109 protein-coding genes, 1 tRNA gene and 1 riboswitch (1 of these 111 running past the window's edge) are annotated in these 112892 nt (G+C 73.3%); of the genes, 62 read left to right on the top strand and 48 right to left on the bottom strand.

What is annotated here, in order from left to right:
* The 3 genes from CG736_RS15655 to CG736_RS36265 form a co-directional block, all read left to right on the top strand.
* A protein-coding gene (locus CG736_RS15655; protein ID WP_100586832.1) for an error-prone DNA polymerase crosses the window boundary here: on the top strand, positions 1-1715 show its 3' portion. It extends 1489 nt beyond the left edge of the window; only the last 1715 of its 3204 coding nucleotides appear in the window; its start codon lies beyond the left edge, outside the window; it ends in the stop codon at positions 1713-1715.
* 67 nt (positions 1716-1782) lie between these two features.
* Positions 1783-2292, top strand: coding sequence for a hypothetical protein (locus CG736_RS15650; protein WP_100586831.1), 510 nt, complete (start codon positions 1783-1785; stop codon positions 2290-2292).
* A gap of 91 nt (positions 2293-2383) precedes the next feature.
* A complete protein-coding gene (locus CG736_RS36265) occupies positions 2384-2848 on the top strand; it encodes a hypothetical protein (protein ID WP_157815603.1) in 465 nt (154 codons plus the stop codon).
* A gap of 12 nt (positions 2849-2860) precedes the next feature.
* Here CG736_RS36265 and CG736_RS15635 read toward each other — a convergent pair whose 3' ends face one another.
* Positions 2861-3643, bottom strand: coding sequence for a TIGR03084 family metal-binding protein (locus CG736_RS15635; RefSeq protein WP_232734018.1), 783 nt, complete (start codon positions 3641-3643; stop codon positions 2861-2863).
* Positions 3644-3860: 217 nt separating this feature from the next.
* Between CG736_RS15635 and CG736_RS15630 the strand changes: the two genes are divergently transcribed.
* Positions 3861-4541, top strand: coding sequence for an NAD(P)-dependent oxidoreductase (locus CG736_RS15630; protein ID WP_232734017.1), 681 nt, complete (start codon positions 3861-3863; stop codon positions 4539-4541).
* Positions 4542-4659: 118 nt separating this feature from the next.
* Here CG736_RS15630 and CG736_RS15625 read toward each other — a convergent pair whose 3' ends face one another.
* Positions 4660-5442, bottom strand: a complete 783-nt coding sequence (locus CG736_RS15625) for a dioxygenase (RefSeq protein ID WP_100586828.1) — start codon at positions 5440-5442, stop codon at positions 4660-4662.
* Between the two features lie 124 nt (positions 5443-5566).
* Between CG736_RS15625 and CG736_RS15620 the strand changes: the two genes are divergently transcribed.
* Positions 5567-6031 (top strand): MarR family winged helix-turn-helix transcriptional regulator, encoded by a 465-nt coding sequence (locus CG736_RS15620; RefSeq protein ID WP_100586827.1) that lies wholly within the window; start codon positions 5567-5569, stop codon positions 6029-6031.
* Between the two features lie 27 nt (positions 6032-6058).
* Here the strand turns inward: CG736_RS15620 and CG736_RS15615 are convergent, their stop codons facing one another.
* Complete coding sequence (locus CG736_RS15615; protein WP_100586826.1) at positions 6059-7153, bottom strand: glycosyl hydrolase; 1095 nt, start codon at positions 7151-7153, stop codon at positions 6059-6061.
* 164 nt (positions 7154-7317) lie between these two features.
* On the opposite strand from CG736_RS15615, the gene CG736_RS15610 reads away from it, so the two are divergent.
* Complete coding sequence (locus tag CG736_RS15610; RefSeq protein ID WP_100586825.1) at positions 7318-8073, top strand: pirin family protein; 756 nt, start codon at positions 7318-7320, stop codon at positions 8071-8073.
* 237 nt (positions 8074-8310) lie between these two features.
* Here the strand turns inward: CG736_RS15610 and trxA are convergent, their stop codons facing one another.
* A complete protein-coding gene (gene trxA / locus CG736_RS15605; protein ID WP_043913135.1) occupies positions 8311-8691 on the bottom strand; it encodes a thioredoxin in 381 nt (126 codons plus the stop codon).
* Positions 8692-8918: 227 nt separating this feature from the next.
* Between trxA and CG736_RS15600 the strand changes: the two genes are divergently transcribed.
* The 5 genes from CG736_RS15600 to CG736_RS15585 all read left to right on the top strand — a co-directional run bounded on the left by CG736_RS15600 (position 8919) and on the right by CG736_RS15585 (position 11538).
* Positions 8919-9470: a hypothetical protein gene (locus CG736_RS15600; protein WP_100586824.1), complete on the top strand. Its 552-nt coding sequence runs from the start codon at positions 8919-8921 to the stop codon at positions 9468-9470.
* A gap of 339 nt (positions 9471-9809) precedes the next feature.
* Entirely contained in the window at positions 9810-10298 is a 489-nt protein-coding gene (locus CG736_RS15595; protein WP_198520529.1) for a sigma-70 family RNA polymerase sigma factor, read from the top strand.
* Positions 10295-11008 (top strand): anti-sigma factor, encoded by a 714-nt coding sequence (locus CG736_RS15590; RefSeq protein WP_100586823.1) that lies wholly within the window; start codon positions 10295-10297, stop codon positions 11006-11008. Before CG736_RS15595 ends, CG736_RS15590 begins: the two co-directional genes overlap by 4 nt.
* 82 nt (positions 11009-11090) lie before the next feature.
* Positions 11091-11261: a hypothetical protein gene (locus CG736_RS36260; RefSeq protein WP_157815602.1), complete on the top strand. Its 171-nt coding sequence runs from the start codon at positions 11091-11093 to the stop codon at positions 11259-11261.
* Between the two features lie 31 nt (positions 11262-11292).
* Positions 11293-11538, top strand: a complete 246-nt coding sequence (locus CG736_RS15585) for a DUF1876 domain-containing protein (protein ID WP_100586822.1) — start codon at positions 11293-11295, stop codon at positions 11536-11538.
* Positions 11539-11567: 29 nt separating this feature from the next.
* Here the strand turns inward: CG736_RS15585 and CG736_RS15580 are convergent, their stop codons facing one another.
* Positions 11568-12773 (bottom strand): NAD(P)/FAD-dependent oxidoreductase, encoded by a 1206-nt coding sequence (locus CG736_RS15580; protein ID WP_100586821.1) that lies wholly within the window; start codon positions 12771-12773, stop codon positions 11568-11570.
* 346 nt (positions 12774-13119) lie between these two features.
* Here CG736_RS15580 and CG736_RS15575 point away from each other — a divergent pair, with 346 nt between their 5' ends.
* Positions 13120-13893 carry a VOC family protein gene (locus CG736_RS15575; RefSeq protein ID WP_100586820.1) on the top strand — a complete coding sequence of 258 codons (774 nt, stop codon included), beginning with the start codon at positions 13120-13122 and terminating at the stop codon, positions 13891-13893.
* Between the two features lie 97 nt (positions 13894-13990).
* Here the strand turns inward: CG736_RS15575 and CG736_RS15570 are convergent, their stop codons facing one another.
* Both CG736_RS15570 and CG736_RS15565 read right to left on the bottom strand, forming a co-directional pair.
* Positions 13991-14764, bottom strand: coding sequence for a DUF2470 domain-containing protein (locus CG736_RS15570; RefSeq protein ID WP_100586819.1), 774 nt, complete (start codon positions 14762-14764; stop codon positions 13991-13993).
* Positions 14765-14844: 80 nt separating this feature from the next.
* On the bottom strand, positions 14845-15471 hold the full coding sequence (locus CG736_RS15565; protein ID WP_043913125.1) for a TetR/AcrR family transcriptional regulator: 627 nt from the start codon (positions 15469-15471) through the stop codon (positions 14845-14847).
* A gap of 168 nt (positions 15472-15639) precedes the next feature.
* Between CG736_RS15565 and CG736_RS15560 the strand changes: the two genes are divergently transcribed.
* From CG736_RS15560 to CG736_RS15550, 3 genes are read left to right on the top strand one after another with little or no spacing between them, the layout of a single operon-like run.
* Positions 15640-16395 (top strand): SDR family oxidoreductase, encoded by a 756-nt coding sequence (locus CG736_RS15560; RefSeq protein WP_100586818.1) that lies wholly within the window; start codon positions 15640-15642, stop codon positions 16393-16395.
* On the top strand, positions 16392-17195 hold the full coding sequence (locus CG736_RS15555) for an SDR family oxidoreductase (protein WP_100586817.1): 804 nt from the start codon (positions 16392-16394) through the stop codon (positions 17193-17195). The genes CG736_RS15560 and CG736_RS15555 overlap by 4 nt, the downstream gene beginning before the upstream one ends.
* Positions 17192-18160 (top strand): NADPH:quinone oxidoreductase family protein, encoded by a 969-nt coding sequence (locus CG736_RS15550; RefSeq protein WP_100586816.1) that lies wholly within the window; start codon positions 17192-17194, stop codon positions 18158-18160. The genes CG736_RS15555 and CG736_RS15550 overlap by 4 nt, the downstream gene beginning before the upstream one ends.
* A 45-nt stretch (positions 18161-18205) precedes the next feature.
* On the opposite strand, the gene CG736_RS15545 is transcribed toward CG736_RS15550, so the two are convergent.
* The 5 genes from CG736_RS15545 to CG736_RS15525 all read right to left on the bottom strand — a co-directional run bounded on the left by CG736_RS15545 (position 18206) and on the right by CG736_RS15525 (position 23965).
* Positions 18206-19435 (bottom strand): acyl-CoA dehydrogenase family protein, encoded by a 1230-nt coding sequence (locus CG736_RS15545; RefSeq protein WP_100586815.1) that lies wholly within the window; start codon positions 19433-19435, stop codon positions 18206-18208.
* Between the two features lie 3 nt (positions 19436-19438).
* Complete coding sequence (locus CG736_RS15540) at positions 19439-20458, bottom strand: phosphotransferase family protein (protein WP_100586814.1); 1020 nt, start codon at positions 20456-20458, stop codon at positions 19439-19441.
* Positions 20459-20587: 129 nt separating this feature from the next.
* Positions 20588-22039, bottom strand: coding sequence for a catalase (locus tag CG736_RS15535; RefSeq protein WP_100586813.1), 1452 nt, complete (start codon positions 22037-22039; stop codon positions 20588-20590).
* 155 nt (positions 22040-22194) lie between these two features.
* Complete coding sequence (locus tag CG736_RS15530) at positions 22195-22719, bottom strand: DUF6529 family protein (protein ID WP_232734016.1); 525 nt, start codon at positions 22717-22719, stop codon at positions 22195-22197.
* A 16-nt stretch (positions 22720-22735) separates the two neighbouring features.
* Positions 22736-23965 carry a hypothetical protein gene (locus tag CG736_RS15525; protein ID WP_100586812.1) on the bottom strand — a complete coding sequence of 410 codons (1230 nt, stop codon included), beginning with the start codon at positions 23963-23965 and terminating at the stop codon, positions 22736-22738.
* 230 nt (positions 23966-24195) lie between these two features.
* Here CG736_RS15525 and CG736_RS15520 point away from each other — a divergent pair, with 230 nt between their 5' ends.
* Positions 24196-25161 (top strand): ATP-binding cassette domain-containing protein, encoded by a 966-nt coding sequence (locus CG736_RS15520; RefSeq protein ID WP_100586811.1) that lies wholly within the window; start codon positions 24196-24198, stop codon positions 25159-25161.
* Complete coding sequence (locus CG736_RS15515) at positions 25158-25976, top strand: ABC transporter permease (protein ID WP_100586810.1); 819 nt, start codon at positions 25158-25160, stop codon at positions 25974-25976. Before CG736_RS15520 ends, CG736_RS15515 begins: the two co-directional genes overlap by 4 nt.
* 23 nt (positions 25977-25999) lie before the next feature.
* Here the strand turns inward: CG736_RS15515 and CG736_RS15510 are convergent, their stop codons facing one another.
* A complete protein-coding gene (locus CG736_RS15510) occupies positions 26000-26242 on the bottom strand; it encodes a hypothetical protein (RefSeq protein ID WP_100586809.1) in 243 nt (80 codons plus the stop codon).
* A gap of 103 nt (positions 26243-26345) precedes the next feature.
* Positions 26346-26705: a hypothetical protein gene (locus tag CG736_RS15505; protein WP_100586808.1), complete on the bottom strand. Its 360-nt coding sequence runs from the start codon at positions 26703-26705 to the stop codon at positions 26346-26348.
* Between the two features lie 211 nt (positions 26706-26916).
* On the opposite strand from CG736_RS15505, the gene CG736_RS15500 reads away from it, so the two are divergent.
* Positions 26917-28242, top strand: coding sequence for a cytochrome P450 (locus CG736_RS15500; RefSeq protein WP_232734015.1), 1326 nt, complete (start codon positions 26917-26919; stop codon positions 28240-28242).
* Here the strand turns inward: CG736_RS15500 and CG736_RS15495 are convergent.
* From CG736_RS15495 to CG736_RS36255, 4 genes are all read right to left on the bottom strand, one after another.
* The gene (locus tag CG736_RS15495; protein ID WP_100587053.1) at positions 28223-29251 is read right to left on the bottom strand and encodes an NAD(P)/FAD-dependent oxidoreductase; all 1029 of its coding nucleotides are present in this window, start codon (positions 29249-29251) and stop codon (positions 28223-28225) included. The genes CG736_RS15500 and CG736_RS15495 overlap by 20 nt on opposite strands.
* On the bottom strand, positions 29248-29766 hold the full coding sequence (locus CG736_RS15490) for an isoprenylcysteine carboxyl methyltransferase family protein (RefSeq protein ID WP_100587052.1): 519 nt from the start codon (positions 29764-29766) through the stop codon (positions 29248-29250). The genes CG736_RS15495 and CG736_RS15490 overlap by 4 nt, the downstream gene beginning before the upstream one ends.
* 5 nt (positions 29767-29771) lie before the next feature.
* The gene (locus tag CG736_RS15485) at positions 29772-30839 is read right to left on the bottom strand and encodes a type III polyketide synthase (protein ID WP_100586807.1); all 1068 of its coding nucleotides are present in this window, start codon (positions 30837-30839) and stop codon (positions 29772-29774) included.
* Between the two features lie 83 nt (positions 30840-30922).
* Positions 30923-31072 carry a hypothetical protein gene (locus CG736_RS36255; protein ID WP_157815601.1) on the bottom strand — a complete coding sequence of 50 codons (150 nt, stop codon included), beginning with the start codon at positions 31070-31072 and terminating at the stop codon, positions 30923-30925.
* A gap of 345 nt (positions 31073-31417) precedes the next feature.
* Between CG736_RS36255 and CG736_RS15480 the strand changes: the two genes are divergently transcribed.
* A complete protein-coding gene (locus tag CG736_RS15480; protein WP_157815600.1) occupies positions 31418-32236 on the top strand; it encodes a UbiA family prenyltransferase in 819 nt (272 codons plus the stop codon).
* A gap of 12 nt (positions 32237-32248) precedes the next feature.
* On the opposite strand, the gene CG736_RS15475 is transcribed toward CG736_RS15480, so the two are convergent.
* Positions 32249-32797, bottom strand: coding sequence for a GNAT family N-acetyltransferase (locus CG736_RS15475; protein ID WP_100586805.1), 549 nt, complete (start codon positions 32795-32797; stop codon positions 32249-32251).
* A 98-nt stretch (positions 32798-32895) separates the two neighbouring features.
* Between CG736_RS15475 and CG736_RS15470 the strand changes: the two genes are divergently transcribed.
* Entirely contained in the window at positions 32896-33744 is an 849-nt protein-coding gene (locus CG736_RS15470; protein WP_232734014.1) for an aminoglycoside phosphotransferase family protein, read from the top strand.
* 82 nt (positions 33745-33826) lie between these two features.
* Here CG736_RS15470 and CG736_RS15465 read toward each other — a convergent pair whose 3' ends face one another.
* The 4 genes from CG736_RS15465 to CG736_RS15455 form a co-directional block, all read right to left on the bottom strand.
* On the bottom strand, positions 33827-34567 hold the full coding sequence (locus CG736_RS15465) for an SDR family NAD(P)-dependent oxidoreductase (protein WP_100586804.1): 741 nt from the start codon (positions 34565-34567) through the stop codon (positions 33827-33829).
* 64 nt (positions 34568-34631) lie between these two features.
* Positions 34632-35555 carry a hydroxymethylbilane synthase gene (hemC, locus tag CG736_RS15460; protein WP_100586803.1) on the bottom strand — a complete coding sequence of 308 codons (924 nt, stop codon included), beginning with the start codon at positions 35553-35555 and terminating at the stop codon, positions 34632-34634.
* A 38-nt stretch (positions 35556-35593) separates the two neighbouring features.
* Positions 35594-36064, bottom strand: coding sequence for a hypothetical protein (locus tag CG736_RS36250; RefSeq protein WP_157815599.1), 471 nt, complete (start codon positions 36062-36064; stop codon positions 35594-35596).
* A gap of 475 nt (positions 36065-36539) precedes the next feature.
* Entirely contained in the window at positions 36540-38105 is a 1566-nt protein-coding gene (locus CG736_RS15455) for an alpha-amylase family glycosyl hydrolase (protein WP_100586802.1), read from the bottom strand.
* On the opposite strand from CG736_RS15455, the gene CG736_RS15450 reads away from it, so the two are divergent.
* Together CG736_RS15450 and ddaH are read left to right on the top strand one after the other, a co-directional pair.
* Complete coding sequence (locus tag CG736_RS15450) at positions 38055-38345, top strand: BBE domain-containing protein (protein WP_100587050.1); 291 nt, start codon at positions 38055-38057, stop codon at positions 38343-38345. The two genes, CG736_RS15455 and CG736_RS15450, sit on opposite strands and share 51 nt — an antisense overlap.
* 70 nt (positions 38346-38415) lie before the next feature.
* Positions 38416-39225, top strand: coding sequence for a dimethylargininase (gene ddaH, locus CG736_RS15445; protein ID WP_369880204.1), 810 nt, complete (start codon positions 38416-38418; stop codon positions 39223-39225).
* 57 nt (positions 39226-39282) lie between these two features.
* On the opposite strand, the gene katG is transcribed toward ddaH, so the two are convergent.
* Positions 39283-41511 (bottom strand): catalase/peroxidase HPI, encoded by a 2229-nt coding sequence (gene katG, locus CG736_RS15440; protein ID WP_100586801.1) that lies wholly within the window; start codon positions 41509-41511, stop codon positions 39283-39285.
* A 191-nt stretch (positions 41512-41702) separates the two neighbouring features.
* Between katG and CG736_RS15435 the strand changes: the two genes are divergently transcribed.
* Positions 41703-42125, top strand: a complete 423-nt coding sequence (locus tag CG736_RS15435; protein WP_100586800.1) for a Fur family transcriptional regulator — start codon at positions 41703-41705, stop codon at positions 42123-42125.
* Here the strand turns inward: CG736_RS15435 and CG736_RS15430 are convergent.
* A complete protein-coding gene (locus CG736_RS15430) occupies positions 42083-43516 on the bottom strand; it encodes an MFS transporter (RefSeq protein WP_232734013.1) in 1434 nt (477 codons plus the stop codon). The two genes, CG736_RS15435 and CG736_RS15430, sit on opposite strands and share 43 nt — an antisense overlap.
* A gap of 92 nt (positions 43517-43608) precedes the next feature.
* On the opposite strand from CG736_RS15430, the gene CG736_RS15425 reads away from it, so the two are divergent.
* Positions 43609-44043 (top strand): MerR family transcriptional regulator, encoded by a 435-nt coding sequence (locus CG736_RS15425; protein ID WP_100586799.1) that lies wholly within the window; start codon positions 43609-43611, stop codon positions 44041-44043.
* Positions 44044-44061: 18 nt separating this feature from the next.
* Here CG736_RS15425 and CG736_RS15420 read toward each other — a convergent pair whose 3' ends face one another.
* Positions 44062-47316: a hypothetical protein gene (locus CG736_RS15420; RefSeq protein WP_157815598.1), complete on the bottom strand. Its 3255-nt coding sequence runs from the start codon at positions 47314-47316 to the stop codon at positions 44062-44064.
* A gap of 245 nt (positions 47317-47561) precedes the next feature.
* Positions 47562-47649: transfer RNA gene (locus CG736_RS15415), tRNA-Leu, on the bottom strand.
* Between the two features lie 405 nt (positions 47650-48054).
* Here CG736_RS15415 and CG736_RS15410 point away from each other — a divergent pair.
* Complete coding sequence (locus CG736_RS15410) at positions 48055-48579, top strand: ATP-binding protein (RefSeq protein ID WP_100586797.1); 525 nt, start codon at positions 48055-48057, stop codon at positions 48577-48579.
* Between the two features lie 10 nt (positions 48580-48589).
* Here CG736_RS15410 and idi read toward each other — a convergent pair whose 3' ends face one another.
* Positions 48590-49195: an isopentenyl-diphosphate Delta-isomerase gene (idi, locus tag CG736_RS15405; protein WP_043913068.1), complete on the bottom strand. Its 606-nt coding sequence runs from the start codon at positions 49193-49195 to the stop codon at positions 48590-48592.
* 417 nt (positions 49196-49612) lie between these two features.
* Here idi and CG736_RS15400 point away from each other — a divergent pair, with 417 nt between their 5' ends.
* The 15 genes from CG736_RS15400 to CG736_RS15330 all read left to right on the top strand — a co-directional run bounded on the left by CG736_RS15400 (position 49613) and on the right by CG736_RS15330 (position 66769).
* On the top strand, positions 49613-50368 hold the full coding sequence (locus CG736_RS15400) for a sugar phosphate nucleotidyltransferase (protein ID WP_100586796.1): 756 nt from the start codon (positions 49613-49615) through the stop codon (positions 50366-50368).
* Positions 50356-51417, top strand: coding sequence for an iron-containing alcohol dehydrogenase family protein (locus tag CG736_RS15395; RefSeq protein ID WP_100586795.1), 1062 nt, complete (start codon positions 50356-50358; stop codon positions 51415-51417). Before CG736_RS15400 ends, CG736_RS15395 begins: the two co-directional genes overlap by 13 nt.
* 70 nt (positions 51418-51487) lie before the next feature.
* Positions 51488-52225, top strand: a complete 738-nt coding sequence (locus CG736_RS15390) for a CDP-alcohol phosphatidyltransferase family protein (protein ID WP_198520513.1) — start codon at positions 51488-51490, stop codon at positions 52223-52225.
* Positions 52222-53106, top strand: coding sequence for a glycosyltransferase family 2 protein (locus CG736_RS15385; RefSeq protein WP_043913064.1), 885 nt, complete (start codon positions 52222-52224; stop codon positions 53104-53106). Before CG736_RS15390 ends, CG736_RS15385 begins: the two co-directional genes overlap by 4 nt.
* 119 nt (positions 53107-53225) lie before the next feature.
* Positions 53226-54167 carry an ABC transporter permease gene (locus CG736_RS15380; protein ID WP_100586793.1) on the top strand — a complete coding sequence of 314 codons (942 nt, stop codon included), beginning with the start codon at positions 53226-53228 and terminating at the stop codon, positions 54165-54167.
* Positions 54160-54972 carry an ABC transporter ATP-binding protein gene (locus CG736_RS15375; protein ID WP_083462434.1) on the top strand — a complete coding sequence of 271 codons (813 nt, stop codon included), beginning with the start codon at positions 54160-54162 and terminating at the stop codon, positions 54970-54972. The genes CG736_RS15380 and CG736_RS15375 overlap by 8 nt, the downstream gene beginning before the upstream one ends.
* 189 nt (positions 54973-55161) lie before the next feature.
* Positions 55162-56082: a squalene synthase HpnC gene (gene hpnC, locus CG736_RS15370; RefSeq protein ID WP_232734012.1), complete on the top strand. Its 921-nt coding sequence runs from the start codon at positions 55162-55164 to the stop codon at positions 56080-56082.
* A 41-nt stretch (positions 56083-56123) separates the two neighbouring features.
* Positions 56124-56981 carry a presqualene diphosphate synthase HpnD gene (gene hpnD, locus CG736_RS15365; protein ID WP_100586791.1) on the top strand — a complete coding sequence of 286 codons (858 nt, stop codon included), beginning with the start codon at positions 56124-56126 and terminating at the stop codon, positions 56979-56981.
* Positions 56982-57075: 94 nt separating this feature from the next.
* The gene (gene hpnE, locus CG736_RS15360) at positions 57076-58473 is read left to right on the top strand and encodes a hydroxysqualene dehydroxylase HpnE (protein WP_100586790.1); all 1398 of its coding nucleotides are present in this window, start codon (positions 57076-57078) and stop codon (positions 58471-58473) included.
* Positions 58474-58559: 86 nt separating this feature from the next.
* Entirely contained in the window at positions 58560-59633 is a 1074-nt protein-coding gene (locus tag CG736_RS15355; RefSeq protein ID WP_100587047.1) for a polyprenyl synthetase family protein, read from the top strand.
* A gap of 7 nt (positions 59634-59640) precedes the next feature.
* Entirely contained in the window at positions 59641-61599 is a 1959-nt protein-coding gene (shc, locus tag CG736_RS15350; protein ID WP_100586789.1) for a squalene--hopene cyclase, read from the top strand.
* Positions 61596-62276 (top strand): 1-hydroxy-2-methyl-2-butenyl 4-diphosphate reductase, encoded by a 681-nt coding sequence (locus CG736_RS15345; protein WP_100586788.1) that lies wholly within the window; start codon positions 61596-61598, stop codon positions 62274-62276. The genes shc and CG736_RS15345 overlap by 4 nt, the downstream gene beginning before the upstream one ends.
* Positions 62277-62279: 3 nt before the next feature.
* The gene (hpnH, locus tag CG736_RS15340; protein ID WP_100586787.1) at positions 62280-63305 is read left to right on the top strand and encodes an adenosyl-hopene transferase HpnH; all 1026 of its coding nucleotides are present in this window, start codon (positions 62280-62282) and stop codon (positions 63303-63305) included.
* A gap of 126 nt (positions 63306-63431) precedes the next feature.
* Complete coding sequence (gene dxs, locus CG736_RS15335) at positions 63432-65381, top strand: 1-deoxy-D-xylulose-5-phosphate synthase (protein WP_100586786.1); 1950 nt, start codon at positions 63432-63434, stop codon at positions 65379-65381.
* The gene (locus CG736_RS15330; RefSeq protein ID WP_198520512.1) at positions 65378-66769 is read left to right on the top strand and encodes an aspartate aminotransferase family protein; all 1392 of its coding nucleotides are present in this window, start codon (positions 65378-65380) and stop codon (positions 66767-66769) included. The genes dxs and CG736_RS15330 overlap by 4 nt, the downstream gene beginning before the upstream one ends.
* A 5-nt stretch (positions 66770-66774) precedes the next feature.
* On the opposite strand, the gene CG736_RS15325 is transcribed toward CG736_RS15330, so the two are convergent.
* The 4 genes from CG736_RS15325 to fabG form a co-directional block, all read right to left on the bottom strand.
* Positions 66775-67050: a DUF6343 family protein gene (locus tag CG736_RS15325; RefSeq protein WP_100586784.1), complete on the bottom strand. Its 276-nt coding sequence runs from the start codon at positions 67048-67050 to the stop codon at positions 66775-66777.
* Positions 67051-67131: 81 nt separating this feature from the next.
* The gene (locus tag CG736_RS38945; RefSeq protein ID WP_369880203.1) at positions 67132-68142 is read right to left on the bottom strand and encodes a phosphatase PAP2 family protein; all 1011 of its coding nucleotides are present in this window, start codon (positions 68140-68142) and stop codon (positions 67132-67134) included.
* A gap of 293 nt (positions 68143-68435) precedes the next feature.
* Entirely contained in the window at positions 68436-68627 is a 192-nt protein-coding gene (locus CG736_RS15315) for a hypothetical protein (RefSeq protein WP_043913050.1), read from the bottom strand.
* Positions 68628-68732: 105 nt separating this feature from the next.
* Positions 68733-69518 carry a 3-oxoacyl-ACP reductase FabG gene (gene fabG / locus CG736_RS15310; RefSeq protein WP_100586783.1) on the bottom strand — a complete coding sequence of 262 codons (786 nt, stop codon included), beginning with the start codon at positions 69516-69518 and terminating at the stop codon, positions 68733-68735.
* A 508-nt stretch (positions 69519-70026) separates the two neighbouring features.
* Between fabG and CG736_RS37760 the strand changes: the two genes are divergently transcribed.
* A complete protein-coding gene (locus CG736_RS37760; protein ID WP_232734011.1) occupies positions 70027-70827 on the top strand; it encodes a MarR family winged helix-turn-helix transcriptional regulator in 801 nt (266 codons plus the stop codon).
* A 201-nt stretch (positions 70828-71028) separates the two neighbouring features.
* Here CG736_RS37760 and CG736_RS15295 read toward each other — a convergent pair whose 3' ends face one another.
* Positions 71029-71904, bottom strand: a complete 876-nt coding sequence (locus CG736_RS15295; RefSeq protein ID WP_100586782.1) for an aldo/keto reductase — start codon at positions 71902-71904, stop codon at positions 71029-71031.
* Positions 71905-72201: 297 nt separating this feature from the next.
* Between CG736_RS15295 and CG736_RS15290 the strand changes: the two genes are divergently transcribed.
* The 7 genes from CG736_RS15290 (at position 72202) to CG736_RS15260 (ending at position 76903) form a co-directional block, all read left to right on the top strand.
* Positions 72202-72450 (top strand): LapA family protein, encoded by a 249-nt coding sequence (locus tag CG736_RS15290; protein ID WP_100586781.1) that lies wholly within the window; start codon positions 72202-72204, stop codon positions 72448-72450.
* A 41-nt stretch (positions 72451-72491) separates the two neighbouring features.
* Positions 72492-73220 carry an amino acid ABC transporter ATP-binding protein gene (locus CG736_RS15285; RefSeq protein WP_100587044.1) on the top strand — a complete coding sequence of 243 codons (729 nt, stop codon included), beginning with the start codon at positions 72492-72494 and terminating at the stop codon, positions 73218-73220.
* 102 nt (positions 73221-73322) lie between these two features.
* Positions 73323-74222 carry a glutamate ABC transporter substrate-binding protein gene (locus CG736_RS15280; protein ID WP_198520524.1) on the top strand — a complete coding sequence of 300 codons (900 nt, stop codon included), beginning with the start codon at positions 73323-73325 and terminating at the stop codon, positions 74220-74222.
* A gap of 13 nt (positions 74223-74235) precedes the next feature.
* Positions 74236-74880 carry an amino acid ABC transporter permease gene (locus CG736_RS15275; RefSeq protein ID WP_100586780.1) on the top strand — a complete coding sequence of 215 codons (645 nt, stop codon included), beginning with the start codon at positions 74236-74238 and terminating at the stop codon, positions 74878-74880.
* Positions 74877-75731 (top strand): amino acid ABC transporter permease, encoded by an 855-nt coding sequence (locus CG736_RS15270; RefSeq protein WP_100586779.1) that lies wholly within the window; start codon positions 74877-74879, stop codon positions 75729-75731. The genes CG736_RS15275 and CG736_RS15270 overlap by 4 nt, the downstream gene beginning before the upstream one ends.
* Positions 75732-75808: 77 nt before the next feature.
* Positions 75809-76498: a hypothetical protein gene (locus tag CG736_RS15265; protein ID WP_100586778.1), complete on the top strand. Its 690-nt coding sequence runs from the start codon at positions 75809-75811 to the stop codon at positions 76496-76498.
* 81 nt (positions 76499-76579) lie between these two features.
* A complete protein-coding gene (locus CG736_RS15260) occupies positions 76580-76903 on the top strand; it encodes a hypothetical protein (protein WP_157815597.1) in 324 nt (107 codons plus the stop codon).
* A 7-nt stretch (positions 76904-76910) separates the two neighbouring features.
* Here CG736_RS15260 and CG736_RS15255 read toward each other — a convergent pair whose 3' ends face one another.
* The 5 genes from CG736_RS15255 to CG736_RS15235 all read right to left on the bottom strand — a co-directional run bounded on the left by CG736_RS15255 (position 76911) and on the right by CG736_RS15235 (position 82732).
* A complete protein-coding gene (locus tag CG736_RS15255; protein ID WP_100586776.1) occupies positions 76911-77321 on the bottom strand; it encodes a DUF4259 domain-containing protein in 411 nt (136 codons plus the stop codon).
* Positions 77322-77380: 59 nt separating this feature from the next.
* Positions 77381-78127 carry a dienelactone hydrolase family protein gene (locus tag CG736_RS15250; RefSeq protein WP_100586775.1) on the bottom strand — a complete coding sequence of 249 codons (747 nt, stop codon included), beginning with the start codon at positions 78125-78127 and terminating at the stop codon, positions 77381-77383.
* A 344-nt stretch (positions 78128-78471) separates the two neighbouring features.
* On the bottom strand, positions 78472-81117 hold the full coding sequence (locus CG736_RS15245) for a hypothetical protein (RefSeq protein ID WP_100586774.1): 2646 nt from the start codon (positions 81115-81117) through the stop codon (positions 78472-78474).
* Positions 81118-81352: 235 nt separating this feature from the next.
* Positions 81353-82141 carry a TetR/AcrR family transcriptional regulator gene (locus CG736_RS15240; protein WP_100586773.1) on the bottom strand — a complete coding sequence of 263 codons (789 nt, stop codon included), beginning with the start codon at positions 82139-82141 and terminating at the stop codon, positions 81353-81355.
* Positions 82142-82192: 51 nt separating this feature from the next.
* Entirely contained in the window at positions 82193-82732 is a 540-nt protein-coding gene (locus CG736_RS15235) for an NUDIX hydrolase (RefSeq protein ID WP_100587042.1), read from the bottom strand.
* Between the two features lie 113 nt (positions 82733-82845).
* On the opposite strand from CG736_RS15235, the gene CG736_RS15230 reads away from it, so the two are divergent.
* Positions 82846-83178: a hypothetical protein gene (locus CG736_RS15230; protein ID WP_232734010.1), complete on the top strand. Its 333-nt coding sequence runs from the start codon at positions 82846-82848 to the stop codon at positions 83176-83178.
* Between the two features lie 90 nt (positions 83179-83268).
* On the top strand, positions 83269-84489 hold the full coding sequence (locus CG736_RS15225) for a serine hydrolase domain-containing protein (RefSeq protein ID WP_100586772.1): 1221 nt from the start codon (positions 83269-83271) through the stop codon (positions 84487-84489).
* Positions 84490-84559: 70 nt separating this feature from the next.
* On the opposite strand, the gene CG736_RS15220 is transcribed toward CG736_RS15225, so the two are convergent.
* Together CG736_RS15220 and CG736_RS15215 are read right to left on the bottom strand one after the other, a co-directional pair.
* Complete coding sequence (locus CG736_RS15220) at positions 84560-84886, bottom strand: hypothetical protein (RefSeq protein WP_100586771.1); 327 nt, start codon at positions 84884-84886, stop codon at positions 84560-84562.
* Between the two features lie 260 nt (positions 84887-85146).
* Positions 85147-86190, bottom strand: coding sequence for a hypothetical protein (locus CG736_RS15215; RefSeq protein WP_100586770.1), 1044 nt, complete (start codon positions 86188-86190; stop codon positions 85147-85149).
* A gap of 275 nt (positions 86191-86465) precedes the next feature.
* Between CG736_RS15215 and CG736_RS37095 the strand changes: the two genes are divergently transcribed.
* The 7 genes from CG736_RS37095 to CG736_RS15180 all read left to right on the top strand — a co-directional run bounded on the left by CG736_RS37095 (position 86466) and on the right by CG736_RS15180 (position 97047).
* Positions 86466-89420, top strand: a complete 2955-nt coding sequence (locus CG736_RS37095; protein WP_198520511.1) for an AAA family ATPase — start codon at positions 86466-86468, stop codon at positions 89418-89420.
* Positions 89421-89548: 128 nt separating this feature from the next.
* Positions 89549-90619 carry an aldose epimerase family protein gene (locus tag CG736_RS15205; protein ID WP_100586768.1) on the top strand — a complete coding sequence of 357 codons (1071 nt, stop codon included), beginning with the start codon at positions 89549-89551 and terminating at the stop codon, positions 90617-90619.
* Positions 90620-90930: 311 nt separating this feature from the next.
* A complete protein-coding gene (locus CG736_RS15200; protein ID WP_100586767.1) occupies positions 90931-92214 on the top strand; it encodes an extracellular solute-binding protein in 1284 nt (427 codons plus the stop codon).
* A 115-nt stretch (positions 92215-92329) separates the two neighbouring features.
* The gene (locus CG736_RS15195; RefSeq protein WP_100586766.1) at positions 92330-93280 is read left to right on the top strand and encodes a carbohydrate ABC transporter permease; all 951 of its coding nucleotides are present in this window, start codon (positions 92330-92332) and stop codon (positions 93278-93280) included.
* A gap of 56 nt (positions 93281-93336) precedes the next feature.
* Positions 93337-94239: a sugar ABC transporter permease gene (locus CG736_RS15190; protein WP_100586765.1), complete on the top strand. Its 903-nt coding sequence runs from the start codon at positions 93337-93339 to the stop codon at positions 94237-94239.
* 41 nt (positions 94240-94280) lie between these two features.
* On the top strand, positions 94281-95999 hold the full coding sequence (locus tag CG736_RS15185; protein ID WP_100586764.1) for a glycoside hydrolase family 13 protein: 1719 nt from the start codon (positions 94281-94283) through the stop codon (positions 95997-95999).
* Positions 96000-96024: 25 nt separating this feature from the next.
* Positions 96025-97047 (top strand): LacI family DNA-binding transcriptional regulator, encoded by a 1023-nt coding sequence (locus CG736_RS15180; RefSeq protein ID WP_189271146.1) that lies wholly within the window; start codon positions 96025-96027, stop codon positions 97045-97047.
* Positions 97048-97108: 61 nt separating this feature from the next.
* Here CG736_RS15180 and CG736_RS15175 read toward each other — a convergent pair whose 3' ends face one another.
* From CG736_RS15175 to CG736_RS38605, 3 genes are all read right to left on the bottom strand, one after another.
* A complete protein-coding gene (locus tag CG736_RS15175; RefSeq protein ID WP_100586762.1) occupies positions 97109-99025 on the bottom strand; it encodes a long-chain fatty acid--CoA ligase in 1917 nt (638 codons plus the stop codon).
* 129 nt (positions 99026-99154) lie between these two features.
* On the bottom strand, positions 99155-99355 hold the full coding sequence (locus tag CG736_RS15170; protein WP_100586761.1) for a hypothetical protein: 201 nt from the start codon (positions 99353-99355) through the stop codon (positions 99155-99157).
* A 124-nt stretch (positions 99356-99479) separates the two neighbouring features.
* The gene (locus CG736_RS38605) at positions 99480-100733 is read right to left on the bottom strand and encodes a transglycosylase family protein (protein WP_157815596.1); all 1254 of its coding nucleotides are present in this window, start codon (positions 100731-100733) and stop codon (positions 99480-99482) included.
* Positions 100720-100891, bottom strand: a riboswitch (cyclic di-AMP (ydaO/yuaA leader). It overlaps the preceding gene by 14 nt.
* 477 nt (positions 100892-101368) lie before the next feature.
* Here CG736_RS38605 and CG736_RS15160 point away from each other — a divergent pair.
* A complete protein-coding gene (locus tag CG736_RS15160) occupies positions 101369-103402 on the top strand; it encodes a hypothetical protein (protein WP_100586760.1) in 2034 nt (677 codons plus the stop codon).
* A 93-nt stretch (positions 103403-103495) separates the two neighbouring features.
* Here CG736_RS15160 and CG736_RS15155 read toward each other — a convergent pair whose 3' ends face one another.
* Positions 103496-104395, bottom strand: coding sequence for a hypothetical protein (locus CG736_RS15155; protein WP_232734009.1), 900 nt, complete (start codon positions 104393-104395; stop codon positions 103496-103498).
* Between the two features lie 349 nt (positions 104396-104744).
* Between CG736_RS15155 and CG736_RS15150 the strand changes: the two genes are divergently transcribed.
* Positions 104745-104984, top strand: coding sequence for a DUF397 domain-containing protein (locus CG736_RS15150; protein ID WP_100586759.1), 240 nt, complete (start codon positions 104745-104747; stop codon positions 104982-104984).
* Positions 104985-105212: 228 nt separating this feature from the next.
* On the opposite strand, the gene CG736_RS15145 is transcribed toward CG736_RS15150, so the two are convergent.
* On the bottom strand, positions 105213-105737 hold the full coding sequence (locus CG736_RS15145) for an ATP-binding protein (protein WP_100586758.1): 525 nt from the start codon (positions 105735-105737) through the stop codon (positions 105213-105215).
* 418 nt (positions 105738-106155) lie between these two features.
* Here CG736_RS15145 and CG736_RS15140 point away from each other — a divergent pair, with 418 nt between their 5' ends.
* Complete coding sequence (locus CG736_RS15140) at positions 106156-107022, top strand: helix-turn-helix transcriptional regulator (protein ID WP_100586757.1); 867 nt, start codon at positions 106156-106158, stop codon at positions 107020-107022.
* A gap of 305 nt (positions 107023-107327) precedes the next feature.
* Here the strand turns inward: CG736_RS15140 and CG736_RS15135 are convergent, their stop codons facing one another.
* Complete coding sequence (locus CG736_RS15135; RefSeq protein ID WP_232734008.1) at positions 107328-108797, bottom strand: MFS transporter; 1470 nt, start codon at positions 108795-108797, stop codon at positions 107328-107330.
* A gap of 88 nt (positions 108798-108885) precedes the next feature.
* On the opposite strand from CG736_RS15135, the gene CG736_RS15130 reads away from it, so the two are divergent.
* The gene (locus CG736_RS15130; protein ID WP_100586755.1) at positions 108886-109299 is read left to right on the top strand and encodes a MarR family winged helix-turn-helix transcriptional regulator; all 414 of its coding nucleotides are present in this window, start codon (positions 108886-108888) and stop codon (positions 109297-109299) included.
* 59 nt (positions 109300-109358) lie between these two features.
* On the opposite strand, the gene CG736_RS15125 is transcribed toward CG736_RS15130, so the two are convergent.
* Both CG736_RS15125 and CG736_RS15120 read right to left on the bottom strand, forming a co-directional pair.
* Positions 109359-110309, bottom strand: a complete 951-nt coding sequence (locus CG736_RS15125) for a M56 family metallopeptidase (protein WP_043913011.1) — start codon at positions 110307-110309, stop codon at positions 109359-109361.
* A gap of 161 nt (positions 110310-110470) precedes the next feature.
* Positions 110471-111058, bottom strand: a complete 588-nt coding sequence (locus tag CG736_RS15120) for a DUF5134 domain-containing protein (protein ID WP_369880202.1) — start codon at positions 111056-111058, stop codon at positions 110471-110473.
* 344 nt (positions 111059-111402) lie between these two features.
* Between CG736_RS15120 and CG736_RS15115 the strand changes: the two genes are divergently transcribed.
* Complete coding sequence (locus CG736_RS15115) at positions 111403-112803, top strand: DUF6421 family protein (RefSeq protein WP_100586753.1); 1401 nt, start codon at positions 111403-111405, stop codon at positions 112801-112803.
* Positions 112804-112892 lie beyond the last annotated feature (89 nt).

Genomic DNA, 112892 nt, shown 5'->3' with positions numbered 1-112892 from the left:
ACGACGCCGTCATCCCCGCCGACGTCCTCGACCTCGGCAGCCAACTCCACGGCCTGCCGCGCCACTTGGGCATCCACTCGGGCGGCATGGTGCTCACCCGGGAGCCTGTCGGGGAGATCTGCCCCACCGAATGGGCCCGGATGCCCGGCCGCTCCGTCCTGCAGTGGGACAAGGACTCCACCGCCGGCGCCGGACTGGTCAAGATCGACCTGCTCGGCCTCGGCATGCTCGCCGCCCTGCACGACGCCTGCGACCTGATCGAACAGCACTACGGCGAGCGGCTCGACCTCGCGAGCATCCCCCAGCACGACCCCAAGGTCTACGAGATGCTCTGCCGGGCCGACACCGTCGGCGTCTTCCAGGTCGAGTCGCGCGCCCAGATGGCCACCCTGCCCCGGCTCAAGCCGAAGCACTTCTACGACCTGGTGGTCGAGGTCGCGCTGATCCGCCCCGGCCCGATCCAGGGCGGCTCCGTCCACCCCTACCTGCGCCGCCGCGACGGCGTCGAGCCCGCCGAGATCCCGCACCCCAGCATGGAGCGCGCCCTCGCCAAGACCCTCGGCGTCCCGCTGTTCCAGGAACAGATGATGCAACTCGCCATCGACTGCGCCGGGTTCAGCCCCGACGAGGCCGACCGGCTGCGCCAGGCGATGGGCGCCAAACGCTCCCTGGAACGGGTCGCCGTGCTGCGCACCCGCCTGCTGGAGGGCATGGCCGAACGCGGCATCCCCGCGGAGACCGCCGAGGACGTCTACACCAAGATCGAGGCGTTCTCCAGCTACGGCTTCCCCGAGTCGCACGCGATCAGCTTCGCCTACCTGGTGTGGGCCAGCGCCTGGCTCAAGTACCACCACCCGGCGGCGTTCACCTGCGCGCTGCTCGCCAACCAGCCGATGGGCTTCTACTCCCCGCTCAGCCTGATCACCGACGTCCGCCGGCACGGCGTACGGGTGCGCGCCGTGGACGTCGCGGTCAGCGACCCGGGGCCGACGCTGGAACCCGGGCGGCACCCGTCCTACCCGCACCCGCTCACCGCCGGGACCCCGCAGGCCGCGATCCGGCTGGGCCTCACCTCGGTGCGCGGCCTCGGCCGGGCCCAGGCCGAGACCATCGCCGCCGGGCGCCCCTACGCCGACCTGGAGGACTTCGCCCGCCGCACCGCGCTGCCCCGGCCCCTGATGGAGGCCCTCGCCACCGCCGGCGCGTTCTCCTGCTTCGGACTGAGCCGCCGTCAGGCCCTCTGGTCGGCCGGCCTGTACGCCGCCACCGACCCCGACTCGCTGCCCGGCACCCTCCCCGGCGCCGACGCCCCGCCGCTGCCCGCGATGACCCCGATCGAGGAGACCATCGCCGACCTGTGGGCCACCGGCAGCTCCGCCACCAGCCACCCCGTCCAGCACCTGCGTGAGGCCCTGCACCGGTCCGGCGCCGTCACCGCCGCGCAGCTCCGGCACGTCCCGCCCGGCACCCCCGTCGTGGTCGGCGCCCTGGTCACCCACCGCCAACGCCCGCCCACCGCGGGCGGCGTCCTCTTCCTCAGCCTGGAGGACGAGACCGGCCTGATCAACGTCATCTGCAACCGCCCGGTCTGGGAGGCCCACCGCCGCACCGTCCTGGAACGCGCCGGCCTGCTGGTCCACGGCACCGTCGAACGCACCCACGGCGCGACGAACCTGGTCGCCACCCGGATCGCGCCGCTGCGGCTGGGGATCTGACGCCACGAAATTCTCGTCGCGCGGCCCGCGGCGGACGGTACGGTGTGGCCTCGATCAAGGGGGAAGCATGTCCGGACGCCTCGCCGTGGCCGCCCTCGCCGTGGCCGCCTTCGCTGCCGTCGGCTGCACCGCCACCGGCCACCCGGGCCCGGCGACCGGGCCGACCGCGCACGCCGCCCCGGCCGACACCGCCGGCCCGGGGCCCGCCTGCAGCGCGGCGCCCAGCCCCACCGTGAGCATGGAGGGCAGTTGGGCGGGCGGCTGGCGGGGCCCGCTCCCGGAGGAGATCCGCTGCCTGCCGCACGTGGCCGACGGCACCCTCGCCCACATGGCGGGCGAGATGGTCGTCGACGGCAAGGAGTGGAACGCCGTCGAGGTCCGCGTCGCGGACGGCACCACTCCCGACCAGGCCCGGGCCCTGTGCCACCGCCTCACCGACCTCGGGTACGGCCTCGGCGGGTCGCACGGCATCACCCTGCTCGCCGTCAGCGGGGCGGGCCACTACGTGTCGGAGCCCGGCGGCGACCCCGCCTGCTTCGACGGGGACCGGTCGACCCTCCGACCGGCCCTGCCGTAGCGGTTTCCACCCCCTCGCGGGCGGCCCCGCGGGCGCGTGCGGAAAGCGTTTGCCAAGGTCGGTACGGTGATGCCCGAACCAGGAGGAGATCATGTCCAGACGGCTCGTCACCGTCCTTGCCGCAGCCGCGTTCGCGGTCGTCGGCTGCACCGCCACCACCACCACCACCGCCACCGCGCCGCAGGCCGCCGCGCCCACCTCCGCCGGGCCCGGACCCGCCTGCAGCGCGGCGCCCAGCCCCACCGAGAGCTGGCTGGGCGGCTGGGTGGCCCCGCTGCCGGACGAGATCCGCTGCCTGCCGCACATCGACCACGGCGCCTACTCCCACACCCCGCCCGCGGCGGACGTCCAGGAGGGCGGCCAGAACGCCGTCACGGTCACCGTCACGCCCGACACCACCCCCGACCAGACCCTGGCCCTGTGCCTGCGCATCACCGAACTCGGCTACGGCCTCGACGGCCCGCACCAGGTCGCCTTCCTCAGCGTCGGGAACGGCGAGGAGACCGGCCACTACACGTCGATGCCCGGCCAGGTTCCCTGCCTCAAGATCCGCTGATCGGCCCCGCGGTCAGGCGCGGCGCAGGGGCCCGCGCCCCTCGCCGGGCGGCCCCGCGAACACCTGGGCGTACGGCAGCCAGGCGCGGGCGGTGTCGCCTTCGACGGTCAGGGCGAGGTCGTCGAGGTGGCGGCGCTGGGTGATCAGCAGGCAGAAGTCCAACGCCGGGCCGGACACCCGGTCGGCGGCGTCCTCCTCGCCCCACGTCCACAACTGTCCCGTGGGGGAGCGGAGTTCGAAGCGGAAGGGGGAGGTCGGCGCGGGCCGGCCGTGGACGGCGAACGCGAAGCCGACGGTGCGGACGCCCAGGTGGACGACGTGCCGCAGACGGTCGGTCGGGACGCGGTCCACGCCGAGCGCGTCCGCGACGTCCTGCCCGTGCGCCCAGGTCTCCATCAACCGGGCCGTCAGCATCGACCGCGCCTTCATCGGCGGCCCGAACCACGGCATCCGCACCTCTGCCGGCACCTCCGCCAGCACCCGCGCCACCTCCGCCCGCCCCGCCCGCCAGCGCTTCAGCAGCGCGGCAGGCTCCTCGCCGGCCCCTTCCGCCGCACCCAGCTCCACCGGCCCGAACCCGTCCGCGAAATCCCGCTCCACCGTGGCCGCGAACCCCTCCGGGTCCTGCGCGGACGACAGCGCGCACCGGTCCGTCCAGGCCAGGTGCGACACCTGATGCGCCACCGTCCACCCCGCCGCCGGCGTCTCCATCGCCCATCCGGCCGCGTCCAAGTCCTTGACCAGGAAGTCCAGTTCCTCCCCCTCGGCCACCAGGTCCGCCACCAGCCCGTCCACCCGCCACCCCTCTCGCCGTCGATGCCCCCCACCTTTACCCCACCGCCCCCGGGCCGCACCAGTGACCCCTCGCACAGCGCGGCCTGCCGCCCGGCCCCGCCTCGCGGCCACTCGACGGATTCGCTTCCGCCGTTCGGGCGGACCGACGGAGCCACCGCTGTCGCGACCCGCCCCGCGCAGCGGCCCTCGGTGGCTCGGGTACGGCCGACGTGTTCTGATGAGGCGTCAGGAGGTCGAAGCGGGAGGTCGGTCCGGTATGCGGGTGGTGGTGGTCGGGGCCAACGGGGAGATCGGTCGGTGCGTGGTGACCGAGGCGATGGCGCGGGGGCACCGGGTGACGGCGGTGGTGCGGCGGCCGGAGGAGTACCAGGGGCTGGCGATCAGGGTGGAGCGCGGCGACGTGCTGGAGCCGGCGGACGTGGCGCGGGTCGCGGCGGGGGCCGAGGCGTTGGTGAGTGCGGTCGGCGGCGGGGACGGCCCGGGCCGGGGGCGGCTGATCGAGCCGGCGGCGCACGCGCTGGTCGCGGGGCTGCGTCAACTCGGCGACAGCGCACCGAGGTTGCTGGTGGTCGGAAGCGCGGGCAGCCTGACCACCTCGGCCGGGGCGAGGCTGTGGGACGAGCCGTCGGTGACGCCCCGCCAGCTGGAGGTGATGCGGGCGCACGGCCGCGCGCTGGAGTACCTGCGCACCGTCAGCGACCTGGACTGGACGGTGCTCAGCCCGCCGCAGAGCCTGCTGCCGGGCGAGCGCACCGGCGACTACCGCACCGCCGCCGACGAACTGGTCGCCACCCCGGACGGCCTGTCCACCATCTCGCTGCCGGACTTCGCGACCGCCCTGGTGGACGAACTGGAGAGGCCCCGCCACCACGGCGAACGCTTCACCTGTGGCTACTGAGGCCTGGCGGGGCGATGGGCAGCAGGCGGTGGCGCGCCCGGAGCCACCGCGGCGTTCGGTCGTCGATCACGGTGCACCCCCTCCGGCGAGCCGTGATGCCGGAGGGGGTGGCGGGCCGTCAGCCGAGCTGGATCGAGCGCTTGGCGAGGCCCATCCAGAAGCCGTCGATGACGCTGCGCTGTTCGCCGAGGTCGGCCTCGCCCGCGCCGAGGGTGACGAAGAGCGGGGCGAAGTGCTCGGTGCGGGGGTGGGCGAGGCGGCCGGCGGGGGCCTTGTGCTCGAAGTCGAGCAGGGCGTCGAGGTCGCGGGCCTCCAGGGCGCGGCGGCCCCAGTCGTCGAACTCGGCCATCACGGAGGTGACCCGGCCGTCGGGGGAGAGGGCGCGCAGGTTGTGGGTGAAGAAGCCGGAGCCGACGATCAGCACGCCCTCGTCGCGCAGCGGGGCGAGCTTGCGGCCGATGGCCAGCAGCTGCTCCGGGTCGAGGGTGGGGAGCGAGATCTGCAGGACGGGGATGTCCGCGCCGGGGTACATCTCGACCAGCGGGACGTACGCGCCGTGGTCCAGGCCGCGGTCCGGCACGTCCTGCACGGGGGTCCCGGCGGTGCGTAGCAACTTGCGCACGGAGTCGGCGAGTTCGGGCGCGCCCGGGGCGGCGTACCGCACCTGGTAGTAGTGCTCGGGGAAGCCCCAGAAGTCGTACACCAGGGGGATGGTCCGCACCGCGCCGATCGCCAGCGGGGCCTCCTCCCAGTGCGCGGAGACCATCAGGATCGCCTTGGGGCGGGGCAGGTCGGCGGACCAGGCGGCGAGCTGGCCGGGCCAGATCGGGTCGTCGGCGAGCGGGGGCGCGCCGTGCGAGAGGTAGAGAGCGGGCATGCGCTCGGGGGTGGCGGTGCTCATGGATCCGTCCTCCTGGCGTGGTCCGGCGGTCCGGTGCGGTCGCAGCCGTGGTTCAAATTTGAACCGAACGCTTTCGACGGTACACCTCAGTTCAAATTTGAACAACTGGAGTAGGATGCGGACCATGGACGAACCCCGCTGGCTCGACGAGACCGAGATGGCCGCCTGGCGCGGATTCGTCGAGGCCACCAACCTGGTCGCCCGCCGACTGGAGCGCCAGCTCAAGGACGACGCGGGGCTGTCGCACACCCAGTACGAGATCCTGGTGCACCTGTCCGCCGCCCCCGGCGGCTCGCTGCGGATGACCGACCTGGCCGATCGGCTGGTCACCTCCAAGAGCGGCCTGACCTACCAGGTCACCCAGTTGGAGAAGGCCGGACTGGTCGGCCGCCGCTCCTGCGCCAGCGACGTGCGCGGCGTGTTCGCCGAGCTCACCGAGCAGGGGCGGCAGGCGCTGCGGGCCGCCGCCCCGGGGCACGTCGCCGCCGTCCGCGAGACGCTGATCGACGTGCTCACCCCCGAGCAACTGGCCGCCCTGGCGGCGAGTCTCGGCGCGGTCGCCGACCGCCTGCGCGCCGCCGACGCCTGAACCGGCCGGCCGCGCCCGGGTGCGGCGTCAGATCACGGCGGCGCGGACGCAGAGCACGTCCGGCAGGTGCGAGGTGAGCAGCGACCAGCTCTCGCCGCCGTCCGCCGAGCCGTACACCTCGCCGTTGCGGTTGCCGAAGTAGACGCCCGCCGGGTCGGCGTCGTCGGTGCACAGGGCGTCGCGCAGGACGACGCCGTAGTGGTTCTCGTGCGGCAGGCCGGTCTCCAGCGGCTGCCAGGTCTCGCCCGCGTCGGTGGTGCGGAAGACCCGGCAGCGGCGGTCCACGGGCAGCCGGGCGTAGTCGGCGTCCAGCGGGAACAGGTACGCGGTGCCCGAGGTGTGCGGGTGGGCGGCCACGCCGAAGCCGAAGTCGGCGGGCAGGTCGCCGGCGATCGACTTCCAGGTCCGGCCGGCGTCGTCGCTGCGGTACACCCCGCCGTGGTTCTGCAGGTAGAGCCGGTCGGGATCGGTCGCGTCCCGGGCGATCTTGTGCACGCACTGGCCGTACTCGGGGAAGCGGTCCGGCAGGAAGTCGGCCTTGATGCCGGTGTTGGACGGCTCCCAGCTGCGCCCGCCGTCGGCGGTGCGGTAGACGCCGCCGGAGGAGACCGCCACCGTCAGCGCGTCCGGGTCGCGCGGGTCGGTCAGGACGGTGTGCATGCCCTGGCCGCCGAAGCCGGCGCCCCAGTGCTCGCGCTGCGGGTGGTCCCAGAGCGCGTCGACCATGGTGAAGCTCTCGCCGCCGTCGGTGGAGCGGAACAGCGCGGCCGGTTCGGTGCCCGCGTACACCACGCCGGGCGCCTCCGGGCCGGCCGGCTGCAACTGCCACACCCGCTCCAGCGAGGCGCCCGTCCGCTCGGGGAAGCGCACCGCCGGCTTCGACGGCTCCTGCCACTCGGCGCCCAGGTCGTCGGACCACCACACCGACGGCCCCCAGTGGCTGCTGTCCGCCCCGACCAGCAGCCGGGTCCGCCCGCCCCGGCGGTCGATGCCCACCGAGTAGATCGCGTTCATCTGGAAGTGCGGGCCGCTGAACTCCCACTGCTCGCGGCTCGAACTGCGGCCCAGGAAGAGGCCCTTCTGCGTGCCGACGGCCAGCAGGACATCCCGTACGTCGCTCATCGTGAACCACCCGGAACTCGGTTGTGCGCGGTCCCGCAGCAGTCTCCCCCGGGGGTCGGACGGGTGCACGGCAGCGCGCCGCGACGGCCGGCCGGGGTGTCGGGGAATGCGTGGAGGGGGGTGATGGTTTACAATTCAACAAAGCCCCGACGAAGGAGGACCCGATGGCATCCACGATCGACCTGCGCCGCGCCGACCAGCGCTTCCACACCCGCGCCGGCTGGCTGGACTCCAAGCACTCCTTCTCGTTCTCGCACCACTGGGACCCGGCCAACACCCACTTCGGCCTGCTGCTGGTCTCCAACGACGACATCGTCGCCCCCGGCACCGGCTTCGAGACCCACCCCCACCGGGACATGGAGATCATCACCTGGGTGCTCGACGGCGGCCTGGTCCACCAGGATTCCGAGGGCCACAACGGCGTCATCTACCCCGGGCTCGCCCAGCGGATGAGCGCCGGCACCGGCATCCTGCACAGCGAGAAGAACGACTCCTGGACCATCACCGGCGAGCCGCAGCACCAGGAGCCGGTCCGCTTCATCCAGATGTGGACCATCCCGGACGCCGCCGGCATCGTCCCCGGCTACGAGCAGCTCGACATCAACGACCAGCTCGGCCAAGGCGGTTGGACCACCCTCGCGTCCGGCATGAGCAAGCACTCCAACCAGCGGGCGATCGGCATCCGGCAGAAGCACGCCGCGCTGCACGTCGCACGCATCCGCCCGAACGAGACGCTGGAACTCGCCACCGCCCCGTTCGTCCACCTCTACGTGGCCCGCGGCGAGGCCGCCGTCGAAGGCGCCGGCCTGCTGCACGAGGGCGACGCGCTGCGCATCACCGGCGCCGAGGGCCAGCGGGTGACCGCCGGACCGGACGGGGCCGAGCTGCTCCAGTGGGAGATGAACGCCACCCTCGACTGAGGTCGGCACACCCGGGCCCGTCGAGCGGCTTTCGAGCCGCCCGGCGGGCCTCCGTGCTGCCCGGAAACGGAGGCTGTGCGGGAGCGGTCGTTGAACGGGAGCGGTCGTCGTACGGGAGCGGTCGTCAAGCGGTCGCTGCGCGGGCGCGAGGGCTGCGCGGGCACGACGAAGGGGCACCGGGAGGAATCCCGGTGCCCCTTTCGTGCCGTCATGCCGTCAACCGGCCTGCGGTGCGCGTCAGTTCTGCGAGGCCTTCTGGGCCTCGACGCCCGCGTGCACCTCTGCCATGTCGAGCTTGCGGGCCTGGCCGATCAGGTCTTCCAGGGCCGCCTCGGGGAGCGCGCCCGGCTGGGCGAAGACCAGGACGCCCTCGCGAATGATCGCCAGCGTCGGGATCGACCGGATCTCGAACGCGGCCGCCAGCTCCTGCTGCGCCTCGGTGTCGACCTTCGCGAAGGTGATGTCCGTGTGCTTCTCGGCGGCCCGCTCGAAGACCGGCGCGAACTGGCGGCAGGGACCGCACCAGGCCGCCCAGAAATCGATCAGGACGAAGCCCTTGCCGTCCTCACCCTGGACCACCTCGTCGAAGTTGTCCTTGGTCAGTTCCACCGTGCTCATCGCTGCCACCTGCCTTTCACAGCCGGGTATCTCCGGAGCGGGCCCGGTCTCGGACCCACGGCCGTCACAACCCCGCCACCTGGGGAACTATTCCGGGCACCCGACTTCCACTGAACGTTCCGGACCCGCCGTACGTACCCCCGGGCGAACCGGTCGAACCCCGGGCCCGGAAACCCCGGCACCCCGGTGATCCGGCCGACCCGCACCCTCCCGGACGGGAGCCCGCCATGACCACCACCGGCCGAACGGCCCCCAACGGCCGCCGCGTCACCATGTTCGCCGCCGGTGCCCTGGCTGCCGCCGCCCTGATCGCCGGTTGCGGCAGCAGCAGCGGCAGCGGCAGCAGTTCGTCCTCCACCATGCACAGCGGCAGCCAGACCCAGGCCACGCTGATGACCGAGCACAACGGCACCCTCGGCACCCTGGTCACCGACGGGCAGGGGTTCACCCTGTACCGCTTCGACCAGGACACCAACAACCCGTCGGCCACGCACTGCACCGGCGACTGCGCCACCCTCTGGCCGCCCGAACTCACCACCGGCAGCGGCGCGCCCGCCCTCAAGGGCATCGACGCCAAGCTGGTCTCCACCGTCACCCGCCCCGACGGCACCCATCAAGTCACCCTGAACGGCTGGCCGTTGTACCGCTACGCCCCCGACAGCAAGCCCGGCCAGACCAACGGCCAAGGCGTCGGCGGCACCTGGTGGGCGACCACCCCGACCGGCGACAAGGCGATGGCCGGCACCGCGCCGAGCATGCCGTCGGGCGGCGGCTACTGACCGGTCGCGCGGTGCCGACGGAGCCGGTGCGCCGTGGACGAGCGGATGACGGCCGGAGCCGAAGGAGTGCGGCGCGGGCGCCCGCGCCGCACCCCCGCCACGGTTATCGACACCGGCCGGGCCGGACTTGAGAACCCCGGCCCGGCCCGCACCGCACACCGCCGGCCGCGCGCCCCGCAGCCGCGGGCCGCGCACCCGCCGTCCCCGATCGACCCGTGCGCGCACCCGCGCGAGGATGGCGCCGTGGCCGAGCACCCCCGTACCACCGGTCACGACGACGGCGCCGCCACCGCGCCGACCGCCGGACACACCGGCGGCCCCGCCGCCGAGGACCGGCTGATGCGCGCCCTGTACCGGGAGCACGCCCGCCCGCTGTACGGGATGGTGCTGCACCTGGTCGGCGGCGACCGCCAGCGCGCCGAGGACGTCGTCCAGGAGACCCTGGTCCGCGCCTGGCGGCACCTCGACCGGCTCGACACCGACCGCAACAGCCTGCGGCCCTGGCTGGCCACCGTGGCCCGGCGGATCGTCATCGACGACCGGCGCGGCCGGAGCGCCCGGCCCCGCGAAGTCCCCGACGGCGAACTGGAACGGCTCCCCGCCGAGGACGAACTCGACCGTGTGCTGCGGCTGATGACCCTCACCGACGCGCTCGACTCGCTGTCCGAGGCGCACCGCGGCGCGATCACCGAGACCTACCTGCGCGGCCGCACCGCCACCGAGGCCGCCGCCGTCCTCGGCGTCCCGCCCGGCACCGTCCGGTCCCGGCTCTACTACGCCCTGCGAGCCCTCCGGCTCGCCCTGGAGGAACGGGGAGTGACACCATGACCACCCCCCACGACGACCTCGGTCTGCACGGCGACCTCGCCGCCCACCTGCTCGGCGTGCTCGAACCCGAGCAGGAGGCCCGGTTCGCCGAACACCTCGCCCACTGCCCGCGCTGCACCGCCGAGGCCGCCCGGCTCGCCCCCGTCACCGCGCTGCTCGCCGAACTCGCGCCCGCCGCGAGCCCGCAGGGTGCCACAGCGGTCGCGGAGCCGGACGGGCCGCCGCCCGAACTGCTGGACCGGCTGGCCGGGCAGGTGGTGGCCGAACGGCGGCGCGCCAAGGTGCGGCGGCTGGTGCTGGCCGCGGTGGCGGCGATCCTCGCGCTGGGCGGGCCCGCGGTCACCTGGGCGCTCACCGAAGGGCCGCAAGTGGCCGTCGCGGCGCAGCAGTTCAGCGCCACCGACCCTGCCACCGGAGTGTCCGCCACGGTCGGCGTCGACCCCGCCGCCTGGGGCAGCCGGATCACCGTCGCCGTCGGCCACCTGTCGGGGCCGCAGAGCTGCACCCTGGTCGCCGTCGGCACGGACGGCACGCAGCAGACCGTCACCAGCTGGGCCGTCCCCGCCACCGACTACGGCGGCCACACCGAGCTGCGCACCGGCGGCGGCACCGGACTGGCCCCGTCGGCGATCGCCCGCTTCGAAGTGCGGTCGGGTGCTACGGTCCTGGTCGCCGTGCCCGCCCACCCCGTCCAGCTCGCCCGGCGGTGAGCACCCCGGCGCGGCACACTGGGGGGTGAGGAGGCCACGCGGGCCCGGGAGTGACCCGCCGCGGGGCGCGTGGACGGCCGAGATGCACCCGATTCCCCTGCTCTGCCCGCGCTGCGGCCAGCCGCAGCAGGTCATCCACATCGACGACCCGCACCACCCGATCCGGGTGGTGCACACCGAGACCGGCCGCGAGGACTGCGAGCCGGCCGCCGGCGACCGAGCCACTGCGGCGAACCAGCCGGAAAGCAGCTGAACACCCAGTACCCACCCGGGAGGTGGTGGCCATGAAGACACTGGTCGGATGGCACATCGAAATGGAGTTCCAGGAGGACGGCAACCGCACCAGAGCCGCCGCCATGGTCCGCCTCAGTGACGGATCGGAGTTGCGCGCACACGGCTACTCCACCCGCCACCACTCCGACAGCCCGCAACTGCGGGTCGGCGAGGAGGTCGCCGGGGCCCGCGCCCTCAACGACCTCGCCATGCAACTGCTCACCAAGGCCCACAAGGAGGTCGGGCAGCCCGACTGACCCGCCTGGACGGTCGACCTGACGGAACGTCAGATCGCGGTCAACGGCACCGTCGGGTCCGCCAACCGCTCCGGGTCCACACCGCGCCCGGAGCGGACCAGTTCGCGGATCGGGTCGGTCACGTCCCAGACGTTGACGTTCATGCCGGCCAGCACCTTGCCGCCGGACAGCCAGAACGCGATGAACTCCCGCCCCGTGACATCCCCGCGGAACACCACCCGGTCGTAGCCGCCGGGCTCCGCGTAGCCGGTGTACTCCATGCCCAGGTCGTACTGGTCGGTGAAGAAGTACGGCACCCGGTCGTACACGGCGTCCTTGCCGAGCATCGCCGCCGCGGCGACGGCCGGCTGGTTGAGCGCGTTCGCCCAGTGCTCGACCCGGATCGGCTTTCCGAACAGCGGATGGAAAGCGTTTGCCACGTCGCCCGCCGCGAAGACGTCGGGGTGCGAGGTCGCCAGGTGCTGGTCCGTGCGGACGCCGTTCTCGACGGTCAGCCCGGCGTGCTCGGCGAGCGCCGTGTTCGGGCTGATGCCGACACCCACCAGCAGCACGTCGGCGGGCACCGTGCTGCCGTCGCCCAGCCGCACGCCGTCCGGCTTCAGCTCCTCGACCTCGGCGCCGAACCGCAGGTCCACGCCGTGCGCGCGGTGCAGGTCCGCGAAGACCTGCGCGACCTCCCGGCCCAGCACGCGCAGCAGCGGCAGCTCGGCGGCCTCCAGCACCGTCACCTCCGCCCCGGCCGTGCGGGCCGCGGCCGCCGCCTCCAGGCCGATCCAGCCCGCCCCGACGATCACCACCCGGGCCCCGGGCCGGAACGCCGCCCGCAACCGCTCACTGTCGCCGACCCGCCGCAAGGTCTGCACGAACTCCCCGTCCCCGCCCGGCACGGGCAGCCGGCGCGGCGAGGATCCGGTGGCCAGCAGCAACTTCGAGTACGGCAGCCGGTCGCCGCCCGCCAGCGCGACGGTGTGCGCGGCCGGGTCGATCGCGGTGGCCGCGACGCCCAGCCGGAGCGTGACCCCGTGCTCCTCGTACCAGCCGGCCGGATGGACGTAGATCTTCTCCCGTTCCTCCTTCCCGAGCAGGTACCCCTTGGAGAGCGGCGGTCGCTCGTACGGCCGCTCGTGCTCGTCCCCGACCAGGGTGATCGGCCCCGCGTAGCCCTCCGCGCGCAGCGCCTCGGCCGCCTTCGCCCCGGCCAGACTCGCCCCGACAATCACGATTCCGGTGTCCATGCCCAATCTCCTTCCCGCCGTCCGACTCCCCCAGACCATGGCACCGCGACGCCTTCGGCAGGGGGACCCGCGCCGGTGGTGGCTGTGGTTGGGCTGGGGTGGGGAGTCGGTAGGAGGGGAGTGGATTGAGGGGCGATGGAGCGATTGGGCTTCCGGACCATGGCATCGTTCCGCTCCCGGCAGGGGGACCCGCGCCGGTGGTGGCTGTGGTTCGGTCGGGCGCGGGGGAGTCGCAGGTCGTGGGGGTTCGTCCGCGAGGCGGAACGGGGTTCGGGTGGGGGGTCGGCCTAGGCTGGGTCGCGGGTCCGGCCGGGCGGTCGGGGCGGTGGTGAAGGGAGTCCGAGGGATGGTGGTGGAGCGGACGGCCACGGTGCGGTGCGTGCCGGCGGTGCCGTGCTGGGCGGGGCTGACGGTCCGTGACATGGACGCCGCGCAGGGGTTCTACGGGCCGCTGCTGGGTTGGGAGTTCGTCCCGGGGCCGGACCGCTGGGGCCCGTACGTGCGGGCCACCGTCGACGGCGTCGAGGTCGCCGGGCTCAGCCAGTTGGACGCCGCCTGGGAGCGCCCGGTCGCCTGGACCACCTACTTCGGGATCGAGAGCGCCGACCGCGCCGCCGACGGCGTCCGCGAACGCGGCGGCACGCTCGCGGTCGGCCCGCTGGCGTTCGACGCCGGCCGGGTGGCGTTGGCCGCCGACCCGTTCGGGGCGACCTTCGGCATCTGGGAGGGCGAGCCCGGCGAGGACACCTGGATGACCGCCCCCGGCGCGCCCGCCTGGATCGAGCTGCGCACCGCCGACCCGTTCGCCGCCGCGCTGTTCTACGGCGAGGTGTTCCGCTGGGACGGCCGCGACCCGTCGGAGTTCGAGGTCCGCTACGAGGACGAACGCGTCGTGCTGCGTTCCGGGGGCCATAGCGTGGCCGCCCTCCGGCTCGCCCACGACCTGGCCCCGCACTGGGAGGTCTTCTTCGCGGTCGCCGACACCGACGCCACCGCCCACCGCGCCGCCGCCCTCGGCGGCCGCGTCCTCGACGGCCCCGCCGACTCCCCGTACGGTCGCGTCGCCCGCCTCGCCGACCCCGAGGGCGGGCGGTTCTCGATCCTGACCGCGCCTCGCTGACGGCGGGGGACCGGACGCCGGTCCGGACGAACCCGCAGCGGAGGACCGGGCCGGGCGCGTCGGCACACCGCCCTTGTATCCGGACGCCCGAGCGCCTTCAGCGGTCGGTGACGCGGGTGGCGGGCGCGGTGGCGTGGGCGAACAGGCGGTGCATGGCTTCGGGGAGGTCGTCGGGGCGGTCGACGGGGTGGTGGAAGTCGAAGCGGGCGTCGAGCACGGCGGCGGGGTCGGAGCCGAGCAGGCGCAGGCGCAGCCCGCGGCGGTCGAGGGCTATCGGGCGGACGTCGCGGAGCCGCCCGGCGGGGAACGGCGGGCCGTCGGGGCGGTCCAGGGCCCGGGTGCCGAGCAGCAGGAGCTGGTCGGTGTGGGCGGTGGCCAGGTGCTGGAGCAGCCGGGTCTCCTCGGCGGCGACCGGGTCGGCGTCGGCGGCGGCCAGCTCGGCCGGGTCGAGGCAGCACTCGGCGCCCCAGAGGTCGTCCAGCGCCAGGTGGTCGATGTCCAGGCGGAGCAGCACGCCCTCGCCGGTGGGCGGGGTCTCGCCGGGGGCGCGGGTGAGCAGGCCCTGTGCCTGGAGCCGGCCGCGGATGCGGTGCGGCACGGCGACGGGGGCGACGTCCACGCAGTCGAGTTCGGCGGTGAGGGGGGTGCGGGCGAGGGCGGCGATCCGGTGCAGGGCGGACTCGCGGCCGACCAGGACGGCCACCGAGCCGTCCGGCCGCAGCGTGCAGCGGACCTGCGGGGGCAGGCCGGGGCGGGCGGTGAGGTCGGCGCCGCGGATGTCCAGGACGGCGGAGGAGCCGAACTCCAGCAGGGTGCGGGCCCGTTCGGCGGCGGTGGGGGAGGGCGAGCGGCGGGCGGGCTGGGGCAGCACGGAGAGCCTCCTGGTTGACTTAGGTGAGGCTAACCTAAGTCAATCGGAGGTCGAGCGTCCAGTGAGCGCGCGGCGGGGGCTCAGTCGTCGATCGCGGCGGCCGGCGCGCCCAGCATGCGCAGCACCAGCTGCCCGTAGCGGCGGCCCAGTTCCTCCGGGGACTCGCTGCTGCGCTCGGTGTACCAGCGCGAGACGTCGATGCCCAGCGAGGTGACGGCGCGGGCCGCGGTCCGCTGGTCGGGCACCTGGAAAACGCTTTCCGCCACCCCGCGCGCGATGATCCGCAGCACCGTCTCCTCGATCCGGATGCGCAGTTCGGCGACGGCCGCGAAGTCCTCCTCGGGCAGTGCGTGCAGCTCGTGGTTGACGATCCGTCCGACCGTGTGGCCGCGGGCGTGCCAGGTGGTGAACGACTCGGCCAGGGTGCGCATCTGTGCGACCGGGTCGGTGGCGGAGGCCTCGGCCTGCTCCACCAGGTCCAGCGTCGCCCGGTGGCCGGTGCGGGAGATCTCGGCGAGCAGGGCGGCCTTGGAGGGGTAGTGGATGTACAGCGCGGCGGGGCTCATGCCGGCGGCGGTGGCGATGTCCCGGGTGGTGGTGGCGTGGTAGCCGCGGCGGGCGAAGGAGTCCACGGCGGCCAGCAGCAGTCGCCGCGCGGCCTCGGTGCGCTCCCCGGGCCACAGTGCGGCGGTCGCTGGGTCGTTCATGGGGGCAATCCTCGCAGACGGTTCGGGCCGGTCCGGGCGGGCGGGCTGTTGACAGTGTCGCCCGCCGCCAAGATGCTAAGCAAGCGCTTAGTCATCCCCTCGGCGCGGGGTGGCGGCGGCGCGAGGCAAGCGGAACCATCCCTGGCAGCACATCCGAGAGGTACGGCGATGACAGTGTCGTTCAAGGGCAAGGTGGCGGTGGTCACCGGAGCGAGCCGCGGCATCGGCCTCGGCATCGCGCGCGAACTGGTGCAGCGCGGCGCCAAGGTCTGCATCACCGCCCGCACGCAGCAGACCCTGGACGAGGCGGTGCGCGAACTCGGCGGCCCCGACCACGCGTTGGCGGTGGCCGGCAAGTCCGACGACGCCGCGCACCAGGAGGAGACCGTCACCCGGGTGATGGAGACCTTCGGCCGGTTCGACCTGCTCGTCAACAACACCGGCATCAACCCGATCTACGGCCCGATCCTGGACACCGACCCGGTCGCCGCCGCGAAGATCCTCGCCGTCAACGTGCTCGCCCCGCTGGCCTGGACCCGCCGCGCGCACGCCGCCTGGATGGCCGAGCACGGCGGCGCGGTGGTCAACGTCGCCTCCATCGCGGGCATCCGCGCCTCCAACGGCATCGGCATGTACGGCGTCTCCAAGGCCGCGCTGATGCGGCTCACCATGGAACTCGCCTCCGAACTCGGCCCCGACATCCGGGTCAACGCGGTCGCCCCAGGCGTGGTCAAGACCCGCTTCGCCGAAGCCCTGTTCGAGGGCCGCGAGGAGAAGGTCGCCCGCGCCTACCCGCTCGGCCGCCTCGGCCTGCCCGAGGACGTGTCGGGTGCGGTCGCCTTCCTGCTCTCCGAGGACGCCGGCTGGATCACCGGCCAGACCCTGGTGGTGGACGGCGGCGTCACCCTCGGCGGCGGGCTGTGACGGACGGCCGACCCGCCTTCGACGCGGCCGGCATCGGCGCGGTCGTCACCGGCGCCGGCCACGGCATCGGCGCGGCCCTCGCCCGGGCGCTGACCGGGGCCGGCGCCCGCGTCGTGGTCAACGACCTCGACCCGGACGCCGCGCACGCCGTCGCCGCCGAACTCGGCGCGCACGCCGTCCCCGGCGACGCCGCGAGCGCCGAGGGCGTCGCCGCGCTGATCGGCGCCGCCCGCGCCCACCTCGGCGCCGTCGACCTGTACTGCGCCAACGCGGGCGTCGCCACCACCGGCGGCCCCGACGCCGCGCCGGCCGCCTGGGAACAGGCCTGGCAGGTCAACGTGCTCGGCCACGTCCGGGCGAGCGAACTGCTGCTCCCCGACTGGCTGGAGCGCGGCAGCGGCCGGTTCCTGGCCACCGTCTCCGCCGCCGGGCTGCTCACCATGCTCGGCTCCGCCCCGTACGCCGTCACCAAGCACGGCGCGCTGGCCTACGCCGAGTGGCTGTCCGCGACGTACCGGCACCGCGGCGTCCAGGTGCACGCGCTGTGCCCGCAGGGCGTGCGGACCAGGATGCTGGACGACACCGGCGAGCACGGGCAGGTGCTGCTCGCGCCCACCGCGATCGAGCCCGCCGAGGTGGCCGAGGCCGCCCTGCGCGGCATGGCGGCGGGCGAGTTCCTGATCCTGCCGCACCCCGAGGTCGCCGACTACTACGCGGCCCGCGCCACCGCCCCCGACCGCTGGCTGCACGGCATGAACCGGCTCCAGCGGCAGATCGAGGCCCGACAGGAGACCCGATGAGAGCCTGGCAGATCGCCGAACTCGGCGCCCCGCTGGACGTGATGAAGCTCGTGGCGGACGCCGACCGCCCCGTCCCGGGCGAGGGACAGCTGCTGGTCCGGGTCCGGGCCGCGGCCGTCAACTTCCCGGACGCGCTGATGGCGGCGGGCCGCTACCAGGTGCGCCCGCCGCTGCCGTACACGCCGGGCGTGGAGCTCTGCGGCGAGGTGGTCGATGGCCCGCGCGCCGGTGAACGCCTGATCGGCACCGCCGCGTTGCCCGCCGGGGCGTTCGCCGAGTACGCGCTGACGGACGCCGCCGGCGCACTGCCCGCCCCCGTCAGCCTGGACGACGCCGAGGCGGCCGCCCTGCTGATCGCCTACCAGACCGCCTGGTTCGCGCTGCACCGCCGGGCCCGCCTGGCGTCCGGCGAGACGCTGCTGGTGCACGCCGCGGCCGGCGGCGTCGGCAGCGCGGCCGTGCAACTCGGCAAGGCCGCCGGGGCGTTCGTGATCGCCGTGGTCGGCGGCGCGGAAAAGGCCGACGCGGCGCGGAACTTGGGCGCCGACCTGGTGGTCGACCGGAAGTCCGAGGACTTCGCGGCCGCGGTCAGGGCCGCCACCGGGGGCCGCGGCGCCGACGTGGTCTTCGACCCGGTCGGCGGCAGCGCCTACACCGGCTCCACCAAGTGCATCGCCTTCGAGGGCCGCATCGTGGTGGTCGGCTTCGCCTCCGGCGAGATCCCCGCCCCGCAGCTGGGCCAGGCCCTGGTGAAGAACTACTCGGTGCTGGGCCTGCACTGGGGCCTGTACGTGGCCAAGGACCCGGGGGCCGTCCGGGACTGCCACGACGCGCTGACCGCCCTGGCCGCCGACGGGGTGGTCCGCCCGCTGATCTCCGACCGCGTTCCGCTGTCCGGTGCCGCCGACGCCGTCCACCGGGTCGCCACCGGCGCCAGCATCGGCCGGATCGTCGTCGTACCGTGACTGCCGGGAAGGGGCGGCCCGAGCGGGCCGCCCCTTCCCGTGTGCTCAGCGGTACTTCTTCAGCTCCCGCCGCGCCAGCGAGCGCCGGTGGACCTCGTCCGGCCCGTCGGCCAGGCGCAAGGTGCGGTTGCCGGACCAGAGTTGGGCGAGGACGGTGTCCTGGCTGACGCCGGCCGCGCCGTGCGCCTGGACGGCCTTGTCGAGGATCCACTCGACGGTGGACGGGACGACGATCTTGATGGCCTGGATCTCGGTGTGGGCGCCCCGGTTGCCGACGGTGTCCATCAGCCAGGCGGTCTTCAGCACCAGCAGCCGGGCCTGCTCGATCCGCACCCGGGCCTCGGCGATCCAGTCCTGCACCACGCCCTGGTCGGCCAGCGGGCGACCGAACGCCACCCGCGAGTCGACCCGGCGGCAGGTCAGTTCCAGGGCCCGTTCGGCGATGCCGATGGCCCGCATGCAGTGGTGGATCCGACCCGGGCCGAGCCGGGCCTGGGCGATGGCGAAGCCGGAGCCCTCCTCGCCGAGCAGGTTGGCCGCCGGGACCCGGACGTCCTCGAAGAGGATCTCGGCGTGCCCGCCGTGGTCGGCGTCTTCGTAGCCGAACACCCGCATGCCGCGCAGGACGTGGACGCCCGGGGTGTCGCGCGGGACCAGGACCATCGACTGCTGGCGGTGCACCTCGGCGTCCGGGTCGGTCTTGCCCATCACGATGAGGAGCCGGCAGTTCGGGTTCATCGCCCCGGTGATGTACCACTTGCGGCCGTTGACGACGTACTCGTCGCCGTCCCGCTCGATCCGGGTGGTGATGTTGGTGGCGTCCGAGGAGGCGACGTCCGGCTCGGTCATCGCGAACGCCGAGCGGATCCCCCCGTCCAGCAGCGGCCGCAGCCACCGCTCGCGCTGCTCGGCGGAGCCGAACTGGGCGAGCAGTTCCATGTTGCCGGTGTCGGGGGCCGCGCAGTTGACCGCGGCCGGGGCCAACAGGACGGAGCGGCCGGTGAGTTCGGCCAGCGGCGCGTACTGGACGTTGGTCAGGCCGGCGCCGTGCTCACCGGGCAGGCCGTGCTTGTCCACGAAGAACAGATTCCACAGGCCGCGGGCCTTCGCCGCTGCCCGGAGCTCGCCGATCACCGGCGGGATCGCCCACGGCTCGCGCTTCGGGTCCTCCAGCTGCGCGGCCAGCACCTCCTCGGCCGGGTAGACGAACTCGTCCATGAACGCGCCGAGTTCACCCAGCAGGTGGACCGTCCTGGCGTCGTATCCGAAGTCCATTGCTCAGCCCTCCACCGACGTGCGTCCGAACTCCACGAAGAGCGGCACCAGTTCGCCGACCCGGTCGAACCCGGCGCCGACCGTGCCGCCCCGGGTCCAGCGGAAGTGGATGCCCTCCAGCACCACCGCCAGCTTGAACGAGGCGAAGCCCACGTACCAGCCCAGGCCGGAGACGTCCCGGCCGGACGACTCGGCGTAGCGGTGCACCAGTTCGTCGGTTCCGGGGAAGCCGGGGGCGAGCGCGGCGCCGGGCAGCACACCGTCGAAGCGGCGGGCCAGTTCGGTGTACATCACCAGCAGGCCCAGGTCGGTGAGCGGGTCGCCGATTGTGGACATCTCCCAGTCCAGCACCGCGGTGATCCGGTCGTCCGGGCCGACCAGCACGTTGTCCAGGCGGTAGTCGCCGTGCACCAGCGCGGGGGCGGGGGAGTCGGGCAGGGTGTCCGCCAGTCGGCGGTGCAGCTCGTCGACGCCCGGCACCTCGCGGCTCCGGGAGGCGTCCAACTGCTTGCCCCAGCGCCGAAGTTGGCGCTCCAAGAAGCCTTCGGGGCGGCCGAACCCGGCCAGGCCGACCGCGACCGGGTCCAGCGCGTGCAGGGCGACCAGGGTGTCCACCAGCCGCTCGCCGAGGCCGTGCACCCGCTGCTCGCCGAGCGCGGCCAGCGTCCCGGCGTCCCGGTGGGCGACGCCTTCGACGTACTCCATCAGGTAGAACGGCGCGCCGATCACCGCCTCGTCCTCGACCAGCAGCACCGGGTCCGGCACCGGCACCGCGGTCGGGGCCAGCGCGGCCAGCACCCGGTACTCGCGGGCCATGTCGTGCGCGGTGGCCAGCACGTGCCCGAGCGGGGGCCGGCGCAGCACCCAGCGGGAGGCGCCGTCCTCGACCAGGTAGGTCAGGTTCGACCGGCCGCCCTCGAACCGGCGGGCCGTCAGCGGTCCGGCGGTGGGGGAGGGCAGCGCGACGTCCAGGTGGGCGCGCAGCCTCTCCAGGTCGAGTCCGGGCGGAGCGGCGGTGGTCATCGGGGGCACCTCGCAGGGGAATGTGGGCTGACTAAGCGCTTGCTTAGGATTGCCCCGGGGGCCCCAGTTGTCAACGAGCGCCGCCCGCCAGGCAGGGGAAGCCGGGCGGGCGGCGGAGGCGGAGGCGGGTCAGCGGGCGACGGCGGCGGACACCCGGTCGCCGAGCGACCGGTCCACGTTGCGCCAGTACTGGAGAGCGCGTTCCAGCACCGGCGCGGAGACGCCGTCCTGCAGGTGCCCGGCGATGTTGGCGACCAGTCGGTCGCGCGCCGCGTCGTCCAGCACCTCGCGCACCAGCGTCCCGGCCTGCCCCCAGTCGTCGTCCTCCCGGTGCAGCGGGTACGCCTCGCGGACCATCTTCCCGGCCACGTCCCACCCCAGCGGCGCGCCCCACAGCTCCGGGTCGGCGGCCGGCCCGCCGTACGAGTTGGGCGCGTACGGGCGGGCGGTGCGGGCGGCGTCGAACCGCATCGGGCCGTCCTTGCTGTACGAGTGCACCGGCACGTGCGAGCGGTTCGGCGGCAGCTGCGCGTAGTTCGGGCCGATCCGGTGCCGGTGGGTGTCCGGGTAGGAGAAGATCCGGCCCAGCAGCATCTTGTCCGGGGAGACGCCGACGCCCGGCACCAGGTTGGACGGCTCGAACGCGGCCTGCTCGATGTGGACGAAGTGGTCCTCCGGGTTGCGGTTCAGGGTGAACCGGCCGACCTCGATCAGCGGATAGTCGCCGTGCGGCCACACCTTGGTCAGGTCGAACGGGTTGAACCGGTAGTCCCACGCCTCGTCGAACGGCATCACCTGGACGTGCAGCGTCCAGGACGGGAAGTCGCCTCCCTCGATCGCCTCGAACAGGTCCCGCCGGTGGACGTCGCCGTCCGCGCCGGCCAGCCGGTCCGCCTCCGCCTGGGTCAGGAAGTCGTTGCCCTGGTCGGTCCTGAAGTGGTACTTCACCCAGAACCGCTCGCCGGCCGCGTTCACCCAGCTGTAGGTGTGCGAGGAGAAGCCGTCCATGTGCCGCCAGTTCTTCGGGATGCCCCGGTCGCCCATCAGCCAGGTCACCTGGTGCGCGGACTCCGGGGAGAGCGTCCAGAAGTCCCACTGCATGTCGTGGTCGCGCAGGCCGTTGTCCGGGCGGCGCTTCTGCGAGCGGATGAAGTCCTGGAACTTGCTCGGGTCGCGGACGAAGAAGACTGGCGTGTTGTTGCCGACCAGGTCGTAGTTGCCCTGCTCGGTGTAGAACTTCAGCGCGAAGCCGCGCGGGTCGCGCCAGGTGTCCGGCGAGCCCAGCTCGCCCGCCACCGTGGAGAACCGGGCCAGCATGTCGCAGCGTTTGCCCGGCTGGAACAGGTCCGCCCTGGTGAACCGGCTGATGTCCTGGGTCACCTCGAAGGTGCCGTACGCGCCGCTGCCCTTCGCGTGCACCACCCGCTCCGGCACCCGCTCCCGGTTGAACTGGGCCATCTTCTCGATCAGGTAGTGGTCGTGCAGCAGGATCGGGCCGACCGGGCCCGCCGTCAGCGAATGCTCGTCGCTCTCGACCGGGACACCCGCGTTGTTCGTGGTGAACGGGACGTGCTGGGACATCGGGAGAACTCCTCCTCGGGCACCCGCCGGGCGCCGTAGCCGCGCGGCGGCGAGGGTCGTCCACCGCGACTTCCTACCACTCGAACACCGGCCCGGGCCGCCCACAACCGCAGCCCGCCGGCCGTCACTCCGTTCGCACCGGAGGTGGCGCGACGTCAGAAACCGGGCGCGGAGTACCCGTTCAGGAACCACAGTGCCGCCGACCACCACAGCAGCCCGATCGCGCAGAACAGCGCCCCGCCGGCCACCGGCAGCGCCCAGCCCGGCAGCCGCCCGTGCTGCACCAGCAGCACCTTCGCCGCGAACGCCCCGTACAGGAAGCACCCCGACACCGAGTGCACCGCCACCCGCGCGTCGGTGAACCGCACGCCGTACGCCAGCAGGCAGTGCTGGGCGATCGGCAGCGACAGCGCGAACGCCGCCGCCCCGCCCACCCGGTGCCAGATCCGCACCCGGGGCGCCCGGTGGCCGCCCCGGTACATCCACAGCGCCAGCAGCACCTGCACCAGCGCCAGGCCGAACAGCGCCGACCCGAGCTGCGACTTCAGCCGCAGCGCGTCCACCCCGGCCGCGCCGAACAGGCTGCGGCCCGGCTGGGGCGTGTGCACCCGCCCGAACCAGAACAGCCCCGCGACGACCGCCACCGGCGCCAGCACCGCGAGCACGGTCGGCCAGGACACATCCGCGCGCCGCACCTCAGCCGTCCTGCGCGCCGTCGTCGGTGCTGGTGCTGGTGCTGGTGCTGGTGCTGGTGGCGGTGCTGGTGCTGGTGGCGGTGTCCGTGCTGATGTCCGTGCCGGTGTTGGTGCCTGTGCCCGTGCCGGTGTCCGCGCCGGTGCTCGGATCGCCCGCACTTTCCGCACTCGTTCCCGGGCCTGAGCTTGCGCCCGTACCCGTACCCGTGCCCGCGCCGGTGCTCGGATCGCTCGCACTTTCCGCACTCGTTCCCGGGCCCGAGCCTGCGCCCGTACCCGTACCCGTACCCGTACCCGTACCTGTATCGGTACCCGGGCCCGTACCCGAACCCGTATCCGGGCCCGAACCCGTATCCGCACCCGGGCCCGTACCCGAGCCCGAACCCGTATCCGTACCCGGGTCGGCCGGATTCCTGCCGGAGCCCGCTCCCGCGCCCGCGTCCGGGTCCGGGTCCGTCCCGGTGTCGCGGGGCGGCTGCACCACGGCGGGCGCGGTCGGGGCCGGCGGCACGTACGGGACCACGGGAGTGGAGGGCACCGCCGGGACGGTGGACGTGGCCGGCGCGGACGGGGACCCGGTCGCACCCGTGGCCGCCGGGTCCGTCGCGCCGGCGCTCGCGCCCGCCGAGGCCGCACCCGACGCCGCACCCGACGGCAGGCCCGACGGCGCGCCCCCGGTCCCGCGCAGCGTCGAGATGTCCACGCCCACCGGGTCGCCCAGCGAGGTCACCGCGTAGAAGGTGCCGTGCGGGTCCGCCACCGTGTGCCCGGTGGCCTGGCCCGGCCCGTGGTCACCGGTGTACCGGTACAGCGGGTGGCCCTTGTACAGCACCTGCGCCGTCCCGTCGGCGAGCGCCGCCGCGCCCAGCAGCCCGTCGTCCACGCCCGGCCCGGCCAGCGGGAAGCCCGGCGTGGTCACCGGCGGCCAGGACTTCGCGCACTCGTCCAGGCAACTGCCGTGCACCGACTTGTCCGCGCCGTACAGGTACAGGGCGCGGCCCTGCGCGTCCACCAGGATCGGGCCGAGACTGCCCACGCTCGCCAGCCCCACCGTGACGCCCACCGAGGTGGCGAACGCCGGCCCTCCCGACGGGCTCGCGGCGGCCGGCGCGGCCGCCGGCGCGGACCCGGTGGCCGGCGGGGCGCTCGGGGCGGGATCCGCGCCGCAACCGGCGGCCGCGAACACGGACAGGGACAGCACTGTGGCGGCGACACGGCAGGTACGGGGCATCACGACTCCTGGGGCCGGAGCGGCGGGGGCTGGTCACCATCCATCCCCGCCGCCGGCCGCCCGGCCACCCCAGAGCGGGCCCGGTCCGCACCAGGGGGTACCCCGTTGCCCTGGACGGCCCACCGCCCGCGCCCGCCGCCCGTCGACGCCGCCCGCCCGGCAGCCGCTCTGCGCGCCCCACCCGGACGGGCGGACACTGGAGAGGTACGACCACGCCCGAGGGGGCGCCCATGACCACCCAGCACAGCACCGCACCGGCGATCCGGGTCCGGAAGCTCGGCAAGCGATTCAAGGACCTCGTCGCCCTCGACGACGTCGACTTCGAGGTACCGCCCGGCAGCGTCTTCGGACTGCTCGGGCCGAACGGGGCGGGCAAGACCACCGCCATCCGCATCCTCACCACCATCATCCAGCCCACCAGCGGCCGGGCCGAAGTGCTCGGCACCGACGTGGTCGCCCACCCGGGCGCGGTGCGCCGGATGATCGGACTGGCCGGCCAGTACGCCGCCGTCGACCCGAACCTGACAGCCCGTGAGAACCTCCGCCTGATCGGCCGGCTCACCCAACTGCCCCGCGGCCGAAGATCCCCGCGCGCCGCCGACCTGCTGGCCCGGTTCGATCTGACCCGGGCCGCCGACCGGCCCGTCCGCACCTTCTCCGGCGGCATGCGCCGCCGGCTCGACGTCGCCGCCGCCCTGGTCCCCGAACCACCCGTGCTGTTCCTCGACGAACCCACCACCGGACTCGACCCGCAGAGCCGCACCGCGCTGTGGGAACTCATCCGGGAACTCGTCGCCGACGGCACGACCGTGCTGCTCACCACCCAGTACCTGGAGGAGGCCGACCGGCTCGCCCACCGGGTCGCCGTCCTCGCCGAGGGCCGGGTGGTCGCCGACGACACCCCGCACGCCCTCAAGTCCCGCCTCGGCACCACCGTGCTGGAACTCGGCATGGGCGAGGACCCGCGCGCCGTCCGAGCCGCCGCCCTGATCACCGACAAGCTCCGACACGCCCCCGAACGCGACGGCGCCCTGCTGCGCCTGCCCAGCCCGGACGGGTCACTGCTGCTGATGGACGTCCTGCACGCGCTGGAGTCCGAACAGCTCACCCCGCGCACCATCGCCGTCCGCGAATCCAGCCTGGACGACGTCTACCTCGCCCTCACCGGCCACCGCACCTCCGGAGGCCCGAAATGACCGCCGTCACCGCCACCGACCTCGCCCCCGCGCCCGGCCTGTCCGGCCGCCTGCTGGCCCCCGTCCGGGACGGCCTGGCCGTCTGCGGGCGCAACCTGATCGCGCTGCGCCGGGTGCCCCGGCTGCTGATCTTCTCCACGGTGCAGCCGGTCGTGTTCGTGCTGCTGTTCCGCTACGTGTTCGGCGGGGTGGTCGGCGCGGCCCTGCACGGGGTGAGCTACGTCGACTACCTGATGCCGGGCGTGTTCGTGCAGGTGGTCGTCTTCGGCGCGGTCAACACCGCGATCGGCCTGGCCACCGACCTGCAGACCGGCCTGATGGAGCGGTTCCGGTCGCTGCCGATGGCCCGCTCCGCGGTGCTCTCCGGGCGGACGGCCGCCGACCTGGTCCGGAACGTGTTCGTGGTGGCGCTGATCAGCGGCGTCGGCTTCCTGGTCGGCTTCCGGGTGCACAGCGACGTCTGGGGGTTCCTGGCCGGGGCGCTGCTGGTGGTGGCGTTCGGCTTCGCGATGTCCTGGGTGTTCGCCGTGGTCGGACTGGCCGTCGGCGACCCGGAGACCGCGACCGCCGCGGCCTTCCCGGTGCTGGCCCCGCTGGTCTTCGCGTCGTCCGCGTTCGTCCCGACCTCGACCATGCCGGGCTGGCTCCAGGTGTTCGCCAACCACCAGCCGGTGACCATCACCGCCAACGCGGTCCGCGCCCTGATGCTGGGCACGCCGGTCGGCTCGCAGGTCTGGCAGGCCCTCGCCTGGGACGTCGGCATCGTCGCGGCGTTCGCGCCGCTCGGCGTCTGGCTGTACCGCAGGGCGGTCTGAGCGACCGAACGGTCGGACTGACGTCAGGTCGCCTGCTCGGGCGGCGCCCACACGGTGCGGTCGCCGCCGCGCCAGGCGACCAGCTCGGGGTCGTCCAGGTCCGGTTCGTCCACGCCCGCGCGGCGGACGAACTCCGCCACGTCCTCCGCCGAGGTGGCCCGCCCCACCGTCCGTCCGTAGATCTCCACCCGCCGGTACGGCCGCGCCCCGCGGGTCGGCGGGCGGACCACCACCGGCGGGTGGAATATGTCTCCGGTCTCGCTCATACCCCCAGTGTCGCGCGCCCCGGGCGGACCGGCATCGGTGCAGGTCACGGGGCGGCGGCGGAGCGTGTGCGGCCCGTCGCGGACCGTGCGGCGGCGAGCGGGCTCAGCCGGCGGACAGGCGGCGCAGCACGTCCAGACCGCCCGGCACCAGCGGGTGGTAGCGGCCGGCCAGCAGCTCGGCGGGCGGGACGAAACCGCACCAGTCGACCTCGGCCGGGTCCGGTGCCGGCGGGCGGTCCGTCAGCAGTCGGCGCACCACCAGGAAGCCGCTCGCCAACCGGGCGGTCGGGTGCAGGCATTGGCGCGCCGCGCCCGACAGGACGTCGTAGTGGCCGGGGTGGACGGGGGCCGATCCGGTGCGCCGGTACAGCAGCACCCGGCCGGCCGGGTCGACGTGCACCGTGGCGGTGAGGCGGCGCCGGACGGCGCCGGGGCCGGACCGGGCGGTGGTGGGGGCATCCATCGGTGCGGGAGTGGAGGGCACAGGCATCCCGTCTGTCGCTGGGCCGGGGCCGCAGCCGGCACCGGGCCGGAGGCGAGAGCCGCGACTGACGCATCATCACCACCCGGATGCGGCACGATTGTTGCACATCGTGGTCGAACGGTGACGTATCGTGTGCGCCAATCGCGTCCCCGTGTGCGCCATCCGCGTCCCGTCACCGAATCGAGGGCCCGTGCACCCCGCCACCGCCCCCGGCGGCCTCCCGCTGCTGGGCCACCTCCCGGCCATGCTCGCCCGCCCGCTCGCCTTCCTCGACACCCTGCCCGCGCACGGCGACCTGGTCCGGGTCCGGGTCGGCCCGCGCGAGCTGTACATGGTCGGCGCACCGGAGTTGATCCGGCGGGTGCTCACCGACCGGGCCGACTTCGACCGCACCGGCCCGCTCTACGCGAAGATCCGCACCTTCCTCGGCAACGGCCTCGCCTCCTGCCCGCACGCCGACCACCAGCGGCTCCGCCGGATCGTCCAACCCGCCTTCCGGCACGCCCTGTTGCCGCGCTACGCCGAGGCGATGACGGCCGAAACGGCCGCGCTCACCGCCCGTTGGCAGGCCGGGCGGACGGTCGACGTCACCCGCGAGGCCTTCACCCTCACCACCGCCGTCGCCGTCCGCACCCTGTTCTCGGCCGGTCTGACCGCCGAGGCCGCCGAACGGCTGCGCCACGCGCTGGACGTGCTGCTGCGCGGCCTGTACCTGCGGGTCGTGCTGCCCGCCGCCGACCTGCTGCCCACCCCCGCCCGCCGCGAGTACCGCCGGGCGCTGCGGGCCTGGCACGCGGGGGTGGCCGCCATCGTCGTCGACTACCGGGCCCGCGGCGTCGACCACGGGGACGCGCTGTCGCTGCTGCTGGCCGCCCGCGACGAGGACGGACGCCCGCTGGCGGAGCGCGAACTCGCCGACCAGGTCGCCACCTTGGTGCTGGCCGGGGCCGAGACCACCTCCTCCGCGCTGGCCTGGTCGCTTCGCCTGGTCGCCGAACACCCCGAAGTGGAACGGAAGTTGCACGCCGAGCTGGACGCCGGCCCGGCCGGCGGACCCGCCCGCTGGCAGCACCTCGCCCAACTCCCCTACACCGCCCAGGTGGTGAGCGAGGCCCTGCGGCTCTACCCGCCCGCCTGGGCGGTCAGCCGCACCACCACCCGCCCGCTCGAACTCGGCGGCGCCCGGCTGCCCGCCGGTGCGTTGGTGGTCTGCTGCCTGTACCTGCTCCAGCGCCGCCCCGAGCTGTTCCCCGACCCCACCCGCTTCGACCCCGACCGCTTCGCGCCCGGCGCCGTCCACCGGGACGCCTACCTGCCGTTCGGCCTCGGTGCCACCCGTTGCCCGGGCGACCGCTTCGGCACCGTCGAGGCCACCCTGGCCCTGGCCACCATCGCCGGCCGCTGGCGGCTCCGCCCCGCCGTCGAGGGGCCGGTGCGGCCGCAGCCCAGGCTGGTGCTCTCGCCGGGCCCGCAGCCGATGACGCCGACCGATCGGATCACCGGGCCAGCAGGTTGACGCCGCCCCGGAACAGCGGCGGTGCCACGGCCGCCAGCCGGACGATCCTGGGCCCGACCAGGGGATGGTGGCGGGCGGTCAGGAGCGCCGTGGTGAGCAGCCGGTAGGGCCGGGTGGCGCGCCGCCAGGCGCGTTCGTACCCGGCGGGCCGGTCGGCGGTCAGGCAGCGGACGGCCGCCTCGGCGGAGGCCAGGGCGATCGCGATCCCCTCGCCGGTGAGGGCGTCCAGGTAGCCGGCGGCGTCCCCGACCAGCAGCACCCGACCGTGCACCCGCGCACCGGCGTGCTGCCGCAGCGGACCGGCGCCGCGGACCGGCCCGGCCGCCGCGCCGCCGATCCGCGCCAACAGGGCAGGGAACTGGTCGAGTTGCCGATCGAACGGCAGGCGCTGCGAGCCGAGCACCGCCACCCCGACCGTCCCCTCGGACACCGGCGTGACGTACGCCTCAGCGTGTCGCGACCAGTACACCTCCACCAGGTCGCTCCACGGCCGCACCGCGAAGTGCCGCCGCTGCCCGTACCGGGCCGGCCGGCGGGCGTCGGTCGGCCGGTGCAGTCCGAGCGCGCGGCGCACGGGGGAGTGCAGGCCGTCGGCGGCGACCAGGTGCCGGGCCGTCAAATCCCCTACCGTGACGGCTCGTTCGGTGATGGTCAGACCCTCCGCGCGGCCGGTGGTGCGCCGGACGCCCGACTGCTCGGCGCGGGCCGCGAGCGCCGCGTGCAGGACGGTGCGGCGCACGCCCAGGCCGTGGCCGGTGCGGAAGCGGGCCTCGGCGGCGCGCGAGCCGTCGGCCTCCAGGTAGCGGATGCCGCGGAACGGCCGCCCCTCGACCGCGACGCCGAGCCGGGCCAACGCCCGTACCGCGCCCGGCATCAGGCCCTCGCCGCAGGCCTTGTCGACCGGCGTCGGGCGCGGCTCCAGCACGGTGGTGGACAGCCCCGCGCGGGCGGCGTGGATCGCGGTGGCCAACCCGGCCGGGCCGCCGCCGATCACCAGCAGGTCGATCACGCGGCGGCCCGGCACAGCGTCAGCGCCGCCTCCTCGCAGCGCAGACGGGTGGCCAGCAGCAAGGAGTTGAGCACGGTGAAGCCGAGCGCCGTGACCCACGCCGTGTGCACCAGCGGCAGCGCGAAGCCCTCCACCACCACCGCCAGGTAGTTGGGGTGCCGAAGCCACCGGTACGGACCGCCGACGACCAGCGGCAGGCCCGGCACCACGATCACCCGGGTGTTCCAGCGCGGCCCCAGCGCCCCGATGCACCACCAGCGCAGCCCCTGCGCGGCGAGCGCCAGCACCAGCATCGGCCACCCCGGGCCCGGCAGGAACGGCCGCTCCGCCCACCGGACTTCCAGCAGGCAGCCGACCAGCAGCCCCGTGTGCAGGGCCACCATCGGCGGATAGTGCCCCCGCCCGTACTCCACCCCGCCCCGGGCCAGGCTCCAGGCGGCGTTCCGGCGGGCGACCAGCAGCTCCGCCAGCCGCTCCACGGCGACCAGCGCGATCAGCACGGTGTAGGCGGCCACGTCGATCACCAGCGCAGCAGGACGAGTTCGGAGGCGAAGCCCGGACCGAGGGCGAGCATCAGCCCGAACGAGCCGGGCGGCGGCGGGCCCTGGTCGATCACGTCGCGCAGAATGTGCAGCACCGACGCCGAGGACAGGTTGCCGCAGCGCGCCAGCGACTCCCGGCTCGGCGCCAACGCGCCTTCCGACAGCCCGAGTTCCTCACCCAGCACCTCCAACACCCGCGGCCCGCCCGGATGGCACACCCAACTGCCCACGTCGCCCGGCTTCAGATCGTGCGCCGCCAGGAACGACGCCACCTCCTCGCCCACGTGCAGCCGTACCAGCTCCGGCAGTTCGGGCCCCAGCAGAATGCCGAACCCGGAGTCGCCCACCTGCCAGCCGAGCAGGCGTTCCGTCCCCGGATACAGCCGACTGCGGGTCGCCACCACCGTCGGCCCGGCCGCCGCCGTCGCCGCCGGATGCTGGTCGCCGACCGCGAGCAGCGCGCCCGCGCCGTCCCCGAACAGCGCGGTGGCCAGCAGGTTCGCCGCCGAGGTGTCCGTCCGCTGAAGGGTCAGCGAACACAGCTCGGTGGCCAGCAGCAGAGCCGCGCCGTCGCAGAGACGCCCTGTCAACAGGTCGTCCACGACCGCCAGTCCACCGGCGCCGCCCGCGCACCCCAGGCCGAACAGCGGCACCCGGCGCACGTCCTCGCGCAGGCCGAGCCGGGACGCGATCCGCGCCTCCAGCGAGGGCACCGCGATGCCGGTGACGGTGGTGGAGACCACCGCATCGACCTGCTCGGCGGCCATCCCGGCGGCGGCCAGCACCGACTCGGCGGCCCGGAGGGCGAGCTCGGACGCGGCCTCCAGCCAGGCGTCGTTCGCCTGCCCGAACCCGTCGAACCCGCCGTAGCGCTCCAACGGGAACGCCAGTCGCCGGGACTCCACTCCCGCGCTCGCGAAGAACCGCTCCGACAGGGCCCGTTCGTCCCCCGACCCGCCGCGCAGCAAGGCCAGCCCGGCTGCCAACTCGCCCTGCCGGTACCGATGGGGCGGAAGGACCCCGCACACTGCCGCGATCCGCGTCACCGACCCAGGATAGGGACCGAACCCACCCGAACCGGGCAATCCTCCCGCGCCCGGCGCGTCTGCGCCGACGCCTGCGGATGCCGTCAGAGGCGCAGGGTGCTCCAACCGCGGGTGATCTCGTCGCGGACGTCGTCGGCGGCGCCGCCGGGTCGGCGAGACGTCAGCAGGGCGAGCAGGGCGACGCCGTCGCCCGGCCGGGCCGCCGGGTCGGGGGTGAGGGCGTGGGCGACCACGGCGGCGAGCGCCGGATCCAGGGCGTGGCCCGAGCCCGGGCGGCGCGGCCCCCGTCACGGCGGCCATGGAACGCGGCCGGATCGTGCGCTGGGAGCGCCGCAGCAGCGGCAGTGACAGCAGTCGTACCACCAGCGCCGGCAGCAGCACGATCAACAGATCAACGGTGGGATTGATGTCCAGCACCGTCGGATTCCCCCCGGTCGGCCGGTGAGCAGGAACCGGGATCATATGTCCGGAACGTCGGCTCCAGCAGTCGACAACTCGGCCTCTTCTCCGCATGTGTGACATGCCGTCACCTCCGCCGGTCCCGCGCCGCCGGTCCGCGGGCGGCTAGCGTGGCCGGGGTGAGCGATGCGGCAGTGGCGTCCCGGGGGCTGATCGGGGGACTGGCGCGGGCCTGCCACCCGGTGCCCGCCGCGGCGGTGACCGTGCTGGCCGCAGCGATGGCCGTCGGGGCCGGGCGCGGACCGGTCGGGACGCTGCTCACCGGCGGTGCGGTCGCGGCCGGGCAGCTGTCGATCGGCTGGAGCAACGACCTGGTCGACCGACGGCGGGACGAGGCGGCCGGGCGCTCCGACAAGCCGCTCGCCGTCGGCGAGGTGACGGGCCGTCGCGTCGCCGCGTCGACCTGCTGGGCGGTGGCCTGCTGCGTGCTGCTGTCGGCGGCGTGCGGGGTCGCGGCGGCGACCGTGCACCTGGTGGCGGTGGCCGCCGGCTGGGCGTACAACCTGCGACTGAAGGCCACCTGGTGGTCCTGGCTGCCCTACGCGCTGGCGTTCGCGCTCCTGCCGGCCTTCGTCACCCTCGCGCTGCCGGGCCGGCCCTGGCCCGCCGCACCCGTCCTCGGCGCGGGCGCGCTGCTCGGCGTCGCCGCCCACTTCGCCAACGTCCTGCCGGACTTGGCCGCCGACCGCGCCGCGAACATCCGCGGCCTGCCCCAACGCGCCGGCGCCCGCGCCTCGGCCCTGACCGCCGTCCTCGCCGCGACCGCCGCCGCACTCCTCCTCGCCCCCGGCTGGCCCGTCCTCGCCGTCACCGCTCCGCCCGCCCTCGCCGCCCTGCTCGCCCCGCGCGGCCGCCTCCCGTTCCTGGCGGTCATCGCCGCCACGGCGGTCGCGCTGGGGCTGCTGCTGCTCAACGGCGGTCTGCGCAACGGCTCCTGAGCGGGGGCGCCGTCACACGGAGCTCTCCCACTCCTCGCGGAGCATCCCGAAGAGCACGGTGTCGTAGCGCTTCCCCTCCAGCAGCACGGCCGACCGGCGGCGGCCCTCCTCCCGGAAGCCCAGCCCCGTGAAGGCCCGTACCGCACGCTCGTTGCCGCTCCAGGTGTCCAGCTCCAGCCGACCGAGCCGATACGCACCGAACAGGTGGTTCACGAGCACCCGCACCGCGTCACGGCCGTGGCCCCGACCCCAGAACTCCCGCTCCCCGATGGTCACCCCCAGGGTGGCCACCCCCGCGTACGGGTCCAGGTCCCGGTAGTCGGCCATGCCGATCACCCTCCCGCCCGCCAGTTCCTCGATCGTGAACACGGCCGACTCCCGGGGGTTCAGCCGCAGCATGGTCTCGAACCCGCGAGCCACCGCCTCCGCCGTCACCGGCCCGAAACCGGGATCGCCGGCCGTCGCCCACCGCGCCACCTCCGGATCGTTCCGCCACCGGAGGTGGTGCGCCGCATCCTCGGCGCGCAGCGCACGGAGGCTTACCAGGTTTCCTTCGAACATTGCGCCACTTTAATCAGGCGCGCGGTGCCGGTGCCGACGATTATTTTGCGCAGGTTCGTCATGGGTGCGCGGAGGCGGCCGAGGCCGGGGGGTTGTTGGTGACGGTGATCGACGGCGGGTTGGCCAGGCGGCTGGTGGATGTGCAGTTTCCGCAGTGGGCCGGGCTGCCGCTGGCGGCGGTGGAGCCGGGCGGGTCCGACCATGTGATCTTCAGGCTGGGCGAGGAGTTGGCTGTTCGGCTGCCCCGGCATGCGGATGCGGTCGGGCAGGCGGAGCGGGAGCTGGAGTGGCTGCCGCGGCTCGCGCCGTGGTTGCCGTTGGCGGTGCCCGTGCCGGTGGCGGTGGGCGAGCCGGGGTTCGGGTACCCGTGGCGGTGGGGGGTGTCGCGCTGGCTGGACGGCGAGCCGGTCGGCGTGGCGGCGTTGGGCGGGTCCGCGAAGGCCGCTGTCCAACTGGCCGGGTTTCTCAGGGCACTTCAAGGGTGCGAACCTGCGGGCCCCGTTCGGGAGGAGTCGCTGGCGGAGCGGGACGAGGAGACCCGGGCTGCCGTCGCGGCGCTCGACGGGGTGTTCGACGGTGCGGCGATGACGGCGCTGTGGGAGGCGGCACTGGGCGCGCCGGCGTGGGGGCGGGCGCCGGTCTGGGTGCACGGGGACTTCCACACCGGCAATCTGCTGACGGTCGACGGCCGGCTCGGCGCGGTCATCGACTTCGGCGGGCTCGGCCTCGGCGACCCGGCCTGCGACCTGACCATCGCCTTCACGCTGCTGTCGGCCGGGACCCGGACCGCCTTCCGGACCGCGCTCGGCGTGGACGAGGCCACCTGGCTGCGAGGCCGCGGCTGGGCCCTGGCAACCGGCCTGAACGCCTACACCCACTACGCCGCGGTCAACCCGCGGGTGGCCGCCCGGACCACCCGTCAGATCGCCGAGGCCCTGCGCGGCTGAGCCGCCCGCAGTGCGCCCGGCGCCCCGCCGCGGTGAGCAGCGGGGCGCCGGTGGCCGGGTCAGGGACGGAGTGCAGCGGGGGTCAGGCGGAGAAGCCGCCGTCGACGGAGATCACCGAACCGGTGATGTAGCGGGCGTCGGGGCCCGCCAGGTGGGCGACGGTGGCGGCGATCTCCGCGGGGGCGGCGTAGCGGCCGAGGGCGGTGAGGCCGGCGATGGCTTCGGCGTTCGGGCCGGCGGCGGGGTTGGCGTCGGTGTCGGTGGGGCCGGGGTGGACGAGGTTGACGGTGATGGCGCGCGGGCCGAGTTCGCGGGCCAGGCCCTTGGTGAGGCCGATCAGGGCGGTCTTGCTCATCGCGTACAGGGCGAGGCCGGGGAACGGGGCCCGTTCGGCGATGTTGCTGCCGATGTTGATGATCCGTCCGCCGTCGGTCATGTGCCGGGACGCGGCCCGGGCGAGCTGGTAGGGGGCGCGGACGTTGACGGCGAGCGTGGCGTCGATCTCGGTGGGGCCCAGCTGGTCCAGCGGGCCGACCAGGAAGACGCCCGCGTTGTTCACCAGAACGTCCAGCCGGCCGAGGGTCTCGACGGCCTGCTCCACGGCGGCGTCCAGCGCGGCGGCGTCGGCGCTGTCGGCCCGGACGGCCAGCGCCCGGCGGCCCAGTCCCTCGATCTGCTCGACGATCTTCTGTGCGGGTGCTTCGCCCTCGCGGTAGGTCAGGGCGACGTCGGCGCCCTCCTCGGCCAGGCGGAGCGCGACGGCCGCGCCGATGCCGCGGCTGCCGCCGGTGACCAGGGCGACGTTTCCTTCAAGTCGGTTCATGTGATCGATACTTGTCGGGGCGCGGGGTCGGCGCTGGCGGGAATCCGACCCGGCGTTACCGGTGTCAGGCGAGCGCGCGGGCCTCCGCCAGGATGCGGTCGGCGTCCTGGTCGAGCAGGAGGCCGGCCACCGCGAGGCCGAGCTTCTCGGGTGCGGCGGCGCTGCCGGACAGCCGGGCCTCGACCTGGCGGGCGCCGTCCACCGAGGTGACCTGGCCGTGCAGGGTGAGGACGCCGCCGGCGGTGGTGGTGGCGAACGCGCCGACCGGGACGGAGCAGCCGCCGTGCAGTTCGGCGAGCATCGCGCGTTCCGCGCGCACCTCGGCGTCGGTGTTCAGGTCGCCGGTGTGGTCGAGGAGTTCGCGGGCCAGCGCGTGGTCCTCGCGGACCTGGATGCCGAGCGCGCCCTGGCCGGGGCTGGGCGGGAAGAGCTCGACGGGCAGGAGCTCGCCGATCTCCTCGACCCGGTCGATGCGGTGCAGCCCCGCGGCGGCGACCACCACGGCGTCCAGGGTCCTGAGCCGGGCGAGCCTGGTCGGCACGTTGCCTCGGATCCGTTCGGGGCGCAGGTCGGGCCGGGCGTGCAGGAGTTGGGCGATCCGGCGGGCGGCGGAGGTGCCGACCCGGGCGCCGGCCGGCAGGGCGTTCAGCGTTCCGCCGCACAGCGCGTCGCGGACGTCCGCGCGGGGCGGCGGCGGGAGCAGGGTCAGGCCGTCCGGGTTCTCGGTGGGCAGGTCCTTGAGCGAGTGGACGATGACGTCCACCTCGCGGTTCAGCAGTGCCGCGACCTGGTTGGTGGAGAACGCCGAGCCGCCGCCGCGTTCCGAGACCTCCCGCAGGGCGGCCTTCCGGTCCAGGTCGCCGTCCTCCAGGATCACCCGGTGGCGGATCACCAGGTCCGGGTAGCGCTCCCGGACCGGCGCGAGGAACTCCCGGACCTGGGCCCGCGCCAGCTGGCTGGCCCGCGATCCCACCACCAGTTCGACCATCGTCAACTCCCGCTACTGTCGGTCACCCTGACGGCATGCTAGACCCTGGTGGGCGTTCCGGTTTCCGACGGAATGTCGGAAAAGGGATGGTGGGGCGCTCCAGGAGGAGGAAGGCGAGGGCGGCGGCCGGCGGAACGGCCAGCAGGAACAGCCACGGGCAGGCCGGGCCGTGGACGAACAGCGAGGTCAACAGGCCGGTAGCCAGTGCCTGGCCGATACTCCAGGAGAGTTGGCCGACCGCCGGACAGCGGCCGCGGCGCGCCGGCTGGGCGAGTGCCACGCCCAACCCCTCGCGGCCGGGCGTGGCGACTGACCGTCTCGGCCAGGTTGTGCACCGGCGTGGCGGCCACCGACCCGGTGCCGACCAGCAGCCGCGACACCGGACTCCGGGTGACCACCACCTGCCCGCCGTTGAGCACCAGCAGCGCGCCGGCCACCGAGACGCTCACGTGCAGCGCCTGCGTGACGGGCAGCGCGATCAGGACGGCGAGCGCCATGGAGGACAGCACGAAGGCGCCACCATCCGGGTCCGCCGGCACGGCCCGGTGGCCGCCCTTCCTGGGGCCGACCGGGACGGTGGACGGCGGCGGGGAGTCGGGCCGCCACGCCGACGCGCAGCGGCGGCCGGAGGGCGAACGCGGACCGGTGCCGGTCCCCGCCGTGTTCGCCCGGCCCGGCGTGTTCTCCCGGCTCAACCCGCCCTGGCAGCCCGGCCTGGGCCATCCGCCGCGCGGCGTCGCCACGCTGTGGGAGACCGACGCCGGCGCCACCCCCGACGGTCTCGCCCGGGGTGCTCGACCGGGCCCGCGCCCGGCTGTTCGCCGAACTCGACGCCCCCGCCACCACCGCCGAACTCGCCGCCCGCACCGGCCTGTCCGCCCCGCACCGCCTGCACGCCCTGTACGCCGCCGGCCTCGCCGCCCGCCGCCGTGCTCCACCTGCGCACGGCGGCGGCCGAACTGCTCTGCGGCGAGCGGCAGTCGGTCAGAGGCCGAAGACGGCGTACCCGAAGCTGTCCGCGTGCAGCGCCGAGTGCGTCAGCGACACGCCCCGGCCGAACAGCAGCCGGCCCGGCAGCTCCCGTTCCACCGGCAGGTGCGCGGGCGTGCGGCGCGGGTTGACCACCACCAGGCAGCGGTCGCCGCGCAGGTACGCCAACGGGTAACCGGTGTGCAGGAGTTCGACCGGCGCGTCCGGGCCGAGCGCCGGGTGGGCACGGCGCAGCGCGATCAACTGCCGTACCTGGTGCAGCAGGGACGCCTGGTCGGCGCGCTGGGAGGCGACGTCCGGCCGGCCGGGGGCGGGGTCCAGCGGCAGGTAGAAGCGGTCGGCGGGCGCGGAGGAGAAGCCGGCGTCCGGCGTCGCGTCCCACTGCATCGGGGTGCGGCAGCCGGCCCGGTTGTAGCGCGGGCCCAGCACGCTGCCCTCGGTGTCCGGCAGGCCCGGCACGAAGCGCATGCCGATCTCGTCGCCGTAGTAGATCGCCGGGGTGGTCGGCCAGGTCAGCTGGAAGGTGAACGCCGCGGCCAACTGCTCGCGGGTGCGCGGGCCGCAGGCCAGCCGCGAGTAGTCGTGGTTCGCGGTCGGCAGCGAGGCGAAGCCCCGGCCGTCCATGGCCTGCGCGGTGCGCTCCCACTCGGTGACGAACGGCTGCATCGAGCCCTGGCCCTCGGCGTCGAAGTAGCAGGGCCGCTGCGGCCAGTGCTCGTGCACCGTGCCCGTGCCGTTGTCCCACAGCGAGCGCAGCGCGGCGCCGTCGGCCGGGCCGCCGAACTGGAGGAAGAAGTCGCCGTGGAAACCCATCGGGACGGAGCGCGCCGGGTCGCCCCACTCGGCGAGGATCACCCGGTCGGGGTGGTGGGCGTCCATCCAGGCCCGGGTCTCCCGCCACAGCCTGCCGGTCTCCACGAAGCCCGGGTCGTCCTTCACCAGCGAGGACGCCATGTCCACCCGGAAACCGGACACGCCCAGGCCGAACCAGTGCGTCATGATCTCCCGCAGTGCCGCCCGGTTCGCCCGCGGGCCGTCCGCGTCCACCGGCTGCCGCCAGGGCTCCGCCGGATCCCGCTGCGCGTAGCCGAAGTTGAGGGCCGGCTGGAAGTCGAAGAAGTTCGGCCGGTACCAGCCCGGCCGGCTGCCGGGGGAGGCCACGTACCCGGGCGCGGGCCGGTCCGCCCAGATGTACCGGTGGTCGTCCGGGTCCGCCGCGGAGCGGACGAACCACGGGTGCCGGTTCGAGGTGTGACCCGCCACCAGATCCAGCAGCACCCGGATGCCCGCTCTGCGGGCCGCGTCCGTGAACTTCGCCAGGTCCTCCGGCGCGCCGTAGCGCGGCGCGGTGGTCAGGAAGTCCGCGACGTCGTACCCGGCGTCCCCGAACGGCGAGGCGAAGCACGGGTTCAGCCACACCGCGTCCACCCCCAGCCACTGCAGGTACTCCAGCCGTTCCGTCAGCCCCGCGAAGTCCCCGATCCCGTCGCCGTTCCCGTCCGCGAAGCTCTGCGGATAGATCTGGTACAGCACCGCACCCCGCGCCCAGTCCGTCCCCACACCCGTCCCCTCTCGTTCCGACCGTCGCACCGTTGTCCCTTCGGCCGGGCCCGCCCCGCCCGGCCCGACCACCTGGTCGCCGCGTACACGACCGAAGGCGCCCACCTGAACTTCACCGATCCGGACCTGCGAGGCTGCCGGGCCGCCCACTACGGTGCGAACTACCCTCGGCTGGTGGCCGTAAAGCACCGCCACGACCCGGACGGACTGTTCACCGTCCCGCAGCCCGTCGACAGTTGAACCACGCCTGTACGGAGTCCCGCTGACCGATCGTCAGCAACCCTGATCCGCCCTGGAGGGAGACACCACCGTGTCGCCGCGAACCGCCCGTCCGCGCCACTACCTGATGTGCCGGCCCACGCACTTCACCGTCGACTACTCCATCAACCCGTGGATGGATCCGGCCAAGCCCACCGACACCGGCACCGCCCTCGCCCAGTGGGAGGAGCTCCACGCGCTCTTCCAACGCCTCGGCCACACCGTGGAGTTGATCGACCCGCTGCCCGGCCTGCCGGACATGGTGTTCGCCGCCAACGGCGCCACCGCGGTCGACGGCAAGGTGCTCGGCGCCCGCTTCCGGTACCCGGAGCGCCTCGCCGAGGGCCCGGCGTACGCCGACTGGTTCCGCGAGCGCGGCTGGCAGGTCCGGGACGCCGAGTACGTCAACGAGGGCGAGGGCGACCTCCTGGTGGCCGGCGGGCGCGTCCTGGCCGGCACCGGCTTCCGCACCGAGACCGCCGCGCACGCCGAGGCCGCGGCCTTCCTCGGCCGCGAGGTGGTCACCCTGCGGCTGGTCGACCCGCGCTACTACCACCTGGACACCGCGCTCGCCGTCCTCGACGACGACGAGATCATGTACCACCCGCCGGCCTTCGACGCCGAGTCCCGGGCCGTGCTGGAGCGCCTCTACCCGGACGCGGTCCTGGCCGGCGAGGACGACGCCCGGGTGTTCGGCCTGAACGCCGTCTCCGACGGCGCCAACGTCATCCTCCCCGAGGCCGCCACCGGCCTGGCCGGGCAGCTGCGCGACCGCGGCTTCACCCCGATCGGCATCGACCTCACCGAACTGCTCCGGGCCGGCGGCGCCGTCAAGTGCTGCACCCTGGAGCTGCGCCGCTGACCGCGGACGCCCGGAGGCCCGGCCCCGCGCGAGCGGAACCGGGCCTCCGGGGGTGCGTCAGGCGCGCGCCAGGTCGTAGCGGTCCAGGTCCATCACCTTCGTCCAGGCGGCGGCGAAGTCCTTGACGAACTTCTCCTTGGCGTCGTCCGAGGCGTACACCTCGGCCACCGCGCGCAGCTCCGAGTTGGAGCCGAACACCAGGTCGGCGCGGGTGCCGGTCCACTTGACCGCGCCGGCGGCGTCCCGGCCCTCGAACAGGGTGCTGTCGGAGGCGACCGGCGCCCAGGCGGTGCCCATGTCGAGCAGGTTGACGAAGAAGTCGTTGCTCAGGGTGCCCGGACGGTCGGTGAACACGCCGTGCTGCGAGCCGCCGTGGTTGGCGCCCAGCACGCGCAGGCCGCCGACCAGCACCGTCAGCTCCGGGGCGGACAGGTTCAGCAGGTTCGCCTTGTCCACCAGCAGGTACTCGGCCGGGAGCCGGGTGCCCTTGCCCAGGTAGTTGCGGAAGCCGTCGGCCTTCGGCTCCAGCGCCGAGAACGACTCCACGTCGGTCTTCTCCTGGACGGCGTCCACCCGGCCCGGGTGGAAGGCCACCTCGACGTCCACGCCGCCGGCCTGCGCGGCCCGCTCGACCGCGGCGGTGCCGGCCAGCACGATCAGGTCGGCCAGCGAGACCTGGTGGCCGCCCTCCGCGTTGAACGCCGACTGGACGCCCTCCAGCACCCGCAGCACCTGCGCCAGCCGCTCCGGGTCGTTCACCTCCCAGCCGCGCTGCGGCTCCAGGCGGATCCGGGCGCCGTTCGCGCCGCCGCGCTTGTCGCTGCCGCGGAACGAGGACGCCGCCGCCCAGGCGGTGGACACCAGCTCGGCGGTGGTCAGCCCGGAGGCCAGCACCCGCTCCTTCAGCACGGCGACGTCCGCCGCGTCGATCGGCGCGCCCTGCGCGTGCGGCAGCGGGTCCTGCCAGAGCAGCTCCTCGGCGGGCACCTCGGGGCCGAGGTAGCGGGCCACCGGGCCCATGTCGCGGTGCGTCAGCTTGTACCAGGCGCGGGCGAAGGCGTCCGCGAACGCCGCCGGGTCGTCCCGGAAGCGGCGGGAGATCGGCTCGTACACCGGGTCGAAGCGCAGCGACAGGTCGGTGGTGAGCATCTGCGGGGCGTGCTTCTTCTCCGGGTCGAAGGCGTCCGGCACGGTGCCCTCGCCGGCGCCGTCCTTCGGCTTCCACTGGTGCGCGCCGGCCGGGGACTGCGTCAGCTCCCACTCGTAGCCGAACAGGATCTCGAAGAAGGAGTTGTCCCAGGTGGTCGGGGTGTTCGTCCAGGTGACCTCCAGGCCGGAGGTGATCGCGTCACCGGCCTTGCCGGAGCCGTAGGTGCTCTTCCAGCCGAGGCCCATCTCCTCCAGGCCCGCGCCCTCGGGAGCCTCGCCGACGTTGTCCGCCGGGCCGGCGCCGTGGGTCTTGCCGAAGGTGTGGCCGCCGGCGATCAGCGCGACGGTCTCCTCGTCGTTCATCGCCATCCGGCGGAAGGTCTCGCGGATGTCGCGGGCCGCGGCGATCGGGTCCGGGTTGCCGTTGGGGCCCTCCGGGTTGACGTAGATCAGGCCCATCTGGACGGCGCCCAGCGGGTCCTCCAGGTCACGGTCGCCGGTGTAGCGCTCGTCGCCCAGCCAGGTGGTCTCGGGGCCCCAGTAGACGTCCTCGTCGGCTTCCCAGACGTCCGGCCGGCCGCCGGCGAAGCCGAAGGTGTCGAAGCCCATCGACTCCAGCGCCACGTTGCCCGACAGGATCAGCAGGTCGGCCCAGGACAGGCTCTTGCCGTACTTCTGCTTGACCGGCCACAGCACCCGGCGGGCCTTGTCCAGGTTGGCGTTGTCCGGCCACGAGTTCAGCGGGGCGAAGCGCTGCTGGCCCGTGCCCGCGCCGCCGCGGCCGTCGGAGATCCGGTAGGTGCCGGCGCTGTGCCAGGCCATCCGGATGATCAGCGGGCCGTAGTGGCCGAAGTCGGCCGGCCACCAGTCCTGCGAGGTGGTGAGCGCCTGCTCGATGTCCCGCTTCACCGCGGGCAGGTCGAGGCTGTTGAACGCCTCGGCGTAGTCGAAGTCGCCGCCCAGCGGGTTCGCCACCGCCGGGTTCTTCGCCAGGATCTTCAGGTTCAACCGGTTCGGCCACCACTGCTGGTTGCCGCCGCCCTGGGTCGGATGGGGCGCGCGGCCGTGCGCGACCGGGCAACCGCCCGCACCCTCGGACTTGGGGTCGCTGACGATGGCGTCGTCGTTCTGGGGCATGGGAAGTCCCTCCGGGTCGGGCGGATCGCAACTCTTCACTGACACCTTGGCTGTTCGCCGGAGTCGATCCTAAGATAGACACAGTCTAAGTCAAGAACACAGTCAATCGGGTGGTGGTCTCCGCTCGAATCGGGCCGCGCTGCCGCGCCCCTGTACAGTTCGGGCGTCTGTTGAGCTGAATGGATGAACACATGAGTGACCTGCTCGAACGGCTGCGTGACCGGGGCTGGCGGCTGACCTCCCAGCGCAGGGTGGTCGCCGAGGTCCTGGACGGCGACCACGTCCACCTGACCGCGGACGAGGTCCACGCACGCGCCGCCGAACGCCTCCCCGAGATCTCCCGCGCCACCGTGTACAACACCCTCGGCGAACTCGTCACCCTCGGCGAAATCCTCGAAGTCGCCACCGACGGCCGTGCCAAGCGCTACGACCCCAACGCGCACCGGCCGCACCAGCACCTGGTCTGCTTCGCCTGCGGCACCATCCGCGACGTCCACCCCACCGGCGACCCGCTCGCCGCCCTCCCCGCCGCCGAACGCTTCGGATTCACCATCACCGCCGCCGAGGTCACCTACCGCGGACTCTGCGCCGACTGCGCCCGCCGCTCCGGCTGACGCCCCGCCCCGCGCCCGACCGACCGGCGGCCCGACCCCGCCGCGCCGAGCGCCGCGATCAGCACGCCCGCCGCCACCAGCAGCCACCAGACCCCGTGCGCCGCCCCGGTGAACGCCGGCCCCCCGGCCGCCACCCCGCCCGCGAGCACCGTGCCCGCCACCGCCACTCCCACCGCGGAACCCGTCTGCCGCGCCGCCGACGCCAACGCGGAGGCCAGCGCCGCCATCGACCCCGGCATCCCCGTCACCGCCGTACTGGTCACCGGCGGATTCACCGTCCCCTGGAACACCCCCACCAGCGCGAAAGGCGCCACCAGCGCCGGCACCGGCGTCCCCGGACCCACCAGCAGCAACAGGCCGCCCGCCGACGCCAGCGCCGCCCCCGACACCACCAGCGGCAGCCGCGGCCCCCGCCGTCCCACCACCCGGCCCGTCCATGGCGACAGCAGCACGATCAGCACCCCCACCGGAGCCAGGCACAACCCCGCCCGCAGCGCCGACATCCCGCGCACCCCCTGCAAGTACAGCGTCACCGCGAACAGGAACGCCCCGAACGCGCACAGCGCCGCGAACGCCATCACCAGCGCCGACGCCATCGGGACGCTGCGCAGCAGGCCCACCTCCAGCAGCGGATCCACCCGCCGGGCCTCCCACCACCCCAGCAGCGGCACCGTCACCGTCGCCACCGTGAGCGGCCCCCACACCACCGGCGCCGACCAGCCGTCCCGGCCCGCCCCGATCAGGCCGAACACCGTCCCGCCGAGCAGCGCCACCACCAGCAGCTGCCCCACCGGGTCGAACCGCCGGGCCCGCGCCCCGCGCGACTCCGGCACCCAGCGCGCCGCCCCCGCCAGGCCGGCCGCCACCACCGGCAGGTTCACCCAGAACACCGCCCGCCAGCCCCACGCGTCCACCAGCGCCCCGCCCAGCACCGGGCCCAGCGCCAACGACAATCCCGACACCGACCCGAACACCCCGATCGCCCGGGCCCGCTCCTCGCGCCCCGGGAAAGTCGTCGCCACGATCGCCATCGCCACCGGGTTCAACATCGTCCCGCCCGCCGCCTGCACCGCCCGCGCCCCCACCAGCGCCCCCGCCCCCGGCGCCAGCGCGCACAACGCCGACCCCAGCCCGAACAGCGCCAGCCCCACCATGAACACCCGCCGCCGCCCCCACCGGTCCGCCGCCGCGCCCGCCGGCAGCAGGAACGCCGCCAGCACCAGCGTGTACGCGTCCACCGTCCACTGCAGCGCCTCCACCGACGCGCCCCACTCCCGTCGGACGGACGGCAGCGCGACGTTCACCACCGTGATGTCCAGCACCACCATCACCATGCTCACGCAGCACACCGCGAGCACCAACCGCCTGCGCCGGTCGTCCAGTTCGGGCACCTGATCCCCCTCAATCCGTGTCCGGCCCGGGAATTGACGCATTGTCAATTCAATCCGGGCCGGTCCTCCGCACCGACGCTACGATTTCGAGCGTGCTCGAAATCAAGCCCCAACCCGCGCTCCCCGCGCAGGGGTTGACCATCGCGGAAGCCGCCGGACGCACCGGCGTCAGCGTCCACACCCTGCGCTACTACGAACGGGCCGGCCTGGTCGTCACCCCCGTCGACCGCACCCCCGGCGGCCGCCGCCGCTACCACCGCCGCGACCTCGAATGGATCGACCTCTGCACCCGCCTGCGCGCCACCGGCATGCCGATCCGCACCATCCGCCGCTACGCCGAACTCGTCACCGCCGGCCCCGGCAACGAACCCGACCGCCTCGCCCTCCTCGAAGCCCACCGCACCGAGGTCGCCGCCCGACTCGCCGAACTCCGGTCCCACCTGACCCGCATCGACCACAAGGTCGACACCTACCGGTCCCGCCTCACCGCCGGCCGCGCCGAAGGCTTCTGGGCGCCGGGCGAGTGAGGGCCCGCGCGGTCGGACTCACCCGAAGTCCGGGTTCTCGGCCAGCTGTTCATCGGCCACGGCCTGCACGACCGACGGCGCCATGGACGCCATGCCGGCCAGCGACTCGGCCCAGCTGGTCGTGCCGAGAACGCGGGCGAGGAGGCGTTTGGCGTGGGGATCGGCCACCTGTTGGGCGAGTTCGAGGAAGACGGCGACCCGCTGCTGGGGGTCCGGGATCCGGCAGGCGGCCTGTTCGGCGCGCTCGGGCCGGCCGAGGTGAGCGAGGAGCCGCGCCAGGTCCACCAGTGGGCGTGACCGCCTGTTGTCCGGCAGCCCGTCGATCCCGGCCTCGATCTCGGACAGCAGGTCGAGAGCACGGTTGGTGACCCCGGCGTCGGCCCAGGCCCGGGCGACCCTCAGCAAGGTCAGGGCCCGCCGGCGTGGTTCGGGGACCTCACGGGCGAGGCCGCTCGCCCAGGTGAGGTCGGAGGCGGCCATGGCCAGTTCGAGCAACTCGGCCCGAATCTTCGCCCCTTCCTCGTCCATCCCGTGCTCCAGGGCCAGACCTTCGGCCAGGCCCCCCAGCTCCCTCGCCCGCTTGGCGTCGCCCATCGCGGTCATCGCCCGGGCGAGGTTGAGCATGGCGCGACTCTGGTGGACCACCTGGCCGGTGAAGTCCCGCAGGTGCGACTGGGCCGCGTCAGCCGTCCGGCGGGCCTGCTCGGTACGGCCCAGCGACACGTCGAGCAGCGCCAGTGCGGTCATGACCTCGACCTGCTCCTGCCGGTCGGTGAGCGACCGGCTCAGTTCGGAGACCTCGGCGCCGAGCCGATCGGCGCGTTCGTGGGCGCCGTCGGCCGCGTACCTCCGGGCCAGCCGGACCAGGAGGTGGAGTCGGGTGGCGGGCGTGTGGATGCGTTCGGCGACGGCCTCGGCCAGGTCCGGCTGCCGCAATCCCAGCGCCGCCCGCCAGACGAGGGCGATGAGCGGGCCTTCGCGAATCTCGTCCCCCTCCACGAGCGGGAGCTCGGCCAGGCATTCCGAAGCGGTGACGGCCCCGCCGTCGACGAGGTTCAGCAGTGCCGTGATCCGCTTGTCGGGGGTGGCGATGCTCCGGGTCAGCAACCGGGCCAGTTCAGGATCTCCGGTGGCCACGAGTGCGGCGATCAGCGAAACGAGTGCGGCCGTCCGCTCGGCCGGGTCCTTCACCTTCTCCAGGGACTCGGCAGCGTCCCGGGCGAGAACTCTGGCGTGCACCCGCTGGTCGATCTGGGCGGCGGTGCGGGCGAGCGCCGCCAGATGCTTCACCCGCGCCACCGGTTGGGGCAGCGAGCGAGCCGTGCTCTCGGCTTCGGCGGAGAGAAGCCGCCACCGGTCGTGGTCCCCGGCCTTCGCCGCGTCGGCGGCCAGTGTGCTGAGGGTGTACACGCGGTGGATCGGTTCGGGGGTCAGTCGAGCCAGGCCGACGGCCCGATCGTGGTCGTTCAGTTGCGCGTACAGCACCGACACGTTCCTGATGGCGGAAGCCCGGCGGCTGGGGTTGGCGACGGTCAGGGCGTGCGCCTGTGCGCATGCCGCCAGCCGTTCGGCCTCGGCCGGTTTCCCGGCGTCCATCGCCGCCTTGATCGCACTGCCGAGTGCGGCGACCCGGTACTGCGGGTCCTCGATCAGAGTCGTCACCTCCTCGGCGCCGGCGAGGTCGCCCGTTCCGCACCGGCCGGCGACCACCATCGCCAAGGCCTGGGAGCGAATCTCCGGCCGCAGCGCCGAATCGGCCAGCGTCCGCGCGCGGTCGAATTCGCCGGCCGCCAGCAGGGCCTCCACCAGCGCGAGCAGCGCCCGGCCGTGGCGGGCGGGCGCGGTGATGCCGCTCAGCACGGATTCGGCCCGGTCGACGGCGCCCAGAGCTGCCCAGAGCGACGGCAGGGCGACGGGCGCGTTGTCGCTCCGGGCCCGCAGCCGGTCGCGGTGGATCGCCAGGCGGGCCATCGCCAGGAGGTCCGGGGTGTCCCGGCCGAGCAGCAGTTCCTGGGCGGCGTTGATCTCGGCGAGGCCCGCGGCATCGCTGCCGGTGACCTGGAGCATGCGGTCGTGGCGGGCGTAGTCGGTCGCCTGTGCGACCGCCCTGGGCAGGTCGTCGGTGAGCTGGAGGGTCCGGAAGTAGCCGTGCAGGAGGTACTCGGGCGTCCGGGCCGGCCACCCCTCGTCGCGGTAGTCCTCGGCCCACCGGTGCAGCCGCTCCCGGTGCCCGGCGACGTCGCCGCCGCTCAGCACCTGCAGGGCGGAGGTGCGGAGCTCGTCGTGGCCGAGCACGTAGACCTCCTCCCTGGTCCAGGGGCTCAACAGCGTCGTGAAGGTCCGGCCGGCGACGGTGCCGAGATGGCGGCCGAGCGTGAAGACCGAGGTGCCGGTGAGCTCGGCGAGGTCCTGCGTGGTCAGTCCGCCGTCCGCGGCGGTGACGAGGCCGAGGATCTCGCGTTCCAGCTTCGGGGCGGCGGCCAGCCGTTGGAGCTCCCGCTCGGCATCCGCCCGTACCGCCTGGGCGTGCGGGGAGACGGACAGCTCCCGGACGACGCGCGGTTCACGGAGCGGGTGGTCGTCGGGGACGTCCGAGGGGACCGGCGGGCGGAGCCTGCTGGTGACGATCACCCGGAGCCCCGCCCGGGGGCGCGACGGGAGCAGGGCCGCGATGCTGTACGACTCCGGCCGGGCGGTGACGCCCTGGTCCTCGTCCAGCCCGTCCACGAGCAGCACCAGGCGGGTGCCGTTCTCCGCGCACACGTCGGCGGCCTCGTGGATCAGGCTGAGCACGTGGCCGTCGCAGGTGGCGTCGGTCATCCGGGCCGGCACGGGCCTGCCGAGGAAGGCGGACAGCTGTTCCGTCACGACCTCGCAGAAGCCCAGCCGGTCGTTCTGCCCGGCGAAGCGGCCGGTGACGAAGAACGGGACCAGCTGGACGCCGGCCGGTGGATTCAGCGCGAACCAGGACAGCAGCGCGGACTTCCCGGCCCAGGCCGGACCCCGGAGCCACCGGTACGGGTACTCGGAGGGGCCCGTGCAGAAGGCGGCCAGCTCGGCCAGCTCCTCGGCGCGGTCCCGGAGCTCCGGCGGAGCGATGCGGCGGATCTGCTCCAGGTAGCCGGTGTGCGCCGGCTGGACCGGGAAGCCCGCCACCAGGTCGCCGTCCACGATCAGGTTGCCCGAGACCGCCACCCCGCCGCTCGCCTGCGCCTGCCCGGTCTCGGCCGCCCTCACCCGTGGCAGCCGCCACCTGGATCCCATGCCGGTCACCGCACCGTCCTCGTCAGCGATCGCGGACCCGGCGGTCGCCGTCACGGGTCCGGTGACCAAGGATCCTGCCAGGGGACGGCCCTCCGCGGAGGGGGTTTGGCAGTCATCGAGCGATCCGTGGTGCGGAGGGACGGGAGCTGAGCACCCCTGCGTGGTTCGTGACCGGGGACGACGGTCCGGCCGGGCAGGCCCCGGGGCGGGCCGCAAACGCAGAAGAGGCCCCAGTTCGACTGGAGCCTCTTCGTTGGTGTCCGAGGGGGGACTTGAACCCCCACGCCCGATAAAGGGCACTAGCACCTCAAGCTAGCGCGTCTGCCATTCCGCCACCCGGACCGGGTGTCTCGCCTTCGGGCTTCCTTTCGGCTGCCCCCTGGCGACAAAGAGAACATTACCAGGCTTCCGGAGTGCTTCTCACCTGCGTTTTCGAGGCTTGGGGGCGGTCGGGTGGGGCAATTCAGGCACAAGGGGGGCAAGGTGGGCGGAGATCGGGGTGAAACTGCTGGTGGTGGGGGTTCGGGCGGGTGTTCTGGCGGCAGACCTGGCGGTGCGGGCGGCCAGGAGGGGGCAGGTCGCGCACCGAATCGGTCGGGAAGCTTCACGACACGCGTGAATCCTGTCCCGGTGCGGGTCGCCGGGGGCTGCTCTCCTAGCCTCGGGTCACCAGGAGCCCCGCGCGGAACGCCCGAAGTCCCGACAGCTGCCGCCGGCTCCCGTTCACCGCGTGAAGGGCGGCGTGCAGTGGAAGAGACGCAGAAGGCGGTCACGGACGCGGCCACCTGGCGCTCCGGACGGGAGCCGGGGCCGGGGGTGTGGCGGTTCACCGCGGAGCCGCAGGAGTCCTCGGTGCCGCGGACCAGGCACGCGGTGCGGGACCGGCTGCTGGCCCAGGGGATGGCGGGGGAGCGGTACCAGGAGCTGGTGGACGACCTGCTGCTGATCGTCTCGGAGCTGGTGTCGAACGCGGTCACGCACGCCGCGGCGCTCTCCCCGCAGGTGCACTGCGAGCTGATGATCGCCCCGGAGCGGGTGCGGATCTCGGTGCTCGACGGCCACCCGTACCGCCCCCGGGCGCAGGAGAACGACCCGGTCCGTCCGGGCGGGCGCGGGCTGCTGCTGGTGAAGAGCGTCACCCTGCAGGCGGGCGGCGAGTGCGACGTGGAGCGGACCGAGGACGGCGGCAAGGTGATCTGGGCCAGCCTGCCGCTGCCGGCACCGGGGCCCGCCGGGACGGGGGACGGCCCCGACGAGGACCCGGACTACTGACGGGCCGAGGTCACCAGTCGTTGCCGGCGATCTCCCGGATCCCCGGCAGCGCGGCCTCGAAGACCGTCTCGAACCACACCGAGAACGGCTTCTCGGCCCGCAGCGCGCGCAGCTCGGCGGCGGTGACGAACCGGGTGTCCTCGACCTCCTCCGGGGCCGGGTCCGGCTCGGCGGTGATCAGGCCGACGAACAGGTGGTTCCACTCCCGCTCGATCAGCCCGGTGCTCTCGTCCGGCAGGTCGTAGCGGACGGTGCCGGCCTCGCAGAGCAGCGCGGGGGCGGCGCCCAGCTCCTCGGCGGTGCGGCGGGCGGCCGCCACGAACGGCAGCTCGCCGGGGTAGGGGTGGCCGCAGCAGGTGTTCGACCAGACGCCCGGCGAGTGGTACTTGCCGAGCGCCCGGCGCTGCAGCAGCATCCGTCCCTGCCGGTCGAACAGGAACACCGAGAAGGCGCGGTGGAGCCGGCCCGGCTGCTGGTGGGCCCAGTGCTTCTCCCCGGTCCCGATGGTCACGCCGTGGTCGTCGACCAGCTCCAGCAGGATCTCACCGGGTGCGGCCGCGGACGGGACGGCGAGCTCGGGGGAGAGGTCGTCGGTCGGGCTGACAGCAGGACTCATGGGCGCAATGCCCCTTTCGGCACGTGGACCGGGGGCGGCCCCGGGGCCGCCCACCCCGGTCCTGAGGTCGGCTGCGCGCACGTCGGGACCGGACCGGTCCGCCGACGGCGTCGGGGCCCAAGTCTGCCGCATGCCCCGGCGGGCTCGGGGCCGCGACGCACACCGCCGGGGCGGCGGACCGGATGTTCGACGGAACTGTTCGATCCGCGATCATCGGCCGTCGCCGGGCGTTCACGTCGCACCCGTAGTTGATCGGTCGGCCCGCCCGGGGCGCGTTCTGGCAGGTGGTCGGGGTCGCCTACCATCAGTGAGACCGGGCGGTCCGCAAGGCGCGCCCGTACGGCGCGCCGCAGCCGCGGCCGCGTCCCGGCGCCCGACCCGCACCGCGCCGGACCACCCGAGACCCTGGAGTCCCGCATGATCGGCCTCGTCCTGGCCGCCGGCGCAGGCCGCCGGCTTCGTCCGTACACCGACACCCTGCCCAAGGCGCTGGTGCCGGTCGACGGGGAGCGGACGGTGCTCGACCTGACCCTGGGGAACTTCGCCGAGGTCGGCCTGCGGGAGGCCGCGATCGTCGTCGGCTACCGCAAGGAAGCGGTGTACGACCGCAAGCAGGCGCTGGAGCAGAAGTACGGCGTGAAGCTCACCCTGGTCGAGAACGACAAGGCCGAGGAGTGGAACAACGCCTACTCCCTGTGGTGCGCCCGCGACCTGTTCGGCGAGGGCCTGCTGCTGGCCAACGGCGACACCGTCCACCCGGCGTCGGTGCAGCGCACCATGCTGGACGGCAACGACCGGCGGATCAAGGAGGGCAGGGCCCCCGGCATCCTGCTGGCGCTGGACACCGTGAAGAAGCTCGCCGACGAGGAGATGAAGGTCGTCGTCGACCCGGAGCTCGGGGTGCGCCGGATCACCAAGCTGATGGACCCGCTGGACGCCACCGGCGAGTACATCGGCGTCACGGTGATCAACCCGTCCGCCGGCCCGGCGCTGGCCGACGCCCTCAAGGCGGTCTTCGAGCGCGACCCGCAGCTGTACTACGAGGACGGCTACCAGGAGATGGTCGACCGCGGCCTGATCGTGGACGTCCAGCCGATCGGCGAGGTCTCCTGGGTCGAGGTCGACAACCACGACGACCTGGCCAAGGCCCGGGAGATCGCGTGCCGGTACTGACCCGACTGGTGCCCTCGCCGGTGTTCGTCGAGGTGCGGGCCGGCGCGCTGGACGCGCTCGGCGGCATCCTCGCCGACCAGCGGCTGTCCCCGGCGGGCCGGATCGCGGTGGCGATCAGCGGCGGCTCCGGCATGCTGCTGCGCGAGCGCCTGGAGCCGGCGCTGCCGGGCGCGGACTGGTACCGGGTCGACGACGGCACCCTGGACAGCGCGGTCCGACTGACCGACGAGATCCGCCGCGGCCACTACGACGCCCTGGTGGGCCTCGGCGGCGGCAAGATCATCGACGTGGCCAAGTACGCCGCCGCCCGGGTCGGCCTGCCGGTGGTCGCGGTCGCCACCAACCTCGCCCACGACGGGATCTGCTCCCCGGTCTCCACCCTCGACAACGACGCCGGCCGCGGCTCCTACGGGGTGCCCGGGCCGATCGGCATCGTGGTCGACCTGGACGTCATCGCCAAGGCGCCGAAGCGGTTCGTGGCGGCCGGGATCGGCGACGCCGTCTCCAACATCTCGGCCTGCGCGGACTGGGAGCTCTCGCACACCGTCACCGGCGAGCCGGTCGACGGCCTGGCGGTGGCGATGGCCCGGGCGGCCGGCGAGAACCTGCTGCGGCACCCGGGCACCCTGGAGGACCCGGACCTGCTGACCACGCTCGCGGAAGCCCTGGTACTGTCCGGCATCGCGATGAACATCGCGGGCAGCACCCGGCCCAGCTCGGGCGCCTGCCACGAGATCTCGCACGCCCTGGACGTGCTGTACCCCAAGCGGTCCGCCCAGCATGGCGAGCAGGTCGGCCTCGGCGCGGCCTTCGCCTGCTTCCTGCGGGGCGAGCGGGACCTGTCCGGACTGATCGTGGAACGCCTGCGCTTCCACGGCCTGCCGGTGACGGCCGATCAGATCGGCTTCACCGAGGCGGAGTTCACCGAAGCGGTGCACTACGCTCCGAACACCAGACCGGGGCGCTTCACCATCCTCGAACACCTCGACCTCTCCGCCACAGACATCAGGGACGCGTACGCCGACTATGTCCAAGCCGTCAACAGCTGAACGCCCGCCGGTTGACCTCACCCGCCGCCCGTCGATCGAGGAGCTCCGGGCGGTCATCCACCCGGAGGGCATGCTCCAGCGACGCAGCGCCGAGCACTGGGCCGGCCGCCTCTACATGCGGAAGATCTCGCTGCGGATCACCCGCATCCTGTCGACCGTGACCGTGATCACGCCCAACGGCCTGACCTACCTGATGATGCTCACCGGGATCCTGGCGGGCATCGCCCTGGTGGTCCCGGGCCTCACCGGCGCGATCCTCGGAGCCCTGCTGATCCAGGTCTACCTGCTGCTGGACTGCGTGGACGGCGAGGTCGCCCGCTGGCGCCGGCAGACCTCGCTCACCGGCGTCTACCTGGACCGGGTCGGCCACTACATGTCCGAGGCGGCGCTGCTCACCGGTCTCGGCCTGCGGGCCACCGACCTGCTGCACCGCGAGGGCTCGCACTCCGCCTGGCAGTGGGCGTTCCTCGGCACGCTGGCCGCGCTCGGCGCGATCCTGATCAAGTCCGAGACCGACCTGGTCGACGTCGCCCGGGCCCGCTCCGGGCTGACCGCCGTCCTGGACGAGGCCTCGGTGCCGCGGTCGAACGCGGTCGCCAAGGCCCGCCGGGCCGCCTCGCTGCTGAAGTTCCACCGCCTGGTCGGCGCCGTCGAGGCCTCGCTGTTCATCCTGGCCGCCGGCATCGCCGACGCGGTCCGCGGCGACCTGTTCTTCACCCGCCTCGCCGTGGTGGTGCTGGCCGCCATCGCGATGCTGCAGACCGTCCTGCACCTGCTGTCCATCGTGCTCTCCAGCAGGCTGCGATGAGCGACGACTTCCGCCTCGGCGCGGTCATCATCACGATGGGCAACCGGCCCGCCGAGCTGAACGCGCTGATCGAGTCGGTGCGGGCCCAGCAGGGCCCGCCGGTCGAGCTCGCCGTGGTCGGCAACGGCGCCCCGCTGCCGCCGCTGCCGGCGGGCGTGCGCACCGCCGAACTGCCCGAGAACCTGGGCATCCCCGGCGGCCGCAACGTCGGCATCGAGCTGTTCGGCCCGGACGGCCGGGACGTCGACGCGGTGCTGTTCCTGGACGACGACGGCCTGCTGCCGAACACCGACTCCGCCGAGCTGCTCCGGCAGGCGTTCACCGCCGACCCGTCGCTGGGCATCGTCTCGTTCCGGATCGCCGACCCGGAGACCGGCACCACGCAGCGCCGGCACGTGCCCCGGCTGCGGGCCAGCGACCCGATGCACGGCTCCCGGGTCACCACCTTCCTGGGCGGCGCCAGCGCGGTGCGCAGCGCGGTCTTCCCGCAGGCCGGGCAGCTGCCCGCGGAGTTCTTCTACGCGCACGAGGAGACCGACCTGGCCTGGCGGGCGCTGGACGCCGGCTGGTCGATCGACTACCGCCCGGACGTGGTGCTGTACCACCCGGCGACCTCCCCGGCCCGGCACGCGGCGTACTTCCACAACATCGCCCGCAACCGGGTGTGGCTGGCCCGACGGAACCTTCCGGCCCCTCTGGTGCCTCTCTACCTGGGAACCTGGTTCCTGCTGACGGTCGCCCGCCGCCCCTCCGGGTCGGCGCTGAAGGCGTGGCTCGGCGGGTTCCGGGCAGGCTGGAGCGAGTCCTGCGGCCCGCGCCGGCCGATGAAGTGGTCCACCGTCTGGCGCTTGACCAGGCTCGGCAGACCGCCAATCATCTGATCGCAACCGGTCGGCGTTTCCCCACGCCGGCCGCGCGCAAACCCGAGCTCCTCGTGGTACGCCCCGGTTCCGCGTCCCGTCCTCCCGGGCGCGGGATTTCGACCCCCTGAAGGACGAATGTGTCGACACTGAGTGACCCGGTCAACCTCTCCGCACCGAGGGGCGCCGACGCGGCTCTGACCCCGAAGCAACTGGCGGACAAGTACGGGCTGTCCGTCAGCGGCAAGCGGCCGAGTCTGCCGAAGTACATCCGCCAGCTGTGGGCCCGGCGCGCCTTCATCAGCGCGTTCGCGACCGCCCGCCTGGTCGCGCAGTACACCACCGCGAAGCTCGGCCAGCTCTGGCAGGTGCTCACCCCGCTGCTCAACTGCGCGGTGTTCTACCTGGTCTTCGGTGTGATCATGCAGAGCCGGGACTCGGTCCCGGTGTACATCGCCTGGCTGTGCGTCGGCGTCTTCGTCTTCCAGTTCTCGCAGAGCGCGATCCAGGCCGGCACCCGGTCGATCTCCGACAACCTCGGTCTGATCCGGGCGCTGCACTTCCCGCGCGCCGCGCTGCCGATCGCCTTCACCGTGATCCAGCTCCAGCAGCTGCTGATCTCGATGGTGGTGCTGGTCGCCATCGTGCTGCTGAACCACGTCACGCCCACCATGACCTGGCTGCTGATCGTCCCGGCGCTGCTGCTGCAGTCGCTGTTCAACACCGGCCTGGCCATGGTGATGGCCCGGGTCGGCGCCAAGACCTCGGACATCTCGCAGCTGATGCCGTTCCTGCTGCGCACCTGGATGTACGTCTCCGGCGTGATGTACAGCGTCTCCGGCTACATCAAGAACTGGCCGGAGATCTGGCAGACGGTCTACTCCTGGAACCCGGCGACGGTCTACATGGACCTGATGCGCTACGCGTTCATGCCGGACAGCTTCGACCCGGCGGTCTACGGGAGCAAGGCGCTGGTCCTTCCCCACCACATCTGGATCATGGCCGGCACCTGGGCGGTCGTCGCCTTCGTCATCGGCTTCGTGTTCTTCTGGAAGTCCGAGGAGGAGTACGGCCGTGGCTGACGCAGCGATCGACACCCTGAAGGAGACCACCGCGGTGGACAACCAGGCCCGGGTCCCCACCGTGGTGGCGGACGACGTGCACATCATCTACAAGGTGCACGGCGCGGGCGCCGGCAAGGGCAGTGCCACCTCGGCGCTGAGCCGGATGATCACCCGCAAGAAGTCGCCCGCGATCCGCGAGGTGCACGCGGTGCGCGGCATCAGCTTCACCGCGTACAAGGGCGAGGCGGTCGGTCTGATCGGCTCCAACGGCTCCGGCAAGTCGACCATGCTGGCGGCCATCGCCGGCCTGCTGCCGACCGCCAAGGGCGCCATCTACACCAACGGCCAGCCCTCGCTGCTGGGCGTGAACGCGGCGCTGATGAACGACCTGACCGGCGAGCGCAACGTGGTGCTGGGCTGCCTGGCGATGGGGATGTCCCCGGCCCAGGTGCGCGAGCGCTACCAGAGCATCGTCGACTTCTCGGGCATCAACGAGAAGGGCGACTTCATCTCGCTGCCGATGCGCACGTACTCCTCCGGCATGGGCGCCCGCCTGCGGTTCTCCATCGCGGCGGCGAAGACCCACGACGTGCTGCTGATCGACGAGGCCCTCGCCACCGGCGACCAGGGCTTCCAGCAGCGCTCCAAGGCCCGGATCAACGAGCTGCGCAAGGAGGCCGGCACGGTCTTCCTGGTCAGCCACGACAACAACGCGATCCGCGAGACCTGCGAGCGCACCATCTGGATCGAGCACGGCGAGCTGATCATGGACGGGCACACCGACGAGGTGGTCCGGCGGTACGAGAAGGGCGAGCGCCCCTGACCGGGGCGCGGCCGACGGTCGCAGGGCCGGTGCACGGGGAACCTCCCCGGCACCGGCCCTGTGCCGTGCGGCGGGTGAAGGCGTGGCGACGGAAGCGTGTCCGAGGCGCGATGGCGGCCGGGACCGGTGTAGAACGGGGGAGTGACGGCAGTGTCGGCTTCAACCAAATCCGATAACCAGACAGCGGCGGTGACGCTGGACAAGGCAGACCTGGAGAACTTCCCGGTCGCCCCCGCCTTCCTGCCCGCAGCCTGGCGCGGCGACCTGATGGCGGTCTACGGCTTCGCCCGGCTGATCGACGACGCCGGCGACGGCGACCTCGCCGACCCCGCCTCCGTCGCCCAACTGCTGGACGTCCCCGGCGCCCCCGAGGACGAGGGCTTCCGGCTCGCCCTGCTGGACGGCCTGGAGCAGGACCTCGACCGGGCCTTCGCCACCGCCCTCGGCGACGACCGGGCCCAGGGCGGCACCGTGCTCGGCACCGCCGCCGGCGAGCCCCGGCACCCGCTGGTCCGCCGCCTGGTCCCGCTGATCGAACGGCACGCCGTCACCCCGGAGCCGTTCCGCCGCCTGATCGAGGCCAACCGGGTCGACCAGGCCGTCACCCGCTACCCGACCTGGGACGACCTGCGGCACTACTGCACGCTGTCCGCCGACCCGGTCGGCCGCCTGGTGCTCGCCCTGGCCGGCCGCGCCACCCCCGCACGCATCGGGATGTCCGACGACATCTGCACCGCGCTGCAGATCGTCGAACACCTGCAGGACGTCGCCGAGGACCTCGACCGCGGCCGGATCTACCTCCCGCAGGAGGACCTCGCCACCTTCGGCGTCACCGAACAGGACCTCGTCGCCCCCGCCGCCTCGCGCGAGGTGCGGCAGCTGATCGCCTGGGAGGCGAGCCGGGCCCGGACCCTGCTCGATCGCGGCGCGCCGCTGGTAGGTACGGTTCACGGGAGGCTTCGACTGCTGCTGGCGGGATTCACCGCCGGCGGGTACGCGGCCCTGGACGCCATCGCGGCGGCCGGGTACGACGTGCTCGCGCACCGGGCGAAGCCGGACAAGCGCCGCCTGGCCGGCCGGGCGGCGGCACTTTTCGCGAAGGGAAGGTGAGCGCCCGCGTGGGGGCATCACCACTGGCGTCCGCGCCGGTCATGGCGGCCTACCGGTACTGCGAGGCGGTCACCGCCCTGCAGGCCCGCAACTTCAGCTACGGCATCCGGCTGCTGCCCGAGGCCAAGCGGCTGGCGATGTCCGCGCTGTACGCGCTGGCCCGCCGGGTCGACGACATCGGCGACGGCGAACTGCCCGCCGAGCAGAAGACCGAGGCGCTGGCCCGCACCCGGGCGCTGCTGGACGAGATCCGGGAGGGCGTGGTCGGCGAGGAGGACACCGACCCGATCAAGGTCGCGCTGGCCGACGCCGCCCGCCGCTTCCCGATCCCGCTCGGCGGCTTCGACGAGCTGATCGACGGCGTCGAGATGGACCTCAAGGGCGTCGAGTACCGGACCTTCGACGAGCTGAAGGTGTACTGCCGCTGCGTGGCCGGCTCGATCGGCCGGCTCTCGCTCGGCGTGTACGGCTGCGAGGACTGGGAGCGCGGCGCCGAGTACGCCGACACCCTGGGCCTGGCCCTGCAGCTCACCAACATCCTGCGGGACCTGCGCGAGGACGCCCTGAACGGCCGCACCTACCTGCCCGCCGAGGACCTCGCCCGGTTCGGCTGCCAGCAGGGCTTCGCCCTCCCGCAGCTCCCGGTCGGCGCCGACTTCACGGGCCTGGTCGCCTTCGAGGCCGAGCGCGCCCAGCAGGCCTTCACCGAGGGCCTGCAACTGCTGCCGATGCTCGACCGCCGCAGCCGCGCCGCCACCGCCGCGATGGCCGGCATCTACCATCGCCTGCTCGGCCGGATCGCCGCCGACCCGCACTCGGTGCTCCGCGGCCGGGTCTCGCTGCCCGGCTGGGAGAAGGCGTACGTGGCACTGTCCGGGCTCGCCGGAGGGCGTTCTTGATTCTCACGCCAGTTATGTCACGCTGTGTCAACAGGGAATCGCGACGCGTGCGCACGTTGTTGTGCCCTCAGTCCACTGCTGCCGGGGAGGACCGATGAGCACGCCGACGCCGCAGCGGCAGCGCACCGCCGTGGTGATCGGCGGCGGCCTGGCCGGCATCACCGCCGCGCTCCGCCTCGCCGACGCCGGCGTGCGCACCACCCTGGTCGAGGCCCGCCCGCGGCTCGGCGGCCTGGCCTTCTCCTTCAAGCGCGGCGACCTGACGGTCGACAACGGCCAGCACGTGTACCTGCGCTGCTGCACCGCCTACCGCGGCCTGATCGACCGGCTCGGCGCGCACGCCCTCACCGACCTGCAGGACCGGCTCGACGTCCCGGTGCTCGGCCTGGCCGCCGACGGCACCCGCAGCCTCGGCCGGCTCCGCCGCGCCGCGCTGCCCGTCCCGCTGCACCTGGCCGGCAGCCTCGCCACCTACCGTCACCTGGGCCCGGCCGACCGGCTGCGGGTGGTGCGCGGCGCGCTCGCCCTCAAGGGCCTGGACCTGGACGACCCGGCGCTCGACGAGATCTCCTTCGGCGAGTGGCTGCGCCGCCACGGCCAGACCCCGGCCACCATCGAGGCGGTCTGGGACCTGGTGGGCGTCGCCACCCTGAACGCCACCGCCGACCGCACCTCGATGGCGCTGGCCGCGAAGGTCTTCCAGACCGGCCTGCTGTCCGACCCGGGCGCCGCCGACATCGGTGTCGCCCGCGTCCCGCTCGGCGAGATCCACCACGACCGGGCCCGCGCCGAACTCGAACGCGCGGGTGTCCGGGTGCTGCTGCGGGCCAAGGCCGCCGAGCTGAAGGCCGCCGAGCCCCACGCCGTCCGGCTGGAGAGCGGCGAGCTGCTCACCGCCGACACCGTGGTGCTGGCCGGCGCGCAGGACACCGCGGCGGCGCTGCTGCCGGCCGGCGCGATCCCCGGGCAGCAGCGGCTCGCCGAGTTCGGCACCGCGCCGATCCTCAACGTGCACGTGATCTACGACCGGCCGCTGATCCGCCGCCCGTTCTTCGCCGCGATCGGCTCCCCGGTGCAGTTCGTCTTCGACCGCACCGGGCACTCCGGCCTGGCCGTCCCCGGCGCCCAGTACCTGGCGGTGTCGCAGTCCGCCGCCGAGGACGAGATCGACCTGCCGGTCGCCGAGCTGCGCGAGCGCTACCTGCCGGAGCTGGCCCGGCTGCTGCCCGCCGCCCGCGACGCGCGGGTGCTGGACTTCTTCGTCACCCGGGAGCGGACCGCCACCTTCGACCCGGCGCCCGGCACCGCCCGGCTGCGCCCCGGCGCACGCACCGAGGTGCCCGGGATCCTGCTGGCCGGCTCCTGGACGGCCACCGGCTGGCCCGCGACCATGGAGGGCGCGGTGCGCAGCGGCCACGCCGCGGCCGACGCCGCGCTGGCCGGCTCCGGCCGGCTCCCGGTCGATCGAGCGGACGGGCGGTGGCCCCGATGACGGCGACCCGGCAGCCCCCTGCCATCGACATCGCACCCGGCCTGCCGCCGTTGGCGGCCGGCCAGACGTACCGAGAGGGAACGCACGTGGAGGCACGCACCGGCTCGACGGTCAGGGACACCCCGACGGTCCTGGACCTGCTGGCGCGCGGGCGCACGCTCTGCACGCCGCCGATGCGCGAGGCCGTCGCCACGCTGGCGGCGCCGATGGACACCGTCGCGGCGTACCACTTCGGCTGGATCGACCGCGACGGCCGGCCCGCCGCGGGCGACGGCGGCAAGGCGGTGCGCCCCGCGCTGGCCCTGCTGTCGGCCGAGGCGGTGGGCGCGGACGCGCAGGTGGGCGTACCGGGCGGCGTGTCGGTCGAACTGGTCCACAATTTCTCCCTTCTCCATGATGATCTGATGGACGGTGACGAGACGCGTCGGCACCGGGCCACCGCCTGGACGGTGTTCGGCCCGGCGCAGGCCGTGCTGGTCGGCGACGCGCTGGCCACCCTCGGCACCGAGGTCCTGCTGGACGCCGCGGTGACCGGCGGGGCCACCCCGACCGATGCCGCCCGCGCCGTCCGTCTGATCACCACCGCGACCCGGCGGCTGATCGACGGTCAGGCGCTGGACGTCTCGTTCGAACAGCGTGACGTGGTGACGGTCGAGGAGTGCCTGACCATGGAGGGCGGCAAGACCGGCGCCCTGCTGGCGGCCTCCGCGGCGATCGGCGCGGTACTGGCCGGCGCCGACGACCGGATCTCCGACGCGCTCCAGCGGTACGGCTACCACCTGGGGCTGGCGTTCCAGGCGGTGGACGACCTGCTGGGCATCTGGGGCGCCACCGAGGTGACGGGCAAGCCGCACTGGAGCGACCTCCAGTCGCGCAAGAAGTCGCTGCCGGTGTGCGCCGCGCTGGCCGAGGGTGGCGCCGCCTCCCGCGAGCTGGCCGCACAGCTGGCCGACCCGACCGGCCGCGGCGAGGAGAGCGAGCAGCAGCTCGCCGCCCGCGCCGCGCTGATCGAGCAGGCCGGCGGCCGGGCCTGGACGCAGGAAGAGGCCCGCCGCCAGTACGACACCGCCCTCGCCGCGCTCGGCGAGGTGCCCATGGCCGACGAGGTGCGCGAGCACTTCGTCGCACTCGCCGAATTCGTGGTGGTCAGAGAGAGGTGACGTAAGAGTGACAGCAACCGCGGGTGGAAGGCTCGGACCCCAAACCTCAGTTGCAGTAACACGATCTGACGATTCCTCACCCGCGGCGGCGCTCAGCCGGGCCACCGCACACCTGCTGTCACTCCAGCACGCCGACGGCTGGTGGAAGGGCGACCTGGAGACCAACGTCACCATGGACGCCGAAGACCTGCTGCTCCGCCAGTTCCTCGGCATCCGCACCGAGGAGCAGACCCGGGCCACCGCGGCCTGGATCCGCTCCCGGCAGCGGGAGGACGGCACCTGGGCCACCTTCCACGGCGGCCCGCCCGAACTGTCCACCACCGTCGAGGCGTACGTCGCCCTCCGGCTCGCCGGGGACGCCCCGGACGCCGCACACATGCGGGCCGCCGCCGCCTTCGTCCGGGAGAGCGGGGGCATCGCCGCCACCCGGGTCTTCACCCGGATCTGGCTCGCCCTGTTCGGCTGGTGGCCCTGGGAGAAACTCCCCGAACTGCCCCCCGAAGTGCTGTTCCTGCCCAGCTGGGCGCCGCTGAACATCTACTCCTTCGGCCAGTGGGCCCGACAGACCATCGTCCCGCTGACCGTGGTCTCCGCCCACCGCCCGGTCCGCCCGGCCCCGTTCGACCTCGCCGAACTGCACACCGACCCGGCGAACCCGTACCCGAGGCGGCCGCTCGCCCCCGCACACAGCTGGGACGGCCTCTTCCAGCGCCTCGACCAGCTGATGCACCGCTACCACCGGCACGCCATCCGGCCGGTGCGCCGCCTCGCGCTGCGGCAGGCCGCCGCTTGGATCGTCGAACGGCAGGAGGCCGACGGCTGCTGGGGCGGCATCCAGCCGCCCGCCGTGTACTCGCTGATCGCCCTGCGGCTGCTCGGCTACCGACTCGACCACCCCGTGATGAAGGCCGGACTGGCCGCCTTCGACGGCTTCACCGTGCACACCGAGGACGGCAAGCGCTGGATGGAGGCCTGCCAGTCCCCGGTCTGGGACACCTGCCTGGCCACCGTGGCGCTGCGCGACGCCGGACTGCCCGGCGACCACCCCGCCCTGGTGCGGGCCGGCGACTGGATGCTCGGCGAGGAGGTCACCACCCGCGGCGACTGGGCCGTCAAGCGCCCCCGGCTCGCCCCCGGCGGCTGGGCGTTCGAATTCCAGAACGACACCTACCCGGACGTCGACGACACCGCCGAAGTGGTGCTCGCGCTGCGCCGGATCGACCACCCCGACCGGGCCCGGCTGCTCGGCGCCGTGGAACGCGCCGTCGGCTGGAGCCTCGGCATGCAGTCCAAGGACGGCGCATGGGGCGCCTTCGACGCCGACAACACCAGCAGGCTCCCCAACAAGCTGCCGTTCTGCGACTTCGGCGAGGTCATCGACCCGCCCTCGGCCGACGTCACCGCGCACATGGTGGAGATGCTCGCCGAGACCGGCCGCACCCGGGACCCCCGCACCCGGCGCGGCGTCGCCTGGCTGCTGGAGCACCAGGAGGCCGACGGCTCCTGGTTCGGCCGGTGGGGCACCAACTACATCTACGGCACCGGCTCCGTGGTGCCCGCCCTGATCGCCGCCGGGATCGCCCCCGGCCACCCCTCGGTCCGCCGCGCCGTCCGCTGGCTGACGGCCCGCCAGAACACCGACGGCGGCTGGGGCGAGGACATGCGCTCCTACGAGGACCCGGCCACCTGGGCCGGCCGCGGCGACTCCACCGCTTCGCAGACCGCCTGGGCCCTGATGGCGCTGCTCGCCGCCGGCGAACGCGACACCGAGCCGGTCGAACGCGGCGTCGCCTGGCTGACCCGCACCCAGCGCCCCGACGGCAGCTGGGACGAGCCGCAGTTCACCGGCACCGGGTTCCCCTGGGACTTCTCCATCAACTACCACCTGTACCGCCTGGTCTTCCCGGTCACCGCCCTCGGGCGGTACCAGCACGACGCGCCGCTCGGCCGGGGCGGCGAGCGATGACCGAGCCCCTGCTGGTGCTCTGCGCGCTCGCCCCCGAGGCCTGGGCGCTGCGCGGCGGCGACTGGTCCGGCGCGGCCGGCGGACCCCCGGTGCTGGCCCGCACCGGCATGGGCCGCCGGACGGCCGGGCGCCGGGCCGCCGCCCTGCTGGACGTCGGCGGCTACGGGGCGCTGCTGATCGCCGGGTTCGGCGCCGCGGTCGGCCCCGGGGTGCGCCCCGGCGAGGTGATCGTCGCCGACCGGGTCACCGACGCCGAGGGCCGCACCCACCCGCTGACCGCCGCGCCCGCGCTGGCCACCGCCGTGGAGGAGGCCGGGCTCCGCGCCCACCTGGGCACCCTCCGCACCGCCGACCACGTGGTGCGCGGCGCCGAACGGTCCCGGCTGCACGCCGAGGGCGCGCTGGCCGTCGACATGGAGGCCGCCGCCGTGCTCGCCGCCCGCGCCGAGCACGCCCCCGACCTGCCCGCCGCCGTGCTGCGGGTGGTGGTCGACACCCCCGAGCGGGAGCTCATCCGCCCCGGCACCCTGCCCGCCGGGTTCCGCGCCTGGCGGGCGCTGCGCGCCGCCGTCCCCGCCCTCACCGCGTGGCACCGGCAGCTGAACGCCGCCCCCCGTCCGCCGACGACCCCCCAGCCCTCGACACAGCCCTCGACGCTCCCTCAGGAGGCGAGCTAAGCCATGGCCATGCCGCTGCGTCAGACCCTCCGCGTGTCCACCTACCTCATGCAGCAGAAGCTGAAGCGCCGGGACAAGTTCCCGCTGATCGTCGAGCTGGAGCCGCTGTTCGCCTGCAACCTCAAGTGCGAGGGCTGCGGCAAGATCCAGCACCCGGCCGGGGTGCTCAAGCAGCGGATGCCGGTCGCGCAGGCGGTCGGCGCGGTCCTGGAGTGCGGCGCCCCGATGGTCTCCATCGCGGGCGGCGAGCCGCTGATGCACCCGCAGATCGACGAGATCGTCCGGCAGCTGGTGGCCCGCCGCAAGTACGTCTTCCTGTGCACCAACGCGCTGCTGCTGCGCAAGAAGCTCGACCTGTTCACCCCGTCCCCGTACTTCACCTTCGCCGTGCACATCGACGGCCTGCAGGAGCGCCACGACGAGTCGGTGGCCAAGGAGGGCACCTTCGCGGAGGCCGTCGAGGCGATCAAGGAGGCCAAGCGGCGGGGCTTCCGGGTCACCACCAACTCGACGTTCTTCAACACCGACACCCCGCAGACCGTGGTCGAGGTGCTGGACTTCCTGAACGACGAACTCAAGGTCGACGAGATGATGATCTCCCCGGCCTACGCGTACGAGAAGGCCCCCGACCAGGAGCACTTCCTCGGCGTCGAACAGACCCGCGAACTGTTCCGCAAGGCCTTCTCCGGCGGCAACCGCCGCCGCTGGCGGCTCAACCACAGCCCGCTGTTCCTGGACTTCCTCGAAGGCAAGGTCGACTTCGAGTGCACCGCCTGGGGCATCCCCAACTACTCGCTGTTCGGCTGGCAGCGCCCCTGCTACCTGATGGCCGACGGCTACGTCCCCACCTACCGGGAACTCATCGAGAAGACCGACTGGGACAAGTACGGCCGCGGCCGCGACCCCCGCTGCGACAACTGCATGGCCCACTGCGGGTACGAGCCCACTGCGGTGCTCGCCACCATGGGCTCGCTCAAGGAGTCGATCCGCGCCGCCCGGGAGACCCTCGCCGCCCCCAAGGCCGTCTGAGCGGCCGTCACCGGCCGCCCGCGCCACGACGGCGCGGGCGGCCCACGCCGACAGGCGACCGCGACCGCAGGGCCGCAGGCTGGACACCGACCGTCCACCCACCCGAACAGCCGTGAGGGGTACGCCATGCCACTGCTGAGCCGGATCACCGGGCCCGCCGACCTCCGCCGACTGCACCCCGAACAGCTCCCGCCGCTCGCCGCCGAGATCCGCGCGTTCCTGATCGACAACGTCACCCGCACCGGCGGCCACCTCGGGCCCAACCTCGGCGTGGTCGAACTCAGCATCGCCCTGCACCGCGTCTTCGACTCCCCGCACGACCGCATCCTGTGGGACACCGGCCACCAGGCCTACGTCCACAAACTGCTCACCGGTCGGCAGGACTTCAGCCGGCTGCGCGCCAAGGACGGACTGTCCGGCTACCCCTCGCGCGCCGAGTCCCCGCACGACCTGATCGAGAACTCGCACGCCTCCACCGCCCTCGGCCACGCCGACGGCATCGCCAAGGCCGACCAGCTGCTCGGCGTCGACCGCTGCACCGTCGCCGTGATCGGTGACGGCGCGCTCACCGGCGGCATGGCCTGGGAGGCCCTCAACAACATCGCCGAGGCCGAGGACCGCCCGCTGGTCATCGTCGTCAACGACAACGAACGCTCCTACGCGCCCACCATCGGCGGCCTCGCCCACCACCTCGCCACCCTGCGCACCACCAAGGGCTACGAGCGCTTCCTCGCCTGGGGCAAGGACGCCCTGCAGCGCACCCCCGTGGTCGGGCCGCCGCTGTTCGACGCGCTGCACGGCGCCAAGAAGGGCTTCAAGGACGCCTTCGCCCCGCAGGGCATGTTCGAGGACCTCGGCCTGAAGTACCTCGGCCCGATCGACGGCCACGACATCGCCGGCGTCGAACAGGCGCTGCGCCGGGCCCGCAACTTCGGCGGCCCCGTCATCGTGCACTGCCTCACCGTCAAGGGCCGCGGCTACCGGCCCGCCGAGCAGGACGAGGCCGACCGGTTCCACGCCGTGAACCCGATCGACCCGTACACCTGCCTGCCGATCTCGCCGTCCGCCGGCGCCTCCTGGACGTCCGTGTTCGGCAAGGAGATGCTCACGCTCGGCGCCGAACGCCCCGAGCTGGTCGCCGTCACCGCCGCCATGCTGCACCCCGTCGGACTCGGGCCGTTCGCCAAGGCCTACCCCGGGCGGACCTTCGACGTCGGCATCGCCGAGCAGCACGCCGTCGCCTCCGCCGCGGGCCTGGCCACCGGCGGGCTGCACCCCGTGGTCGCGGTGTACGCGACCTTCCTGAACCGGGCGTTCGACCAGGTCCTGATGGACGTCGCGCTGCACCGGCTCGGCGTCACCTTCGTGCTCGACCGGGCCGGCGTCACCGGCAACGACGGGGCCTCGCACAACGGCATGTGGGACCTGTCGGTGCTGCAGGTCGTCCCCGGGCTGCGGATCGCCGCGCCGCGCGACGCCGCCCGGCTGCGCGAACAGCTGCGCCAGGCCGTCGCGGTCGAGGACGCGCCCACCGTGGTGCGCTTCCCCAAGGGCGAGCTCGGCCCCGAGGCGCCCGCGATCGAACGGATCGGCGGCGTCGACGTGCTCGCCCGCACCGGCCCCGCCCCGGACGTGCTGCTGGTCGCCGTCGGCCCGATGGCCGCCGCCTGCCTGGACGCGGCCGCGCTGCTCGCCGCCGACGGCATCACCGCCACCGTCGTCGACCCGTGCTGGGTCAAGCCCGTCGACCCCGCCCTGGTCGAGCTGGCCGGCGCGCACCGGATGGTGGTCACCGTCGAGGACAACGGCCGCACCGGCGGCGTCGGCGCCGCCCTCGCCCAGGCCATGCGGGACGCCGACATCGACACCCCGCTGCGCGACCTCGGCATCCCGCAGGAGTTCCTGGCGCACGCCTCGCGCGGTGAGATCCTGGAGGAGATCGGACTCACCGGCACCGGCGTCGCCGCCCAGACCGCCGCCCACGCCCGCCGCCTGCTGCCCGGGACCGGAACCCGCCCCGGCGCCCAGGAGTACCGGCCCGGGATGCCGCTGACCGATTGGAGCGAACCCGCGTGACCCAGGCCGAACCGCTCGACCTCGCCGCCCTGCTCGCCGCCCGGGGCGGCGAACGCTACGAGCTGCACGCCCGCTTCCTCAACCCGCAACTGCCGCGGATGCTGCACACCATCGGCTTCGACCGGTCCTACGAACGCGCGCAGGGCGCGTACTTCTACGACGCCGAGGGCAACGAGTACCTCGACATGCTGGCCGGGTTCGGCGTCTTCGCGCTCGGCCGCCACCACCCCGCCGTCCGGGCCACCGTGCAGCAGGCGATGGACCTGGAGACCGCCGACCTCACCCGCTTCGACTGCTCCCCGCTGCCCGGCCTGCTCGCCGAACAGCTGCTCGCCCTGGCGCCCGGCCTGGACCGGGTGTTCTTCGGCAACAGCGGCACCGAGGCGGTCGAGACGGCGCTCAAGTTCGCCCGGTACGCCACCGGGAAGCGCCGCGTCCTGTACTGCGACCACGCCTTCCACGGCCTCACCACCGGCTCGCTCTCCGTCAACGGCGAGAGCGGCTTCCGCAAGGGCTTCGACCCGCTGCTGCCGGACACCGCCGTCCCGCTCGGCGACCTGGGCGCGCTGAAGCGGGAGCTGAAGAAGGGCGACGTCGCCGCGCTGATCGTGGAGCCGATCCAGGGCAAGGGCGTGCTCGCCCCGCCGCCCGGCTGGCTGGCCGCCGCCCAGCAGCTGCTGCACGAGCACAAGGCGCTGCTGATCTGCGACGAGGTGCAGACCGGCGTCGGCCGCACCGGCGCCTTCTTCGCCTTCCAGGCCGAGGAGGGCGTGCAGCCCGACCTGGTGTGCGCGGCCAAGGCGCTGTCCGGCGGCTACGTCCCGATCGGGGCCACCCTCGGCAAGTCGTGGATCTTCGAGAAGGTGTACTCCTCGATGGACCGGGTGCTGGTGCACTCCGCCAGCTTCGGCTCGAACGCCCAGGCGATGGCCGCCGGCCTGGCCACCCTGCACGTGATGCGGCAGGAGCAGGTGGTGGAGAACGCCGCCCGCATCGGCGAGCTGCTGCGCTCCCGGCTCGCCGCGCTGGTCGACCGGTACGAACTGCTCGCCGAGGTGCGCGGCCGCGGGCTGATGATCGGCATCGAGTTCGGCCGGCCCAGGTCGCTCAAGCTGCGCACCGGCTGGACGGCGCTGCAGGCCGCCCGCAAGGGACTGTTCGCGCAGATGGTGGTGGTCCCGCTGCTGCAGCGCCACCGGATCCTCACCCAGGTCTCCGGCGACCACCTGGAAGTGATCAAGCTGATCCCGCCGCTGATCATCACCGAGAAGGAGGTCGACCGCTTCCTGGACGCCTTCACCGAGGTGATGGACGACGCCCACCGCGGCAGCGGCCTGATGTGGGACTTCGGCCGCACCCTGGTCAAGCAGGCCGTCGGCCCGCGGTGAACGCGCTACAGCTCGGTGCGGCGGCGGCGCACCACGACCCACAGGTCCGCCGCCGCCACCAGCGTCAGCACCCCGCAGGCCACCGCGAAGACGATCAGCGTCCCGCTGCTGGGCGCGCCGTGCGGCGACGCGAAGCCCGCCCAGACCGCGAACCCGGCGGTGCACAGCGCGAAGAACGGCAGGAACAGCACCGACAGCAGGAAACGCAGCTTCAGATCGGTGCGCGCGGTGGCCGGCTCCGTCCCGCTCCGCCAGACCTTCGGAGTCTTCGCGCGCCGCATACGCCACCGCCTCCCTCGTACCCTTCCAGCGTAGGACTGTCGGGTGCGGGGAGGCGGAGTGATGGAAGACCGGCTGGACGACTACCTGGGGCTGCCGGTGGAGCGCGCCCGGGCGCTGGCCGCCGAGCGCGGCTGGCGCACGGTGCGGGCGGTGGAGCCGGAGGCGCTGCTCACCATGGAGTACCGGTCCGAGCGGCTCAACCTGACGGTGCGCGCCGGGGTGGTGGAACGGGCCTGGGCGGGCTGAGGGCGCACCGGCAGCGGGCGGCCCGGCCAGTGCGCGGTGGCCGGCTTCGGCCGGGGCACCGGGGCGGGCCGGGCGAACCTGCCCTCGCGGTGCCAGACCGCCAGCACCCGCTCGTCCAGCGCGGCGACGGCCGGCTCGGCCAGCGGCAGCGACAGCAGCACCAAGGCGCCCGCCGCCCAGCCGGCGAACACGTCGGATATCCAGTGGGTGCCCAGGTAGACGGTGGTCAGGCCGATCGAGGCCGCGGTGAGCGCGGCCAGCACCGTGCCGGTCCGCCGCCAGCGCACCGCGAGGTAGGCCAGCACGCCCCAGGTGACCACGGCGTTGGCGGTGTGCCCGGACGGGAAGATGGTGCCGCCGGAGAACAGCTCGGGCGAGCCCACGTAGTGCGCGTAGTGCGGACCCAACCGACCGGTCAGGATCTTCACCCCGCCCACCGTGACGTTCAACAGCAGTAGCGCCATGCCCATCACCAGCAGCGGCCGCGACGAGTGGGTGCGGTAGCAGCGCCAGCCCAGCCACAGGCAGGCCGCGATCGCGGTCGGACCGCGCTGCCCGGCGATCACCCAGATGTCGAGGTACGGCAGGGCCTGCGGCCACTGCTTGTACGGGCGCAGCTGCTGCAGCGCCCAGTCCAGGTCGACCAGCGGTGAGTCCAGCATGATGGCCAGCACCACCGCCAGGTAGAGCACGGCCGTGATGCCGAAGAGCAGAGCGTGCCGCCGACTGATCGAGGAGAGTGCGGATTCGGTCGTCGTGGTGACGGAATCGCGCTCGGACTGGATCGGAACCGTGCGCGGTGCGGTCGATATCCGCGGCACGGGGGATTCGGGCTTGGCTGGCACGCCTTCGACATTACCGGCTGGCCCGGAGCGTCCCGGGCTATTCGGACGATCTGTCACCCGCCGGTGATCGGTTGTCCGCACTTTCCCCATACGGGCAGTTCAGCGGGCACAGGGTGGGGCGGGAAAGCGGAGGGGAGTGGGCGAAATCACCCTCCCGAACGCTTCCGGGCACCGTTTTCCCGGGTTTCTCCAATTGCCGGGCGGGTGGTGCGGGAACGAAAGAGGCGGTCGATTTCCCGTGACGCAGGTCACTTCCGGGAAATCGACCGCCGGGTCGGACGGCGCGGTGCGGTTCAGGGCAGCACCTTCTCGACGGCTGCCGCGCCGTGCTCCTCCAGGTCCTTCTTCGCCTGCGCGAGCCGCTTCTCCGTGACGTCGCGCCCCGTGGCCTGCACCAGGTCGATGGGGTCCACCGGGTTCTCCGCCCCGGTGTGCAGTCGGCTGTCCGGAGTCGGCTTGGAGTCGCTGTCCGTGGAATCGGTCATCAAGATCCTCCATGGGTACGCCCGCCGCCGGGGGACGGCGGCGGGAGGTCTGCACGTCGAGTCTGGACCCGCGCCGTGGGCGGCGCACCACGAACCCGTCGGCGACTAGTCGAGCGGGCCGCCCGCGACGTAGACGACCTGGCCGGAGACGAAGCCGGCGCCCTCGGAGGCGAGGAAGGAGATGGTGTGGGCGATGTCGTCCGGCGTGCCGACCCGCTGCACCGGGATCGCCGAGGCGGCGGCCTGCTTGAACGCCTCGAACTCCATGCCGACCCGGGCCGCAGTGGCCGCGGTCATGTCGGTGGCGATGAAGCCGGGGGCGACCGCGTTGGCGGTGATGCCGAACTTGCCGAGCTCGATGGCCAGGGTCTTGGTGAAGCCCTGCAGGCCGGCCTTGGCCGCCGAGTAGTTGGCCTGGCCGCGGTTGCCCTGCGCGGAGGAGGAGGAGAGGTTGACGATCCGCCCGAAGCCGGCGGCCACCATGTGCTTCTGCACCGCGCGGGTCATCAGGAAGGCGCCCTTGAGGTGCACGTTCATGACGGTGTCCCAGTCGGACTCGGACATCTTGAAGAGCAGGTTGTCGCGGAGCACGCCCGCGTTGTTCACCAGCACCACGGGGGTGCCCAGCTCGGCGGCGATCCGGTCCACCGCGGCCTGCACCTGCTCGGCGTTCGAGACGTCGGCGCCGACGGCCAGCGCGCGGCCGCCCGCGGCGACGATCGCCTCGGCGGTGCCCTTCGCGGTGGACTCCTCCAGGTCGACCACCGCGACCGCGTAACCGTCGGCCGCCAGCCGGAGCGCGGTGGCGGCGCCGATCCCACGGGCCGCACCCGTCACCACGGCCACCCGCACCGGAGCGTCGGTGGTCACGGACGTGCTCTGCTCGGTCATCTTCGTACTCGTCTCTCTCGAAATCGGACGACGGGACCGGCCCGGGCCGGCGACCCGCGGATGAGAAATGAATGAGGTGCGCAGCGCGCAGCGCGGCAACCCTACCGGCGAGTAGAAATTCCGGCCAGAGGCAGCGCCGCAGGTGACAGAGGGTGAGGGCGTTCGGCGGCCGAGCGGGTGAACCAGGTTGGTCGTGGTCCCGACATACGGGGGAAATATGCCAACTTTGCCGAACCTGCGACTACTCTGCGCCCCTACCTGCCGGTCCAGGCCGACCGTTTGTATAGTGTGCGCCAGCAGCCACCGGCTGCACGGCCGGCGCGTCCTTACTCACAGCGGGATGCTCACTCGCCGTTACTGCCCCGCTCGGGTGTCCCACACACATCCCGAGCGTGACACCGGGACGGATTTCATGGTGCTGGGGGAGATCCCGACAACCCGTGTGCCCGGCCGACTGCAGCAGTCGCCCGGCCACCTCATTCGAGTGGCCCAGCAGGTGCACACCCGCTTGTGGTCCGAATACGTCGGTACCGAGCTGACAGCTCCGCAGTTCGCGGTGCTGCTGGTACTGGCACTGGAGCCCGGAGCCGACCAGCGCACGGTCGGCGAACGGGCCTCGCTCGACAAGGCGACGATGGCCGAAATGGTCGCCCGACTGGTCCGGCGGGGCCTGGTGCTCCGCCGCCGCGACCCCGCCGACGGTCGGCGCAAGCTGCTGGCGCTCTCGCAGAGCGGCGCCCAGGCGGTGCGCGAGGCGACCGGCGGCGTGGTCCGGGTCCAGCGGACCCTGTTCGAGCCGCTCAGTCCGGACGAACAGCTGGAACTCGTCCGGACCATGGCACGGATCGCCCGGCTGGAGCCGGCGGCCGTCGCCGTGATGGCCGACGCCCGGCCCACGCTGGACGCCCAGCGGGCCATCGGCTACCTGATCCGGGTCGCCCAGCAGGTGCACACCAAGCTCTGGTCGGAGAAGGTCGGCACCGAACTGACGGCCCCTCAGTACGCCGTGCTGGACGCGCTGGAGACCGAACCGGGCGCCGACCAGCGCACGGTCGGCGAGCTCGCGTCGCTCGACAAGGCGACGATGGCCGAGATGGTCAGCCGGCTGGTGCGACGCGGCCTGGTGCTGCGCCGCCGCGACCCCTCGGACGGGCGCCGCAACCTGCTCTCGCTCTCCCCGACCGGCCAGGAGCTGCTGCACCGCTCCACCGCCGGGGTCCGTGAGGTCCAGGAAGCGCTGCTCGCTTCGTTGGAGCCGCACGAGCACGCGCCGGCGCTGGCGCTGCTCGCGAAGGCGGCTCGGCTGTAACGATTCTGCAAAGCGTCGTCCAATTTTTTGGGCGGCGATCGCGCTCCGACGGGCACGCGGCACCGCTCGGGACGCTCCGGAAGGGGCCGACGCCACGTCAGGTGTCGGCCCCTTCCGGGTTGGTCCGGTCGTCACGCTCCGTGCTGATGGGGCGTCAGTCAAAACTGATGCGACGTCAGTTCGACGACCGAACGCGGGGCGTCAGCTCCAGTCGAACTCGGCCGGGTCGGGGCCGATCCGCTTGCCGGTCTCGACGGCGGCGATCGCCGCGAGGTCCTCGGCGTCCAGCTCGAAGCCCGTCACGTCCAGGTTCTCCCGGATGCGGGCCGGGGTGACCGACTTCGGGATGGCGATCACGCCGCTCTGCAGGTGCCAGCGCAGCACCACCTGGGCCGTCGAACGGCCGTGCTTCTCGGCGATCTTCAGCAGCGCGGGCTCGGCCAGCAGGTCGCCGCCCTGGCCCAGCGGGCTCCACGCCTCGGTGGCGATGCCGTGCTCCGCGTGGAGGGCGCGCAGCTCGGCCTGCGGGAAGTACGGGTGCAGCTCGACCTGGTTCAGCGCCGGGACCACCGAGGTCTCCTTCAGCAGCAGCTCCAGGTCCGGGACGCGGAAGTTGGAGACGCCGATCGCGCGGACCCGGCCGTCGGCGAGCAGCTGCTCGAAGGCGCGCCAGACGTTCAGGAAGGAGGTGCCGCGCATCGGGCGCGGCCAGTGGATCAGGTACAGGTCCAGCTGCTCCAGGCCGAGCCTGGCCATCGACTCGTCGAAGGAGCGCAGCACCCGGTCGCGGCCCTGCTCGCCGGACCAGTCGAGGGTGCCGGAGTTCCACAGCTTGGTGGTCACGAACAGCTCGTCGCGGTCGACGCCGGACTCGGCGATCGCCCGGCCGGTGCCCGTCTCGTTCTCGTAGATCTCGGCGGTGTCGATCGAGCGGTAGCCGGCCTCGATCGCGGTGGCCACCGCCGGGGCGGCCTCCGCGTCCGGCACCTGCCAGACGCCGAAGCCGAGCTGCGGGATCCGCACGCCGTTGTTCAGCGTGATCGAGGGGATCGAAGGTCCTGCGGAAGTGCTGGTCACGAGTACGGGGTGCCCTTCGGTTGTGCATGGTCTTCGGTGTGCAGCGGTGCTGCGCGGGTGTTCCAAGAGGGCGGCAACCGGGTCGAACAACGGGGTATTCCCGAGGCGGTCGAGTTCCTCGGAGTTCCCCCCGATGGATGAAACGCTGCGGGGGCCGAATTCGGGTCGCACCAAGGGGTGTGGTGTGCATCACACGCGGTGCCGCCGGTCCGGGGAGGGTGGGCCGGACGGGTGAATGGGCAGGCCCGGCGGTGGTGGTGCGGGGGTCGGCGTGCGGGCCGGGCGCAGACTGCCAGGGTGACCAAGACCTCAGGTGGTTCTCCGTCCAGCGGCCAGCGCAGTGAGATCGGCGGCATCCCGACCCGCTGGATCGGCATCGGCGTCATCGTGGTGCTGGCGGTCTGGTTCCTGTTCGCCAACCTGGACAAGGTGAAGATCCAGTTCTGGGTCTTCACCGTCACCTGCCCGCTGTGGATCGCCCTGCTGGCGACGCTGGTCGCGGGCGTGGCGCTCGGCTGGCTGCTGAAGGGCCGGCGCGAGCGGTGACGGCGCCGCAGGAGGGCGCGGGGCGGTCGGCCGGGGAGCCGCTGATCGAGCTGCGCCGGGTGAACAAGCACTACGGGCAGCTGCACGTGCTCCAGGACATCGACCTGACGGTGGGCCGGGGCGAGGTCGTGGTGGTGATCGGCCCGTCCGGGTCGGGGAAGTCCACGCTGTGCCGGGCGATCAACCGGCTGGAGCCGGTGGAGAGCGGCGACATCCTGATCGAGGGGCAGCCGCTGCCCGCCGAGGGCAAGGGCCTGGCGAAGCTGCGCGCCGAGGTCGGGATGGTGTTCCAGTCCTTCAACCTGTTCGCGCACCGGACGGTGCTGCAGAACATCACGCTCGCCCAGGTCAAGGTCCGCAAGCGCGGGAAGGCGGAGGCCGAGTCCAAGGGGCGGGCGCTGCTGGAGCGGGTCGGGCTGGCCTCGCAGGCGGACAAGTACCCGTCGCAGCTGTCCGGCGGCCAGCAGCAGCGGGTGGCGATCGCCCGGGCGCTGGCGATGGACCCGAAGGCGCTGCTGTTCGACGAGCCGACCTCGGCGCTCGACCCCGAGATGATCAACGAGGTGCTGGAGGTGATGCGCTCGCTGGCCGCCGAGGGGATGACCATGGTGGTGGTCACCCACGAGATGGGCTTCGCGCGCTCCGCCGCCAACCGCGTGGTGTTCATGGCGGACGGCCGGATCATCGAGGACCGCGTCCCCGAGGAGTTCTTCGCGGACCCGCGCAGCGAGCGCGCCCGGGACTTCCTGTCCAAGATCCTGAAGCACTGAGGCGGCGCGGTGAACCAGCGGTACATCCTGCGCGGGCCGGCGCGGCCCGCCGCGCTGCCCCGCCCGGCCGCCGGGGCTCCGGCCGCCGGGGGTTCGACCGTCCTGGCTCCGGCCGTCCTGGCGGTGCTGGCAGTGCTGGCGGCGCTTTCGGTGCTGTCCGGCTGCGGCAAGGAGGGCACCCCGCCGCCGAAGGGTCCGCAGCCCAGCGCGCTCCCCAGCTACCAGGTGCGGTCCGAGACCATCACCGGCTCGCCCACCCTGGACGCGGCCCGGGCCCGCGGCCACCTGGTGGTCGGCGCCAAGGAGGACCAGCCGTACCTGGGCCAGAAGAACCCGGCCACCGGCGTGTACTCCGGCTTCGACATCGAGATCGCCAAGATGGTCGGCGCCTACCTGGGCTTCGCGCCGGACCGGATCGAGTTCCGCACCATCGCCTCCGCCAACCGGGAGACCGCGCTGCAGAACGGCCAGGTCGACTACTACGTGGGCACCTACACCATCAACGACAACCGCAAGAAGCTGGTCGGCTTCGCCGGCCCGTACTTCATCGCCGGGCAGGCGCTGATGGTCCGCAAGAGCGAGACGAAGATCAACGGCCCGCAGGACCTGGCGGGGCGGAAGGTCTGCTCGGCCGCCGGGTCCACCCCGTACCAGCGGATCCAGACCGACTACCCGAAGGCCGAGCTGGTCGGCTACGACACCTACTCGGCGTGCGTGGACAACCTGATCAGCGGTCAGGTCGACGCGGTCACCACCGACAACGCGATCCTGCAGGGCTACGTGGCCAAGGTCCCCGACGAGTTGAAGATGGTCGGCGAGCCGTTCTCCACCGAGCCGTACGGCATCGGCGTCCCCAAGAACGACACCGTGCTGCGGATGGCGATCAACGACGCGCTGCAGACGAACATGGACAACGGCAACTGGAAGAAGGCGTACGACGCGACGCTCGGCCTCTCCGGGGTGCCGGCGCCGCCGCCCCCGGCCATCAACCGGTACCAATGAGCAGGGGTCGCGGATGAACGTCCTGACCAGCAACTGGTCGACCTACTGGCACGGCTTCCTCGGCACCCTCTGGCTGACCCTGGCCAGTGCCGCGCTGGCGCTGGTGCTCGGGGTGCTGATCGCGGGCTTCCGGGTGTCGCCGGTGAAGCCGCTGCGGGCCTTCGGCACCGGGTGGGTGACGGTGCTCCGGAACACTCCGCTGACGCTGCTGTTCTTCATCGTGGTGCTGGGCCTGCCCCGGTTCCACATCACGCTGCCGTTCTTCACCTTCGCCGTGCTGGCGCTGGGCTGCTACACCTCGGCGTTCGTCTGCGAGGCGCTGCGCTCCGGGGTGAACACGGTGCCGACGGGGCAGGGTGAGGCGGCCCGCAGCCTGGGCATGACGTTCGGTCAGACGCTGAGCCTGGTGGTGCTGCCGCAGGCGTACCGCTCGGTGGTCGCCCCGCTGGGCAGTGTGATGATCGCGCTGGCGAAGAACACGGCGATCGCCGGCTCGTTCAGCGTGGTCGAACTGCTCGGCACCTACCGGACCATCAACGAGCTGGGCTACAACATCGTCTGGACCTTCGTCTGGATCGCTGTCGGCTACCTGATCATCACGCTGGCGATCAGCGCCGTCTTCAACGTGCTGGAGCGACGGGTGGCGGTGTCCCGATGACGGTGGAGTCCTCCGCGCTGTACGACGTCCCCGGGCCCAAGGCGCTGGCCCGGCACCGGCTGTACGGCATCCTGGCGCTGGTGGTGATCGCCGCCGTGGTCGGCTGGGTGATCTGGATGCTGTTCCACACCAACCAGTTCACCTACGACAAGTGGATGGCCTTCGAGTACAAGGGCGTTCAGGAGCTGCTGCTGCGCGGCCTCGGCAACACCCTGAAGGCGTTCGGCTGGACGGTGCTGTTCGCGCTCCCGTTCGGCGCGCTGTTCGCCGCCGGGCGGCTCTCCGACCACCGGTCGGTGCGCTGGGTGTCCACCCTGGTGGTGGAGTTCTTCCGGGCCATGCCGCTGCTGGTGATGATCTTCTTCATCTTCGTCGCCCTCAAGGTCGAACCGCTGTGGGCGCTGGTGGCCGGCCTCACCCTGTACAACGGCTCGGTGCTGGCCGAGGTGTTCCGGGCCGGCGTGCTGGCCGTCCCCAAGGGGCAGAAGGAGGCGGCGTTCGCGCTCGGCCTCCGCAAGACCCAGGTGATGACGTACGTCCTGGTGCCGCAGGCCGTCCGGTCGATGCTGCCGACCATCGTCAGCCAGCTGGTGGTGGCGCTGAAGGACACCTCGCTGGGCTTCCTGATCACGTACGAGGAGTTCCTGCACGCCGGGAAGCTGATCGCCACCAACCTGGACTACGACCTGCCGTTCATCCCCGTGGTGATGGTGATCACCCCGATCTACATCGGCATGTGTCTGCTGCTGTCCTGGCTGGCCAAGTGGCTGGAGCGGCGCGGCCGGCGCAGCCCGCGCGAGGGGGCGACGCCGGTCGCCGACGCCGGTCCGGTGCTGGACGCGCAGGGGTAGGAAAACTCCGGTGACCGGGCCGTCGCCATCGGTTAGGGTCGGTGATCCGTGACCGTACGTCGACCGGGAGTGACCGAATGTCAGTGCTGCCCAGCCGTCAGGGCCTGCCCGTGGCCGAAGTGGTCGACCGCCGGGAGGGTCCGTACGGCGAGGTGGTGCTGCGGCGGCGCGGCGAGCAGTACGAGATCATCGCGAACGGCTGCTTCCTGATGGACACCGCCGACGGGCGCTCCGAACGGCTGCTGATCCAGGCCGCGTTGGACGAGCTCGCGGTGCCGGGCCCGAGCGTGCTGATCGGCGGGCTCGGCGTCGGCTTCTCGCTGGCCCACGCCGCGGCCGAGCCCCGGTGGGGGCGGATCGCCGTGGCCGAGCGGGAGGGCGCGATCATCGACTGGCACCGGGCGGGGCCGCTCGGCGTGTTCTCCGCCGGTGCGCTGGCCGATCCGCGGGTCGAGGTGCTGCACACCGACCTGGTGGCGTACCTGGCCTCCGCCGAGGACCGCTACGACGCGCTCTGCCTCGACATCGACAACGGTCCCGACTGGACGGTCGGCGAGGAGAACGACGCGCTGTACGGCCCCGTCGGCCTGGCCAACGCCGCCGCCCGGCTCCGGCCCGGCGGCGTCCTCGCAGTGTGGAGCGCCCGGCCGTCCGCCGCCTTCGAACGGGCGCTGCGGGACGCCGGGTTCACCGAGGTCCGCACCGAGGAGATCGCCGTCGAGCGCGGCGTGCCCGATGCGGTGCACCTGGCCCGCCGCGCCGCCTGACACCGCCGACTGCCGGATTCGTGCCGAACATGTGTACGTAACGCGTTCCCAGCGGGGCTCCGTTGCGGCATGATCATCATCATGGCGGACGAGAAGACCGACCTCCTGGCGTGCCTCTGGGACGAGTTCAGCGCCATGAGGTTCCCCACCGGCTGGTACGACCGGGAGCCCGAGGGCACCTGTCTGGTCACCCTGGACACCGCCCTCGTCGGCTTCGCCGCCAACGTCCTCGACGGCCCGCCGCTCGGCGCCCGCCACCGCGAACACCTGCGCTGCCGCATCGAGCTCCTCGCCGACCTGCTGCCGACCTTCGGCACCGACAGCTACGCCTCCCGGTACTTCGTCGCGCTGTACCGGATGGCGGTGCTGGCCGAGGAGATCGACGCCGAGCGCGGCGCGGCCTGAAGCGACGTCAGGCAGCGGCGCCGGACAGGACGGCACGGAGCCGTTCCACCGACTGACGCCAGGCCGGGCCCTCGTCCGTCTCCTCCCAGAGCTCGGCCAGCTCGGACTCCTCGCCGAGCACGCCCGTCAACGCGTCCGCCGCGAGCCGCCGCGTCGCCGGCGCGAACACCGGCAGCGGCTGCTCCGGCCCGTACGCGGTGTCGACCGGCGTGCCGCCCGGGCACTGCGCGGCCACCAGGGCGGCCGCGGCGATGATCCGGTCCCCGTCGTCGGCGTCCACGTCGTCGAACTCGCCGAGGGCGACGCCGAAGACGGCACGTATCAGGTCCTCGCGCTGCTCCGGGGCAGTGTCGTCGAGCTCGCCGGCGAAGTCGGCGGCGTTGTCGTTGTCGAACGGCCCGATGTCCCAGGCGCCCATGGTGATCTCCTCCGGGTGGGGTGCATGGGGATCTTGACAGGGGGCGCTGACAGCGCGGGTCAGACGGTGGGCAGAGCGCGGGCGAGGAGGGGGAGCAGGCGGTCCCAGTGGAGCCGGCGGGCGGCGGGGTCGAAGGCGTCGGTGTCGGACATGGTGAAGCCGTGGACGGTGCCCGGGTAGATCTCCGAGGTGTGGGTGATCCCGGCGGCCTCCAGGGAGCGGTTGAGCCCGGCGAGGGTCTCGGGCGTCAGGTCGCTTGCCGCGTGGCCGAAATGGACCTCGGCGGTGAGCCCCGCGAACAGCCCGGGCCCGTCCACCGCCACGGGAGCGTGGAACGCGGCGAGGGCGGCGACCTGCTTCGGGTGGGCGGCGGCGGTGCGGACGGCCTGGAGACCGCCGATGCAGTAGCCCGTCACGGCGACCGGTCCGGCGACGACCTCGGGCCGGGCGGCGAGGAACCGCAGGTAGGCGTCGGCGTCGAGCAGGGCGCGGTCGCGGGTGTGCGTCGTGACCAACGGCATGACCCGGGCGAAGACCTCGGCCCGCTGCTCCGCCCCGATGTACGGGGGGAGCGCGACCACCGGCGCCGGGCCGTGCCGGTAGAACAGGTTGGGGACGAGCACGAAGTACCCGTGGCCCGCCAACTCGCAGGCCAGCTCGCGGAGCGCGGGCCGGAGGCCGAAGCCGTCCGGGTACATCAGCACTCCCGGGTGGCGGCCGCCTCCGTCGGGGAAGGCGGCCAGCGCGTCGGCGTGGCCGTCCGGGGTGGGGATCAGTATTAGTTCGGTGCGTGGCTGAGTGGACATCGGTTCTCCTGCCGTGACGTGGTCGACGTTTCGAAGCTGTGGTCGACACGGCGGAGGCGGAGCGCGGGCGGCTGTGGCAGCGGTGGTGGCTGCGGGAGGATTCCGTTCCGGCAGCGGGCCGGTCACGGCCCGGGCGGTGCTCAGCGGAGCGCCGGGTCGCCGATTCGTGAGTGGCGCGAGGCCGTCCCGGTCGTCATGACCGTCAACCTAGCCGACGGGTGGAGCCCGGGGCCAGTGGTCAACCAGTGGTCGGCTGCGGGTGGTTGACCGTGCGTCGGGAGCGCCCCGGGACGCAGAACGGCGAGCCCGGGGCGGGCTCGCCGTTCACGGGGTGCGGATCAGCCTCAGCCGAAGGGGCTGGTGGCCGGCGGGGCCTGCGGGGCGGCGGGTGCGGCGGCCGGGGCCGGTGCGGGTGCGCCGAAGGGGTTGAAGTCGGCCGGCGGGACCTTGACGAAGCGCCCCTTGGTCGGGTCCGGGGTTTCCGGCTCGGCCTCGGGTTCGGCTGCCGCGGTGGGCGGGGCCGGGGGTGCGAACGGGTTGAAGTCCGCCGGGGGCACGTGCACCAGACGGCCCTTGGTCGGGTCGGCGGGCTCCGGCGGAGCGGTCGGAGCGGGGACCACCGGCGGCGCGCTGGGCCGGGGCGGAATGGCGGAGGGCGAGCCGGTGACCGTCCCGAACGGATCGGCCGGCTCGGAGGACAGGACCGTCCCGAACGGGTCGGCGGAGGCCGCCCGAGCGGGCGCGGGCGCGGGCGCCGCGACCGGAGCAGGCGCGGGTGCGGCGGGTGCGGCGGCCGGGGCCGGTGCGGGTGCGCCGAAGGGGTTGAAGTCGGCCGGGGGGACCTTGACGAAGCGTCCCTTGGCCGGGTCCGGGGTTTCTGCCTCGGGCTCGGGTTCGGCTGCCGTGGTGGGCGGGGCCGGGGGCGCGAACGGGTTGAAGTCCGCCGGGGGCACGTGCACCAGACGGCCCTTGGTCGGGTCGGCCGCTGCCGGTGCGGGCTCGGGTGCGGGCGCGGCGGCCGGGGTGGCCGGGGTGGCGGCGGGTGCACCGAAGGGGTCCGGGGCGCCGAACGGGTCGGGTGCGGCGAAGGGGTCGGGTGCGGCGAAGGGGTCGGCGGCGGGTGCGGCGGGCGCGGGTGTGGCGGCGGCCGGGGCTGGAGTTGGTGCGGGTGCGCCGAAGGGGTTGAAGTCGGCCGGCGGGACCTTGACGAAGCGCCCCTTGGTCGGGTCGGGGGCCTCGGGCTCGGGCTCGGGCTCGGGCTCGGGTGCGGCGGCGGACGCAGCGAACGGGTCGGGTGCGGCGAAGGGGTCGGGTGCGCCGAAGGGGTCGGCGGCGGGTGCGGCGGGCGCGGGTGTGGCGGCGGCCGGGGCTGGAGTTGGTGCGGGTGCGCCGAAGGGGTTGAAGTCGGCCGGGGGGACCTTGACGAAGCGCCCCTTGGTGGGGTCCGGAGCTTCGGGCTCGGGCTCCGGCGTGGGCGCGGCCGCCGGGGTGGAGGCAGCGGCGGCGAACGGGTCGGGTGCGCCGAAGGGGTCGGGTGCACCGAACGGGTCGGCGGCCGGGGCGGGTTGAGCCGGCGCGGCGGCCGGTGCCGGGGCCGGAGCGCCGAAGGGGTTGAAGTCAGCCGGGGGAACCCTGACCAGGCGTCCCTTGGCCGGGTCGGCGGCCTCCGGCTCGGGTGCGGCGGCCGGTTCCGGGGCGCCGAACGGGTCGGCGGAGGCCAGGACCGGGGACGGCTGCTGGGCCGGCAGATCGGCGGGGGCAGGCGCCGCGAAGGGGTTGAAGTCCGAGGGCGGGACCCGCACCGAGGTGCCCGACGGGGCGTCAGGCTGCTCGGGCGGCGCGACCGGCACCGGCGGGGCGACGGGCACGGACGGCGCGGCGGACTGCGCCGGAACGTTCGGGGCGTGCGCGGGGACGGCCCGGCCGACCGGCACCGGGGCAGGGGCCACCGCCACACCGTCCCAGGCGAGTTGGACCGAGCAGAGCAGGTCGGCGAAGACCGAGGTGTAGACGTCCCAGTCCTCGGTGTCGGAGGTGGTCAGCTGGACCGTCAGGACCGTCGCCCCGTCCGGCATCGGCACGAACGCCTCGACCACCGAGCTGTGCACCACGCCGCCGGGGCGTTCGTCGCGCAGTTCCTTCAGGGCGGGCATCGACCGGTTCTCCACCAGCACGGCGGCCGGGCCGGCCGGCAGCAGCACCGTCCACACCTCGGAGTACGGGCGCTCGGTGGACAGTTCCACCGCCAGCTCCTGGATCGGCTGGGCGCACGGAACGGTCGACACCACCAGCGAGACCCGCGAGCGGCGGCCGTTCACCAGCAGCGCGGCGAGGCCTGCGTAGGCGACGTTCGCTCCGGCGAACTGCTCCGCCAGCAGGGCCGCCACCACGGCGAAGTCGTTGCGCTCGGCCGGGGCAGCACCGGAGAACAACTCCTCGGCGGTCTCGGCGAGATGGGCCGAGAGGGCGTTGCCCGAGCCGCGCACCGTCAGCGTGTGGAAGGCGGGCGGGATCACCAGACGCGCCTCGACGCCGGAGCCGGTCGACAGCTCGTCCGGGGCGACCGTGACCCGGGGCTCGGCCAGCGCCGCGAGCGAGGGGGTGAAGCCGGCCAGCGGCCCACTGTCCACCGGGCTCGGCTCGGCGTGCACCCGCAGCGAGGAGACCGACGGGACATCGGTCAGGCCCAGGGCGGAGGCGGCGAAACGCTGCGTCAGAACGGGGACGGCCTCGCGGCCGGCGGTCGCGTTCGGTCGGCGGTTGGCGGAGACCTCGATCACCGTGCCGAGCTTCGGAACGGCGAGCAGGCCGGGCCCGATCTGGCTGATCCGCAGGCCGAACAGGGCCTTGGCGGCCGGATGTTGGGGTCGGCGGAACGCGGTGAGCGCGTCGACGGGGTAGTGGGTGGCGCGGCTGCCGAGAAGTGCGGCGGACGCCGCGTCCAGTGTGGCCGTGATCCGGTCTGCGGCGGCGAAGCCGTCCTGCGTCATTCGCCGAGCCCCCTCGTTCTCGGGTGTGGACAGTTCAGGCACTTTTTATCAGACGTGAACGACGCAGGAAGAAGGGTCGTCCGGGGGCGGGTGGTTGGCGGTGCGGGTGGTGTTGGTGGTGCGGGTGGGGAAAGGGGAGCGCCTGCGGCGCGGGTGTGAGGGGAGGGGATGTTGAGCGACGCAGGAAAGTCGGCGGTCTGGGGAGTGGGCGGTTGGCGATATCGGTGAGGGCCAGTCAGGTGGTGGGTGGGGTGGCGAGGTGGAGGAGGGAGGCGGTGAGGGTGGGGGTGGCGAGGGTGCTGGTGAGGTCGCGGAGGAGGCGGGCGGTGGGGCCGTCGGGCTGTTCGGCGGTGAAGAACTCGGGCAGGAGGGACGCGAGTTCGGGGTCGCGGGTGGCGGTGACGGCGAGCGCGGCGACCAGGTCCTGGACCAGGTGGAGTTGCAGGGTCTCGGCGGGGACGGGTTTGTCGGTGAGCCAGTCGAGGGAGCTGATCTCGGCGTTGGCGATCCAGGCGCGGACGGTGCGGCGCAGGGTCGGGCTGGGGTCGGCGAGGCCGAGGTGACGGAGAATCTGTTCCTGGGCGGCGCGCCGGACCTGGTCGATGACGGCGTCGGCGTCGGGGCTGGCGGCGACCGAGCCGCCGCGCAGCAGCGCGGTGAAGCCGGTCTCGTGGGACTGGACGAAGTCCAGGTAGCGGCCCATGACGCGGTACAGGCGTTCGGAGACCGGGCCGTCGGCGGTCTCCTCGAAGCGTCCGGCGAGCTCCCGGCCGGCCCGGCGGAGGGCCTCCTCGTAGAGGGCCTGCTTTCCGGGGAAGTAGTGGTAGACGAGCGGTCGGGAGGCGCCGGCGGCGGCCGCGATGTCGTCGATGGAGACGTCCTCGGGGGCCCGGTCCGAGAACAGTTCGAGGGCGACCGCGATGAGTTGTTCGCGGCGCTCGTCGACGGTGAGCCGCCGCCGGGGGGTGCGGGCGGGCTGCTGTTCCTCCGCGCGGGGCGCCACGGACGGCGTACGGGAAGCCATGCGGCCCACCCTAGTTCGTCGGGGTGGCGCGGGACAGCACGTCCGGGGCGGTCAGCCGGTGGCGCGCTGTTCCAGGTAGCGGCGCCAGGCCTCCCGGCCGTCGGGGACGAAATCCCAGGTGGCGAGGCGGTCGGTGAGCTCGTCCTCGGTGAGCCAGGCGTACCAGGCGACCTCCTCGACCTGCGGGGAGACCGGGCCGTCCCACTCGGCCTCGTGGACGTCGGACCACCAGCTGAAGTGCTCGCCGTCGGTGTAGCGGAAGCGGAACAGCGGGCGGGTGCGGATGCCGGTGACGCCGAGTTCCTCCTCCGCCTCCCGGACGGCGGCCTCGGGGTAGCTCTCGCCGGCGCCGACCACGCCGCCGACGAAGCAGTCGTGGGCGCCGGGGGCGAACGCCTTGGTGTCGGTGCGGCGGTGGGTGAAGATCCGGCCCTGCGGGTCGCGGACCAGCACGAAGACGCAGCGGTGCAGCAGGTTGTCGCGGTAGACCTCGGAGCGGGGCGCGGTGCGCAGCACCCGGTCGTGTTCGTCGACCACGTCGACGAGTTCGTCGAGCGGAGCGGCAGGGGAGTCGGGGGAGGGAGTGGTCATGACCGCCATTCTGGCCCCGGACGGCCGGTATCACCCGAAAGAGTTGGTATACGGAACGGCCGGGCCGGGGAGGACAGTTGCCGGACCGTCAGTCACCTGCTCCGGGAGGATCGTTGAGGAACCGTGCCGTTGTCCTGTCCGTCGCCGCCGCCCTGGTCGCGCTCGGCACCGCGCTGCCCGCCGCGGCCGCGTCCGGGCCCGCTGCCGTGCGTTCGGGGCTGGACTGCACCACCTGGGTGCACGAGAACGACCCGCTGACCGGAGGAGTGCTCTGCACCAACAACACCGGCGCCCCGATCACCTTCCACGCCGACATCGTGTGCGGCCTCGCGCCGGACGTCTCGGGCACCTCGGTGACGGCCCGGCCCGGCGAGACCCAGGAGTCGGCGGGCCACTGCGCCATCTACTCCTCGGGCATCGGCCACATCGGTTGGACGGTGGAGTAGCGGTGGAGCGGGAGTAGCCGTGGAGCGGTGACGAGCCCACCGGAGCCGGTCCCTCCGCAGGTCGAGGAGGGCGGTGTCTAAGGTGGGCGGGTGGAGATCCAGGGATTCACGGCGGACGGATTCGCGCCGGTCAGGGCGGCTTTCGAGGGCAACTTCCGGCAGTACGGGGAGCTGGGTGCGGCGTTCGCGCTGTACCTGGACGGCCGGCCGGTGGTCGACCTGTGGGGCGGCGACGCCCGTCCGGAGGTGGGCAGCAGGCCGGCGCCCGCGGTGGGCTGGGAGGCCGGCACCGCGCAGGTGCTGCGGTCGGTCACCAAGGGGCTGACGGCCTCCGCCGCGCTGCTGCTGGCGCAGCGCGGGCTGCTCGACCTGGACGCCCCGGTGGCCTCGTACTGGCCGGAGTTCGGGCAGGCCGGCAAGGAGAGGATCCCGGTGCGCTGGCTGCTGTCGCACCAGGCCGGGTTGCCCGCGCTGGACGTGCCGCTGCGGATCGAGGACGTGCTGGCGTGGGACCCGGCCGCGGCGGCCGTCGCCGCGCAGGCCCCGGCCTGGGAGCCGGGCACCGCGCACGGCTACCACCCGCTGACGTTCGGCTGGCTGGTCGGCGAGGTGGTGCGCCGGGCCGGCGGCCGCAGCGTCGGGCGGTACTTCGCGGAGGAGATCGCCGCGCCGCTCGACCTGGACCTGTGGATCGGCCTGCCCGCCGCGGAGTCCGGCCGGGTCGGCCGGCTGGTGGACCTGCCCGCGCCGGAGGCGGCCAAGGCCGGGCCGGGCGGGATGCGAATACGCCCCAAGCAGTCCGTGGTGGACGCCTACCGGGACCCGCGCTCGCTGACGGCTCGCTCGTTCGGCTCGGTGCGCAGCAGCGTGGACCTGGACGACCCGGCGGTGCAGGCCGTCGAGGTGCCGGGCGCGGGCGGCATCGGCACCGCCCGGTCGCTGGCCCGGTTCTACGCGGCGCTGATCGGGCCCACCGACCGGACGGACGCGCCCGGGCAGCGGCTGCCCGCCCTGTTCGAGCCGGCCACCCTGGCCGAGGCGGTGGGCCCCTCGGTGCACGGGCCGGACCGGGTGCTGATCGTCAACACCACGTTCGGCCAGGGCTTCTTCCGGCACAGCGGCACCTCGCCGATGGCGTCCCCGGCGAGCTTCGGCCACCCGGGCCGCGGCGGTTCGCTGGGCTTCGCCGATCCGGAACTGGGCATCGGCTTCGGCTACGTCACCAACGGCATGCAGCCCGGCGTCACCGGCGACATCCGTTCGCGGGCGCTGATCACGGCCGTCCGGGAGTGCCTGGCGGCCCGGGGCTGACCGGTCGCCGGCCGTCCTGACGCGAGCGGCCGCCGGCCGGGTGCGGACGGACCGTCCGCCAAGGGGACGGTCAGGCCTGGCCGGTGTCGAAGTGGCTGACCCGGCCGTCGGAGGCGACGGTGAACCTCCAGGCGGTGCGCATCTCGCCCCAGGCGTCGTTGCGGAAGTCGGCCACCAGGGCGCGGCCGTTGGACTTCTCGGTCTGCACCTCGATGTGCCCGTGCGAGGAGAAGATCTCGCGGTCCACCCAGTCCGCCAGGTCGCGTCGGGAGCCGTCGTCGGACATCGTGGCGTCGTCGGTGAGCGCGGCGAAGAAGGCGTCCCGGTTGCCCGAGTTGACGGCGCCGAGCAGTCGGCGCACGGCCGGGTCGGAGAGTTTGTCGACGGCGATGGTCATGAGGGGTTCACTCCTTGGCGGTGGAACGGCGGGTCGGGCCCGACGGATCGGACACTGACCCGACGTGACCACGCCGGACCGCCGTTCGCCAGCCCTCCTGGGCCGGTCGGAGCCGGTGCGCCACCGCTGCGGGCACGCTTCGGCCCCGGGCGCGTGCCGCGGGCCGGGGCCGGGGGAGTGGTGTGGTGTGATGTCCCGATGGGCGGTTTCGCGCCCCGGTCGGGGAGGCGCGGCGCGGTTGTCGGGCCGTCAGCGGTCCGTCACCAGAGCTGCTCCCACCACCAGGCGATCTCGGGGTAGGGCGGCGGCGTCAGCCGGCCGTCGGCGGGGCGCTCGGCACGCTCGGCGATCGGGACGACGCCCGGCGTGCGGGTGGTGTAGCGGGCGGAGGTGAATCCCCACTCCAGGTTCCCGCTCACCAGGTTGGACAACTGGTCGATGTAGCGCCGCAGTTCGGGCCCGGCACGGCGGGAGGCGCGGTCCGACAGGCGGAGGAACAGGACCATGGTGCGGTCGTGCAGCGCGGCGGCCTCCTGCAGGGCCTGGTCCCGTTTGCAGCCCAGATGTCGTTCCAGGGCGTCGACGATGTTGCTCTCCAGCGCGCCCTGGCTGTCCTCCCGCCGGTACGAGTAGACGTCGGCGGCGATCAGCACCAGGAACTTGGCGGCCTCGGTGAGCGCGTGCACCCGCGGCGAGTCCAGTTGGGACTGCGGGACGGCGGTGCGCTCGCACACCTCGATGATCTCGATGCAGGAGCGGCTGCCCCGGTCCAGCGGCCCTATCGTCAGGTACTCGGAGAGCGTCATCGGCCGGCCCTGCGCCCGGTAGGCGGTGACGGCGGCGGCGCCCATGAAGGACTCCAACTGACTGTCCGCCCACCGTTTCACGGCGACCGCGGGGGCCCAGTCCCGGGCTCTGCGGAACACGTCGCGCACCGAGGCGACGTAGATGTCCGACTCCGCCGGGTGGGAAGGCGTGGAATTGATAACGGCGAGTAATGTGGCTGCTATCGTGAGTACACGGGAGGGGTCTCGGCTCAGTCGGCCGGTGTCCCACTCGTCGTCCAGGGTGAGCATGCTGCACAACCACTGCGAAACCAGTTCCAGCCCCGTGATGCCATCGGCGTCCTTGGCGATCCGGCAGACGAATTCGTGTGCGCCGATGGCCAGGAGGCGACGACGGCGTTCCTCCTCCTGCGTGAAGCCCATCGTTTCGAGCCAGAGTTCGGTGCTCTTGCCGACGGTCTCGTGCGCGGGGTGCAGGGTCGAGGGGATGGGGCAGAAGAGCGGGGGTATGGCAGCCAACGTTTCTCCAGAGCGGCCTGATGTGCTGGGGCGTCAAGTCGATTTCGGGCTCGCGCCCGGCGTCGGTCTTCCCTCGCAAAGATCGAATACACCTGGGAAACCGGAAAGAGTTAACCTGACGAGCCGTCAGTGATCGTCTGCCGCAGGGGATTTGCCCCTGACCAGGCGATCTGACTCCCCGTAGGGGCCACCGCCTGCGGGAACGCCGCCCGTGCCGCCCTCGACGACGCTATGGTCGAAGCGGAGTGCGGGGCAGGCGAGGCGGAAGGACGGACGTGGCCGAACAGCAGAGCGGGCCGCAGGAATCGGTGGCCGGTGAGGGAGCAGTCGCCAAGCGGCTGTGGGAGCGCGACAACGAACTCCACTCCGCCGAACAGGCCGTGGACAAGCTGTGCCGGGAGTTCGCCGCGGGTGGCACCAAGATCGGCGAACTGCTGCTGTTCTCCGGGCCGGCCGGCATGGGCAAGACCACCATGCTCGAACAGGTCCGCCGGATCGCCGGCGCCCGCAAGGACCCCACCGTGCTGTTCGCCCGGGGCAGCGAACGCCAGAAGCACGAACCGTTCCGCGTCCTGCGGCAGTTGCTGCTTCCCGTCCTCGGCGACCTCGACGAGGACGAGCGGACCGAGGTGTTCGGCAACTGGTACAACATCGTCGCGCCGGCCGTCGGCCTGGCCCCGCCGTCCGACGAGGTCGAGCGGATCGACCCGCAGGGCGTGCACGACGGCCTCGACTTCGTCATCACCCAACTCGCGCCCCGGCGGGCCCCGCTGGTCGTGGTGATCGACGACCTGCACGCGGTCGACCAGGAGTCGCTGGCCTGGCTGGCCTCGTTCGCGGTCCGCGCCCGGGAGCTTCCGGTGCTGCTGGTCTTCGCCTACCGCCACGAGTTCGACGAGGCGGCCCGTCCGCTCGTCCTGCAGATCCAGGAACGCGCCGAGCGCCGGCACGAGCTGCTGCCGCTCAACCCGCTGTCGATCGCCGAGATCGTGCACAGCGAGTTCGCCGAGGCCGACGACGCGTTCTGCCGCCAGGTGTGGGCCGTCACCGCCGGAGCCCCGTTCGACACCGTCGCCCTGCTGCGCGAGGTGCGCGACCAGAACCTCGAACCCGTCGAGGAGAACTCGCCCCGGCTGCGCGACCTGGCCGCGGCCGCCCGCGGCCAGGGCCGCGACTACTGGCTCGACAAGCTCGGCCCGACCGTCATCCAGTTCGCCTGGGCCGCGGCCCTGCTCGGCACCGAGATCAGCGAGGAACTGGCCGCCACCATCTGCGCCCAGGGCCCGGCCCAGTCCGCCCAGTCGGTCCGCGAGCTGCGCCGGCTGCGGGTGCTCACCAGCCAGCCCAACGGCAAGCTGGAGTTCGTCCACCCGCTGATCGCCACCTCGATCTACCAGTCGATCCCGGACGCCACCCGCACCGGCATGCACGGCATCGCCGCCACCGCGATCGAGGACCGGGGCGGCTCGCTGCTCTCCGCCTCCCGGCACCTGCTGGAGACCCACCCCGGCGAGGGCGACGACCGGATGGTCCGCAAGCTGCGCCGGGCCGCCGCCGAGAACCTCGCCATCGGCGCCCCCGAAGCCGCCCGCCGCTGCCTGGAACGCGCCCTGGCCGAGCCGCCGGACGAGGACGACCGCGCCGAGGTGCTGTACGAACTCGGCAGCGCCGCGCTGCTCACCGACCCGGACGCGACCGCCAACCAGCTGCGCCGCGCGCTCGACATCGAGGACGGCCTCAGCCCCGACCTGCGCGTCGAGGCGGTGTTCCGGCTGTCCGAGGTGATCGCCCACGGCGGCGACCTCACCGGGGCCGCCAGGCTGTGCCTGACCGAGGCCGAGAACACCGCCGAGGGCCTCGGCAAGGTCCGGCTGCTGACCGCCCACCTGCTGTACACCGCCCTCCAGCGGGACGAGGACAACGGCCGCGAGCGGGCCGACAAGGTCACCGCGCTCGCCGCCCAGGTAGACGAGGACAGCGAGGCCTCCCAGCCGGTGCGCGCCCTGCACGCCTGGGACCTCACCCTCAAGGGCGGCCCCACCACCGAGGCGCTGCGGGCCGCCGAGGACGCCCTGGTCCTCGGCCGGCTGCCGCGCAGCCTCGGCTGGACCAACACCACCTGGAACTTCGAACTGCCCGCGCTGCTCGGCCTGTGCTTCGCCTACAACGACGAACTCGCCCGCGCCGAGAAGCTGTTCAGCTCCGCCATCCTGGAGTTCGAGATCGCCGGGTGGAGCGGCGCGCACCGCGGCTTCGCCTACTTCCTGATGGGCTTCGCCCGGCTGCGCCGCGGCTTCCTCCCGGAGGCCGAGGACTTCCTGCGCCGGGGTCTGCGGATCGCGGACCGGATGGGCTCGGGCCTGCCGTTGCAGTGGAACCTGGTCGGCTCGCTGATCGACACCCTGCTGGCCCGCGGCCGCGACCGGGAGGCCTGGGAGATCGCGCAGCGGTACCGCTTCTCGCCGCCGTACCACCAGACCGCGCTGGTGCTGCCCGACGTCGCCACCATCTACGGCAAGCTGCTGATCTCCCGCGGCGACTACGACATGGCGGTCGAGGTGCTCGCCGAGACCGGCATGCGGCTGGACAAGCGGGGCTGGCGCTCCACTGTGCACGCGCCGTGGGCCGGTCACCTGGCGGTGGCGATGGCGCACCGGGACCTGCCCTCCGCCCGGAAGAACGGCGACGACGCGGTCGCCCGGGCCCGGGAGTCCGGTTCGCCGTCGGCGATCGGCAGCGCGCTGCGGCTGGCCGCCAGCGTGTGGGAGGGCCCGCGGGCCGTCGAACTGCTCCAGGAGGCCGTCTCCCTGCTCGGCCGCTCCCCGGCCAGTTACGAGCACGCGCACGCGCTGGTCGACCTCGGGGCCGCCCTGGTGCAGGTCGGCCGCAGCCTGGAGGCCGCCGAACACCTCTACCAGGGAATGGAGTTGGCCAAGCACTGCGGGGCCGACGGCCTGGAGGTGCGGGCCCGCAACGTGCTCGCGTCGTCCGGCCTGCAGCCCAGCCGGGCGCTGGTGCCCGTCAAGGTCACCCTCAACGAGCAGGAGCTGGAGGTCGCCCGACTGGCGGTGCGGGCCCTGCCGCCGCAGCGGATCGCCGAACAGCTGAAGCTGCCGGTGTCGGTGGTCAAGCAGCGGCTGGCCGCCGTCCACCGCAAGCTCGGCACCGGACCGGAGGGTCTCGCCGACGCGCTCGGATTGCCCAGTGACGGCCCCGGGCAGGCTGTCTGACGGCCCGACGGACCACCCCGGCGCGCGGGGAGCGGGTCACCGACCCGCCCGCCGGGGCGGGCTACCCTGGCCGCAAGGGTGATCACGAACCAAGCCGAACAGCGTGATCGCGAACCGAGGAGCAGCCCATGACCGTGCCGGACCGGCCCACCGAGGTGCACCGCGCACCGTACGACTCGTCCGGGGCCGGGATGGGACTGGACCGGTGGACGCTGCGCTCCGACCGGATCGAGGCCACCGTCATCACCCTGGGCGCGGCGCTGCACACCCTGACCGCGCCCGACCGTGCGGGCACGCCCGCGCAGGTGCTGCTGACCACCGAGGACGTCGGGGCGCTGCTCGGCCCGGCCAAGCACTACGGCGTCACCGTCGGCCGGTACGCCAACCGGATCGCCGACAGCCGGGTCACCCTGGACGGCGAGGACCACCCGCTGCTGCCGACCGGACACGGCGTCACCCTGCACGGCGGGCCCGACTCGTTCTCGCACCGGGTGTGGCAGGCCGAGGAGATCCCCGACGGGGTGCGGATGCACCTGCACTCGCCGGACGGCGACCAGGGCTTCCCCGGCGCGCTGGACGTCTGGACGGACTTCACGCTGAACGGCGCCGACCTGACCATCTCCTACCGGGCCGTCACCACCAGGCCCACGGTGGTCAACCTCACCAACCACGCCTACTTCAACCTGGCCGGCGAGGGCCGCGGCGACGTGCTCGGCCACCTGCTGACCATCGACGCGGACGCCATCACACCGGTCGACGAGCGGCAGATCCCGTACGGCCCGTTCGAGCCGGTGGCGGGCACCGCGTTCGACTTCACCGGTGCCCGGCCGATCCGCGAGGGCCTCGCCCAGGGGCACCCGCAGCTGAAGCTCTCGCACGGGTACGACCACAACTGGGTGCTGCGCGAGCGCCCCGCGGACGGGCCGCCGGTGCGGGCGGCGCTGCTGGCCGACCCGGGCAGCGGGCGGACGTTGGAGGTGCTGACCACCGAGCCGGGCCTGCAGGTGTACACCGCGAACGGCTTCGACCGCAGCGTGGTCGGCCCGTCCGGCACGCGGTACGGCCCGTTCGCGGGCGTCGCGCTGGAGACCCAGCACCACCCCGACTCGCCGCACCAGCCGTCCTACCCGTCGACCGAGCTGCGGCCGGGCCAGGAGTTCCGCTCCAGCACGGTGCTGCGGCTGGGCACCGCCGGCTGACCGCAGCAGCGCACCGAACAGGGCCCCGGGAGCTTCCCGGGGCCCTGTTCTGCCTGCTCGGCGATGGTGGGGCTGCAAGGAGTTTCCGCAAGGCCACGGATGGTCAAGACGCGCGGCGGCAACTCTAAGGACACGTGGACGTAACGATCCCCTGGAACTTGCAGAAACTTGCTGCAAGGACTTTCAGTCGCGCTGACCGCGCTGTTACGTTCCTGCTCAAGCCCGACGGCCTGCAACGGCGCAGTCGGCTGGGACAGCCATTATGCGCGGTCCTCCCCCACTCGGGCACCCTCATCTTTCAAGGAGTTTCCATGCGGCGTGGTATCGCGGCCTCCGCTCTCGTTGCGGCTCTTGCGGTCACTCTTGCAGCGTGCGGCAGCAGCGGCTCCGGTTCGGACGCCAAGGGCGACGGCGGACCGGTCACCATCACCTACTGGGACACCTCGAACGCCACCAACGAGGCGCCGAACTACCAGGAACTGGTCAAGAAGTTCGAGGCCGCGAACCCGAACATCAAGGTCAAGTTCGAGAACGTGCCGTTCGACCAGGCGCAGAACAAGCTCCAGACCGCGATGGGTGCCAAGGGTGCGCCGGACGCCTTCCGCTCCGAGGTCGGCTGGACCTCCGCCTTCGCCAAGGCCGGCTACCTGGAGCCGCTGGACGGCACCCCGGCGCTGACCGACGCCTCCGTCTTCCAGCCCTCGCTGATCCAGCAGGCCAAGTACTCGGGCAAGACCTACGGCGTCCCGCTGGTCACCGACACCCTCGCCCTGATGTACAACAAGGAGCTGTTCGCCAAGGCCGGCATCACCGCCGCGCCGACCACCTGGGACGAGCTGAAGACCGACGCCGCCCAGTTGAAGGAGAAGGCGGGCGTGGACGGCTTCTGGCTGAAGGCCGCCGACGGCTACTACGCCATGCCGTTCCTGTACGGCGAGAACACCAACATGGTGGACGCCGCGGGCAAGAAGATCACCGTCAACTCGGCGGAGGCGGTCAAGGCCGTCGAGACCTACAAGTCGATGTTCACCGCCCCCGGCACCGTGAAGGCCGACGTCACCACCGACGCCTACGCGCACATGATGGACGCCTTCAACACCGGCAAGGTCGCGGCGATCATCCAGGGCCCGTGGGAGGTCACCAACGTCTACAAGGGCGCCGCCTTCGCCGACAAGAAGAACCTCGGCATCGCGGCCGTCCCGAACGGCGCCTCCGGCAAGGGCGGCGCCCCGACCGGTGGCCACAACGTCTCCGTCTACGCCGGCTCCGACGCCGCCCACAAGGCCGCCGCCGAGAAGCTCGCCGCGTTCCTGACCTCCGCCGAGAGCCAGACCTTCCTCGCGCTGAAGAACGGCACCCTGCCGACCCGCAGCGACGCCTACACCGCCGAGGTCAAGGCCAACCCGGGCATCGCCGACTTCCAGGCGATCCTGACCTCCGCCCAGCCGCGCCCCGAACTGCCCGAGTACGCCTCGCTGTTCGCCTCGTTCGGCACCAACCTCGGCAAGATCGTCCAGGGCCAGTCCGACACCAAGGCCGGCCTGGACGCCACCGCCACCGACTACGCGAAGCTCCTGCCGGGCTTCGGCAAGTAAGTCGGAACCAGGCTCGCCCGGCCCACACCTGACGGTGGGCCGGGCGCGCCCCGTCAGACCACACAGCACCAGTCGCCGAGGCAGGCGGCGGACCTCCTGGAGAAGGTGTCAACCCATGGCAGTTGCGGTCGTTCAGCGCATCAGGCTGTCGTACTCGAAGTACTGGTACGCGTACGCGATGGTCGCGCCGGTCGTGGTCGTCCTCGGGGCGCTGGTCGGCTACCCGCTGGTGCGCGGCTTCTACCTGACCCTGACCAACGCCACCAGCCTCAACGTGGGCCGCCAGATCGGCGTCAACCACATACCCGACAGCTTCGACTTCGTCGGCCTCGACAACTACGCGGACGTGCTGTGGGGGCCGACCGCGTACGACCGGTTCTGGTCGCACTTCATCTGGACCGTCGTCTGGACCGTGACCTGCGTGGTCCTGCACTACAGCATCGGCCTGGGCCTGGCGATGCTGCTCAACCGCAAGATGCGCGGCCGCAGCGTCTACCGGCTGGTCCTGATCCTGCCCTGGGCGGTGCCGACCTTCGTCACCGTCTTCTCCTGGCGGCTGATGCTCGCCGACGGCGGCGCCGTCAACGGCCTGCTGTCGATGCTGCACCTGCCCGAACCCGGCTGGCTGTCCGACCCGTTGGCGCAGAAGTTCGCCGCGATCCTGGTCAACACCTGGGTCGGCGTGCCGTTCATGATGATCTCGCTGCTCGGCGGCCTCCAGTCGATCCCGGCCGAGCTGTACGAGGCCGCCGAGATGGACGGCGCCACCGCCTGGCAGCGGTTCCGCCACGTCACCCTGCCCGGCCTGCGGACCGTCTCCTCCACCGTCGTGCTGCTCGGCGTGATCTGGACCTTCAACCAGTTCGCCATCATCTTCCTGCTGTTCGGCTCCGGCGCCCCCGACGCGCAGATCCTGGTCACCTGGGCGTTCCGCCTCGGCTTCGGCCAGCAGCCCGCGGACTACGCGCAGTCGGCGACCTACGGAATCCTGCTGCTCTCCATCCTGATCGTCTTCACCGGCTTCTACCGCCGCTGGACGGCCCGCGTCGAGAAGGCCAACGGATGAGCGCCGACGCCCGGATCGGAACCGAACCCCAGCCCAAGGACCAGGCAGGTAGCCCGATGACCCTCACCGCCGACCGCCCCGCCACCGACGACCCGGCGCCCGCCGGACGACCCGTCAAGGTCCGTCCGCGCGGCGAGTCCTCCCGGCTGGCCTCCGTGCTCTCGCACGGCACCCTGATCGTCGCCAGCCTGATCGCCCTGTTCCCGGTGCTGTACATCGCGTACATCTCGCTGGGGCCGGACGACATGGACTACCTGCACCCGGCGAAGATCATGGACAAGGCCACCCTCGCCAACTACGGCCGGGTGCTGGGCGACACCGGCTTCCTCACCTGGTTCGGCAACTCGGCCATCGTGGCCGGCGGCACCACGCTGATCGGCGTGCTGATCGCCGCCACCACCGGCTACGCGGTCTCCCGGATGCGCTTCCCCGGCTACCGCCCGCTGATGTGGGCCCTGCTGGTCACCCAGATGTTCCCGATCGCCGTGCTGATCGTGCCGATGTACTACATCCTGTCCAACCTGCAGATGCTGGACAGCTACACCGGCCTGATCCTGGTCTACGCGACCACCACCGTGCCGTACTGCGCCTGGCTGCTGAAGGGCTACTTCGACACCATCCCGGTGGAGATCGACGAGGCCGGCCGGGTCGACGGGCTGTCGCCGTTCGGCGCCTTCTGGCGGCTGATCCTGCCGCTGGCCCGCCCGGGCCTGGCGGTGGCCGCGTTCTACTCCTTCCTCACCGCGTGGGGCGAGGTCGCCTTCGCCTCCACCTTCATGCTCTCGTCCAGCAAGTACACGCTGGCGGTCGGCCTGGCCTCGTTCGTCAGCGAGCACGACCACCAGTGGCAGCTGATGGCCGCCACCTCGGTGCTCATCGCCATCCCCGCCGCGGTCGTCTTCTACCTGGTGCAGCGTCACCTGGTGACCGGTCTGACGGCCGGCGCGGCGAAGTCCTGAACCTCCGTCACCTTCCACAGCACCCAAGGGATGACTGTCCAATGACCCAGAACCTGGCCGACGCCTCCCGGCCCGCCGCCGTTCCCGCCGCTCGGACGACTGCTGCGACCACCGGGGCCTCCAGAGGCGGCTGGTGGCGGGACGCGGTCATCTACCAGGTGTACCCGCGGAGCTTCGCCGACGGCAACGGGGACGGCATGGGCGACCTGCCCGGCATCCGCAGCCGCCTGCCCTACCTGCGCGACCTCGGCGTGGACGCGGTCTGGCTCTCGCCGTTCTACGCCTCCCCGCAGGCCGACGCCGGCTACGACGTCGCCGACTACCGTGCCGTCGACCCGATGTTCGGCACCCTGCTGGACGCCGACGGGCTGATCCGCGACGCCCACCAGCTGGGCCTGCGGATCATCGTCGACCTGGTCCCCAACCACTCCTCGGACCAGCACGAGTGGTTCCAGCGGGCGCTGCGCGAGGGCCCCGGCTCCCCGCTGCGCGAGCGCTACCACTTCCGCCCCGGCAAGGGCGAGAACGGCGAACTCCCGCCGAACGACTGGGAGTCCATCTTCGGCGGCCCGGCCTGGACGCGCAGCGACAACCCCGACGGCACCCCCGGCGAGTGGTACCTGCACCTGTTCGCCCCGGAGCAGCCCGACTTCAACTGGGACAGCCCCGCGGTCGCCGACGAATTCCGCTCCATCCTGCGGTTCTGGCTCGACATGGGCGTCGACGGCTTCCGGATCGACGTCGCCCACGGCCTGGTCAAGGCCCCCGGCCTGCCCGACCTCGGCAGCCACGACCAGCTGAAGCTGCTCGGCAACGACGTCATGCCGTTCTTCGACCAGGACGGCGTGCACGCCATCTACCGCAGCTGGCGAAAGATCCTCGACGAGTACCCCGGCGACCGGATCGGCGTCGCCGAGGCCTGGACCCCGACCGTCCAGCGCACCGCCAACTACGTCCGCCCCGACGAGCTGCACCAGGCGTTCAACTTCCAGTACCTGGGCACCGAGTGGGACGCGGCGAAGCTGCGCGAGGTGATCGACCTGTCGCTCGACTCGATGCGCCCGGTGCAGGCCCCCACCACCTGGGTGCTGTCCAACCACGACGTCACCCGGCACGCCACCCGGTTCGCCAACGAGCCCGGCCTGGGCACCCAGATCCGCACCGCCGGCGACCGCGAGCTCGGCCTGCGCCGGGCCCGCGCCGCCACCCTGCTGATGCTCGCGCTGCCCGGCTCCGCGTACCTCTACCAGGGCGAGGAGCTCGGCCTGCCGGACGTCACCGACCTGCCCGACGAGGTCCGCCAGGACCCGTCGTTCTTCCGGCAGGCCGGCCAGGACGGCTACCGCGACGGCTGCCGGGTGCCGATCCCGTGGTCCGGCGCCGAGGCGCCGTACGGCTTCGGCCCGACGGCCGGCGGCCCGAGCTGGCTGCCGCAGCCCGCCAGTTGGGCCGGGCTGTCGGTGGAGGTCCAGACCGGTGACCCGACGTCGACGCTGGAGCTGTACCGCTCCGCGCTGGCCGTGCGCCGCGCGCAGCCCGCGCTCGGCGCCGGCACCGAGGTCGAGTGGCTGGCCGCCCCGGAGGGCGTGCTGATGTTCCGTCGCGAGTCGGCCGAAGGGTCGTTCGTGTGCACCGTGAACGCCACCGGGGAGAGCGTCACCGTTCCCGCGCCCGGCCGGCTGCTGCTGTCCTCGGCGGCCGTGGCGGAGTCCGAGCAGACCGAACTCCCGGCCGACAGCACCGCATGGTGGGCGGTCTGAGGTGGTTGCAATAGGCTCTGGGATCGTGACTACGGCGCGACTCTCCGACATCGCGGCGCAGGCGGGGGTCAGTGAGGCCACCGTCAGCCGCGTTCTCAACGGTAAGGCGGGCGTCTCCGCGACCACCCGGCAGACGGTGCTGGCCGCGCTGGACGTGCTCGGCTACGAGCGACCCACCCGCCTGCGCCAGCGCAGCGCCGGGCTGATCGGCCTGATCACCCCGGAGCTCAGCAACCCGATCTTCCCGGCGCTCGCCCAGGTCATCGAGCAGGTGCTCAGCCGGCACGGCTACACGCCGGTGCTGTGCACCCAGACCCCGGGCGGCTCCACCGAGGACGAACTCGTGGAGATGCTGGTGGAACGCGGCGTGGCCGGCATCGTGTTCGTCTCCGGACTGCACGCCGACACCACCGCGGACCACGACCGGTACGCCAAGCTGTCGGGCCGCCAGGTCCCGTTCGTGCTGATCAACGGCTACAGCGAGAAGATCGCCGCGCCGTTCATCTCCCCGGACGACCGGGCCGCGATGTGGATGGCCGTCCAGCACCTGGTCGAACTCGGCCACGACCGGATCGGGTTGGCGGTCGGCCAGAAGCGGTTCGTCCCCGTGCTGCGCAAGATCGAGGGCTTCACCGCCGCGCTCCAGCAGCTCACCGGGCGCACCGCCGACGAGGCCGCGGAGCTGGTCCACCACACCCTGTTCAGCGTGGAGGGCGGGCACGCCGCCGCCCAGGCGCTGCTCGACAAGGGCTGCACCGCGATCGTCTGCGGCTCGGACATGATGGCGCTCGGCGCGATCCGCGCGGTGCGCCAACGGGGCCTGTCGGTGCCGCAGGACGTCTCGGTGGTCGGGTTCGACGACTCGCCGCTGATCGCGTTCACCGAACCGCCGCTGACCACCGTCCGCCAGCCGGTCGAGGCGATGGCCACCGCCGCCGTCGACGCCCTGCTGGAGGAGGTCGGCGGAAACCCGGGACAGCGCTCCGAGTTCATGTTCCAGCCGGAGCTGGTGATGCGCGGCTCCACCGGGTCGGGTCCGCGCAACTGACGGGTGTTCCACGGCGCTTGCGGCCCCCGCTCGATGGCGGAGCGGGGGCCGCGGCGGCGTTTCAGCCGTAGAGCTGCTCGATGTCGCGCCGGTAGGCGGTGCTGACGGCCTGCCGGCGGACCTTCAGCGACGGGGTGAGCAGGCCGCGTTCCTCGGTGAAGTCGCCGCCGACCACCCGCACCCGGCGGATCGACTCGGCGCGCGAGACGGTCGAGTTGACGGCCTGCACCGCTTCGGCGAGCGAGGCCAGCACGGCGGGGTGGGCCGGGACGGCGCTGCTCACGTCCACGGTCCTCGCGGTGGGCGTCGGCGGCTGCTGCCGCAGGAACTGCTCCACCGCCTCCGGGTCCAGGGTGAGCAGCGCGCCCACGTACGGGCGGCCGTTGCCGACCACCAGCGCCTGGCTGATCAGCGGGTGGGCGCGCAGCCGGTCCTCCAGCGGGCCGGGGGAGACGTTCTTGCCGCCGGAGGTCACCAGGATCTCCTTCTTGCGGCCGGTGACGGTCAGGTAGCCGTCCTCGTCGAGTCGCCCCAGGTCGCCGGTGGCGAACCACTGCTCCCGCTCGGCCGGCTCCGCCCCCAACTCGTAGTAGCCGTCGAAGACCTGGCCGCCGCTCAGGAACACCTCGCCGTCCTCGGCGATCCGCACCGCACTGCCGGGCACCGGCGGGCCGACGGTGCCCGGGCGGGGCCGCAGCGGCGGGTTCACGGTGGACGGGCCGGTGGTCTCGGTCAGCCCGTAGCCCTCGTACACCAGCACGCCCGCGCCGGCGAAGAACAGCAGCAGCTCCGGGTCGATCGAGGAGCCGCCGCTGATCGCGTACCGGATCCGGCCGCCCATCGCCTGCCGCACCCGGCGGTACACCAGCGCGTCGTACAGGCGGTGCGCGAGGCGCAGCGACAGCGGCACGGGGCCGCCCTCGCCGGCCAGCGCGGCCAGTTCGGCGCGGGCGTGGCGCACCGCGACCTCCGCCGCCCGGTCGAAGACCCGCACCGCGCCCTTCGCCTGCGCCTCGGCCCGGCCCAACTGGTGGATCTTCTCGAACAGATAGGGCACGCCGACCAGGAAGGTCGCGCCGAACGCGGCCAGGTCGGGCCGGAGCTCGTCGGGCTTCAGGGACGGGCTGTGGCCGAACCGGATCCGGCCGAAGACGCAGGTCACCTGGATCATCCGGCCCAGCACGTGGGCCAGCGGCAGGAACAGCAGGGTGGACGGCGTCTCGCCGGTGGCGGCGGTGAACACCGGCTCCAGCAGGGCGTGGCAGTTCGCCGCCTCGGTGAGGAAGTTGGCGTGGGTGAGCAGGCAGCCCTTGGGGCGTCCGGTGGTGCCGGAGGTGTAGATCAGGGTGGCCTCGCTGTCCGGGCCGAGCCCCTTCCTGCGCCGCTCCACCTCCCCGGCGGGGACGGTCCTGCCGAGCTCGCCGAGGGCGGCGACGGCGTCCTCGTCCAGCCGCCACAGCGGCACCGTGCCGCCGGTGCGGGCGATCGCCACCGTCAGCACCTCGGCGGTGCCGGCGTCCTCCGCGACCGCCAGCACCGCGCCGGAGTCGCGGAGGATCCACTCGGCCTGCTCGATCGCGGAGGTCGGGTACACCGGCACCACGGACGCGCCGGCCGCCCAGGCCGCGAAGTCCAGCAGCGTCCACTCGTAGCGGGTGCGCGACATCAGGACGATCCGCCCGCCGGCCCGGACCCCGGCGGCGATCAGCCCGCGGGCGGTCGCCGCCACCTGCTCGGCGAACTGCCGGGCCGTCACCTGCTGCCAGCCGCCGTCCGGCCGGCGCCTGGTCAGCACCTCGGCGTCCGGCGCCTGCTCGGCGTTGCGGAACGGCAGGTCGGCGAGGCTGCCGGCGTCCGGCGGCGGCACCAGGTGCGGGGTGCGGGCTTCGACGACCCGGCCGTCGGAGCGCAGGACTTCGACGGGCGCACGGTCGCGCAGATGCTCGGCGCGGGCGGCCCGGGCGAGGGGGTGTGCCATCGGCGAACTCCCTTGGGTGGGTGGGGGTCCGCCCAGGGTAGGGACTCGGCCGCGAACTTACTAGACGGTAAGTTCCTTGACAGTAACAGGATTTGACGGGTTGCCGACCGGCCCCGCCCGCCGGGTCGCTCAGCCCTCCTCGACGGACGGCGCCGGGCCGGCGAACCGCTCGCCGTCCCGGCTGCCGCCGGTCCGCGCCCGGGTGCGCCGACCGGTGGACAGGCAGTCGCGCACCAGCAGCTCCACCGCGTCCTGCGGGCTGCTCACCCCGAGGCGCATCATCACCTCCAGCGCGAGGTCCGCCTCCAGCGTGATCGTCACCTTCGCCATCGCACCGCTCCCCGGTCTCGGCACCGCTTCCGGCCGAGAACAGGCCGCTGCCCCCGGAGCCGACCAGGGTCTCCGAGGGCAGCGGCGTTCACCGTGCGGTGCGTGCGGCGGGGGCTTCCGGGTGTCAGACCCGACCGGCGAAGTCCGGCGCCCAGTTGGCGATGGTCTCGGTCCGCACACCGGACTTCGGGTTGGCGGCCTCGACGTACTTGCCGTCGCCGATGTAGATCGCCACGTGGTAGACGCCCGAGTTGGCGCCGTTGTTCGACCAGAACAGCAGGTCGCCCGGCTGCAGGCTGTTCAGCGAGACCCGGGTCGAGTAGTCGGCCTGGTCCGCGGCGACGCGCGGCAGGCTGATGCCGGCCTGGCGGAACGCCGCCTGGGTCAGGCCCGAGCAGTCCCAGCCGCCGTTGCCGGTGCCGCCGTAGATGTACGGCTGGCCGACCTTGGACAGCGCGAAGTCGATCGCCGCGGCCTTCGACCCGGTCGCCTTGACGGCGGCGGTGGTGGTGGCGGTGGTCGTGGTGGTGGCGGCGGGCTTCGCGGGGGTGCTCGGCTTGGCCGGGGCCGGGGTGCTCGGCGCCGGGGCGTCGGTCTTCCGGTTCGAGCCGTTGGACGAGGACTTGCCGGCCGGCGCGGACTGCTTGGCCGGGGCCTGGGCGACGGCGACGTTGCCGAGCGCCAGCTGCTGACCCGGGTAGATCATGTCCGGGCCCTCGGCCAGGACGGAGCGGTTCAGCTCGTACAGCTTCTCCCAGCCGCCCTCGACGTTCTGGCGCTGGGCGATGGCGGACAGCCAGTCGCCCGCCACCACGGTGTAGCTGCCGGAGGCCTGGGGAGCCTGCTGGGCCTGCGGCTGGGCCTGCTGGCGCTGCTGCTGGGGCTGGGTCTGCTTCGGGGCCTGCTGGACCTGCGGCTGGGCCGGCTTCGGCGCGGTGTCCTGCGACGGCTTGGCGGCGGTGGAGCCCGCGGAGGTGTCGACCTGCGGGGCGCCGCCGCCCTTGGTCAGACCGGCCTGGACCGAGCACACCGGCCAGGCGCCGGGGCCCTGCGAGGCCAGCACCTTCTCGGCGACGGCGATCTGCTGGTCCTTGGTGGCCAGGTCGGCGCGCGGGGCGAACGCGGTGCCGCCGAAGGCGGCCCAGGTGGAGGCGGTGAACTGGAGGCCGCCGTAGAAGCCGTTGCCGGTGTTGATGGACCAGTTGCCGCTGGACTCGCACTGGGCGACCTTGTCCCAGGTGGCCACCGACGCGGCGGAGGCGGTGCCGGCCGCGAGGCCGGGGACGGTGAGGCCGATGCCCACGACACCGGTGGTGGCGATCAGACGGCGGGCGCGCTTGGCGCTGACGGGCAGCATGAAGATGCGTTCCTCTCCCACGCCTGCGAGGTGAGCTGTCGGATTCGGGCTGGAGTTGCCCGGCCGCGCGCACCTCTCGGTGCGCCCGGCTTCACCCCTAGCCCCGGACCGGTCCGTCAGGACCGCCCCAGGGCGACTTACCTGGTTCCCCCGCCCCTGCCGCGGTGCGTTTCGCATGAGCCGGCACACCCGGCGGCAGGACTCGGCGTTCCGGGTGAGCTGGGTCCGTGTGTCCACGAACGTGGGCAGGAGATTAAGCGGATTTAAGGACGATTAGCAAATTTCCGTGACGGCTGCCGCTGCTCCCGAAAAAACGATCAAGGGATTCCCGGCGAAATCCGCTGCGCGCTCCGAGAACTGCTGCGCCGTCAGGGAATTGGTGATCTTGTGTCCGATTTGGGATGGTATGCCGCTTCGTGAGCAATTGTTCATCTTGGGGGCATTTGCGATCGCCTCGGCCGGGTGGTTTGAACCGTTCTGTCCGACTGTCGGCAACGGGTGGTGAAATTCCGTCCGCTGACATTTCTGTCGAACTGACGAATGACGATACGTCAGAATGCTTAACCGTCCCCGAAGTCGCCGATATCCGTCCGGCCCGCCGCCTATGCTGCCCCCGACGATTCGGAGTCCCTGCGGGTGTTCGGGAGGCGGCCATCGTGGAGCAGTGGGAGAACGGGCGGCACCGGCGGCCGCTGCTGGGGCGGCGGCGGATGCTGACCTGGCTGGCCGTCGGGACGGTGACGGCGGTCGGCGGGGGAGCGGCGCTGCGGCAGTCGCTGGCCGGGGCGGCGGTGACGGCGGCGGGCCCGCCGCCGACGGCGGCCCCGGCGGCGCTGGACGAGAGCGGACGGAAGTGGTCGGACGCCAAGGGGTGGGGCGGCAGGGCGCCCGGGCCGGGGAGTGCCGTGCGGATCACCGACAAGGTGGTGCTGGACGCCGACGCCCGGGTCGGCTCGCTGCTGATCGACGCCGGCGGCTCGCTGGTGTTCGCCAAGGACCGCTCGCTGACGCTGGAGAGCGGGGGCAACGTCGAAGTCCGTGGCGTCCTGGCCCTCACGCCCGACCCGGCGCACACCCACATCCTGCGCTTCCCCGACATCGACGAACACCGCTTCCAGGGCGGCGGCATGACCGTCGTCGACACCGACACCGGCCTGTGGGTCACCGGCAGCGGCTACCTCCGGCTGGACGGCGCACCCCGCACCGCCTGGGTGCGCGCCGCCGCCGAGTTGAAGGCCGGCGACACCACGGTGCGACTGGCCGCGGACCCCGAGGGCTGGCAGGCGGGCGACGAACTCGCCGTCACCCCGACTGCCCCGCCCGACGCCGCGGACTTCTCCACCTCCTACGACCTGGTGACGGTCCAACGGGTCGACGGCCGGACCGTCACCCTCACCGCGCCGCTCCAGCACGCCCACCCGCGGGTGAGCGCCGGCGGCGGTGCGGTGTTCGGCGCGGAGGTGCTCAACCTGACCCGCAACGTCCGGGTCGAAGGCACCGAACAGGGCCGGGCGCACGTCCACCTGACGTCCAGCCGTCCGGCCGACCTCCGGCACGCCGCGCTGCGCCGGGTCGGACCGCGCGCCGCCGGGAAGGAGAGCTGGAACGGGCAGCCCGTCACCGAGCCGGTGCTCGGCCGGTACGGGCTGCACTTCCACATGCTGCTGGACACCTCGCGCGGCACCGTGGTCGAGGGCGTCGTGGTCCGCGACGCCGGCAGCCACGCGTTCGTGCCGCACAACAGCCACGGCATCACCTTCCGCGGCTGCATCTCCCACCAGACCTGGGAGGACGCGTACTGGTGGGACGGCCCCACCGACACCCGCACCCCGCAGATCCCGTCCGACGACATCGCCTACCTGGGGTGCGTCGCCTCCCGCACCGTGTACGAGCCCAACCCGCGCGGCTACCGGCTGACCGGCTTCAGCCTCGGAGCGGGCACCGGTTCCACGGCCCGGGACTGCGTGGCCGTCGGCGTGCAGGGCGCCACCGGTGCGTCCGGGTACGAGTGGCCGGAGAACAGCGAGGGGGTGTGGACGTTCGAGAACTGCCTGGCGCACAACAACCTGGAGGACGGCATCTTCGTCTGGCAGAACTCCGAACACCCGCACACCGTCACCGGGTTCGCCGCCTACCACAACGGCGGCTGGGGCATCGAGCACGGCGCCTACCTGAACGACTTCGGCTACCGCGCCTCGGTGCTGTACGGCAACGCCGCCGGCGGGATCGCCGTCCACGCGCTCGGCCGCGACAAGGGCACCGTGTTCGACGGGCTGCTGATCGACGCGGCCGGGCAGTCCGACTACGCCGTGGCCACCCTCAAACACCAACTCGACGGCGAGCAGGTCACTCTGAGCCGCAGCCGACTCACCGGCCACCGCAAGGCCGGCGTGGCGTTCCGGGCCACCGCCGACGGCAAGCCCGACGACATCGCAGTGCTGGACTGCGAGTTCGGCGACGGCCCCGAACTGTGGCTCGACCCGGACGCGCCCGCCCCCAAGCAGATCCTGTTCCGCAAGGCCGGGCAGTCGGCGGCCGTCGCGCTCGGCAAACCCGCCCCCGGGCTCGCGGCCGGGCCGTGGAACGCCGCCACCAGCCCCGCGACCGCGCCCACCCCGCCCCGTCAGGTCGCGCTGCCCGCGCTGAAGTTCACCGACAGCGCGCCGCGGACCGGGCGCGTCACCGGCTGAGCGCTCCCCCTCCCGACAGGAGGGGAGAGACTGCGACGGGCGGGAGCGCGTCGATGCGCTGCTCCCGCCCGTCGCGTTCCATAGGACGGCGCGTCAGCGCGCCGCGTGCGCCCCCGGCGTGGTGCGCTGCTCGGCGGCGGCGGCCTCGGCGGCCTCCAACTGCTCCTGGGTGGGCTCGGGGAGCGCCGCCAGGTAGCTGGAGGCGATCAGCTGGGCCACCGTCGGGTAGGCGCCGATCGGGGCGGCGCTCGGGCAGCCGGTCTCCTCGGCGGCCGCGGCCAGCAGCTCCGGGTCGGCCTCCGGGCCGATCACCAGCGGGGCCAGCGCCGGGCGCTCGCAGCCGGTGGCCTTCAGGTGGTTGACGGCCGCGGCGACCGAACCGGCCACGTCCAGCGCGGCCGGGACCACCGGCACGGCGAGCCGGGCGGCCAGCAGCACGCCGGTGATGCCGGCCGCGGCCGCGGCCTCCTCACCACCGGTGGTGGTCAGCACCACGCCGTCGGCGGCGGTGGCGATCGCGAACAGTCGGGCGCGGTCGGCGCGGGCCAGGTCCGCCTCGGACAGGCGCACGTGCACCGCCTCGGCCAGCAGCGGGTGCGGGCCCAGCGGGTCCAGCACCTGGGCGCCGGTCTCGGCGGCCGCCTTGTGCAGCTCCGTCAGGAACTCGTGCGGACCCGGCACCAGCGGCAGCACCACCGGCGCGGCCAGGCCGGCCTCGGCCGCGGCGCCCAGCAGCTCGGCCACCGTCGGAGCGTCCTCGCCGCCCAGGTAGGCGGCCGTCACCTCGATGCCCGGCTGGTCGCCGCGCACGACGGACAGCAGCTCGTCGACGACCGGGCGGGTCTCCGGCCCGGCGACGGCCGGAACCGCCAGCACCAGGGCAGGCGAACCGGCCATGATCTCGGGGCGCTCGGGACGGCGGTGGCGCCCCCGCGCACGGGAGCCTGGCGTACGGACGGGCAGTGGCGCGCCCGGGATGGCTGCGGTGCTCATGGGCCAGATCGTAGGACATTGCCCAGCGTGCCTTGCAGCCGGATACCGGCAGCGGGCGGCTTTCCGCCAGGAAGTGACGGTCATCACAGCGCGAGTTGTGACTGGCTGTGAGGCGTGGGGCCGGGCGTTGATGATCGACAACGTGCTGACGGCCGTGTGCGGACGGTCATGGGGCGATGGTCGATTTGATCGGCTGTGTCCGCTTACGCACCGTCAATTGCGGCCCTGTGAAGACTTGGTGGCGGCATTGGCACGGTCTTCTGCACGGGAAATTTCCCATGCTGATGCACGTGCAGCCGAGCTATCATCACGTCAAGTGAGGCATTCACCAGGGTCTGGGGAGAAATCAATGGGTGAGGCGTACAACGGCATCGCGGCGGCGGACCTCGACGTGGTCTGGCAGAAGAGCCGGTACAGCAACTCGAAGGGGAACTGCGTGGAGTTCGCCGCGCTGCCGGGGGGCGGCGTTGCGATGCGCAACTCGCGCTTCCCCGACGGCCCGGCGCTGGTCTACACCCGCGCGGAGATCGACGCGATGCTGCTCGGCGTGAAGGACGGGGAGTTCGACCACCTGGGCACCGCGCTCTGACGGTGCGTCAGGGACGATGCCCCCGGGCCGTCGTGGGAGATCCCACGACGGCCTTCGTGTTTTCCGGGCGTCCCGGCCGGCCTGCTCGGCGTGTCGGGCTGTTCGACCTGGCCGACCCCGTTCGACCCGACGAGTCGATGGCGGCGGGCGGTGCGGTCGGGCTTCCGGGCGCAGACGTGGGCGGACGTGCGCAGGAGCAAGGGGAGTGGCGGTCAGGCGGATTGGCGGTCAGGCGGAGCGGCGGTGTCGACCGAGGTTCGGCAGCGGGGGTTCGGCCACCGTCTCCGGTCCGCGGGCGTCGAACAGCGCCCACACCACCTTGCCCGCGCCCGCCAGCGGGTGCCAGCCCCAGGAGCGGGAGAAGGAGTCCACCAGGTGCAGCCCGCGACCGGACTCCGCCACGAAGTCGGCCTCCCGGGCGACCGGGCCGGTGCTGGACGGGTCGCTCACCGCGCACACCACCTGCGGGGCCCGGTGCACCAGGCTGATCCGGATCGGCAGCGAGCCGGCCGCCAGCTGCGGAGCGAGCTGGGTCGGCACCCGGGACGGCTCGCGCTGGCCGAGTGCGTGCCGCAGCGCGTTGGTCACCAACTCCGAAGCCACCAGGGCGACATCGTCGAAGAGGTCGCCGAGGCCCCAGTCCTCGAGGGTGGTCCGGGCGAACTCCCGCGCGGTGCGTACGGCTTCGAAGCGGGGAGCGAGTGTGCAGCTGACCACATGCGGGTCGGTCGCCAGGGCCGTACCGGTGCTCATGAAGAGCTCCTCCCATAAGGGGGCGGACACGGCGGGACCCACCGGGGTCATGCCGGTCACCTCCGACTCGCTCGGCCGCTCTGCCGCCGCGTCCGACCGTTGCGCGCACACGCAAGTACCCAGCGACGCACGGGCGTTGCCGGGACGGGTGTGCGGAATCGCGCAAGCTGTCGACGCGGAGCCCGCGGGGTTGCCAAGGGCGTGCAAGTGCACGTGCACCATGGTCCTCTGCGCTCACGGCAGATGCAAGAGTCGATTCACGTGCAGTCGTGCGATTGGCATATGCATGCACCGGATGCACGTGCAAGATGGTGTCTGCGCATCAGAACCGGTAGCCGAGCGCATCACTACCGGCACTCAGTGCGTCCAAGTGATGGCAGACTGTGCAACTGGTCTTTCCGAGTGGAGGTTTGGTCAGATGACCACAGTGCAGCCCGGTGGGGGCTCGATGGTGCGCCGCATCCTCCTCGGCTCCCAGCTCCGCCGGCTCCGCGAGGGTTGTGCGATCAGCCGGGAGGACGCCGGCTACGCGATCCGCGCCTCGGAGTCCAAGATCAGCCGGATGGAACTCGGCCGGGTCTCCTTCAAGGAGCGCGACGTCGCCGATCTGCTCAGCCTCTACGGGCTGTCCGGCGGCGCGGAGCGGGAGACCCTGCTCGCCCTGGTCCGCGAGGCCAACAAGTCCGGCTGGTGGCACAGTTACAACGACGTCCTGCCGAACTGGTTCCAGACCTACATGGGGCTGGAGGAGGCCGCCGCGCTGATCCGCACCTACGAGGTGCAGTTCGTCCCCGGCCTGCTCCAGTGCGACGAGTACGCCCGGGCGATCTTCGCGCAGAACCGGCCCGCGCTCGCCGACGACGAGATCGAACGCCGCGTCGCGCTGCGCGCCCGGCGGCAGAAGCTGCTCACCGAGGGCCGCGGCCCGAAGCTGTGGGCCGTCATCGACGAGGCCGCGCTGCGCCGCCCCGTCGGCGGCCCCGAGGTGATGCGCGCCCAGCTGGAGCACCTGGTGGACCTCGCTCAACTCCCCAGCGTGGTGCTCCAGGTGATGCCCTTCCGGTTCGGCGCGCACGCCGGCGAGAGCGGCGCGTTCTCGGTGCTGCGCTTCCCCGAGCAGGACCTGCCGGACGTGGTCTACCTGGAGCAGCTCACCAGCGCGCTGTACCTGGACAAGCGCGACGACGTGGACGAGTACGTCCAGGTCATGGAGCGGCTCTGCGTGGACAGCCTGACCCCGCAGCAGACCCTCGACCTGCTCCAGGGCATCCTCAAGAACCAGTGACGAAAGGGCCCGGCGGTGCCGCGCGGGCCGACCGGGACTGACGGAACGTCAGGGGTCGGCCCGCGCAGCGGCCGCCGGGCCGCAGTTCGGTATCGGGGTGGCGAACCGGATTGACCGGGGCCCGGCAAGCTGCCATGGTGACTGCGCCGCCGTCGGCCCCGCCCCGCTCGGGCGCGGACCGGGCGGCATTCCGGCTCCACCAACACGGGGGTTTGGTGGAGCCGGCCCCGACCTTCGGCCCTGACTTTCACCGGCCTGCGCGATGGCCCCGCGGCCCGGCTCACGGGCGCCGGCCCTGCGGGTGTTCAACGCTCCGACAGCACCTCCTGCTCCAGCGGCCGGTACTGGTAGTCCGGCACCGAAACCGGCTCGGCGGCGGCCCTGGCGCGGCGGCCGCGCAGCGCGCCGGTGAGCGCGATCAGCAGCCCGAGCGTGGTGGTGCCCGTCACCAGCAGCAGGGCGGGCCGGTAGCCGGCGAGCTGGGCGTGCGCGTCGGTGCCGGTGCCGGTGCCCGCGGTGAGCACCGCGGTGGTGACGGCCAGCACGATCGCGCCGCCGACCTGGAGCGAGGTGTTCACCAGGCCCGAGGCCAGACCCTGCTCGTCGTCCGGCACGCCGTTGGTGGCGGCCACATTGATGGAGGGGAAGCCCAGCGCGAAGCCCGCGCCGATCAGCAGCATGCTCGGCAGCACCAGGCCGAGGAAGGAGCTGTGCTCGTCCAGCCGGAGGAAGAGCGCGTAGCCGAGGGCCATCGAGGCGACGCCGACCGGGAGCACCCGCTCCGGGCCGAACCGGTCGAGCAGCCGGCTGACCGAGCCGGCCGAGAAGGCGACGATCGCGCCGCCGGGCAGCAGGCCGAGCGCCGTCTCCAGCGCCGACCAGTCGAGCAGCCGCTGCAGGTAGAGCGTGGCCACGAACTGGAAGCCCGCGTAGGAGCCCATCAGCGTCAGCGCCGTCAGATTCGCCCGGCGGACGCCCGCGTTGCGGAAGATGCCGAGCCGCACCAGCGGGTGCGCGGTGCGCCCCTCGATCAGCAGGAAGGCCGCGGCCAGCACCGCCACCAGCAGCAGTGAGCCGAGCGTGCGCAGCGACAGCCAGCCCACGCCCTGCGCCTCCGTGACCGTGAAGACCAGCAGTAGGACGGCGGCGGTGCCGGTGATCGCGCCCGCCACGTCGTAGCCGCCGGAGGTGCGCTGCTCGCCGTGCTGGCGGGGGAGCAGCTTGATGCCGGCGAGCAGGGCGACCAGTGCGATCGGCACGGGCATCAGGAACGTCAGCCGCCAGCCGGCCGACGTCAGCAGCCCGCTGATGACCAGACCGAGCGAGAAGCCGGCGGCGGAGCAGGTGGTGTAGATGGACAGTGCGCGGTTGCGGGCCGGGCCCTCGGCGAACGTGGTGGTGATGATGGAGAGGCCGGCCGGGGCAGTGAACGCGGCGCTGATGCCCTTCAGGAAGCGGGCGCCGATCAGCAGCGGGCCGCTGTCGACCAGCCCGCCGAGCAGCGAGGCGCCGGCGAACACGGCCAGGGCTATCAGGAAGACCCGGCGACGGCCGAGCAGATCGGCGGCACGGCCGCCGAGCAGCAGCAGACCGCCGTAGCCCAGGACGTAGCCGCTCACCACCCACTGCAGGGCGGAGTCGGAGAGATGCAGATCGGCGCCGATCGAGGGCAGGGCGACGCCCACCATCGAGACGTCGAGGGCGTCCAGGAACATGGCGGCGCAGAGCACCACCAAGGCGCCCCAGATGCGCGGGGTCCATCGCGTGTCGGTCATGGCACCGTACGCTACATGCATGTGCATGGGATGCAAGTGCATTTAATGCGGCTGCAACAGATGCGTACGCATGTGCTAACGTGGCGGCGTGACCGACCTAGATCCGGATCGTGACCCCGCGGTGGAGACTGCGCTGGCCGAGAAGTGGCGCGCCGTGCTGGCCAGCCACGCGGCCACGTCCTGTGCGATAGACCGCGAGCTCGGCGAGACCTTCGGGATCGGCGTCAGCGAGTTCGAACTGCTGGAGCGCCTCTGGGAGTTCGAGCAGGAGGAGCACCTGTCGGGCTCGCGCGCCCAGGTGCTCTCCGGCAGCGTGCACCTCAGCCAGAGCGCGTTCTCCCGGCTGGTCGCCCGGATGGAGAAGTCCGGCCTGGTCCGGCGCTCGATGTGCGAGGACGACCGCCGCGGCATCTTCATCACGCTCACCGACGAGGGCCGCGAGCGCTACCGCAGGGCCCGCCCCGTGCACCGCCGGATCCTCGCCGAGACGCTGTCGGACTGACCGGGCGGCCGCGCGCCCCCGGGCATCCGGGGGGGGGGGGGCGGCAGGGGCAGCCGGGTTCAGAACAGCGTCGACAGCCCGGGCGCGGCCGCGATCAGCGCGGCCGTCACGGGCGCGGCCAGTGCCGCCAGCGTCCAGGCCAGTCGGGCCCGCCGCGGCAGCCGGGGCTCGCCCAGCAGCAGCCGGTCCACCCGGGCGGGGGACTGCGCCAACTGCCGCGGCGGGCAGGACGCGAACACCTCGCTGTTCAACTCCGCGAGCGCCAGCGCCGTGGTCACCCGCCCGTGCCGGCGCGCCGCCCGGTCGTCCGCCGCCAGCTCCACCAGCACCGCCACCTGGTCCCGGAACGCGGAGAACACCTCCACCCCCGGAAAACCCGTCGCCAGCGCCTGCGCACACTGCGCCAACCAGTGGTGCCGGGCCCGGACATGGCCCCGCTCGTGGCTCAGCACCGCCGCCAGCTCCCGGTCCGAGAGCTGCTGCAGCGCCCCCGTGGTCACCACCAGCCGGGCCCGCGGCCCCGGCAGCGACCAGGCCTGCGGCCGGACGTTCTCCAGCACCACCAGCGGCTCCTTGGCCGCCGCCCGTCGACGCGGCAGCAGCGAGGCCGGCAACTCGGGGGCCCGCCGCACCAGTTGCGCATGGCGGTGACCGCGCTCCGCGCGGGCCGAACGGATCTCCCGGGCCAACGACAGCGCCGTCCACAACCCGCCCGCCGCCAGCACCGCCGCCGACAGCCGGCCCCACCCCTCCCGGCCCGCCAGGCCGTACGCGTCCGCCACTCCGTCCGGGGCGCCCGAGAACACCACGTCCCGCCAGGCGGGCAGCGCGGCCGCGCTCGCCAGCAGCAGGCTCAGTACGCAGCACAGCAGCACCGCGACCACCAGCATCTGCCACACCAACAGGGCCAACACCGGTTCTCGCTCGGGCCAGCGGGCCCGGGCCAGGCGGCTCGGCGCCACGGTGGCGAGCAGCAGTCCGAGCAGCAGCAGGCTCAGCAGTGCCGTCATGGCAGGGGCTCCCCGAGGCGGGATTCGAGGCGCGGCGATGCGCTTCCCCCCAACCTATGCCGCCTCACGCCGACGGGGAACGGCCGGGCGCGTCCAGTGACCAACACCACGTCGCCACAGGGTTTCGGACGGCCCGTCAGTCGCCCGGCCCGGCCGGCGGCTCACATGGTCAGCAGCATCGCGAACATCCCGATGCCCATCGCCGCCCGACAGGCCCGCGGCAGCGGCGCCGCCACCGCCGGACCGCCCGCCGCGATCACCCGGCTGCCCTCCCACAGCGCGTACCCGCCGAAGTACACCAGCAGCAGCCCCGTCACCACCGGCAGCCCGGCCGGCCCCGCATGGTGCCCGGCGTGCCCGCCCGGCGGACCGCCCGCCATCGCCAGCGCCATGTACGCCATCGCCAGCGCGCCGATCCCGTGGTGCAGCCGGTGCGCCCGCAGCCCCGCGCCGCGCCCGGCCAGCGCGCCCACCAGCAGCACCGCCGCCAGCAGCGCGTACGGCCAGCCCCAGGCCACGCCCGGCAGCAGCGCCATCCCCGCCATGCCCAAACCCATCGCGGCCTCCAGCACGTCCGACTCCGGCCGGGCCGACCGGCCGTCCCCGCACGTCGCGGCGGCCCGTACGTCCCGCCTCGCATGCCGCACCCGCCACCCGCAGTAGCCGCCGCTGCCCATGGCCAGCGCCGCCAGCAGCCAGTTCACCAGCACCGGACCGTGCATCGCCTCCCCCTCCGGCCGGATGTGCACGCCACCCCACGGTCACCGATCCCGACCGGGCGCAGCAGGGCGTGAACAGGGGCGCACCGAGGCGCGGCCGGGCCTGCACCGGGCGTGGAGCGGTGCCCGGCGCAGCGCCTCGCGCGGCCGACGGTGACGGAGCGGAAGCCCCCGGTGGCGGGCCGTTCGGGTGCGGGGCAGGGTCGGGCGTACCGGAAGCGACGCCGGATCTGTCCGTTTCATCCATCCCGTCAGGGAGCGGCACCGGTCGCGCTACGAACTGGAGTGTCCGCCGTCAAGTTGCCCTTGAGCCGGAAGACCTTTCGCATTTAACGTGGTCTTGTCGAAATAACTCCTGTCGAAGTGAGCCTGTGATGCAGAATCTTTCGCCGACTCTCGCGGCCGCGGGTGACACCCCCACCGCCGACCTTGCCGGGCACCCGGCCTGGCTGCGCCTCAAGGACGCCGTCGAGGCCCTCCGTCCCCTGCAGTCCAAGGACGGCTCGATCGACCTCGCGACCGTGCCGCGCCCCACCGTCGACCCCCTGGTCGAGACCGTGCAGGCCGCCGTCGCCGAGCTCGCCCCGCACTTCCCGCACGACGCCGAGTACCTCGCCGCCGTCCGGGCCGACCTCGCCAAGTGGGCGGACACCGGCTACCGGGAGCCCGACTTCCTGGACTCGCTGATGGCCTTCCGGCCCGAGGAGCGCCGCGCCGACGGCATCGGCCACCTGGTGGTCTTCCCGATGTACACCCAGAACGGCAACCCCGACCGGAACCTGGAAGCCGTCCTGCTGAAGGTCGTCTGGCCCGAGTGGATCGCCGAGCTGGAGAAGACCCGCTTCGACAACCCGGGCTACCTCGGCATCACCTTCGACGACTTCACCGCCGGCTACGACACCAACTCCGCGGTGCTGTTCCCCGAGACGGTGGCCGTCCGCGAAGCGCCGGAACGTTTCACCTGGGGCGGCATCTTCTGCGACCGCGAGGCCGCCCGCTTCCGCACCGTCTCCACCAGCGCCGTCCGCCAGCTCGGCCTCGACATCCCCGCCGACGCCGCGAGCCTGCTCCAGGACCAGGACCGCGTCCAGCAGACCTTCGTCCTGTGGGACCTGGTCCACGACCGCACCCACAGCCACGGCGACCTGCCCTTCGACCCGTTCATGATCAAGCAGCGCAGCCCGTTCTGGATGTACGGCCTCGAAGAGCTCCGCTGCGACCTGAACACCTTCAAGGAGTCGGTCAAGCTGGAGGCCGAGGGCTACACCCAGGGCCGCGACGTCCAGTACGCCGTCCTGTTCGACCGGATGTTCCGCTTCCCGGTCACCGGCGACCGTGTCCGCAACTACGACGGCATGGGCGGCCAGCTGCTCTTCGCCTACCTGCACAAGCACGACGCGCTGCGCTGGCGCGACAACCGCCTCACCATCGACTGGTCGCGCGTCGCCGAGGTCACCAACCAGCTCTGCGCCGAGATCGAGACCCTCTACCGCGAGGGCATCGACCGGCCCAAGACCGCCCACTGGATCGCCGCCTACGAGCTGGTCTCCAAGTACCTCACCCCGCACCCTGCCTCCACCTGGGCCAAGGGCCCCGAGGCGCTCCCGCTCGACCTCGCCGACGACAAGGCGCTGCGCAAGGCGCTGTGCGACGCCGTCCACCCCGACGAGTTCCCGCTCAGCATGTTCTACGAAGCCCTGTCCAAGAAGCTCAGCCGGGTCATCGCCGACACCAAGGGCATCACCAGCGCCGACGTCGAGGAGATCGCCGCGTGACCACCGCACCCCGTACCGAGACCGGCCGCCCGCTGGCCGGCAAGGTCATCGCCGTCGCCGGAGCCAGCGGCCCCGCCGGCCAGGCCACC

It is taken from the genome of Kitasatospora sp. CB02891, from assembly GCF_002803145.1.
GTDB lineage: Bacteria > Actinomycetota > Actinomycetes > Streptomycetales > Streptomycetaceae > Kitasatospora > Kitasatospora griseola.
This window is presented reverse-complemented; position numbering and strand designations above follow the sequence as displayed.

Coding starts and splice junctions, on each gene's coding strand:
- CG736_RS15115 (WP_100586753.1), top strand. CDS start 111,403: ATGCAGAATCTTTCGCCGACTCTCGCGGCCGCGGGTGACACCCCCACC.
- CG736_RS15315 (WP_043913050.1), bottom strand. CDS start 68,627: ATGACCGATTCCACGGACAGCGACTCCAAGCCGACTCCGGACAGCCGA.
- CG736_RS15145 (WP_100586758.1), bottom strand. CDS start 105,737: ATGAGCACCGGTACGGCCCTGGCGACCGACCCGCATGTGGTCAGCTGC.
- hpnD (WP_100586791.1), top strand. CDS start 56,124: ATGGCGGCCTACCGGTACTGCGAGGCGGTCACCGCCCTGCAGGCCCGC.
- CG736_RS15400 (WP_100586796.1), top strand. CDS start 49,613: ATGATCGGCCTCGTCCTGGCCGCCGGCGCAGGCCGCCGGCTTCGTCCG.
- CG736_RS15235 (WP_100587042.1), bottom strand. CDS start 82,732: ATGACCACTCCCTCCCCCGACTCCCCTGCCGCTCCGCTCGACGAACTC.
- CG736_RS15595 (WP_198520529.1), top strand. CDS start 9,810: ATGCGCGCCCTGTACCGGGAGCACGCCCGCCCGCTGTACGGGATGGTG.
- hemC (WP_100586803.1), bottom strand. CDS start 35,555: ATGGTCGAACTGGTGGTGGGATCGCGGGCCAGCCAGCTGGCGCGGGCC.
- CG736_RS15540 (WP_100586814.1), bottom strand. CDS start 20,458: ATGACCACCGCCGCTCCGCCCGGACTCGACCTGGAGAGGCTGCGCGCC.
- CG736_RS15150 (WP_100586759.1), top strand. CDS start 104,745: ATGGGTGAGGCGTACAACGGCATCGCGGCGGCGGACCTCGACGTGGTC.
- CG736_RS15550 (WP_100586816.1), top strand. CDS start 17,192: ATGAGAGCCTGGCAGATCGCCGAACTCGGCGCCCCGCTGGACGTGATG.
- CG736_RS15325 (WP_100586784.1), bottom strand. CDS start 67,050: ATGCGGCGCGCGAAGACTCCGAAGGTCTGGCGGAGCGGGACGGAGCCG.
- CG736_RS36265 (WP_157815603.1), top strand. CDS start 2,384: ATGTCCAGACGGCTCGTCACCGTCCTTGCCGCAGCCGCGTTCGCGGTC.
- CG736_RS15620 (WP_100586827.1), top strand. CDS start 5,567: ATGGACGAACCCCGCTGGCTCGACGAGACCGAGATGGCCGCCTGGCGC.
- CG736_RS15270 (WP_100586779.1), top strand. CDS start 74,877: ATGACGGTGGAGTCCTCCGCGCTGTACGACGTCCCCGGGCCCAAGGCG.
- CG736_RS15525 (WP_100586812.1), bottom strand. CDS start 23,965: ATGCCCCGTACCTGCCGTGTCGCCGCCACAGTGCTGTCCCTGTCCGTG.
- CG736_RS15200 (WP_100586767.1), top strand. CDS start 90,931: ATGCGGCGTGGTATCGCGGCCTCCGCTCTCGTTGCGGCTCTTGCGGTC.
- CG736_RS15205 (WP_100586768.1), top strand. CDS start 89,549: ATGACCGTGCCGGACCGGCCCACCGAGGTGCACCGCGCACCGTACGAC.
- CG736_RS15650 (WP_100586831.1), top strand. CDS start 1,783: ATGTCCGGACGCCTCGCCGTGGCCGCCCTCGCCGTGGCCGCCTTCGCT.
- CG736_RS36260 (WP_157815602.1), top strand. CDS start 11,091: ATGCACCCGATTCCCCTGCTCTGCCCGCGCTGCGGCCAGCCGCAGCAG.
- CG736_RS15275 (WP_100586780.1), top strand. CDS start 74,236: ATGAACGTCCTGACCAGCAACTGGTCGACCTACTGGCACGGCTTCCTC.
- CG736_RS15255 (WP_100586776.1), bottom strand. CDS start 77,321: ATGGGCGCCTGGGACATCGGGCCGTTCGACAACGACAACGCCGCCGAC.
- CG736_RS15125 (WP_043913011.1), bottom strand. CDS start 110,309: ATGACGGCACTGCTGAGCCTGCTGCTGCTCGGACTGCTGCTCGCCACC.
- CG736_RS15135 (WP_232734008.1), bottom strand. CDS start 108,797: ATGACCGACACGCGATGGACCCCGCGCATCTGGGGCGCCTTGGTGGTG.
- CG736_RS15575 (WP_100586820.1), top strand. CDS start 13,120: ATGGTGGTGGAGCGGACGGCCACGGTGCGGTGCGTGCCGGCGGTGCCG.
- dxs (WP_100586786.1), top strand. CDS start 63,432: ATGCCACTGCTGAGCCGGATCACCGGGCCCGCCGACCTCCGCCGACTG.
- CG736_RS15565 (WP_043913125.1), bottom strand. CDS start 15,471: ATGAACGACCCAGCGACCGCCGCACTGTGGCCCGGGGAGCGCACCGAG.
- CG736_RS15475 (WP_100586805.1), bottom strand. CDS start 32,797: ATGTTCGAAGGAAACCTGGTAAGCCTCCGTGCGCTGCGCGCCGAGGAT.
- CG736_RS15195 (WP_100586766.1), top strand. CDS start 92,330: ATGGCAGTTGCGGTCGTTCAGCGCATCAGGCTGTCGTACTCGAAGTAC.
- fabG (WP_100586783.1), bottom strand. CDS start 69,518: ATGACCGAGCAGAGCACGTCCGTGACCACCGACGCTCCGGTGCGGGTG.
- CG736_RS15560 (WP_100586818.1), top strand. CDS start 15,640: ATGACAGTGTCGTTCAAGGGCAAGGTGGCGGTGGTCACCGGAGCGAGC.
- CG736_RS15260 (WP_157815597.1), top strand. CDS start 76,580: ATGGCGGACGAGAAGACCGACCTCCTGGCGTGCCTCTGGGACGAGTTC.
- katG (WP_100586801.1), bottom strand. CDS start 41,511: ATGCCCCAGAACGACGACGCCATCGTCAGCGACCCCAAGTCCGAGGGT.
- CG736_RS15630 (WP_232734017.1), top strand. CDS start 3,861: ATGAGGCGTCAGGAGGTCGAAGCGGGAGGTCGGTCCGGTATGCGGGTG.
- CG736_RS15245 (WP_100586774.1), bottom strand. CDS start 81,117: ATGACGCAGGACGGCTTCGCCGCCGCAGACCGGATCACGGCCACACTG.
- CG736_RS15190 (WP_100586765.1), top strand. CDS start 93,337: ATGACCCTCACCGCCGACCGCCCCGCCACCGACGACCCGGCGCCCGCC.
- CG736_RS15185 (WP_100586764.1), top strand. CDS start 94,281: ATGACCCAGAACCTGGCCGACGCCTCCCGGCCCGCCGCCGTTCCCGCC.
- CG736_RS15515 (WP_100586810.1), top strand. CDS start 25,158: ATGACCGCCGTCACCGCCACCGACCTCGCCCCCGCGCCCGGCCTGTCC.
- CG736_RS15545 (WP_100586815.1), bottom strand. CDS start 19,435: ATGGACTTCGGATACGACGCCAGGACGGTCCACCTGCTGGGTGAACTC.
- trxA (WP_043913135.1), bottom strand. CDS start 8,691: ATGAGCACGGTGGAACTGACCAAGGACAACTTCGACGAGGTGGTCCAG.
- CG736_RS15535 (WP_100586813.1), bottom strand. CDS start 22,039: ATGTCCCAGCACGTCCCGTTCACCACGAACAACGCGGGTGTCCCGGTC.
- CG736_RS15170 (WP_100586761.1), bottom strand. CDS start 99,355: ATGGCGAAGGTGACGATCACGCTGGAGGCGGACCTCGCGCTGGAGGTG.
- CG736_RS15505 (WP_100586808.1), bottom strand. CDS start 26,705: ATGGATGCCCCCACCACCGCCCGGTCCGGCCCCGGCGCCGTCCGGCGC.
- CG736_RS15155 (WP_232734009.1), bottom strand. CDS start 104,395: ATGAGCACCGCAGCCATCCCGGGCGCGCCACTGCCCGTCCGTACGCCA.
- CG736_RS15585 (WP_100586822.1), top strand. CDS start 11,293: ATGAAGACACTGGTCGGATGGCACATCGAAATGGAGTTCCAGGAGGAC.
- CG736_RS15240 (WP_100586773.1), bottom strand. CDS start 82,141: ATGGCTTCCCGTACGCCGTCCGTGGCGCCCCGCGCGGAGGAACAGCAG.
- CG736_RS15465 (WP_100586804.1), bottom strand. CDS start 34,567: ATGAACCGACTTGAAGGAAACGTCGCCCTGGTCACCGGCGGCAGCCGC.
- CG736_RS15615 (WP_100586826.1), bottom strand. CDS start 7,153: ATGAGCGACGTACGGGATGTCCTGCTGGCCGTCGGCACGCAGAAGGGC.
- CG736_RS15265 (WP_100586778.1), top strand. CDS start 75,809: ATGTCAGTGCTGCCCAGCCGTCAGGGCCTGCCCGTGGCCGAAGTGGTC.
- CG736_RS15625 (WP_100586828.1), bottom strand. CDS start 5,442: ATGAGCACCGCCACCCCCGAGCGCATGCCCGCTCTCTACCTCTCGCAC.
- idi (WP_043913068.1), bottom strand. CDS start 49,195: ATGAGTCCTGCTGTCAGCCCGACCGACGACCTCTCCCCCGAGCTCGCC.
- CG736_RS15510 (WP_100586809.1), bottom strand. CDS start 26,242: ATGAGCGAGACCGGAGACATATTCCACCCGCCGGTGGTGGTCCGCCCG.
- CG736_RS15580 (WP_100586821.1), bottom strand. CDS start 12,773: ATGGACACCGGAATCGTGATTGTCGGGGCGAGTCTGGCCGGGGCGAAG.
- CG736_RS15590 (WP_100586823.1), top strand. CDS start 10,295: ATGACCACCCCCCACGACGACCTCGGTCTGCACGGCGACCTCGCCGCC.
- CG736_RS15220 (WP_100586771.1), bottom strand. CDS start 84,886: ATGACCATCGCCGTCGACAAACTCTCCGACCCGGCCGTGCGCCGACTG.
- hpnE (WP_100586790.1), top strand. CDS start 57,076: ATGAGCACGCCGACGCCGCAGCGGCAGCGCACCGCCGTGGTGATCGGC.
- CG736_RS15600 (WP_100586824.1), top strand. CDS start 8,919: ATGACCACCACCGGCCGAACGGCCCCCAACGGCCGCCGCGTCACCATG.
- CG736_RS15345 (WP_100586788.1), top strand. CDS start 61,596: ATGACCGAGCCCCTGCTGGTGCTCTGCGCGCTCGCCCCCGAGGCCTGG.
- CG736_RS15390 (WP_198520513.1), top strand. CDS start 51,488: ATGCTCCAGCGACGCAGCGCCGAGCACTGGGCCGGCCGCCTCTACATG.
- CG736_RS15250 (WP_100586775.1), bottom strand. CDS start 78,127: ATGTCCACTCAGCCACGCACCGAACTAATACTGATCCCCACCCCGGAC.
- CG736_RS15435 (WP_100586800.1), top strand. CDS start 41,703: ATGAGTGACCTGCTCGAACGGCTGCGTGACCGGGGCTGGCGGCTGACC.
- CG736_RS15610 (WP_100586825.1), top strand. CDS start 7,318: ATGGCATCCACGATCGACCTGCGCCGCGCCGACCAGCGCTTCCACACC.
- hpnH (WP_100586787.1), top strand. CDS start 62,280: ATGGCCATGCCGCTGCGTCAGACCCTCCGCGTGTCCACCTACCTCATG.
- CG736_RS15385 (WP_043913064.1), top strand. CDS start 52,222: ATGAGCGACGACTTCCGCCTCGGCGCGGTCATCATCACGATGGGCAAC.
- CG736_RS15520 (WP_100586811.1), top strand. CDS start 24,196: ATGACCACCCAGCACAGCACCGCACCGGCGATCCGGGTCCGGAAGCTC.
- CG736_RS15140 (WP_100586757.1), top strand. CDS start 106,156: ATGACCACAGTGCAGCCCGGTGGGGGCTCGATGGTGCGCCGCATCCTC.
- CG736_RS15175 (WP_100586762.1), bottom strand. CDS start 99,025: ATGGCACACCCCCTCGCCCGGGCCGCCCGCGCCGAGCATCTGCGCGAC.